This is a genomic window from Streptomyces sp. NPDC059582 (assembly GCF_042735715.1).
Lineage (GTDB): Bacteria > Actinomycetota > Actinomycetes > Streptomycetales > Streptomycetaceae > Streptomyces.
On the sequence record NZ_JBHWCC010000034.1, the window covers coordinates 1 to 100,952 of the forward strand.

136 protein-coding genes are annotated in these 100,952 nt (G+C 69.0%); 37 read left to right on the plus strand and 99 right to left on the minus strand.

The features are described 5' to 3' along the window. Positions 1-166: 166 nt before the first annotated feature. The 14 genes from ACFV0T_RS26100 to ACFV0T_RS26165 all read right to left on the minus strand — a co-directional run bounded on the left by ACFV0T_RS26100 (position 167) and on the right by ACFV0T_RS26165 (position 9,577). Positions 167-553 carry a hypothetical protein gene (locus ACFV0T_RS26100; protein WP_385783716.1) on the minus strand — a complete coding sequence of 129 codons (387 nt, stop codon included), beginning with the start codon at positions 551-553 and terminating at the stop codon, positions 167-169. Continuing rightward, positions 550-996 (minus strand): DUF6093 family protein, encoded by a 447-nt coding sequence (locus ACFV0T_RS26105; protein ID WP_385783719.1) that lies wholly within the window; start codon positions 994-996, stop codon positions 550-552. Before ACFV0T_RS26105 ends, ACFV0T_RS26100 begins: the two co-directional genes overlap by 4 nt. Continuing rightward, positions 996-1,376, minus strand: a complete 381-nt coding sequence (locus ACFV0T_RS26110; protein WP_385783721.1) for a hypothetical protein — start codon at positions 1,374-1,376, stop codon at positions 996-998. The genes ACFV0T_RS26105 and ACFV0T_RS26110 overlap by 1 nt, the downstream gene beginning before the upstream one ends. After that, complete coding sequence (locus ACFV0T_RS26115; protein ID WP_385783724.1) at positions 1,373-1,609, minus strand: hypothetical protein; 237 nt, start codon at positions 1,607-1,609, stop codon at positions 1,373-1,375. The genes ACFV0T_RS26110 and ACFV0T_RS26115 overlap by 4 nt, the downstream gene beginning before the upstream one ends. Further along, positions 1,606-2,451 carry a hypothetical protein gene (locus tag ACFV0T_RS26120; RefSeq protein ID WP_385783727.1) on the minus strand — a complete coding sequence of 282 codons (846 nt, stop codon included), beginning with the start codon at positions 2,449-2,451 and terminating at the stop codon, positions 1,606-1,608. The genes ACFV0T_RS26115 and ACFV0T_RS26120 overlap by 4 nt, the downstream gene beginning before the upstream one ends. Further along, positions 2,448-2,780, minus strand: coding sequence for a hypothetical protein (locus ACFV0T_RS26125; protein WP_385783730.1), 333 nt, complete (start codon positions 2,778-2,780; stop codon positions 2,448-2,450). The genes ACFV0T_RS26120 and ACFV0T_RS26125 overlap by 4 nt, the downstream gene beginning before the upstream one ends. A gap of 96 nt (positions 2,781-2,876) precedes the next feature. Further along, positions 2,877-3,143, minus strand: a complete 267-nt coding sequence (locus ACFV0T_RS26130) for a hypothetical protein (protein WP_385783733.1) — start codon at positions 3,141-3,143, stop codon at positions 2,877-2,879. A 2-nt stretch (positions 3,144-3,145) separates the two neighbouring features. Continuing rightward, positions 3,146-4,192, minus strand: coding sequence for a major capsid protein (locus tag ACFV0T_RS26135; protein WP_385783736.1), 1,047 nt, complete (start codon positions 4,190-4,192; stop codon positions 3,146-3,148). 17 nt (positions 4,193-4,209) lie between these two features. After that, complete coding sequence (locus ACFV0T_RS26140; protein ID WP_385783739.1) at positions 4,210-4,620, minus strand: head decoration protein; 411 nt, start codon at positions 4,618-4,620, stop codon at positions 4,210-4,212. Positions 4,621-4,732: 112 nt separating this feature from the next. Continuing rightward, positions 4,733-5,458 (minus strand): hypothetical protein, encoded by a 726-nt coding sequence (locus ACFV0T_RS26145; protein ID WP_385783742.1) that lies wholly within the window; start codon positions 5,456-5,458, stop codon positions 4,733-4,735. Between the two features lie 62 nt (positions 5,459-5,520). After that, positions 5,521-6,480, minus strand: coding sequence for a hypothetical protein (locus tag ACFV0T_RS26150; protein WP_385783745.1), 960 nt, complete (start codon positions 6,478-6,480; stop codon positions 5,521-5,523). Between the two features lie 112 nt (positions 6,481-6,592). Beyond that, positions 6,593-7,600: a recombinase family protein gene (locus ACFV0T_RS26155; RefSeq protein WP_385783748.1), complete on the minus strand. Its 1,008-nt coding sequence runs from the start codon at positions 7,598-7,600 to the stop codon at positions 6,593-6,595. Positions 7,601-7,826: 226 nt separating this feature from the next. Then, positions 7,827-8,660 (minus strand): ABC transporter permease, encoded by an 834-nt coding sequence (locus ACFV0T_RS26160; RefSeq protein ID WP_385783751.1) that lies wholly within the window; start codon positions 8,658-8,660, stop codon positions 7,827-7,829. After that, entirely contained in the window at positions 8,657-9,577 is a 921-nt protein-coding gene (locus tag ACFV0T_RS26165; protein ID WP_385783754.1) for an ATP-binding cassette domain-containing protein, read from the minus strand. Before ACFV0T_RS26165 ends, ACFV0T_RS26160 begins: the two co-directional genes overlap by 4 nt. A 227-nt stretch (positions 9,578-9,804) precedes the next feature. On the opposite strand from ACFV0T_RS26165, the gene ACFV0T_RS26170 reads away from it, so the two are divergent. Then, complete coding sequence (locus ACFV0T_RS26170; protein ID WP_385783757.1) at positions 9,805-10,980, plus strand: histidine kinase; 1,176 nt, start codon at positions 9,805-9,807, stop codon at positions 10,978-10,980. Further along, positions 10,977-11,648, plus strand: a complete 672-nt coding sequence (locus ACFV0T_RS26175) for a response regulator (protein WP_385783760.1) — start codon at positions 10,977-10,979, stop codon at positions 11,646-11,648. Before ACFV0T_RS26170 ends, ACFV0T_RS26175 begins: the two co-directional genes overlap by 4 nt. Positions 11,649-11,780: 132 nt before the next feature. Here the strand turns inward: ACFV0T_RS26175 and ACFV0T_RS26180 are convergent, their stop codons facing one another. From ACFV0T_RS26180 to ACFV0T_RS26195, 4 genes are all read right to left on the minus strand, one after another. Next, positions 11,781-14,801 (minus strand): Tn3 family transposase, encoded by a 3,021-nt coding sequence (locus ACFV0T_RS26180; RefSeq protein ID WP_385783762.1) that lies wholly within the window; start codon positions 14,799-14,801, stop codon positions 11,781-11,783. 100 nt (positions 14,802-14,901) lie between these two features. Continuing rightward, positions 14,902-15,807: a hypothetical protein gene (locus ACFV0T_RS26185; RefSeq protein WP_385783765.1), complete on the minus strand. Its 906-nt coding sequence runs from the start codon at positions 15,805-15,807 to the stop codon at positions 14,902-14,904. Between the two features lie 72 nt (positions 15,808-15,879). After that, entirely contained in the window at positions 15,880-17,319 is a 1,440-nt protein-coding gene (locus ACFV0T_RS26190; protein ID WP_385783767.1) for a terminase large subunit domain-containing protein, read from the minus strand. Positions 17,320-17,422: 103 nt separating this feature from the next. Then, positions 17,423-17,965, minus strand: a complete 543-nt coding sequence (locus ACFV0T_RS26195) for a sigma factor-like helix-turn-helix DNA-binding protein (protein ID WP_385783770.1) — start codon at positions 17,963-17,965, stop codon at positions 17,423-17,425. 111 nt (positions 17,966-18,076) lie between these two features. Here ACFV0T_RS26195 and ACFV0T_RS26200 point away from each other — a divergent pair, with 111 nt between their 5' ends. Beyond that, the gene (locus tag ACFV0T_RS26200; RefSeq protein WP_385783773.1) at positions 18,077-18,505 is read left to right on the plus strand and encodes a hypothetical protein; all 429 of its coding nucleotides are present in this window, start codon (positions 18,077-18,079) and stop codon (positions 18,503-18,505) included. 207 nt (positions 18,506-18,712) lie between these two features. Here the strand turns inward: ACFV0T_RS26200 and ACFV0T_RS26205 are convergent, their stop codons facing one another. From ACFV0T_RS26205 to ACFV0T_RS26265, 13 genes are all read right to left on the minus strand, one after another. After that, positions 18,713-19,363 (minus strand): restriction endonuclease, encoded by a 651-nt coding sequence (locus tag ACFV0T_RS26205; RefSeq protein WP_385783776.1) that lies wholly within the window; start codon positions 19,361-19,363, stop codon positions 18,713-18,715. A 13-nt stretch (positions 19,364-19,376) separates the two neighbouring features. Further along, complete coding sequence (locus ACFV0T_RS26210) at positions 19,377-21,638, minus strand: hypothetical protein (protein WP_385783779.1); 2,262 nt, start codon at positions 21,636-21,638, stop codon at positions 19,377-19,379. Positions 21,639-21,725: 87 nt separating this feature from the next. Further along, on the minus strand, positions 21,726-22,109 hold the full coding sequence (locus tag ACFV0T_RS26215) for a hypothetical protein (RefSeq protein ID WP_385783782.1): 384 nt from the start codon (positions 22,107-22,109) through the stop codon (positions 21,726-21,728). Next, on the minus strand, positions 22,102-23,937 hold the full coding sequence (locus ACFV0T_RS26220) for a hypothetical protein (protein WP_385783784.1): 1,836 nt from the start codon (positions 23,935-23,937) through the stop codon (positions 22,102-22,104). Before ACFV0T_RS26220 ends, ACFV0T_RS26215 begins: the two co-directional genes overlap by 8 nt. A 127-nt stretch (positions 23,938-24,064) precedes the next feature. Beyond that, on the minus strand, positions 24,065-24,661 hold the full coding sequence (locus ACFV0T_RS26225; protein ID WP_385783786.1) for a hypothetical protein: 597 nt from the start codon (positions 24,659-24,661) through the stop codon (positions 24,065-24,067). A 4-nt stretch (positions 24,662-24,665) separates the two neighbouring features. Further along, complete coding sequence (locus ACFV0T_RS26230) at positions 24,666-25,187, minus strand: hypothetical protein (RefSeq protein WP_385783789.1); 522 nt, start codon at positions 25,185-25,187, stop codon at positions 24,666-24,668. Between the two features lie 47 nt (positions 25,188-25,234). Then, positions 25,235-26,428 carry a hypothetical protein gene (locus ACFV0T_RS26235; protein WP_385783792.1) on the minus strand — a complete coding sequence of 398 codons (1,194 nt, stop codon included), beginning with the start codon at positions 26,426-26,428 and terminating at the stop codon, positions 25,235-25,237. Positions 26,429-26,465: 37 nt separating this feature from the next. Further along, positions 26,466-26,666, minus strand: coding sequence for a hypothetical protein (locus ACFV0T_RS26240; protein ID WP_385783794.1), 201 nt, complete (start codon positions 26,664-26,666; stop codon positions 26,466-26,468). A gap of 43 nt (positions 26,667-26,709) precedes the next feature. Further along, positions 26,710-26,838: a hypothetical protein gene (locus ACFV0T_RS26245; protein WP_385783797.1), complete on the minus strand. Its 129-nt coding sequence runs from the start codon at positions 26,836-26,838 to the stop codon at positions 26,710-26,712. A gap of 140 nt (positions 26,839-26,978) precedes the next feature. Then, on the minus strand, positions 26,979-27,158 hold the full coding sequence (locus ACFV0T_RS26250; RefSeq protein ID WP_385783800.1) for a hypothetical protein: 180 nt from the start codon (positions 27,156-27,158) through the stop codon (positions 26,979-26,981). 18 nt (positions 27,159-27,176) lie between these two features. Then, the gene (locus ACFV0T_RS26255; RefSeq protein WP_385783803.1) at positions 27,177-27,563 is read right to left on the minus strand and encodes a hypothetical protein; all 387 of its coding nucleotides are present in this window, start codon (positions 27,561-27,563) and stop codon (positions 27,177-27,179) included. Next, complete coding sequence (locus tag ACFV0T_RS26260) at positions 27,563-28,057, minus strand: hypothetical protein (RefSeq protein WP_385783806.1); 495 nt, start codon at positions 28,055-28,057, stop codon at positions 27,563-27,565. Before ACFV0T_RS26260 ends, ACFV0T_RS26255 begins: the two co-directional genes overlap by 1 nt. Further along, positions 28,054-28,266 carry a hypothetical protein gene (locus ACFV0T_RS26265; protein WP_385783808.1) on the minus strand — a complete coding sequence of 71 codons (213 nt, stop codon included), beginning with the start codon at positions 28,264-28,266 and terminating at the stop codon, positions 28,054-28,056. The genes ACFV0T_RS26260 and ACFV0T_RS26265 overlap by 4 nt, the downstream gene beginning before the upstream one ends. A gap of 175 nt (positions 28,267-28,441) precedes the next feature. On the opposite strand from ACFV0T_RS26265, the gene ACFV0T_RS26270 reads away from it, so the two are divergent. The 20 genes from ACFV0T_RS26270 to ACFV0T_RS26365 all read left to right on the plus strand — a co-directional run bounded on the left by ACFV0T_RS26270 (position 28,442) and on the right by ACFV0T_RS26365 (position 40,984). Beyond that, entirely contained in the window at positions 28,442-28,717 is a 276-nt protein-coding gene (locus ACFV0T_RS26270; protein ID WP_385783811.1) for a hypothetical protein, read from the plus strand. Positions 28,718-28,910: 193 nt separating this feature from the next. Then, positions 28,911-30,116: a helix-turn-helix domain-containing protein gene (locus ACFV0T_RS26275; protein ID WP_385783814.1), complete on the plus strand. Its 1,206-nt coding sequence runs from the start codon at positions 28,911-28,913 to the stop codon at positions 30,114-30,116. Between the two features lie 202 nt (positions 30,117-30,318). After that, the gene (locus ACFV0T_RS26280) at positions 30,319-30,573 is read left to right on the plus strand and encodes a hypothetical protein (RefSeq protein ID WP_385783816.1); all 255 of its coding nucleotides are present in this window, start codon (positions 30,319-30,321) and stop codon (positions 30,571-30,573) included. A 282-nt stretch (positions 30,574-30,855) separates the two neighbouring features. Continuing rightward, positions 30,856-32,277, plus strand: a complete 1,422-nt coding sequence (locus ACFV0T_RS26285; RefSeq protein WP_385783819.1) for a hypothetical protein — start codon at positions 30,856-30,858, stop codon at positions 32,275-32,277. A gap of 14 nt (positions 32,278-32,291) precedes the next feature. Further along, positions 32,292-32,591 (plus strand): hypothetical protein, encoded by a 300-nt coding sequence (locus tag ACFV0T_RS26290; protein WP_385783821.1) that lies wholly within the window; start codon positions 32,292-32,294, stop codon positions 32,589-32,591. Positions 32,592-32,759: 168 nt separating this feature from the next. Next, positions 32,760-32,924 carry a hypothetical protein gene (locus ACFV0T_RS26295; protein WP_385783823.1) on the plus strand — a complete coding sequence of 55 codons (165 nt, stop codon included), beginning with the start codon at positions 32,760-32,762 and terminating at the stop codon, positions 32,922-32,924. 124 nt (positions 32,925-33,048) lie between these two features. Continuing rightward, positions 33,049-33,768, plus strand: a complete 720-nt coding sequence (locus tag ACFV0T_RS26300) for a hypothetical protein (RefSeq protein WP_385783826.1) — start codon at positions 33,049-33,051, stop codon at positions 33,766-33,768. Positions 33,769-33,936: 168 nt separating this feature from the next. Further along, positions 33,937-34,227 (plus strand): hypothetical protein, encoded by a 291-nt coding sequence (locus tag ACFV0T_RS26305; protein WP_385783829.1) that lies wholly within the window; start codon positions 33,937-33,939, stop codon positions 34,225-34,227. Beyond that, entirely contained in the window at positions 34,224-35,516 is a 1,293-nt protein-coding gene (locus ACFV0T_RS26310) for an exonuclease domain-containing protein (RefSeq protein ID WP_385783832.1), read from the plus strand. Before ACFV0T_RS26305 ends, ACFV0T_RS26310 begins: the two co-directional genes overlap by 4 nt. Positions 35,517-36,223: 707 nt before the next feature. After that, positions 36,224-36,982, plus strand: coding sequence for a hypothetical protein (locus tag ACFV0T_RS26315; RefSeq protein ID WP_385783835.1), 759 nt, complete (start codon positions 36,224-36,226; stop codon positions 36,980-36,982). 3 nt (positions 36,983-36,985) lie between these two features. Then, positions 36,986-37,351 carry a hypothetical protein gene (locus ACFV0T_RS26320; RefSeq protein WP_385783838.1) on the plus strand — a complete coding sequence of 122 codons (366 nt, stop codon included), beginning with the start codon at positions 36,986-36,988 and terminating at the stop codon, positions 37,349-37,351. After that, complete coding sequence (locus ACFV0T_RS26325) at positions 37,348-37,656, plus strand: hypothetical protein (protein WP_385783841.1); 309 nt, start codon at positions 37,348-37,350, stop codon at positions 37,654-37,656. Before ACFV0T_RS26320 ends, ACFV0T_RS26325 begins: the two co-directional genes overlap by 4 nt. After that, positions 37,653-38,033: a hypothetical protein gene (locus ACFV0T_RS26330; RefSeq protein WP_385783843.1), complete on the plus strand. Its 381-nt coding sequence runs from the start codon at positions 37,653-37,655 to the stop codon at positions 38,031-38,033. The genes ACFV0T_RS26325 and ACFV0T_RS26330 overlap by 4 nt, the downstream gene beginning before the upstream one ends. Beyond that, positions 38,030-38,245 (plus strand): hypothetical protein, encoded by a 216-nt coding sequence (locus ACFV0T_RS26335; protein WP_385783846.1) that lies wholly within the window; start codon positions 38,030-38,032, stop codon positions 38,243-38,245. Before ACFV0T_RS26330 ends, ACFV0T_RS26335 begins: the two co-directional genes overlap by 4 nt. Continuing rightward, positions 38,233-38,664, plus strand: coding sequence for a hypothetical protein (locus tag ACFV0T_RS26340; RefSeq protein WP_385783849.1), 432 nt, complete (start codon positions 38,233-38,235; stop codon positions 38,662-38,664). The genes ACFV0T_RS26335 and ACFV0T_RS26340 overlap by 13 nt, the downstream gene beginning before the upstream one ends. Further along, positions 38,661-39,059 carry a hypothetical protein gene (locus tag ACFV0T_RS26345; protein WP_385783852.1) on the plus strand — a complete coding sequence of 133 codons (399 nt, stop codon included), beginning with the start codon at positions 38,661-38,663 and terminating at the stop codon, positions 39,057-39,059. Before ACFV0T_RS26340 ends, ACFV0T_RS26345 begins: the two co-directional genes overlap by 4 nt. Then, positions 39,056-39,463, plus strand: a complete 408-nt coding sequence (locus tag ACFV0T_RS26350; RefSeq protein WP_385783855.1) for a hypothetical protein — start codon at positions 39,056-39,058, stop codon at positions 39,461-39,463. Before ACFV0T_RS26345 ends, ACFV0T_RS26350 begins: the two co-directional genes overlap by 4 nt. Before the next feature lie 2 nt (positions 39,464-39,465). Then, the gene (locus ACFV0T_RS26355) at positions 39,466-40,302 is read left to right on the plus strand and encodes a hypothetical protein (RefSeq protein WP_385783858.1); all 837 of its coding nucleotides are present in this window, start codon (positions 39,466-39,468) and stop codon (positions 40,300-40,302) included. Beyond that, entirely contained in the window at positions 40,299-40,502 is a 204-nt protein-coding gene (locus ACFV0T_RS26360; RefSeq protein WP_385783861.1) for a hypothetical protein, read from the plus strand. Before ACFV0T_RS26355 ends, ACFV0T_RS26360 begins: the two co-directional genes overlap by 4 nt. After that, complete coding sequence (locus ACFV0T_RS26365; protein ID WP_385783864.1) at positions 40,499-40,984, plus strand: hypothetical protein; 486 nt, start codon at positions 40,499-40,501, stop codon at positions 40,982-40,984. Before ACFV0T_RS26360 ends, ACFV0T_RS26365 begins: the two co-directional genes overlap by 4 nt. Before the next feature lie 3 nt (positions 40,985-40,987). Here the strand turns inward: ACFV0T_RS26365 and ACFV0T_RS26370 are convergent, their stop codons facing one another. Then, positions 40,988-42,094 carry a hypothetical protein gene (locus ACFV0T_RS26370; RefSeq protein WP_385783867.1) on the minus strand — a complete coding sequence of 369 codons (1,107 nt, stop codon included), beginning with the start codon at positions 42,092-42,094 and terminating at the stop codon, positions 40,988-40,990. 289 nt (positions 42,095-42,383) lie between these two features. Between ACFV0T_RS26370 and ACFV0T_RS26375 the strand changes: the two genes are divergently transcribed. From ACFV0T_RS26375 to ACFV0T_RS26390, 4 genes are all read left to right on the plus strand, one after another. After that, positions 42,384-42,623, plus strand: coding sequence for a hypothetical protein (locus tag ACFV0T_RS26375; RefSeq protein ID WP_385783869.1), 240 nt, complete (start codon positions 42,384-42,386; stop codon positions 42,621-42,623). 241 nt (positions 42,624-42,864) lie between these two features. Further along, entirely contained in the window at positions 42,865-43,635 is a 771-nt protein-coding gene (locus ACFV0T_RS26380) for a hypothetical protein (protein WP_385783872.1), read from the plus strand. Between the two features lie 436 nt (positions 43,636-44,071). Further along, positions 44,072-44,890 (plus strand): hypothetical protein, encoded by an 819-nt coding sequence (locus ACFV0T_RS26385; RefSeq protein WP_385783875.1) that lies wholly within the window; start codon positions 44,072-44,074, stop codon positions 44,888-44,890. Between the two features lie 8 nt (positions 44,891-44,898). Continuing rightward, positions 44,899-45,399, plus strand: coding sequence for a hypothetical protein (locus ACFV0T_RS26390; RefSeq protein WP_385783878.1), 501 nt, complete (start codon positions 44,899-44,901; stop codon positions 45,397-45,399). Between the two features lie 47 nt (positions 45,400-45,446). On the opposite strand, the gene ACFV0T_RS26395 is transcribed toward ACFV0T_RS26390, so the two are convergent. From ACFV0T_RS26395 to ACFV0T_RS26620, 46 genes are all read right to left on the minus strand, one after another. Continuing rightward, entirely contained in the window at positions 45,447-45,788 is a 342-nt protein-coding gene (locus ACFV0T_RS26395; RefSeq protein WP_385783881.1) for a DUF6233 domain-containing protein, read from the minus strand. A 98-nt stretch (positions 45,789-45,886) separates the two neighbouring features. After that, positions 45,887-46,531: a nuclease-related domain-containing protein gene (locus ACFV0T_RS26400; protein ID WP_385783884.1), complete on the minus strand. Its 645-nt coding sequence runs from the start codon at positions 46,529-46,531 to the stop codon at positions 45,887-45,889. Beyond that, on the minus strand, positions 46,528-46,974 hold the full coding sequence (locus ACFV0T_RS26405) for a hypothetical protein (protein WP_385783887.1): 447 nt from the start codon (positions 46,972-46,974) through the stop codon (positions 46,528-46,530). Before ACFV0T_RS26405 ends, ACFV0T_RS26400 begins: the two co-directional genes overlap by 4 nt. Then, a complete protein-coding gene (locus ACFV0T_RS26410) occupies positions 46,971-47,690 on the minus strand; it encodes a hypothetical protein (protein ID WP_385783890.1) in 720 nt (239 codons plus the stop codon). Before ACFV0T_RS26410 ends, ACFV0T_RS26405 begins: the two co-directional genes overlap by 4 nt. Positions 47,691-47,892: 202 nt before the next feature. After that, positions 47,893-48,159 (minus strand): hypothetical protein, encoded by a 267-nt coding sequence (locus ACFV0T_RS26415; protein WP_385783892.1) that lies wholly within the window; start codon positions 48,157-48,159, stop codon positions 47,893-47,895. Positions 48,160-48,204: 45 nt separating this feature from the next. Continuing rightward, positions 48,205-48,726 carry a helix-turn-helix domain-containing protein gene (locus ACFV0T_RS26420; protein WP_385783895.1) on the minus strand — a complete coding sequence of 174 codons (522 nt, stop codon included), beginning with the start codon at positions 48,724-48,726 and terminating at the stop codon, positions 48,205-48,207. Next, positions 48,723-49,292, minus strand: a complete 570-nt coding sequence (locus ACFV0T_RS26425) for a DUF1643 domain-containing protein (RefSeq protein ID WP_385783897.1) — start codon at positions 49,290-49,292, stop codon at positions 48,723-48,725. The genes ACFV0T_RS26420 and ACFV0T_RS26425 overlap by 4 nt, the downstream gene beginning before the upstream one ends. Further along, entirely contained in the window at positions 49,289-49,960 is a 672-nt protein-coding gene (locus ACFV0T_RS26430; protein WP_385783898.1) for a hypothetical protein, read from the minus strand. The genes ACFV0T_RS26425 and ACFV0T_RS26430 overlap by 4 nt, the downstream gene beginning before the upstream one ends. A 20-nt stretch (positions 49,961-49,980) precedes the next feature. After that, positions 49,981-50,535 (minus strand): hypothetical protein, encoded by a 555-nt coding sequence (locus tag ACFV0T_RS26435; RefSeq protein WP_385783900.1) that lies wholly within the window; start codon positions 50,533-50,535, stop codon positions 49,981-49,983. Beyond that, complete coding sequence (locus ACFV0T_RS26440; RefSeq protein ID WP_385783903.1) at positions 50,532-50,948, minus strand: hypothetical protein; 417 nt, start codon at positions 50,946-50,948, stop codon at positions 50,532-50,534. Before ACFV0T_RS26440 ends, ACFV0T_RS26435 begins: the two co-directional genes overlap by 4 nt. Positions 50,949-51,042: 94 nt before the next feature. Next, the gene (locus ACFV0T_RS26445; protein ID WP_385783905.1) at positions 51,043-51,495 is read right to left on the minus strand and encodes an XF1762 family protein; all 453 of its coding nucleotides are present in this window, start codon (positions 51,493-51,495) and stop codon (positions 51,043-51,045) included. A 72-nt stretch (positions 51,496-51,567) separates the two neighbouring features. Beyond that, entirely contained in the window at positions 51,568-51,756 is a 189-nt protein-coding gene (locus ACFV0T_RS26450; protein WP_385783907.1) for a hypothetical protein, read from the minus strand. Then, on the minus strand, positions 51,756-51,932 hold the full coding sequence (locus tag ACFV0T_RS26455; protein WP_385783910.1) for a hypothetical protein: 177 nt from the start codon (positions 51,930-51,932) through the stop codon (positions 51,756-51,758). Before ACFV0T_RS26455 ends, ACFV0T_RS26450 begins: the two co-directional genes overlap by 1 nt. A gap of 464 nt (positions 51,933-52,396) precedes the next feature. After that, positions 52,397-52,897 carry a single-stranded DNA-binding protein gene (ssb, locus tag ACFV0T_RS26460; RefSeq protein WP_385783912.1) on the minus strand — a complete coding sequence of 167 codons (501 nt, stop codon included), beginning with the start codon at positions 52,895-52,897 and terminating at the stop codon, positions 52,397-52,399. A 13-nt stretch (positions 52,898-52,910) separates the two neighbouring features. After that, positions 52,911-53,822, minus strand: a complete 912-nt coding sequence (locus ACFV0T_RS26465; RefSeq protein WP_385783915.1) for a hypothetical protein — start codon at positions 53,820-53,822, stop codon at positions 52,911-52,913. Next, positions 53,819-54,499 carry a WhiB family transcriptional regulator gene (locus ACFV0T_RS26470; protein WP_385783918.1) on the minus strand — a complete coding sequence of 227 codons (681 nt, stop codon included), beginning with the start codon at positions 54,497-54,499 and terminating at the stop codon, positions 53,819-53,821. The genes ACFV0T_RS26465 and ACFV0T_RS26470 overlap by 4 nt, the downstream gene beginning before the upstream one ends. After that, positions 54,496-55,038 carry a RusA family crossover junction endodeoxyribonuclease gene (locus ACFV0T_RS26475; protein ID WP_385783921.1) on the minus strand — a complete coding sequence of 181 codons (543 nt, stop codon included), beginning with the start codon at positions 55,036-55,038 and terminating at the stop codon, positions 54,496-54,498. The genes ACFV0T_RS26470 and ACFV0T_RS26475 overlap by 4 nt, the downstream gene beginning before the upstream one ends. Positions 55,039-55,054: 16 nt before the next feature. Then, positions 55,055-55,882: a hypothetical protein gene (locus tag ACFV0T_RS26480; RefSeq protein WP_385783923.1), complete on the minus strand. Its 828-nt coding sequence runs from the start codon at positions 55,880-55,882 to the stop codon at positions 55,055-55,057. Continuing rightward, positions 55,879-56,097, minus strand: coding sequence for a hypothetical protein (locus tag ACFV0T_RS26485; protein WP_385783925.1), 219 nt, complete (start codon positions 56,095-56,097; stop codon positions 55,879-55,881). The genes ACFV0T_RS26480 and ACFV0T_RS26485 overlap by 4 nt, the downstream gene beginning before the upstream one ends. Continuing rightward, positions 56,090-57,013, minus strand: coding sequence for a DUF5131 family protein (locus tag ACFV0T_RS26490; RefSeq protein WP_385783928.1), 924 nt, complete (start codon positions 57,011-57,013; stop codon positions 56,090-56,092). Before ACFV0T_RS26490 ends, ACFV0T_RS26485 begins: the two co-directional genes overlap by 8 nt. Further along, a complete protein-coding gene (locus ACFV0T_RS26495) occupies positions 57,010-57,309 on the minus strand; it encodes an HNH endonuclease (RefSeq protein ID WP_385783931.1) in 300 nt (99 codons plus the stop codon). The genes ACFV0T_RS26490 and ACFV0T_RS26495 overlap by 4 nt, the downstream gene beginning before the upstream one ends. A 115-nt stretch (positions 57,310-57,424) precedes the next feature. Then, positions 57,425-57,931, minus strand: a complete 507-nt coding sequence (locus tag ACFV0T_RS26500) for a hypothetical protein (protein ID WP_385783933.1) — start codon at positions 57,929-57,931, stop codon at positions 57,425-57,427. Further along, the gene (locus tag ACFV0T_RS26505; protein ID WP_385783936.1) at positions 57,928-58,611 is read right to left on the minus strand and encodes a hypothetical protein; all 684 of its coding nucleotides are present in this window, start codon (positions 58,609-58,611) and stop codon (positions 57,928-57,930) included. The genes ACFV0T_RS26500 and ACFV0T_RS26505 overlap by 4 nt, the downstream gene beginning before the upstream one ends. 114 nt (positions 58,612-58,725) lie before the next feature. Continuing rightward, entirely contained in the window at positions 58,726-59,085 is a 360-nt protein-coding gene (locus tag ACFV0T_RS26510) for a hypothetical protein (RefSeq protein WP_385783939.1), read from the minus strand. 14 nt (positions 59,086-59,099) lie between these two features. Beyond that, a complete protein-coding gene (locus ACFV0T_RS26515) occupies positions 59,100-59,519 on the minus strand; it encodes a hypothetical protein (RefSeq protein ID WP_385783942.1) in 420 nt (139 codons plus the stop codon). A 79-nt stretch (positions 59,520-59,598) separates the two neighbouring features. Beyond that, on the minus strand, positions 59,599-59,826 hold the full coding sequence (locus tag ACFV0T_RS26520; protein WP_385783945.1) for a hypothetical protein: 228 nt from the start codon (positions 59,824-59,826) through the stop codon (positions 59,599-59,601). A gap of 16 nt (positions 59,827-59,842) precedes the next feature. Continuing rightward, positions 59,843-60,205, minus strand: coding sequence for a hypothetical protein (locus ACFV0T_RS26525; RefSeq protein ID WP_385783947.1), 363 nt, complete (start codon positions 60,203-60,205; stop codon positions 59,843-59,845). 182 nt (positions 60,206-60,387) lie between these two features. Further along, positions 60,388-60,636 carry a hypothetical protein gene (locus tag ACFV0T_RS26530; RefSeq protein ID WP_385783950.1) on the minus strand — a complete coding sequence of 83 codons (249 nt, stop codon included), beginning with the start codon at positions 60,634-60,636 and terminating at the stop codon, positions 60,388-60,390. A 138-nt stretch (positions 60,637-60,774) separates the two neighbouring features. Beyond that, a complete protein-coding gene (locus tag ACFV0T_RS26535; protein ID WP_385783953.1) occupies positions 60,775-61,353 on the minus strand; it encodes a hypothetical protein in 579 nt (192 codons plus the stop codon). Between the two features lie 240 nt (positions 61,354-61,593). Continuing rightward, positions 61,594-62,013 (minus strand): hypothetical protein, encoded by a 420-nt coding sequence (locus tag ACFV0T_RS26540; protein WP_385783956.1) that lies wholly within the window; start codon positions 62,011-62,013, stop codon positions 61,594-61,596. A gap of 734 nt (positions 62,014-62,747) precedes the next feature. Further along, positions 62,748-63,902: a ParB/RepB/Spo0J family partition protein gene (locus tag ACFV0T_RS26545; RefSeq protein WP_385783959.1), complete on the minus strand. Its 1,155-nt coding sequence runs from the start codon at positions 63,900-63,902 to the stop codon at positions 62,748-62,750. Further along, the gene (locus ACFV0T_RS26550; protein ID WP_385783962.1) at positions 63,902-64,633 is read right to left on the minus strand and encodes a ParA family protein; all 732 of its coding nucleotides are present in this window, start codon (positions 64,631-64,633) and stop codon (positions 63,902-63,904) included. Before ACFV0T_RS26550 ends, ACFV0T_RS26545 begins: the two co-directional genes overlap by 1 nt. A 197-nt stretch (positions 64,634-64,830) precedes the next feature. Beyond that, positions 64,831-64,962, minus strand: a complete 132-nt coding sequence (locus ACFV0T_RS26555; protein ID WP_385783965.1) for a hypothetical protein — start codon at positions 64,960-64,962, stop codon at positions 64,831-64,833. Next, entirely contained in the window at positions 64,959-65,210 is a 252-nt protein-coding gene (locus ACFV0T_RS26560; protein WP_385783968.1) for a hypothetical protein, read from the minus strand. The genes ACFV0T_RS26555 and ACFV0T_RS26560 overlap by 4 nt, the downstream gene beginning before the upstream one ends. Positions 65,211-65,224: 14 nt before the next feature. Continuing rightward, a complete protein-coding gene (locus ACFV0T_RS26565; protein WP_385783970.1) occupies positions 65,225-66,268 on the minus strand; it encodes a hypothetical protein in 1,044 nt (347 codons plus the stop codon). 76 nt (positions 66,269-66,344) lie between these two features. After that, positions 66,345-67,166 carry a DciA family protein gene (locus tag ACFV0T_RS26570; protein ID WP_385783972.1) on the minus strand — a complete coding sequence of 274 codons (822 nt, stop codon included), beginning with the start codon at positions 67,164-67,166 and terminating at the stop codon, positions 66,345-66,347. Beyond that, positions 67,163-68,263, minus strand: coding sequence for a hypothetical protein (locus ACFV0T_RS26575; protein ID WP_385783974.1), 1,101 nt, complete (start codon positions 68,261-68,263; stop codon positions 67,163-67,165). Before ACFV0T_RS26575 ends, ACFV0T_RS26570 begins: the two co-directional genes overlap by 4 nt. 764 nt (positions 68,264-69,027) lie before the next feature. After that, positions 69,028-69,372, minus strand: coding sequence for a hypothetical protein (locus tag ACFV0T_RS26580; protein ID WP_385783976.1), 345 nt, complete (start codon positions 69,370-69,372; stop codon positions 69,028-69,030). A 385-nt stretch (positions 69,373-69,757) separates the two neighbouring features. Further along, positions 69,758-70,222: a hypothetical protein gene (locus ACFV0T_RS26585; protein WP_385783979.1), complete on the minus strand. Its 465-nt coding sequence runs from the start codon at positions 70,220-70,222 to the stop codon at positions 69,758-69,760. Then, positions 70,219-71,094: a WhiB family transcriptional regulator gene (locus ACFV0T_RS26590; protein ID WP_385783981.1), complete on the minus strand. Its 876-nt coding sequence runs from the start codon at positions 71,092-71,094 to the stop codon at positions 70,219-70,221. Before ACFV0T_RS26590 ends, ACFV0T_RS26585 begins: the two co-directional genes overlap by 4 nt. Continuing rightward, positions 71,091-71,417, minus strand: a complete 327-nt coding sequence (locus ACFV0T_RS26595) for a hypothetical protein (RefSeq protein ID WP_385783984.1) — start codon at positions 71,415-71,417, stop codon at positions 71,091-71,093. The genes ACFV0T_RS26590 and ACFV0T_RS26595 overlap by 4 nt, the downstream gene beginning before the upstream one ends. 44 nt (positions 71,418-71,461) lie before the next feature. Then, positions 71,462-71,749 carry a hypothetical protein gene (locus ACFV0T_RS26600; RefSeq protein WP_385783987.1) on the minus strand — a complete coding sequence of 96 codons (288 nt, stop codon included), beginning with the start codon at positions 71,747-71,749 and terminating at the stop codon, positions 71,462-71,464. 70 nt (positions 71,750-71,819) lie between these two features. Beyond that, complete coding sequence (locus ACFV0T_RS26605; RefSeq protein WP_385783989.1) at positions 71,820-72,296, minus strand: helix-turn-helix domain-containing protein; 477 nt, start codon at positions 72,294-72,296, stop codon at positions 71,820-71,822. After that, the gene (locus ACFV0T_RS26610; RefSeq protein WP_385783992.1) at positions 72,293-72,730 is read right to left on the minus strand and encodes a hypothetical protein; all 438 of its coding nucleotides are present in this window, start codon (positions 72,728-72,730) and stop codon (positions 72,293-72,295) included. Before ACFV0T_RS26610 ends, ACFV0T_RS26605 begins: the two co-directional genes overlap by 4 nt. Next, positions 72,727-73,659: a Rad52/Rad22 family DNA repair protein gene (locus ACFV0T_RS26615; protein ID WP_385783995.1), complete on the minus strand. Its 933-nt coding sequence runs from the start codon at positions 73,657-73,659 to the stop codon at positions 72,727-72,729. The genes ACFV0T_RS26610 and ACFV0T_RS26615 overlap by 4 nt, the downstream gene beginning before the upstream one ends. Positions 73,660-73,739: 80 nt before the next feature. Further along, entirely contained in the window at positions 73,740-74,216 is a 477-nt protein-coding gene (locus ACFV0T_RS26620; protein ID WP_385783998.1) for a hypothetical protein, read from the minus strand. 215 nt (positions 74,217-74,431) lie between these two features. Here ACFV0T_RS26620 and ACFV0T_RS26625 point away from each other — a divergent pair, with 215 nt between their 5' ends. The 6 genes from ACFV0T_RS26625 (at position 74,432) to ACFV0T_RS26650 (ending at position 77,754) form a co-directional block, all read left to right on the plus strand. Beyond that, positions 74,432-74,878 (plus strand): hypothetical protein, encoded by a 447-nt coding sequence (locus ACFV0T_RS26625; RefSeq protein ID WP_385784001.1) that lies wholly within the window; start codon positions 74,432-74,434, stop codon positions 74,876-74,878. 11 nt (positions 74,879-74,889) lie between these two features. Beyond that, positions 74,890-75,099 carry a hypothetical protein gene (locus ACFV0T_RS26630; protein WP_385784004.1) on the plus strand — a complete coding sequence of 70 codons (210 nt, stop codon included), beginning with the start codon at positions 74,890-74,892 and terminating at the stop codon, positions 75,097-75,099. A 299-nt stretch (positions 75,100-75,398) separates the two neighbouring features. Further along, entirely contained in the window at positions 75,399-75,554 is a 156-nt protein-coding gene (locus tag ACFV0T_RS26635; protein WP_385784082.1) for a DUF6011 domain-containing protein, read from the plus strand. Between the two features lie 10 nt (positions 75,555-75,564). Further along, positions 75,565-76,029: a hypothetical protein gene (locus ACFV0T_RS26640; RefSeq protein WP_385784007.1), complete on the plus strand. Its 465-nt coding sequence runs from the start codon at positions 75,565-75,567 to the stop codon at positions 76,027-76,029. Between the two features lie 266 nt (positions 76,030-76,295). Continuing rightward, positions 76,296-77,144 carry a hypothetical protein gene (locus ACFV0T_RS26645; protein ID WP_385784010.1) on the plus strand — a complete coding sequence of 283 codons (849 nt, stop codon included), beginning with the start codon at positions 76,296-76,298 and terminating at the stop codon, positions 77,142-77,144. Positions 77,145-77,229: 85 nt separating this feature from the next. After that, the gene (locus tag ACFV0T_RS26650) at positions 77,230-77,754 is read left to right on the plus strand and encodes a hypothetical protein (RefSeq protein ID WP_385784012.1); all 525 of its coding nucleotides are present in this window, start codon (positions 77,230-77,232) and stop codon (positions 77,752-77,754) included. Here the strand turns inward: ACFV0T_RS26650 and ACFV0T_RS26655 are convergent. From ACFV0T_RS26655 to ACFV0T_RS26665, 3 genes are read right to left on the minus strand one after another with little or no spacing between them, the layout of a single operon-like run. After that, complete coding sequence (locus tag ACFV0T_RS26655) at positions 77,751-78,827, minus strand: tyrosine-type recombinase/integrase (RefSeq protein WP_385784014.1); 1,077 nt, start codon at positions 78,825-78,827, stop codon at positions 77,751-77,753. The two genes, ACFV0T_RS26650 and ACFV0T_RS26655, sit on opposite strands and share 4 nt — an antisense overlap. After that, on the minus strand, positions 78,820-79,110 hold the full coding sequence (locus ACFV0T_RS26660) for a hypothetical protein (RefSeq protein ID WP_385784017.1): 291 nt from the start codon (positions 79,108-79,110) through the stop codon (positions 78,820-78,822). The genes ACFV0T_RS26655 and ACFV0T_RS26660 overlap by 8 nt, the downstream gene beginning before the upstream one ends. Continuing rightward, positions 79,107-79,514, minus strand: coding sequence for a DUF6221 family protein (locus ACFV0T_RS26665; protein WP_385784019.1), 408 nt, complete (start codon positions 79,512-79,514; stop codon positions 79,107-79,109). Before ACFV0T_RS26665 ends, ACFV0T_RS26660 begins: the two co-directional genes overlap by 4 nt. A gap of 106 nt (positions 79,515-79,620) precedes the next feature. On the opposite strand from ACFV0T_RS26665, the gene ACFV0T_RS26670 reads away from it, so the two are divergent. Next, a complete protein-coding gene (locus ACFV0T_RS26670; RefSeq protein ID WP_385784022.1) occupies positions 79,621-79,842 on the plus strand; it encodes a hypothetical protein in 222 nt (73 codons plus the stop codon). A gap of 521 nt (positions 79,843-80,363) precedes the next feature. Here the strand turns inward: ACFV0T_RS26670 and ACFV0T_RS26675 are convergent. Further along, entirely contained in the window at positions 80,364-80,534 is a 171-nt protein-coding gene (locus ACFV0T_RS26675; protein WP_385784025.1) for a hypothetical protein, read from the minus strand. 188 nt (positions 80,535-80,722) lie between these two features. Here ACFV0T_RS26675 and ACFV0T_RS26680 point away from each other — a divergent pair, with 188 nt between their 5' ends. The 3 genes from ACFV0T_RS26680 to ACFV0T_RS26690 are packed head-to-tail and all read left to right on the plus strand — an operon-like array spanning position 80,723 to position 81,530. Then, positions 80,723-81,139, plus strand: coding sequence for a hypothetical protein (locus ACFV0T_RS26680; RefSeq protein WP_385784027.1), 417 nt, complete (start codon positions 80,723-80,725; stop codon positions 81,137-81,139). A gap of 11 nt (positions 81,140-81,150) precedes the next feature. Continuing rightward, positions 81,151-81,342 carry a hypothetical protein gene (locus ACFV0T_RS26685; protein ID WP_385784030.1) on the plus strand — a complete coding sequence of 64 codons (192 nt, stop codon included), beginning with the start codon at positions 81,151-81,153 and terminating at the stop codon, positions 81,340-81,342. A gap of 2 nt (positions 81,343-81,344) precedes the next feature. Next, complete coding sequence (locus tag ACFV0T_RS26690) at positions 81,345-81,530, plus strand: hypothetical protein (protein ID WP_385784033.1); 186 nt, start codon at positions 81,345-81,347, stop codon at positions 81,528-81,530. 246 nt (positions 81,531-81,776) lie between these two features. On the opposite strand, the gene ACFV0T_RS26695 is transcribed toward ACFV0T_RS26690, so the two are convergent. The 17 genes from ACFV0T_RS26695 to ACFV0T_RS26775 all read right to left on the minus strand — a co-directional run. Continuing rightward, entirely contained in the window at positions 81,777-82,586 is an 810-nt protein-coding gene (locus ACFV0T_RS26695; RefSeq protein WP_385784036.1) for a hypothetical protein, read from the minus strand. A 61-nt stretch (positions 82,587-82,647) separates the two neighbouring features. After that, positions 82,648-83,922 (minus strand): hypothetical protein, encoded by a 1,275-nt coding sequence (locus ACFV0T_RS26700; protein ID WP_385784039.1) that lies wholly within the window; start codon positions 83,920-83,922, stop codon positions 82,648-82,650. Between the two features lie 10 nt (positions 83,923-83,932). Beyond that, complete coding sequence (locus tag ACFV0T_RS26705; RefSeq protein WP_385784042.1) at positions 83,933-84,595, minus strand: hypothetical protein; 663 nt, start codon at positions 84,593-84,595, stop codon at positions 83,933-83,935. Next, a complete protein-coding gene (locus tag ACFV0T_RS26710; protein ID WP_385784045.1) occupies positions 84,592-84,939 on the minus strand; it encodes a hypothetical protein in 348 nt (115 codons plus the stop codon). The genes ACFV0T_RS26705 and ACFV0T_RS26710 overlap by 4 nt, the downstream gene beginning before the upstream one ends. Before the next feature lie 36 nt (positions 84,940-84,975). Further along, positions 84,976-85,341 carry a hypothetical protein gene (locus tag ACFV0T_RS26715; RefSeq protein WP_385784048.1) on the minus strand — a complete coding sequence of 122 codons (366 nt, stop codon included), beginning with the start codon at positions 85,339-85,341 and terminating at the stop codon, positions 84,976-84,978. Positions 85,342-85,382: 41 nt separating this feature from the next. Further along, positions 85,383-86,720 (minus strand): peptidoglycan-binding protein, encoded by a 1,338-nt coding sequence (locus ACFV0T_RS26720; RefSeq protein ID WP_385784050.1) that lies wholly within the window; start codon positions 86,718-86,720, stop codon positions 85,383-85,385. After that, the gene (locus ACFV0T_RS26725) at positions 86,717-87,409 is read right to left on the minus strand and encodes an HNH endonuclease (RefSeq protein WP_385784053.1); all 693 of its coding nucleotides are present in this window, start codon (positions 87,407-87,409) and stop codon (positions 86,717-86,719) included. Before ACFV0T_RS26725 ends, ACFV0T_RS26720 begins: the two co-directional genes overlap by 4 nt. Before the next feature lie 115 nt (positions 87,410-87,524). Then, positions 87,525-88,355, minus strand: a complete 831-nt coding sequence (locus tag ACFV0T_RS26730; RefSeq protein WP_385784056.1) for a hypothetical protein — start codon at positions 88,353-88,355, stop codon at positions 87,525-87,527. A gap of 153 nt (positions 88,356-88,508) precedes the next feature. Next, positions 88,509-90,383, minus strand: coding sequence for a hypothetical protein (locus ACFV0T_RS26735; protein WP_385784059.1), 1,875 nt, complete (start codon positions 90,381-90,383; stop codon positions 88,509-88,511). 1 nt (position 90,384) lies between these two features. Further along, complete coding sequence (locus ACFV0T_RS26740; RefSeq protein WP_385784062.1) at positions 90,385-91,482, minus strand: hypothetical protein; 1,098 nt, start codon at positions 91,480-91,482, stop codon at positions 90,385-90,387. Beyond that, a complete protein-coding gene (locus ACFV0T_RS26745; protein WP_385784064.1) occupies positions 91,479-92,414 on the minus strand; it encodes a hypothetical protein in 936 nt (311 codons plus the stop codon). Before ACFV0T_RS26745 ends, ACFV0T_RS26740 begins: the two co-directional genes overlap by 4 nt. Before the next feature lie 12 nt (positions 92,415-92,426). After that, positions 92,427-93,326: a phage distal tail protein gene (locus ACFV0T_RS26750; RefSeq protein WP_385784067.1), complete on the minus strand. Its 900-nt coding sequence runs from the start codon at positions 93,324-93,326 to the stop codon at positions 92,427-92,429. Next, positions 93,319-98,580 (minus strand): phage tail tape measure protein, encoded by a 5,262-nt coding sequence (locus ACFV0T_RS26755; RefSeq protein WP_385784070.1) that lies wholly within the window; start codon positions 98,578-98,580, stop codon positions 93,319-93,321. Before ACFV0T_RS26755 ends, ACFV0T_RS26750 begins: the two co-directional genes overlap by 8 nt. Positions 98,581-98,616: 36 nt before the next feature. Continuing rightward, on the minus strand, positions 98,617-98,922 hold the full coding sequence (locus ACFV0T_RS26760; RefSeq protein WP_385784073.1) for a hypothetical protein: 306 nt from the start codon (positions 98,920-98,922) through the stop codon (positions 98,617-98,619). Positions 98,923-98,984: 62 nt separating this feature from the next. Further along, positions 98,985-99,536, minus strand: a complete 552-nt coding sequence (locus ACFV0T_RS26765; RefSeq protein ID WP_385784075.1) for a hypothetical protein — start codon at positions 99,534-99,536, stop codon at positions 98,985-98,987. Positions 99,537-99,638: 102 nt separating this feature from the next. Continuing rightward, positions 99,639-100,433 (minus strand): hypothetical protein, encoded by a 795-nt coding sequence (locus tag ACFV0T_RS26770; protein ID WP_385784077.1) that lies wholly within the window; start codon positions 100,431-100,433, stop codon positions 99,639-99,641. Between the two features lie 138 nt (positions 100,434-100,571). Then, positions 100,572-100,952, minus strand: a 381-nt coding sequence (locus ACFV0T_RS26775; protein WP_385784079.1) for a hypothetical protein, incomplete at its 5' end; no start/stop codon positions are given.

The following is a 100,952-nucleotide window of genomic DNA, read 5'->3' on the forward strand; positions in this document are numbered from 1 at the left end:
TTGAGGTCGGAGAACGGGGCGCCGTCCGTGGTGCGGGTGATGAAGTAGACGATGTAGTAGTGCGACGGGTCGGCCATGTTGTCCGGGCGGCGGCCCTCACCGACTGGCTTGCCGGTGGCGGCCGCCAGGAGAGCGACCAGGGCTTTCGTGACGGGTCCGGTGTCGATCACAGCAGGACCTCCGCGACCGCGAACCGCATGGACGCCATCAGCGTCGATTCGATGAAGGGGATGGCCGGCTCCACGTGCGGGAACGGCGGCTGATCGTAGGACCGGCCCAGGCTGTCGATGCCCGTGAACCCCCACTCCAGACGCCGACCCTGCGGTGCGTTCGTGCCCAGCGTGCACATCGCCCCGTGCGGAAGCCCGCGCGGGTGCGCCTGCCAGGAGCTGCGGTAGGCGCCGGTGATGACGTTCGGGCCGGGCCGCCCTGACGCGTTACCACGGATGCGGGCGATACCGAGCGTGGCGGTGTGGTTGATGCCGCGGGCGATGGCCGGCCCGATACGGGCGGCGGCCTGGTCGAAATGGTCGGCGAGCTCCTCCGGCGTCACGGCGTACTCCCCCGCTGCTGGTTCTGGTCCAGGGGGGTACTGCGCACGACCTCGATGGTGGACGCCCGCCCGGGATCCTGGCAGGTCCACGAGCAACCGATCAGCGCGGTGTTGGCCGGGTTGTGGACCTGGACAACGGTGACGACCGCATCCTTCGGCGGGACCGGGGCCTCCAGCGGGGTCAGGAGCCGGAACCTGGAGCGGGTCTCCTGCACCCACGGCTGAAGCGCGCCCGGGGCGGCGGTCATCTCGTTCTGCGCGGTGGCCTGCACGGCGCCCTTGCCCTCGTACAGCACCTCCCCGGCTGGCCGGGTCAGGGTTCCCGTCTCCTGGTTCAGGACGGGGCTGCCGGTGGGGGGCAGTTCGATGCGCACGGTGTCCACCAGCAGGTTGTCTCCGATCCACGCTGTCACGCCGGCGAGTGCCGCATCCAGGCCGGGCATCAGTTGCCGCCCTTCGCCCACTCAGCGAGCTGCCGGAGGATGGCCGCGGTGGTCTCGTACCTGCTGCCGTCCAGGTCGTCGCGGTCCAGGGCGGCCCGCTGAAGGATCGCCGGGTCGATGCCCTCCAGGAAGGCGGCGATGGCATCACCTGGGTCGTGGTCTGCGGAGACAGCGATGCGGGCGAGGCCCTCGAAGGCCACATGGTCGGCCTGCCGGGTGTGGAGGATGAGCATGGGCAGGGAGTCGGCTACAGAGTGCTCGAGCTGGTAGCCGATCACCTGACCGGCGGGCAGTGGGGTGCCGTCGATGCTGATGGTGGCGGATCCGGGCTGGGCGTCGATGCGTACGCCGTGCGCGGCAGGCTGCTCGGGGGCGGTCATTCGTCGTCCTTGGTGCTGATGGTGACCTGGTTGGCGATCTGCTGGGCGGAGGTGAGCAGGCCGTTCTGGTCGATCCAGGACAGGCCTTCGCTGGTGCTGAGACCGAGCGACACTGTGCCGTCCTTGTCCACGATCTTGCAGATGACGAGCGCGGACGCCACCAGGTCGCCGTCGTCGAGTTCGATGGTGGTGCCGAGGCCGTCAAGGATGGGACCCAGGGCCTGCGCGCTCATGCGGAGTCTCCAGAGACGAGGCCGGGGTGGCCGTTCAGGTCAGGGCGGGGGATCCATTCCCTGATGCAGCCGTGGTGGGCCACGGGGTAGGCGGCTGCGTCGTCGGCGGAGCGGATGGTGCCGTCGGCGTGATCGGTGTCGGGATGACTGACGAATCCGCACTCGGGCCCGTCCACGCACTGGAACCAGGTGGCCTCGAGGTCGAGACGGCCGGCGTTGATGGCGCCGTGGTTGGCGGTGACGACGCCCTGGTAAGTGAGTGCCGAGGTGGCCCAGGCTTTGACGGGGTGCCGTGAGTCGTCCCGGTAGACGATCGTCGACAGGGGATGGTCGGCGATCAGGCGTGCGGAGGGCAGGCCTTCGTGGTTGCGGCCCATGGTGACGTCGCGGGTGGCGTCCTGCGCGGCGCGGGCGAACGCCTGTGCGCGGCGGACGGCTTCCTGGATGCGCTGGACCAGGTCGACGTAGAACGTGGCGGTGAGGCCGGTGACGGCGGCCTGGTGGTCGGGTGTCCACCGGAACAGGGCGGCATCGGCTCCGGCCCGACGTAGGGCGCGCAGGGCGCCGTCACGGTAGGCGATGGGCAGGTCGTGGCCGGCCCAGCGTTCGGCGAGGGCGCGGGCGAGGCGGTCGAACTCGCCGACCTGCTGGTTGAAGCCGTTGATGATGCTGCGGATGCGGGTGGTGGCTCCGAGGGCGGGCCGCAGGCGTTCCAGGATGCGCAGGAGGTTGTCTTGGGCGGTGACGAGGCGCTGCCAGGTGCGGGTCAGCTCGAGCGTCATGGCGATGATGAGGGCGGTGAGTTCGGCTCGGTCGGTGTCCTGCTGGGTGGGGGTGGTCATCGCCGGGGCCGTTCGACCAGGTACAGGACGTTCAGGTCGCTGCTGATGCCGGTGCCGTCGTCGGGGTCGTCGGGAGCCGGGGGTTCGCCGGCCTCGAGGGCGGCGATCTGCCGCTCGTAGGCCTTGATGTTCTCGGTGTAGGAGACGGCGACGACGGAGGACACGTTGACGGTGGACGGCTGGGAGCGCAGCGCGGCAAGGCGTTCCCGCAGCACCTCCAGGGCGACCGCGCGGGCGGTGCCGAGCCGCGTGTAGCGGGTGGCCAGGTCGGTGAGGTCGGTGGTCTTGCCGAGTTCGGCCTGGAGCCATGCGGTTACGGCGGTGTCCACGTGCAGCCTCCAGTCAGGGGTTCGGGGTGGGAAGGGGTCACGGGTGCGGGCCCGCCCTGTTGGCGCCCCCACCACAGGGGGCGGGCCCGCACGCCGCTACTCGCCGCCGTTGCCCTCGTCGGCGGCGTTCCGGCCCCGAGCCGGCCTCTTGGCCGCGGTCTTCTTCGCGGCCGGCTTGGACTCCGCAGCGTCGTCGCCCTCGGGCGTCTCGTCTGCGGTGTTCTCGCCGTCGTCGTCCCAGGCCGCCGGGTTGGTGACCAGGTCGGCGAGACGCTTCTCCGGGGTGGATCCGGACTCGAGGACGACGGTCTGGTGGCTGTCCGGGTCGGTGACGTACACGGTCGCTGCCAGCTTCCGTCCCATGATCAGAACACCTTGGCCGTGATGTGGATGTCCGGCACGTACAGCACCGGCATCGCGACGGCGGCGCCCTTCGTCCACACCTGCACCGGGTCGTCGGTGTGGCCGTGGGTGACGACGATGCCGGGGGCCTCTTCCCGCTCGATGGCCGGGTTGCCACCGGAGGACAGAACGAGCGATTCGGCGGTGACGCCGTACTGCGTCTCGCCCCACGTCTGCGGGTTCGGCGGCAGCATCAGCCACCGGTCGTCGGGGATCGGGCGGGCCATGGTGCCGTCGTCCTTGGGGATCTGGACGTCGTACACCTCGATCGGCGGGAGGTTGTAGCGGGCGCGGACGGCGTCGACCTCGTTGGGTGCGAGGACGCCGGTGGGGGTCTGCGCGGAGGGCTGGCCGTAGAACGCGCGCCGGTAGGCGTCGTTCGAGGCGAGCAGGGCGCGGGCCTTGTAGGAGGTGACGACGCGGGTGGGGAGCGGGGCCCCACTGGCGCGCAGGACCTCGATCCACGCCATCTCGTCGGCGAGGGCGTCCGCGGCCGGGTTGGTCCAGGCGGTCGCGGCGGTCGGCATGTTCGCCGCGGGCACGCCGGCGTCGTACTCCACCGTCAGGCCGTTCTCACCGGCGAGGGTGAACTTGCCGTCGGTGAGGAGGTCGCCGACGGCGAGCTCCAGGCGGGACTTGATGGACTGCACGTGTGCGGCCACGTCCTGGTAGAGGAGCTCCACCAGTTCGGAAGCGTCCGCGCCGCGCGACGTGTCGAGGAGGATCTGCTCCAGCTCGCCGACCAGGTACTTCTGGCCCAGCGGGGGCAGCATGCCCTCGGTGACGATGCGCTTGGCCTCGCGGGTGGCGACGGACGTCTGCGCGTCCCACGCCCGGTACTTCGCCGCGTTGACGCGCCGGGACGTGGACTTGATGCGGAACTTCACCGAGTTGATGGTGCGTTCCGGCATGACCGAGAGGGTCAGCGCGTAGTCCGCGGGCGTCTGCACGGCCCGGGCGAACGCGTTGATCTCGGTGGCGTCGATGTCCCTGAGGAGGGTCTCAAGCATGATTCAGTCCCCCTTTCTCAGGAGAAGCGGATGAGGTCGGTGCGGCTGGCGGCCGCGGGGACGGTGAGCGCCACCGGGAGCTTCGCGATGTCGACGTCGCCGTGAGCGAGGAGCGCACCGGCGACCTTGGTGACGGCCGGGTTGAACTGCGTCTCGGTGGCCAGCAGCCCGGCGAGGACCTGGGTGCCGTCGGAGGCTCCGGACGCGTACGGGCCGTACAGACCCGAGGCGGTGATCTTCCCGAGGGGAAGGCCCGACTTAAACAGGGCATACGGGTTCGTCGCCGTGGCCGCGGTGTAGTGGGTTCCGGACGTGAACTTGGAGACGTCCAGGGTGATCGTGGCGTTCATGCCCGAGCCGTGCAGGTTACGCAGCCACCGGCGGTCGGCGGTCACGGTCTCGGTGGTGGTCATCGGCTGGATGTCCACGCCGATCTCCTCCCGTGGAGTGGGGATGGCACAAGGGGTGCGGGCTACCAGTGGTGTGGTGCCGTCCACGGGGTGGTGCGGAGAGGGCGTGGTCCCTCAGATTTGGGTGGGGTCAGGCGGTGCGCCTGAAGCCCATCTGTTCGGCGCGCTTTTCCATGCGGGCCTTCACGTCGTCCCTGCTGGCCGGCTGGCGGTGGCCGCCTCCGGCCGGTGCGCCGCCCGGGGCGGGGGGAAGCGCGGGCGGAGTCTGCGGGGCACGCTGGGCGCCGAACAGCTCGGGACGGCGGCCCTTCAGCGCTTCGGCAGCTTCGCGGACGGCCTGGTCGTCGGCGTCGTCCGCGACGCGGAGCAGCGCGGCTGCGTCCTCGAGGTCGTCGCCGGTCGCCCCCAGGCCTACGAGGACGGCACGACGGTTCGCGGACCGCTCGCGGGCGACGGCGGAAGCCTCCCGGGCGGCGAGCTCCTGCTCACGCCGGTCCAGTTCCTCCTGGCGCTTCTGCTCGTCGGTCTTCTTCGCCTCTTCTATCTGTCGGGCGGCGGCAACGAACGCGGCGGTGTCTTCGGCGGAGGTGAAGCCGAGTTCTTCGGCGAACTCCTTCAGCGCGCTGCGCTTGCCCTGCGCCTTCTCCCGGGCGGCGATCCGGTCCAGGTCTTCCTGCGTGAATTCCTTGGCCGGTCCGGGGGGCGGGCCGGGCTTCGGGGGATCCGTCGGGGCGGGTGCGGGCGGGTCGCCGCCGTCGTTGTAGAACACGGCGAGGCCGGAGATGCCGGTGTACGGGTGTGCCCACCCGTGGCCGGTGACGGTGCGGGTGGTGCGGGGCTGCGCGGGGCGACGCATAGGTGCAAGTCCTCCCAGACTCGTTCCAGGCCCCGCGCCTGAGATCAAGGACACCACAGATGTCACGGGGTGTTCCCCCCGCTCCCCTGCTGCCCCTGTGCCGGGATGTCGTCCGGCTGGTTGTCTGCGGGCAGTTCGGGCAGTTCCACGGCCGGTACCTCGGGTTCGGCGGGCGCTTCCAAGCCCAGGAATGCGGCCACCTCGTCGGGGTTGCCGAGCGCGTCGGCGAGGGCGCGGGCCTTCTCGAACTGCCGTGACTGGATGCGTTCGATCTCCGCGGCGGCGTCCTCGATGGGGAATCCGGCTTCGATGAGCATCTGCACGCCGGTCTCCAGGGAGATGACTCCTCCGGTGACGCCGGTGGTGACCTGCTCGAGGACGGCAGCCTTGTCGGTGGGCGTGTACGGGCCGAACACCAGCAGCGCGGGCTGCGGCGTGATGCCGATCCAGTCGGGGTGCTGTCCGGCGAGGTGGAGGCGCTGGGCGAACTTCAGCAGCAGCGCGTACTTGTGGGCGCGGGCGAGACGCATGGCTCCGATCAGGGAGTCGAGCGGGCCCAGGGACAGCTGCATGGCGTACCCAGAGGGGACTTTGGAGGGGTCCAGGGTTCCCAGGGATACGGCGGGCAGTCGGGCGTTGGCGGCGGCCCGGTCGGTGAGGTCGTGGACGTGGGCGCGCAGTTCCCGCAGGGCGGGGCTGGTGTCGACGGTGGTGAGCCGGCCGCTCTCGCCCATGCGGAACACGGCGCCGGGCGCGACGTTGTAGGCCTGGCGGGCGTCGGTGATACCGGAGATGCCGATCATCGGGATGCCGGTGGTGGCCGATGCGCGGGCGGAGTCAGTGTCGGCTCCCTGGAGGTCGTCGAACACCTGAAGGACCTTGGCGAGGGAGGGCTGGCCCCAGTGTTCTTCCGCGTCCGGCACCGTGTTGGGGACGTGGATGACCGGGATGAAGTCGATGAGGAGGTCCAGCCGGTCCAGGACTTCGCCGTCGGATCGGGTCGCGAAGACCGCCCGGCCCATGGGCAGGTCGTCGACGTCATGCCCGGCCTTCAGGTCACCGAGTTCCCAGGTCGCGTCGGTGAGGGCCCTGTCCTCCCGAAGCTGCCGTGAAGTGACAAGTAGCTCTCTGTGATCAGAGTGACGCCCGGTCAGGGGTAGCGGGGCGAGGCGCGGGGACCATCGCGGTCCGGCTGGCGGTGAAGTCGGCGTGGGCCTGCTCGACGGCTTCGGGGTATGCCTCGCGCTTGGCGTGCTCGGCGAGGGCACGGTAGATGCTGGCCACCGAGGGACTGTGTCCCTTGCGCTTGCCGGTGGGGATGAACAGGTCGGGCTGGATCTGCTCGACGGACTCACCGCCCGCGCGGCGCCGGAGGACGGTGTGGAGCATGTCGTCGGTGATGACGGGGGGCCGGCCGCCGTGCTTGCCCTTGCGGGCCGCGGTGTCGAGCCCTTCCAGGGTCGACTCCCGGATGTTCTCCCGCTCGGTCTCTGCCATCGCGGCGAAGAACGCGAACAGCAGCTTGCCCGGCCCGGTGGGGTCGTAAAGTCCGGGGAGGGGTCCGGCGAGCATCTCCAGGATGAGGCCGTGGGCGGTGAGGTGGTCGGCGAGCGCGGTGAGTTCGGCGGCGTCGCGGCCGAGGCGCTTCATCTCGTACACGGTGAAGATGACCCGGCAGTGTGGGGCGTGCGCCTTGACCTCCCGCGCGGTCCGCAGCGCCTCCTCGAACCGGGGCCGGACCCGGACGCGGGTGCTGATCTTCTCGCTGAAGATCTTGTCCCGGGGGACGCCGTGTCCCGCGAGCGCGTCGAGCTGGGAGTCGAGTTCCTGGCCGAGGGTCGAGCAGCGGGCGTAGCCGATGCGGATGTCCGCGCCCGGCAGGTCCGGGTCGATCGGTCCCGGCGGCGGGTTGCCCGGCCGCCACGGCCGGCCCGGCCCGCGGCCGGTCGGGGTCGGAACCCGCAGCGCCTTCTTCAGCCGGGGCACCGTGGTGAAGCGGCGGGTGTGGTAGGCGGAGGCGACGGCGCCGCCGCGTGAGCGGCAGGGTGATCCGGGCTGGGCGTCGCACTTCGGACAGGCGTGCGCTTCGACGTCGTCCGCGTCCGACCGGTCGGTCTTCGCGGGGTGCTGGGGGTCCGTCATGAGCTCGGATTTTCGCACAATGCAAGTCTCAGAAGGGGGCCGTGCCGCTTTCGGGTGAGAACGGGTTCTGAGAACGGAACCGGGCCCGGCGGCGGTCCGGCGGCCCGTTTCCGATCTTGCTCGGGCAAAGGACCGTTTATGAGAGGCGCTCATTAGGGCTGCGAGAAGCTTCGAGGGCCTTGCCCTTGTGCCTCGGGGCTGCGATGCGCTCATTTCGGAGGCACGTTCACACGTCGCGGCGCCGTACGGTGAGCACCGCGAGAGTGACCGCGACCAGCGGCCAGAGGGCGTACACGATCCAGGAGCCCTGGAGCGTGGCGGTGTAGCCCAGGGACCCGGGATCCGGCTCCCACGTCTGGACCAGACGAGTCCAGGCGGCCGACACCATCGTGTGTCTGAGGTCCGCCGACCAGCGGTTGCTCTCCGAGAACATGGTGGGCAGCATCAGCAGGGTGAAGACGCTGGTGAGCATGGTCCCGGCGGCGTGCCGGAGCAGAACGCCGAGGCCGAGACCGACCAGGGCGCACACGGGCGCCAGCAACGCGGATGCCACCAGTGGCCTCAGCACATCGGGGTGGGTGATCGGAACGCCGGCGTCGTGCCCGTCCAGGATGGCCTGGGAGATCAGGAAGGATCCGATGGAGGCGGCCGTGCCGACCGCGGTCCACAGCGCGGCGGTGACGACCGCCTTGGCCAGCACCACTGCGCCGCGGGCGGGGACGGCCACGGTGGTGGTGCGGATCAGCCCGCTGCCGTACTCGCTGACGACGGTGAGGGCACCCATGCTGCTGGCGACGAGTATCAGCGTCAGGTAACCGGTCGACGGGAAGGCGTCGTAGGCCAGGAAACTACCGGGTTCGGAGCCTGCGGCCTTGTCCGCCAGTGTGGCCACGGTGCCGGACCCGATGACGAACAGGGTGATGAAGGCGAGGGCCCACGGTGTGGAGCGCAGGGACCGCGTCTTGATCCACTCGGAGGCGATCAGGTCGCGGAAGCGGGCGGGCGGTTCGGCGAGGGGCGCGGCCGAGGTGGTTGTGGGGGCGGTGGCGAGTGTGGTCATCGAGGCTGTCCTGCCTGGTATTCGACGCTGTCGGCGGTGAGTTCCATGAAGGCCTCCTCCAGTGAGGCGGTCCGGGTGGTCAGCTCGGTCAGCAGGATCCGGTGCTCGAAGGCGAGCGCGGCGATCCGGTCCGTCGGCAGTCCGGTCACGGCGAGCTTCTCGGCGCCCGCCAATCCCTCTGGCTCGACCGATGCTCCCGCGGCAGTCAGCACGACCGTCAGCTCGGCGGCCTGTGGTGTACCCACCACCACTCCGAGGCCGGTGCTGCGGGCGGCGAAATCCCGTACGGACTCGGCGGCGATGAGCTTGCCCCGGCCGATGACGACGAGCTGGTCGGCGGTGTTCTCCATCTCCGACATGAGGTGGCTGGAGAGGAAAACCGTGCGGCCCTCGGCCGCGAGGCGCCGGAAAAGACGGCGCATCCACAGCACGCCCTCCGGGTCCATGCCGTTGACCGGTTCGTCGAACATCAGCACCGGCGGATCGCCGAGCAGGGCGGTGGCGACTCCGAGGCGCTGCTTCATGCCGAGCGAGAACCCCCCGATGCGGCGGTTCGCGGCCTCGGCCAAGCCCACCTCCTGCACCACCTCGTCCACACGGCGCGGGGAGATCCCGTTGCTGCGGGCCAGAGCGGACAGGTGGGCCGTGGCGGTGCGTCCGCCGTGGACCTGACCCGCGTCGAGGAGCGCGCCGACGTGCCGCAGTCCCCGGGCGTGGCTGCGGAAGGGGACTCCGCTGACGGTGGCGGTGCCCGAGGTGGAGGCTTCCAGGCCGAGGATCATCCGCAGAGTGGTGGACTTGCCGGCTCCGTTGGGGCCGAGGAAGCCGGTGACCTGGCCCGGCCGCACGGTGAAGGACAGCTGGTCAACGGCAGTCTTGGCGCCGTAGCACTTGGTGAGTTCGTTGACTTCGATCACATGGACAACCCTGCCGGGAGGGCCCTGTCCGGTCTTGGGGCCGTGGGCGGCAATCGCCTGCGACCGCCTTCGCCCGTGGGCGTACGTCCACGGGCCGATGCCGAAGAGTCGGCGGCTGGATAGCCTCGCAAGATGAACGGCATACCGACCACCCCGTTGCCTGCGCACGTCGCAGGGCACGACCTTCCTCCTACGCGGGCACACCGCCTCAAGAGGGCGCACCGCCGATGACGAGATCGAAGGCCATGGCCTGGGCGGGGGGTGTTCTGTACGTCCTCGCGGTGGGTCTGCTCATCGTGGGCGCGCCGCGGGCTTCGGGCACGGTCCACGGCATCGGGGTGCTGCTGGCGGCGAGCCTGCTCGTCGGTGTCGTGCGACGCGCGCCGTTCCTGGCCCTGGTCATGGCGCTCTTCGGATCCGCCGCCGTGGTGGCGGGTCCCCCGAGCTCCGCCGGTGTGGATCTGTCGGCTTCGTACCAAGGCCAGTTCCTGTCGTATCTGGCGGTGGACCTCGTTCTGTGTTTCATCGTCGCCACCCGCGCGCGGCGGGCTTCGACCGTCGCCGTGATCGCATCCCTCGTCGTCCAGCTCCTGCTCCTCGGTGGCTTCGCGCACGGCGACGGCCTGGCCGTCAACCTCCTGATCGGCCTCCTGGCGATGGCCGCAGCCTGCACGGTCGGTCTGCTGAGCCGCGAGCGCCGCGAGCATGCGGTGGAGCTGCGCTCACAGGAGGTGGCCGAGGCCGTGGTCGCCGAACGGCTTCGGATCGCACGGGAGTTGCACGACATGGTCGCGCACAGCATCGGCATCATCGCCATCCAGGCCGGAGTGGGAAGCCGGGTCATCCGGACACAGCCCGAAGAGGCCCACCAGGCGCTACGAGCCATCGAAGCCACCAGCAGAGAGACCCTGTCAGGGCTGCGGCGCACGCTGGTGGCACTGCGCCAGGCAGACCCGGACGCAGAGAATTCGGGGCGGGCACCACTCACGCCTTCGCCCGGTCTGGCGGACCTCGAACGGCTGGCGGCGGCGACGGCGGACGCCGGCGTACGCGTCAACGTGCGCCGCGGCGGGGAACAGCGCCCGCTGCCGGCCGACATCGACCTGTCGGCCTACCGTATCGTCCAGGAAGCGCTGACCAATGTGGTCCGCCACGCGGGCACCGGACACTGCCGGGTAGCCATCGAGTACGGGGACGGGGAACTATCCGTGGAAATCGTCGACGACGGGCGCGGCGCCGCAGAGGACGGCCGGGCCCACGGCTTCGGCATCGTGGGCATGCGCGAGCGGGTCGCCCTGCTGCACGGCCGCCTCAGCGCCGGGCCGCGTCCCGAGGGCGGCTTCCGGGTGGCGGCGCGGCTGCCCCTGCCCGACCCCGCCGGAGTTCCGGTGGAGGCCCGATGACCGGCAGTCCCGTACGCGTCCTGCTCGTCGACGACCAGCCGCTGGTGCGGTCCGGCCTGCGCGTCATCATGGGCGACCACCCCGACCTGGAGGTCGTCGGTGAGGCGTCCACCGGCGCCGAGGCGGTCCAACTGGTCGGGGACATATGCCCCGACGTCGTGGTGATGGACATCCGGATGCCCGGCATGGACGGGATCGAGGCCACCCGCCTGATCACCGCCGGTCCGGCGACCACCCGCGTCCTCGTCCTGACCACCTTCGACGAGGACGACCACGTCTACGGCGCGCTCCGGGCCGGAGCGAGCGGCTTCATGGTCAAGGACATGGCTCTCGACGACATCCTCGCGGCGATCCGCGTGGTCGCCGCCGGCGACGCGCTGATCGCCCCGGGTGTCACGCGTCGTCTGATCGCGGAGTTCGCCGGGCGCCCCGAAACTGCCCCGGCACGCTCCCCACGGCTGGTCGAGGGCATCACCGAGCGGGAACGGGAAGTCCTGGCCCTGGTCGGGCGCGGCCGGTCGAACACCGAGATCGCGGAGGACCTCTTCATCACGGTGGCCACCGCCAAGTCGCACGTGTCACGCCTGCTCACCAAACTGGGCGCCCGGGACAGGGTTCAGCTCGTGATCACCGCCTATGAGACGGGGCTCGTGACGCTGCCTGGCTGAGCGCGTATGACAGCAACACCGTTTTCCTGGTCCGTTCCTGGCACAACCTGCCGCCGTTGACGATGTTGCCCAGGACTCTTCAGCGTCCGAGGCAACGTCGTCCTCGGCACGGCTCCGGCCAGGCCCGGAGTGTCACGCTGGGATGATCGCTGCATCCCTCTGCGCAGTGCGCGGGCTGGGCACTGTGGCCCCGGTGGCCGCAAGGTCCAGGTCGAGACGGCTGTTCATATCCAGTTCGAACCGGCCGTACGGGTTGACGTGCGTCCAGAACAGCGGGGACAGGGCCCGCCGGTCGGCGTCGGTGAGCTTCTTCTGCCACTTCTCCTCGGCAAGGATGTCCTGGAGGAGCAGGGTGTTGACGTGCACCAGCGCGGACTGGAGCAGGTGCAGCGCCAGCATCGAGACCTCCTGGGACTCCTTGTCGGAGCCGGTCAGGTCGCCGTCCTTGCCGTAGAACAGGTCGTGGTTGGCAGAGTTCCAGTTCTCCACGACCTGGAGCCCGTCGTTGATCTCGCGCCGCAGCTCGGCGTCTGCGAGGTAGTCGCAGATGAACGCCGTCCGAACCGCCCGGCCCAGTTCCTCGATCGCCCGGTAGGTGGGATGCTTGGGCCCTCCGCGGGTGAAGCGCCGCAGGACCTGCTCGGCCTCGGCGGTGCCGAGTCGCAGGGCCGTGGTGTACTTCACGATCTGGTCGTACTGCTGGGCGATCAGGTCCCAGTCGATCGTCTTGGTCGATAGCACCGGCGCCAGGTACGGCCAGGTCTCGTCCTCACCGGCCGCCGGCCGGTACAGCCGTGCGGAGCCGACGTTCTTCAGCCGGGGCAGCAGGTTGAAGCCGAGCATGTGGGCGAAGGCGAACCCGACGATGGAGGCGCCGTGGGTGTCGGTGTACTGGCGGTCGATCTCCACGTCCGTGCAGTGCCGCAGTACGCCCTCGATCATCGCGGCGACCTCGGACGCGGAGCAGGACTTGAGCTGGGAGTAGACGCACAGCGACTTCTTCTCGACATGCCAGTAGATCATCACGCCGGGCCCGCGGTAGCGCTGGTGCCACTCGGTCATGAAGTTGCTGGACCAGGACCCGAACTTCTTCGAGTCCGATGCGCAGGCGGTGCCCTCTCCCCACCAGGCCTGATCGCGGGCCGCGAAGGTGGCGTTGACGAGGCGGACCAGGGCGGCGCGCAGGTTGGTGCGGTTGACGAACAGGTGCCGTACCCGGCGCAGGACGGCCTCGCTCTCGCCGTGCTTGCCGGTGACCGCGACCCGCTTGATGCCCATGTTCGTGCCCAGCGCGAACAGCACCAGCAGCAGCCGGCGCCGCAGCACCGCCTTGGGGACCGCTTCCCTCGTGGCGACCGAGGCGAACTCCGAGGTGAAGCCTGTGGCGAACTCGGCCTCCTTGAGGATGTCGATCAGGTCGATGGTGCCCCAGCGCCGCTCGATCTCCGCCTTCAGCGCGACGAGGTTCTCCGGCTCTACCTGCTTGCCCGGCGGCGAGACCTTGATCCACGGCTCGCCGTGCTTGCGGACGATGTCCACCCCGCCCGTGGTGCCCAGTTCCAGCGCGGTGTTGAGCCGTGTCAAGGACTCCCGCAGCCGCTTTTTTAGGGCCCCGATGAACGCCCCGGGGTCCTGCGGCTGGCGGATCGCGTCGTAGTGCACGTCGCGGTTGTCCTCGAAGTCCGACGGCAGGTCGTCCTCCGGGTTCTGCCACCGGCCCGCCCCTGGCACCCAGATCTCCCGGCGCCGCAGCGCGTCCCGCAGCGACACCAGCACGCACAGCTCATACGGGATGCGCTCGACGCGGCCTCGTTCATCCACCACCGCCTTGCGCCACTCCTCGCGCACCACCCCGGCCAGCGGGATCTTCTCCGACTCGTCGAAGAACGCGCCCTCCTTGGCGATGGGCTGGTCCAGGTACCGCTTGAGCAGGTCGATGGCGTCCATCACCGGCCGGTAGGCGGTGTTGTTGCACTTCAGCTCCAGCGCCCCCAGCAGCGGGGAAAGCATCCGGCGCCAGTGCCCCGAGTACGACGACCGCAGCACCGTACGCACCCGGGCCCGGTAGCGGGCCTCGTTCGCCGCGGCCTCCGCGGCCAGGGCCTTCAGCGTGGACTCCCCGGCCACCGGGAAGATCACCTTGCGGACCGTGCCGCCCGGCTCTGCGACCGCGGCCTCCGCCAGCCGCAGCAGGATGCCCTCCTTGCCACGGACCCGCTTGAGGTCCTTGGTGAACTCGCCCTCGACCTTCTTCTCCGCCCGCGTGTTGATCCGCTGCACCAGCTGGATGAACAACTCCACCAGCGAGTCGGTGATCTCCGTCTGCCGCACATGGCACAGCGCGGCCAGCAGCGTGTACCGCACCGGCCCGGCCGCCGCCCGCAGGTCCGAGGGGTACTCCTTCGAAGCCCGCGCCCGCCACGCCGCCACCAGCTTCTCCGACACGTCCCCGAACAGCTCCGGCGCCAGCTCCAGCGCGCGCACCCGCCGGAGCTTGTTCACCTCCGCCAGGAGACTGTCCAAGCCCAGCGCGCCCGGGTCCGCCTTCAGCTCGGAGAAGAACGAAACGCCGCCGCCCGCCGACCCCTCCCCGCCGGCGTCCTCGGCGACCAGGTCGTCCAGCCGGGAACGGGTCGCCGCCGACAGCCGGTCCACGGTGGCCGCGCAAAACCGCTCCTCGAATGCGGTGACCGCCGACCCGACCAGGCGGGCGATGCGTCCCGGCGTTGGCGGCTCCGTCCGGTCACCCCGGCAACGCACGACCACGGCCTCCGCCAACCGGTCCCGGTTCAGCTCCACCCCGCACAGCTCCGCCGCAAGCCACTCGGCGAGCTGCGCCTGGTCCTCCGCAGTGCACTCCCGGAACCCGAACGCGCCCCGGATCTCCACCCGGTGCCGCTTGATCGCCCGGCCCTGCCAGTCATACCCGGCCCACTCCCCGGCCGGCACCTTCACCTGCTGGGCCACGTACGACACCGCTGGCGCCGGGATCTCACCGGAATCCTCCGGGAACCGAGCCTCCACCTCGAAGAACTTCAGCAACAACGCGAACCCCAGCCGGTTCGCCCCCGACTTGTTCCGCAGCCGCTCCTGGTCCTCCTCCAGCAGCGTCCAGACCTCGATCAGCTCCTCCGGCTCCCACTCCTGCCGCACCCCACGCTCCCTCCGGCCGTCGTGACCGGACCAACCTCGCGGAACTGCTCCCTCAACAACCCGAGAAGATCGAAAACCCGGACAAGCGCACCCTGCTTTGCTACAGAGAGCTACTTGTCACTTCACGGCAGCTTCGGGAGGACAGGGCCGTGAGGTAGCAGGTGAGGGTGGACGGGGTGTCGTTCCACGCGTACTGGCGGGTGATAGTCCCGGTGTCCGCGTTCAGGGTGTCGCCCTGCCCCAGGACCGGAACAGCTTCCCCGTCAGGGCCTTCGGTGGTGAGCGGGGCCCGCACCGGGCGGCCGCTGCCGTCTACGCCGGTGGAGGTGGCCGCACCGATCGGGGCGAGCTCGAAGGTGACGCGCCGCAGGCGCGGCTTCAATCCCTTCTTGATGTCCTCGGGGAGCTCCCACGCGAAGTGCACCCGGGTGGGGAACTCGCCGCCGTCGTCGTCCTCACCGATGACGGGGAAGTAGAAGCCGGGGTCGACGGCGCGGACGGTGGCGCGCTGCTTCGCCGGGTCCCACGCCATCCGGTACACGCCGTCCCCCAGGGAGACGGCTTTGCGTTCGGTCTGCTGGATCCGCATGGGCAGCAGCTCCGTGTCCGCCCATTCCCGCAGCAGGTCCTGCACGCGGGCGGCAGCCGCCGCTTCCGGGGAAGGCTCGTCGGCGCCGTCGTCCTCCGCACCGGGAACGACGATGTGCTGCTCACGGCCCAGCACGTTCGCCAGGAGCGCCTCGATGAACATGGACGGGTCGCCGAACTCGCGGCGGTCGCGAGCCGCTTCACCGTCCAGGAACACGGCCAGTTCGGCGGCCTGGTTGTTGTCGTAGGCGGCGAGCAGCTTGTACGCGGCCAGCCGGCGTTCGTCGGCGGCCGGTACCCAGGATGCCTGCGCTTCGGGGAAGGCCCGCCGGTGGGGCATGCCGCGGGCCGGATCGCGGAAGACCGGCTTGTAATTCAGCCAGCTCCAGCCATCAATGATCAGGCTTTTGAGGCCCACGACGTTCCCTCCGCCTATAGGCCCCGCGCCTAGTGATCAGGGTACGGGCGCGGGGCGTTCGGGTTCCCCTGCCTAGCGGCGCCCGGCCAGCCGCTGGTCGGTGTAGTTGGTGGTGCCCAGGCCCTGCGTGGCGGGGTCGGCCAGCTCGGTCAGTGCGTGGACGGCGGCGTCCATGCGGTCCGGGGAGTCCATGCCGGGCAGCCAGGTGACCATCTGGCCCTCGAGTTCGGTGAACTCGCCGACGTGGTGGATCTTCCCTTGCCGGTACAGCTGGGCGATCGGCTCAGCACGGAGGCGCTTGCCCTGCTTGGCGTGGACTTCGATGATCGACGGCATTAGCAGGCCTTTCGTCTGCCCCTCACGCTGAAGCTCCGTCCACGCCTGGGTGACGATCTGACGCGCCATGTCGCCGCCGAAGTTGTTCTCCACGATGATCGCGTCCGCTTGGCGTGCGATGGCGAGCTGGCAGACCTCGGTACCCCACGTGTCGGCGCCCATGGTCCGGGATCGGTCGTCCAGGACGTAGAGGTTGCCTTCCCGGTCGCGGGCCGCGGAGACGAGGCCGACTTCGTCGTTGCGCATGGAGTCGCCGCCGGCGTGGTCGACAGCGACAACGATGCGGGTGGGGGTGATCCCGGGCCAGGCTTCGGGCTTGAGCCGGTTGCCGGTAATCCACGCCCACTTCCAGACGCCGCCTTCGAGGGGGCGGGGTTTCTGCTGGTAGAGGGCGTACCAGACGCGTTCACCGACGCTCTCGCGGATATCGGCGAGTTCTGCGGCGTCGTACTGGTCGGGCCAGAGGGGGTCACCGAGGTTTCGGTGGAGGGGGTCGTCGGTGCTGTCGGCGAGGGCGGGCAGGTCGATCTGAAGCCAGCGGTGGGGTTCGTGGGCAAGGAGCCGGCCGGAGAGGTCGTCTTCGTGCCAGCGAGTGTTAATCAGAATCAGACTGGCGCCGGGGGCGCGGCGGGTGAAGAACACGGACCGGTACCACTCCCATACGCGTTCGCGCTGGGCGGGGCTGGCGGCATCGTCGTGGCCTTTGAAAGGGTCGTCGATAATACCCAAATTAAAGCCTTTTCCGGTCAAACCGCCCCCAACGCCTGCGGTGACCATGCCGCCACGTACGGATGATCCGCGCTTCTGCTCGAGGTCGAACCGGTTCGCAGCATGGGAGGCCGGGTGCAGGCGGATCCCGAGGGGGCCGGCATATTCGCGGAGCTGGTCGCGTACCCATCGTCCGTGGTCGTCGGCGAGGTCGGCGCCGTAGGAGGCGATCATGACGCGGTGTTCGGGGTGGCGGCGCAGGTACCAGAGGGGTCCCCAGCGGGATGCGCGCTGCGATTTCCCGTGGCGGGGCGGGCAGGTGAGCATGACCTGCAACCGCTCCCCTGCGGCAATCCGCCGGAACGCACTGTCGATCATGTCCAGGTGTGCGGCCTGCTTCTCCCGTCCTTCGGTGAGGACCGCGGCCAGCGCTCCCGGGGAAAGGTCCATGGCCATCTCCCGCTCCACGCGGGCCAGCTTGCGCCGGGTCTCCGGCCGGGCGCGGGCGATGACCCGGCGGCGCTGAGCGGGCGACAGGGAGCGGTACTGCGCTTCGATGGTGGCCTGACGGTCAGAGGCCGTCGTCACCGTCGTCCTCGTCGTCGTCCTCCAGGACTGTGCCGTCTTCTTCGTCGTCGAAGTCGGCGTCCGGGTCCAGGGTCGGGATCTCGGCTTTGTCCTGGTCGGAGATGTCGATGAGTGCCATGATCTCGGCTGCTTCGCCGCTGGAGAACGGGATGGCGCCGCCGTCGGGGCCGCTGATCTCGGTGCGTACGGGCACCTTCAGTCCGAACAGTTCGGTGATGTCGGCGATCAGCTTGCGGGCCTGCTCGTTGGCTTTCAGGTCGGCTTCGACTGGGTCGGTGGCGGCCGGCATGACGGCGCGCAGGAGCTCTTCCAGGCGGGCGCCCTGGAGGTAGCGGTACAGCTGCGCTTCCTGGACTTCGAGCGCGTGGGCCTTCTTGATGGCGCGGGACAGGTCGGATCGGCACGTGGACGGCGAGATGCCGTAGTGCTCTGCGATCTGGGCGGCGGATCGGCCCTGGATCTTCATGACGAGCATTTCGCTGCGCCTTTGGGCGACCGACGCGCTCTTCGCTTTGGAAGGTGGCATGGCGGTGGGGCTCCCGCTGTGTGATTGTCAGGCCCCGCGCCTGTGAGGAATGATCGCCGATTTTCGCTTTTGTGTTCCCTGCGGTGGGGGTGTGGGGGGATCCTGCGCGGCATGACTCGTATGCGTGGGGTGAGCGTGGCGGCGGTGTTGGTGCTGGCGTTGGGGGTGGCCGGCTGTGGGGATGGGGGCGGTGACGACGGCGCTGGGAAGGATCGGGAGAGCGTGTCTGCGTCGGCTTCGGTGGTGTCGCCGCGGGAGGCGTTGGCCGCGTATCAGGCGGCGACCGTGTCGGGGTGTACGGATGCTGACTCCTGCCAGCAGTTCATGACGCGGAAGCTGGCGGCCGCGGTGGACGTGCGGCAAGCCATGCAGGCGAAGGACCCGTCGGCGTACGCGGTGCCGATCGGGTTCGTAGATCAGGCGGAACGGCAGGCAGACCATTACGGGCGGGACAATCTCGCGGCGAAGGGGAACATGCTGGCGGTCGCGACGCCGTTGCAGCGGATGGTGGCCTGGTTCCGGGAGCATCCGGAGGGGTGACGTGCGTCGGCCCCGTCACCGGGGGGATTTCGGTGGCGGGGCCGACGTGTGCTCGGGTGCCGGGGGGATGGTCCCCGAGCGGTCTGTGGCACGGCCCGGATTCTCGTACTGCGGGCGCGGGGACGCTGCCGTCCAAGGACTCCGGGCCGTGCAGTTCTGATGGTGGCGCATGCGGCGGGGTTTGTCTGAGACGCCTTCCCCTGCGGGCTACTGCCAGGGGGCGGGGCCGCCGTTGGCCCAGGTGGTGAGGCCGTGTCCGTCGATGAGGCGGATGCGCTGGGGCAGCAGCAGGTTGGTGTCGAGGGCGGCGCGGGTGTAGCCGGCGGTGGTGACGATGACGGCGGCGTGGCAGTGGTGGATGTCGCGGTAGACGCCGTTGATGGTTTGCACGGTGTCGGAGCCGACGTTGCTGCCGGGGGCGTAGCGCTTGCATTGGATGAGGATGCGGCGGCCGTTGTCGAGGGTGACGAGGACGTCGGCTCCGCGGTCGTTGGCGCCTCCGGTGGGGGTGGCGGTGGTGACTGTGGGGTGTTCGAGGGCGAGTTCGGCGATGGCCTGCTCGAACTGGGCGGGGGTCATCCGGTGGAAGGTATCGAGGGTGCGGTTCCCGGGGTGGGGCAGGGCGCGCCGGCGGTCTTGGAGGGTGTCGAGGCCGTTCCAGAGGCGGGTGAGACGGCGGGGCCGTATGACGTAGGTGATGAGGGCGGCGCTGGTGAGGACGGCCGCGGCGGCGGTGGGTGCGGGCCAGGTTTTGGCGATGCCGAGGATGACGACGGCGAGGGTGGCCCACCACCAGCCGAGGCGGGGTAAGCGGCGGCTGGCGCGTCGGGTCCGGAGGTGCGGGGTGTGGGTGGCCATGCTGTGTGCTCCTTCAGGCGTTGTCGGGGGTGGGGCCGAGGCCGTAGAAGCCGCGTTTGCCGTCCTGGCGGTGGATCTGCTCGCTTTTGGCGAGGGCGGAGAGGGCGTTGTCGAGGGTGGAGCCTTCGATGCCGGCGAGGCGGCCGATGTCGTCTTTGTGGGTGTAGACGGTGTCGAGGTCGAGGGGGTCGGCGAGGCCTTCGAGGACTTTGAGGATTTTGTCGCCGGCACTGGTGGGCTTGGCGGGGGTGATCTCGGTGGTGGAGAAGAGGGCCGTGTCGTCGTTGTCGGGGTCGTCGTTGCCGAGGATGGAGGTGACGGCGATGGCGTCGCGGTCGGTCCAGTCGGGCCATTCGAGGGGTTCGCGGACCTTGGTGGGGTCGACGTGGGGGGTGGCGTCCTCGAGGTCGAGGGTGCGGCCCATGGCGCAGATGCCGTCGGTGGTCATGAAGTAGCCGAGTCCGAACGTGGATTCGGGGTCGGCGATGTGGGTGTCGTCGCTGTAGACGAGGGTGGCGTCGTCGCCGGTCCAGGTGGCGGGGATGTCGGCGGGGTTGACGGTTTCCATGCCCGGGGGCAGGTCGATGAGGGTGCGCTGGGAGGAGTCGGAGCGGAGCATGATGACGCCGCCGGAGCCGACGACGTTGTCGCGGATGGAGGACTTCCCGCCGAACTGCTCGAGCTGGAGGATCTGGTTGGCGAGGACCAGGGACACTCCGAGGGAGCGGCCCTTGCGGGCGGCGAGGTCGAGGACCTGGGCGGCTTCCTTGCGGTGGGTGGCGCCTTCGCCGGTCAGGGATGACGTTTCGTCGACGATGAGGACGACGTGCGGCATCACGTTGGGGTCGAAGTTCTTCTGCTTGAGGCGTGCGGTTTCCGCGATGCGGTGTTCGAGGAGGGCGTGGGCGATGCGGAGGGTGCCCATGCTGCCGTCTTCACCGAGGCCGGAGTAGGCGGCCATCGCTTCGATGGACGGGTTCGATGATCCCTTGGGGTCGGCGTAGAGGATGACGGCGCCGGACCGGTGCGCAGCCAGGGCTACCAGCTGGAGGACGCCGCCCTTGCCGGAGCCGGTGATGCCGGTGATGACGATGTGGCGGGCTCCGAGCTTCGGGTCCAGGAGCTGGACGCGGACGGGCCTGCCGGACACGGCGACCCCGAGACGGATGTAGCCGCCGGGGGACGGATCGAGGATGTGGGGGCCTGGGAAGGGGACGCCGGCGCGGAGCGGGTTTTCCTTCATGAGGCGGATGCGGGCGCGGCGGGGGTTGGTGCTGGGTTCGTAGGCGAGGAGGAGGGGCGTGGTGCGCAGGGCGCCTACGAGGTCGGTCATGTTGGGCCTGGGGAGGCTGTCGGTGTCTTCGTCGGCGACGACGTGGGCGACCTGGCCGCCGGTGTTGGGGTCGTCCTGGACGTCCTGGAGGTGGGTGCCGGCCATGACGCCGCCGCGGCGGGCGGCCCATTTCTTCCAGGCTCCGGCGAGGGTGGCGGTGTCGAGTTCGGCGGGGGCGTGGAGGTTGACGGTGATGCGGGTTTCGCCGGTGTGGGAGCCGGGGGTGAGGGTGATCCAGGCGGTGGGGACCTGGTAGACGCTGGAGATGGTGTCGGTGGTGACGGTGACGGACTGTCCGGCGGGGGCGGTGATGGTGCCGGTCCAGCGGTGGGGGGTGACGGTGTGGACGTGGAGGATCTGGTGGCGGTGGGTGCCGGTGTCGGGGTGGGAGATGTGCTGGCCCCACCGGTGGGCGATGCGTTCGGCTTCGGTGGCGGGCAGCGTGACGGGCGGGGTTTCGGGGCGGTCGGGGAGGCGGCGGAAGAGGCTGGCGGCGGCGGCACGGCGGGGGCGGCGCAGGACGTTGCGGAGCTGGACGGGTACGAGGGCGACGGTGGCCCACCAGCCGAGGGAGACGATGCCCTGGGCGGTGAGGGGCTGGAGGACGCCGGCCATCAGGGCGTCGGTGCCGTCCGCTCCGGCGTAGGTGCCCATGCCGAGGGCGACGCCTGCGGCGACGGTGGACAGGAACGCGGGGAAGCGGTGGGCGCGTAGGACGTCACCGGCGGGCAGGGCTTTGAGGGTCCGGTGGGGGATCCAGTCCATGGCGTTCGCGGTGAAGAAGCCGGCTCCGGCGAGGTAGGCGAGGTCGGTGGCGGTGGCGGCGTCGCTGTTGAGGAGGGGGGCGATGATGCCGGTGGCGACGGGGGCGAGGCTGGTGATCGTGGCGATGGTGCGTTCGGTGCTGGCGGGGCGGACGCTGGTGGTGGTGTCGGTGGCCATCGGGGTTCTCCTGGGAGTGTGGTGGGGTGTGGGTGGGGCCGGGACCCGGCTGTCTGGTCCCGGCCCCGAGAGCGGGGTGGGGTGGGGCTATTCGGGGTTCACCCAGGCCCGGTTGACGTCGTAGATGTCGCGGCCGACCGGGGAGCGCCGGACGGCTTCGTGGATCCGGTCGTGGCTGTCGTGGTTTTGCTGGTGGGCGGCCTGGGCGTGGCGGGCGGTGGTGTCGCCGGCGGAGGCGTAGGCGATGACCGCGTCGGACAGACCGGCCATGATCTTGGCGAGGTCGCGGGTTTCGCTGACGGTGGTGTTGTCGACGCGGAGTGAGGCGATGCCGTCGGCCTGGCGACCGGTGTCCTTCGCTTCGTCGTCGATGGCCTGGGATTCCTTGCGGATCGCTTCAGCGGAGCGGGCGATGTCCTTGGCGAGGGCGGTCGTGGAGGCCTGGAGGCCCTTGTAGGTCAGGTCAGGCATGGGTCATCTCCGCCATTCCGAGGTCCTGGTAGTAGACGAGTTCGGCGGTGCCGTCGATGGAGTCGACGGCGGCCTTGTAGATGTCGCCGTAGCGGGTGTCGATGTTCGTGCCGACGACGGTGCAGGCTTCGGCGCCGCGGACGGCCCGCTTGTGGACTTCGCGGGCCTTGTCTTCCTGGACCTTGGCGGCCTCTTCGAGCTTGATGAGCGCGGTGACGAGCTTGTCGCCGCCCTTGACGGTCTTGGCCTGCTCGAGGAGCTTGCCGACCTTCTTCGTCTGGGCGGCCGCGTGGGCCTCGTAGACCTTGGCGCGGTCGGCGATCTGGGTGAGGATGTCGTTCTTCGCGGTCAGGCGCCGCTGGAAGCCGGCCATGGAGCGGACTTCACCGCGGCTGAGGTGGGGCCGGTCGGCTCCCTGTCCGAGGGTGATGCCGCTTGCGTCGGCGCCGGTGACCTGGATGGGGGCGGGCTGGGTCATGGGCGGGTCCTCGGGGCGTGGGGGTGTGGGCGGGTGGGTCGGCTTGGGCGGGATGGTGTGCTGCTGCTTGCGGGCCTGGTGGGCGTTGTCGAGGCGGGTTTTGTCGTGGGTGGCGGCGGTGCGGGTGTCGGTCCATCCGTCGCGTACGCCGTCGCGGTAGGCCTCGATGTGGGCGGCGGCGCGTCCGGCGCGGGTGCCGTCGCGGTATCCGGCTTCGCGGGAGGGCTGGGTGTTGAGGGGCTTCCCGCTGGTGGGGGCCTTCCCGTCCTTGGGCGTGGTCTTGGGCGCGGTCTTGGGGTCGGGGGTGGTGGCCTTCGGGGGTGTCTTCTGCCCCGCGGCGTCCTGGCCGTTCTTGGGGGACGCAGCCGGACCCTGCTCCTTCTCCTTCTTCGTCTTCTTGGTCAGGTCGATCGGACCCGCGGTGCCCTTGCCGGTAGTGGCCGTGTCGTCTGCGGGGCGGGGCGTGCGACGCTCGCGGTCGGGGCGGTCGTTCTTGGGGGTCTTCTTGGTGATGCCGGAGCTGTCGCCGCAGGTCTGCGTGGTGGCGTTCCCGCGGTGGTCCTTGCGGCCGGTGCTGCTGGTCGACGTGCCGCCGTGGGTCTTGTCGAGGGGGGTCTTGGGCTGCTTGCGGCCGGCGTCGTTCCTGCTGCCGGTGTCGGCGCCGTCCTTCTTGGTCTTGCTGGTGTCGTGCTTGCCTACTCCCCCGCCGCCCTTGCCGGGCCCGTGGGTGCTGTTGCTGTGGCCGTTGTTCTTGCTGTTGCCCTGGCCGCGGACTCCGGCCCCGGACGATCCCGAACCACCGCCGGAAGGCCCGGACGTACCATTCCCGGGCTTCCGCGATGAGTTCTTCGAGCCGTTTCCCCCGCCCGTGTTCTTGCTGTTGAGGGACTTCCCTGAATTGTTCTGAGAGTTCGTTCCCGTGCTGGAATTCCCGCCGGTGATTTTCTCCGACCGGTTCACGGTCCGGGTTTCCTTCACCTGCCTCGCAGCGGCCTGGGCTTTCTGCACATCGAGTGCCTTGTTCCGGGCGTCCGCGCCTTTACGCCAGCGTTCGGCCCCGGCCAGAAGCCAGGCCCGAGTGATGCTGGTTTCCTGCCGGGTGGCGGCGTTCTTCTTGCCGTCGGGGGCCGGGTCGTCGGGGGTGGTGTGGTAGGTGGCGCTGGATGCGCCGGCGGCGGTGTCGTCGTGGCCGTCCGCGGTGGTGGGGTCCAGGGTGAAGGCGGCGGTGCGGGCGGGTGCGACCGGGGCGAGCAGCCCGGCGAGGCCTCCGGCGGTGGGGGTGCTGGAGGGCGTGGCGGGGGTCGGTTCGTTGGGGCCTTCGGCCGCGGCGGGGACCGTGTCGCTCGCCATCAGCTTCCTCACTCTCGGTAGTTGATCGGGTTACTCTTACCGGCCCTCAAGCCGCAAGATCCGCCCTGGGCGAGTTCTATCGGGTGCCTGGACTGCTCTTTTGGCCTGAGGCGGTAGGTAGTAGGAACTAGGCGTAGTGACCGTGCGTGTTGTTGCGGGCCTTGTTGCGGACGGCGATCCCGGTCCCGAGGACGAGAACGCCGGCACCGATGAGGAGCCCGTTGTTGACCCCGCCGCCGCCGGAGTTCGTGGAGGAGGCGGCCTCCTGCATGTCCTGCCCGGTGCTGCTGCTGGGGTACTGGGCCTGGCAGTCCTCGAGGACGCTGCGGTAGGTCGCACCGAGCTGCTTGCCGACCAGGCCCTTGTTGTCCTGGACGCAGGCGTCGACCTTCTTCTGCCGGGCGGCATCCGCGGTGGTCTGCGTCTTCTGGTTCGCGGCGTTGATGTCGTTCATCGCCTTGAGTTCCTGAAGCCGGAGTTCCTGCTGCTTGAGGGCGATTTCCTGCGCTTTCACGGACGCGGTTGCCTGCTGCGCGGCGTAGTGCTGCCATCCGAGCATTCCGCCACCAGCAATAACGGTGGCGGCGACGGCGACGGCTGCCCTTCCGCGCTTCGTCAGGCCGGGCTTGATGGGGTGTACGGGAATTCCGTACGGGTGCGGGTCGGCCATGGGAGGCGGCGTCATTTCGGGGCCGAATTCGTTGGCGAATTCCTCGGGGGACACTTTCTTATTCTCCGTTCTTTCGGGCGGCGTTCGCGGATGTGGTGATCAGGGCTGTGACGTGCTGCAACGTGCGCTCGGTGTGGTCGTTCCAGGCGAAGAACGGCTGGTGGTAGCCGCGCTCTTGGAGGGATTGCTGCATGTAGTCGACGGCCCTCTGCCGGGCGGCCGGGGTGACGTGCCCGGTGCGCTCTAGCAGGGTCTGGGCGCCACGGATGCACATCCGCCCGGTGGGGCTGAAGTCCAGGCTGCGGGCCCACCCGTAACGGTTGAGGACGGCGAGGGTCTGGGTCAGGTGGTCGGACGGGATAAGCGGGGTCGGGTTCTGCCACAGGCCCAGGCCGGCCATCTGGTTGCGGACGCCGACGGGGATGAGGAGGTGCCAGCGGGAGGGCCAGTCGGGGGCGGTGGTCGGTACCGGGAGGGGGGCCGGGGCCGGCCGCCGGGTGGGGACGGCGCGCGTCGGTGCCGCGGACGGTGTGGGGGCCGTCCGCGTGTCCGTGCCGGTACGCATGGCATCGGTGCCCATGAGGGGTGCCGGTTCCTTCCTTGTCGGGGCGGGTCGGGGGCTGGCGGTCACGCGTTGTTACCGGTGACCTTGGTGTGGATGTCCTTGTAGAGGGCGCGGATGTCGTCGGTCTTGAGCCCGTATCCGGCTTCGCGCCAGGCCTTCTCGAAGGCGTTCTGGGAGGGGGCCTGGCCGGTGCCGCGGAGGTCGAAGTAGAGGTCGAAGGCGATCCTGCGGCGGTCGGGGTCGCCCGCGTCGGGCCTCTTGCTCGCCTGCGCCTCGCCGGGGGTCGCCTCGGTCGCGCCTTCACTGGGCCCTGTGGTGCGCCCTGCTGCGCCCTCGCTGGTCAGAGCGCTTATGTCGTCGGGCGTGGAGCTGAGTGCGCCCTGGGGGCTGCTGGTGGGGCGCAGGGACCGCAGGGTGTAGGTCTCGGTGCGGTTCGGGAGGTCCTTGAAGGCGCCCATGCGGTCGATGCGGGTGGTGAGACCCATCTCGGTGCCGAGCTGGTCGAGGGTGTCGCCCAGGCCGTGGAAGGAGGCGTCGCCGGCCCGCATGAGGGCCTTCTCGTAGCGGCGCTTGCCCATGTACCAGGGCTTACCGAGCGTGGCGAGGGCGACGACCTTGTCCTGGGCGTTGCGGCGGCTGATGGCCTGCGCGTCGGCGCCGCGGGAGCCGATGCCGAACCGGCTTTCAAGGCGCTTGAGGCGGTCGCGCCACAGGCGGGCGATGAGACCGTCCGACTTGATCTCGATCTTCCCGAGCTTGGCTTCGAGACCGAGGAGCTTGTGCAGGCCGTACGCGAGCATCACCGGGCCGACGATCCGTACGAGGGCGGTGCCGATGTCCTCGTGCTCCTGGCGGACGACCTCAATGGCGCCGACGGCTTGCGCGAAGACGAGCAGGTAGGCGGTGCGGGTGGCGCCCTTGTCGTTGAACGCCCACGCGTACAGAGACAGGCCCAGGACGATCGCCTCGAGGACCAGGCCGACCGTGACGTGGAGCGGGGATTCCATGTGGAGCCGCTTCTGGGCGAAGCGGGCCGACGTGTTGGTGGAGAGGGCGAGGCCGGCGACGACGACCAGGCCCATGCCGAGGAGGCCGGTCATGGTGCGGCGCTTGGCCTTGTCGCGCGGCGGCCGGTTGGTGCGGGTGCGGGCCTTCGCGGCGAGGCGGTACCCGATGCCGAGGATGGGCAGGGCGAGCAGGACGGCCCATGCCTGGACGGGCACCTGCGCGACCGCGGTCTGTACCTGGGTGAGCATGGGCTGGTCCTTCCTGTGTGGTGGTGCGGGATGGGGGTCAGGCCGGGGTCTTGGCGGGTTCGACGGGTGATGCGCTGACCGTGGTGGGGGTCCAGCGGGCGGCTGTGGCCTGGAGGGCCTGGTGCCAGTCGCCGGTGAAGGCGGCGGTGCCGGGCGGGATGTCGGATCCGATGATCTGGAAGGTCCGCATGCGGGCCTCGTCGTCGGTGATGGTCGTCAGGTCGGTGGTGGTGGCCATGTCGGGCTCCTTCCAGTCGTGCGGTCGGGTGGGTGAGGGGCGGTCAGGTTCGGCCGGTGGCGAGGCAGGCGGCGCAGGTTCCGCCGGGCCAGTTGTCGAACCAGCCGGAGCAGACGTTGCACTGGCCCATGTTGCGGAGCAGGTGCCAGGCGGTGCGGAGTCGGTTCTTCACGGGGTGGTTCTCCTTCCGGTGGGCGGTGCTGTGGGTGGTGGTTGCTGGTCGTGCGCGACACAGTCCCGGGGTGTCGGGCCGGTCTCGTGCAGGGCCAGAGGGGTGGGGTCCGGTTGGGGGGCCGGACCCCGGGCGGGTGGCTAGTGGGCGAGGTGCTGCTGGATGCGCTGGAGGTCGGGGGTGGACAGGGCGTCGGCGATGCGGTGGGCGACGTTGGGCTGGCCGGCGGCGTGGGCTTCGACGATCTGCCGGGCCTGGACGACGGTGCGGACGTGGTCGACGATCTGCTGCACGGTCTGACCGGCGTCGGTGTTGGCCACGAGCGGTGTCCTTCCGTCTCAGATGCCGTCGATGGCGGCGGCGGCTTCGGATGCGTGCTGGTGCAGGTCGGGGTCGGCGAGGTGGTGCACGAGGTTCTCGCCGTGGTGTTGGGCGGTCTTCTGCTGGTCGTCGGGGAGGGTGCGGAGGGCGGGGTTGGTGTCGGGGCTGGTGAGGTGGGCGACGGTCTGCCCGATCGCGGTGAGGATGTCGGCGCCGGCGGATCCGGCGAGGTAGGCGACGAGGGTCTGGGTGGTGTCGGGGGTGTGCTGGTCGAGGGCGATGAGGCGCAGGCCGTCGCGGATGAGGTCGATGCCGGGGTGGCAGCCGGCAAGGTCGTCCAGGAGGTTGCCGAGTTCGGTGCCGTCGACCGGGGGGACGGCGTTCGCCGCGGTGTGCCGGGCCATCACAGTTCGCCGTCCCACTCGCCGGTGACCATCTGCTCGAAGGCGGCCTGGGCGGCTTCCGGGCAGTCGGAGTTGACGATGTCGTCGAGGTAGGACTGCGGGTCGACGTCGTCGAACGCGTCGACGATGTCGGCGTACAGCAGGGGGTGCTTGAGGGCGACGGCGGCCGCCGACCACTCGGGCTGCTCGCTGCTGGGCTGCTCGCTGCCGAGGTAGGCGTTCATCGAGTCGATCGCGTCGGACAGGGACTCCGCGAGCTTCGACGTGATGTCGATGCTGTGGCAGAGGCCGGTTTCGTCGCCGGTGAGGCCGATCGGCGCCAGGTTGAGGCGGATGGTGGGCTGGCTGTCCACGTCCTGGGTGCCGTTCAGTAGGTGCAGGGCCTCGGTGAGGTGCAGGATGGCCCGGTTGCGGGCGTCGATGAGGGGCCGGCAGAGGGGGCAGTCGGAGACGAGGCGTCCGCCGGTGGGCCCGTGGGAGTGGCCGCCCATCATGCCGCCACCGCCTTCGCGACAACCTTGAAGGTGTCGGTGGCGAGGTCCATGACGACGGTGGCCGGGGTGCCGGCTGCGGTCAGGTCGGCGGCGTACTGCTCAGCCGGCCAGCTGCCGCGCGGGGCGCCCGCGGGGAACGTCTTGAGAGTGGTGGCGACCGTGTCGCCCGGGTGCGGTGCCCTCGTAAGGGTTGTTGTGCGATCCTTCATGACGGGATCAGCCTCCTGATAGCGCAGGTAGGGCGGTTCCAAGTCCATTGCGGTGCTTCCAACACCGCTCCGGACACGCGACCCCGGTCCGGCGAAAGCTGGGTCGGGGTCGTGCTGTATGTCCAGTAGACCACTGATATAGACTTGGGTCAACATCATGGTGCAAGATGAGGGTGTGCCGAAGAAATCCGACGAAGGGAGGCCGCCAGAGATGGTGACGCTCGCCGAGATCGCGAGACGCGTGGATCTCAGCAAGCAACGGGTCCAGCAGCTCGCGCACAAAGACCCGGACTTCCCGATCCCGAAGGAGCAGTGGCAGAAGGTCGGCCGCTACTACTTCCTCCCTTGGGAGCCGGTGAAGCAGTACTTCGAGGCCCGGAACCCAGAACACGGTGTCCACTTCGCCAAGCGGGAAGAGCGCCGCAAGGCTGAAGGGGACGACGCGTCGTGATGCCACGGCCGGGGCTCCTGGAGTCGGTGATCTGTTCTGACTCCATGCCAACACCGGTCACAGGCCTCGGGGTTGCTCTGCGTGTTGGCAACTCTGGCCAAAGCAATCTGCCAACAGGTCAGGTTCCGACATCACGGCGCATAAGCGGCATCACGCACTCCCGTACCGATCGGAGAGGAGGAACACTCACCGCATGACGACCTTCCCGGAGCTGCTTCGCGCGCTACGTATGGACGCCGGCATGTCGCTGGCGAAGCTGGCGCAGCAGGTGCACTACGACCGCACGTCTCTGCACCACTTCGAGTCCGGCCGCCGACCAGCGCCGCTCGAGGTCGCTGAGCTCGCCGACGACGCGCTGAGCGCCGACGGCCGGCTGGTCGCGGTGTGGAACCGGGAGGACCAGGAGCGTCGGGAGGCTGCGGCAACGCACCGGGTGAGGGCCGCGGCCCTGGCCATGTCGCGGGATCTGACCGCGCTGGCCGACCTGGACATCGCAGAGTTGCAGGACGGTGTCGCCGTGACGGCAGTCGACTACCTGGCTTCTCCCCCGGGTCCGATGATGGACCGGGCGCACGTGCTGCGCGGGGAAGCGTTCGAGCGGATCCGGTCCGGGCATCACCGGCCGGCTGACCGTTCGGACCTGTACGTGGCTGCCGGACGTTTGTCCGGGGTGCTGTCGTACGCGCTGCTCGACATGGGCGACTCGGAAGAGGCGCTTGAGCACGCCACCGCGGCGGGCCGGTGCGCTGAGTTCGCCGGGGACGCGGAGCTGTCCGCGTGGGTGGCCGGGACGAAGTCCCTGATCGCCCGTTTCCAGGGCGACTACGGGCGTGCACTGGAGTACGTACGGGACGGCTACCAGTGGGTGGGGTCCGGGCACGGCACCGGTGAGGCACGCCTGCGGTGCGGCGAAGCCCAATGTCTGGCGAACCTCGGTGACAGCAGGACCGCGAACCTGGCCCTGGACGGCGCCGAAACGGCCCGGGAACGCATCCGCCGGCCGGACACCCTGGAGGGCCTGTTCGGGTTCTCGAGGGCGAAGCAGTCGTACTACGCCGGATCGTCGCTGATCTGGCTGCAAGGCGGCCACGACGCAGAGCGTGCGGCTCGGGAAGCACTGGATGCGATTGCCCTGTGGCAGTCCGGCCCGGTGGAGGAGCGGTCGCTGGACGATGAACGGCTGGCGTTCATCTACCTGGCCACGGCCCGGGTCCAACTCGATGACGTGGAGGGCGCGGCCGAAGCCCTGGCACCGGTGCTGTCGTTGCCAGTGGAGGAACAGATTTCGTGGATCGTGAAGCGGATGGACCGTGTGGCCGGGATGCTCTCCGCTCCCCGGTATGACGGGAACCGGACCGCGGCCGCGACCGTGGAAGCGATCAACTCCCTCGCGGCGTGACAGGAGAGGATGAGCTCGTGAGATCACCGCCCTGAGCAGCAGAAACGGCCGACTGGTGGCTAGACCGTCGACCGTTTCCGCGCCGGCGTACTGCGAATACGGACCGGCTGAACAGATCGACCCCTTGTAGGAAGGACCTGTACGTGTCGACTCTATCGACATTCTCGCGCTGGACCGAAGTATCCGTCGGCGGTGTAAGCCGATGACAGACAGCCTGCCACCATTCGTCACCTTCACCACCGGCCCAGCACTCCTCATCGAGCTGGGCCTGGTCGACGACATCACCCCGGACGGCCTCAGATACCACGCCCGGAGAAACCCGGACTGGTGGCGGTTCGGCGACCGCCCGGATCAGACGCCCTACGTCATGGTCGGGCCCGTCCGAACGATGGAGACCGGCATCTTCATCGCCATGTTCAAAGACGGCCCCCGCCGCGGCGGCCGCGGCCGCAAGTAGCAACACCGGTCACCCGGGCCTTGAGATCGCAGCCTCATCGCCCCGGAAACGCAGAACGGCCGGCAGGTCGCAGCACCCACCGGCCGTCAAGCACACCCAGCGGATTGGCGTCCGCTGGCGATCGAAGTCCCCATAAGCAGTTAGGCGAGGCTTCATGCCAAGAGTAGCGGCACTTCGCACCGTGCCAAGTAGTCACCCCCAAGAGACCACCCACTCGATGCTCCACGTGACGGAGGCATCGCGGTGAGGAAGCGCAGGTCACGTCCTGCCCGCTTTGCGGCAGTGGACAACGAGGCGATCGACACGCTCCCTTCCATCCTGGCCGTTGGGCTGCTCACCCGGCTGATCCGGGCCAAGGATGGCGACGACGTCACGGTGGAGTCCCTGAGCCAGGACTACGAAGAGGGCGAAAAGGCCCTGTCCAAAGCCATGCGGATGCTGGTCGATCACGCCAACGTGGTGAAGTTCAAGATCCAGCGGGCAGCGTCAGAGACGGTCCTCGAAGACGGCCAGGAGGTCGTCAAGCGCGGCGGATCTTGGTACACGACGTTCAGCGTGGATTCGATTCCGTTCGCGGCTGAGGACGTGGCGGAGATGCTCAAAGAGATCTACGACGAAGGCAACGTGAAGTCCCACCGCGTGGAGCCCACCCGGTTGGACCCGCGCGGAAGGGCATCCGTTCCCGCTCCGCGACCGACCCTGCCTTTTGGGGGTGTCGGTCCGACCTGCGGAGATGATGCAAAAGCGCAGGTGCGACCGACACCCCCCTCACCGGGGGTCGGTCAGGGGGGTGCTCATATAAGGAAGAAGACTTCTTACGCGTGCGAGAGAGATGAGGAGACGGGGGATGTGCCTTCGGCACGTAGTGCCGGTGGCGTGCGTAGCACTTCTACCCCAGGTAGTAGCGCAGCTGAGGATGAAAGCGGCTTCGCCGCGGCGGGCAAGGAGAGCTCGTCATCGGATGAGGCAGCAGGCAAGGCGGACGTCCCTGGGCAGCGAGACCCCGGCACACCGGAGCTGTCCCGAGAGCAGCTGGCCGCGGTCCGAGCCGTGGAGGCTGTCCTGCCGTCTGTGCTGCTGGACAAGCTGCCCTACCAGCAGTTCCCCAAGCGCAATCGGCCGGCCGTCCTCGAAGCGCTCGAGTCGCGGACTGTGGAACAGATCCGTGCGCGCGTGGAACGCCGCTGGCTCGCATACGAGTACGAACCCGCCCTGCACGACGGCACCCTGACAGCCCCTGTGGGCGCTGCTTTGGAGCTGATCTGCCCGCCGCGGTACTGCCCGGACCTGTCGTGCGAGGACGGCACGATGATTGACACCGGTGCGGAATGCCGGGCCTGCCTCGAGCGTCGCTCTGCACGACGGGAAGCGCGCGCCGCGGGCCGACCCGTACAAGACGGCAGCAACAAGACGAACACCAGCGGGCGGATGCCGGAGTGCGTCATCTGCCAGTTGCCGTTCCCTGGCGCCGTCCCCGAAAGCGGGGAATGCCTGACGTGCCGAAAGGAATCCGAGGCGGCCGCCGCAGCCTTCCGTGCCGCGTTCGAAGGCGTTGACACCGTCTGGCAGGCCCAGGAACCGGCATACGACGACCACCAGGACCCCACGGTCGATCCGGAGACGGAACGTCTGCGCGCCATGTACGCCCGGAAGTACGGAACCCCGGACCAGGTCCAGGCGTACTGCACTGAAGCCCCCTTCTGAAGCGGAGGTTGACCGTGAACCCGAACCAGATCCCCGAACTGGGCCGTGCTCTGCGAGTCATCGGCGAGCACGGGGAGGCCCTCACCCGGGACGCGCCGGCCGACAAGCTGAACGAGATGCGTGAGGATCTCCAGAAGGTGCTGAAGCTGCTGGATGAGGTGGCTGGGCCGAAGCCGTTGACGCGCTGCAAGCGGCATCCGTTCGGAGCCGTTGACGAGGACGCGCCGGACCTGTGCCTGCTGTGCCAGACCCGGCGCCGGCGGGCTGAGGAGCAGCGGAAGCGCGATGCGGGCTGGGAACGGCCCTCCCGATAGGACCGCTAACCATTGCACTGCAATGGCCTATGGGCTACGGTGGTTTCACCGCACGGGGATCAGCCCTCGAAGACCTTCCCCGTGCGGTTCCACCCGAGCACCCCAACGAGGAACCCGTGCGCGCAGTCTGGACCGACCAGACGCGCCCCACCACCAAACGGGGACCCCATGGCCGACATCGCCCACCACAACGACCGAATCCCGACCGACCCCCACACCCTGATCGTCCTAGCCTGCGCCACCCTCACCGCGCTCCTGCCGGCCGACCGAGCACAAGCCCTCGCCGCTCTCCTGGCCGTTGCCCTCCCCCTCATCCCCACGGAACGGAGGTGATCCACGCACCGCCCCGAAGCCCGGCCGCGCCCCCACGGTGGCCGGGCTTTCGTCTGCACCCACTGTCAGTGCCAGACGGCACGATAGAACTCAGCACCGCCCAACACCGGCTTGGAGGCCAGTAGTGGACGCACCCGATCTTTCCTCCCTGAACGATGACGAGTACACCGAAATCATCACCGGGAACATCAACCCCAAGATGCGGGACGCCGCCATCTGGGAACTCCTGACCAGTCCGGACCACCTCGAGCGAACCCGCGAGCTGCTCGGGCGCGTCAACCAGCGCACCGCAAGCACCCTCCGCCGGCGCAAGGCCGACCGGGAAGCCTTCCACCAGGAATGCCACCGGCGCGGCCCGGAAGGAAAGCGGGAATGGTTCGAGACCCGCCCCGACTACGAGGAATGGCGGCGCAGGGCCGCGTACTTCCACCAGACCGTGCTGGCTGCGATATCCGAGCTGACGAAGCTCGCCAAGGACCGCAACAGGGAAGACAACCGGCAGAACCGCAACGACTCCCGCGAGACCCTGCGCAAGCTCGCCGTCGCCGTACACCGCCACCAAGCCCAGCATGCGAAGGCCGGCGAGATCGCCGGGCAGGAAGACTACGAGCTGTGGCAGCTCCTGGACCGGCTCACCGTGCCGTGCGGACCCGACCAGGAACCGACAACGCTGCGGACGATGCTGGACTTCTACTGGAATGACGTCGACGTCGTAGACGCGAGCGAAGAGGCCCGGAAGACGGCGGAACGGGCGATGCGACGGGCCCCGGGCGGCCGGTCCGCACAGTTCTCCGGCATGCCGCGAGCCCGCCACGTGGGCAACGAGAAGGACCTCACGGGATAGCCCGATCAGGCAGTGGCCAGCCTGCCAGAATCTGCATGCCGACAACCACGGGAGACCGTCTTGGACCTGAGTCGAACCCCCTCTCAACTGGCCACGGACGCCGCAGAGTCAGTCCGGGCCCTGAACCACCGGACGCTGAAGGCAGACGCGTTCCCGTACCCCGCCGACGTGTCCGACGTAGCGTCCGCGGTCGCGACGATCGTGCAGCGTCTGCCCCAGACCCTTCAGCAGCTCGAGGCCGGCCTCCAAGCCCTCAGCGACGACCAGCGGATCCGCCTGGCAGACCGGCACCCCAGCGAAGTGTCCGCCCAGGACATCTTCGACGCAGTTCACACGGCCGCGTACGGGCTGCGGAACGCCCGCGAGGCACTGGGCAGGGTTGAGGACCACCTGCGGTCGGCCACCGGCGTACTCGGCACCCTCGGGGCGCCCTGGGAAGAAGCGGACGAAGCGCCATGACCGACTCCGCCACCACGACCAGCCCGCCGGTGTACGAGCGGCGGGACCTGCCGGAGGACCTGAAGCACCTGCGGACCATCACGGAGCTGAAGCAGCAGCGCCTGAAGCCGGCTGACGGCCAGGAGCCGGTCGCGTTCGTACGGGTGTACCGAAGCGGCCACGGCTGGGGCGAGTTCCCGCTGTACGACCCGGCCGACGCCGCGGCAATGCGTCCACTGTCCGCGAAGCAGCAGGCCGCGAAGACCGCGCGGCGGACGTGCCCGGAGTGCCGGACGGTCTGCGAGTACATCGTGTACCAGCGGTGCGAGAGCTGCCGTAGGAGGGCGCAGCAGGAGGCGCAGGCCCGGCAGACCCGTACCTGCCACCGGTGCCGCCGTGAGTCCGGTGCGCCGCTCTCGAAGGACGTGCACGAGTGGCCGGCCTGCGCCCCATGCCGTATCCAGTACGCGGTCCGTCACCAGGTCGAGGAGGAGCGGCGCGCCGTATGGGCTCGGACATGCCCCGGCCACCCCCGCGAGGGCGGCACGACCTACGACTGTGCGGTGCAGACCGCGACGGACGAGGAGATCACCGCAGGGCGGGCGGCCGTAACCTGGCAGGGCCCGCTGCGCTGCCCGCCGTGCGCAGAAGCGTTCGACCGGTGGCGTGCCAATCTTGCGCAGGCCGCACAGGAGCAGGAGCGGCGCGCAGAGGAGGCGCGACGGCGGCAGGTCGCCGACCTGGAGGCGTGGGCCCGGGACGTCCTCGCCGACCCCGACACGGTCTTCCTGGACACGGAGACCACGGGCCTCGAGGACGATGCGCGCATCGTCGACCTGGCCGTCACCGACCGGACAGGGCAGCCCCTCCTGGACACGCTCATTAACCCCGGCCAGCCGATCCCTCCGGACGCGACCGACATCCACGGCATCACCGACGACCACGTCCGCGAGGCCCCCACGTTCGACGCGATCCTCCCCCAGCTCGCCACCGTCCTGGGCGGACGCCGATGCGTGATCTACAACCGGTCCTTCGACGTCAGCCGGCTACGCCACGAACTGACCGTCCGCTACCGGCAGCACGGCCACCCCGACCCCGAAGTGTCCGCGGCGGTCTGGCTGGACAACGTCCGCTTCGAGGACGCGATGATCCCCTACTCGGACTGGGTCGGAGACTGGTCCGACTACTGGGGCAACTACACGTGGCAGCCCCTCTACGGCGGCAACCACCGCGCCCTGTCGGACTGCCAGGCGGTCACCGAACGGCTACGCGAGATGGCAGCCGGACATCTGGCGGACGCGGACGTCTGAGCGCAGGAACGGAGAAGCCCCAGGCTGTATGGCCTGGGGCTTCGTCACGCTCGCAGCCCGGCACCGGGCGTACGTCAGGCAGTCTGCTGGTGACCGGGCCAGTCCGGGTCGTCCTCAGCGGACGGCAGAACCGTGTGCCCTTCATGCCAGGGCGTCACCCAACCGCAAGCGCCGCACGCATAGCGTCCGTTCACGCCGGCGACCTCACTGCTGCACCGCGGGCACATCGTGGAGGTGATCTCGCGCGTGGCAAGGAACGTCGCAGCAGCCAGGGCCTGCTCCTCGGTCAGGACGGGCGGTGGGAGCGGTTTGGGTTTCCTCACGTAGTGGACTGTACCCGCGGGCCCGGAGTGTGAGCAGAGGCCGGGGCGGGCGCGACACCGGAAATCTTGCCGCACAGATTGCACCACCATGATCCGTCGGATGCCTGGTGCGCGGATCCTCCGCAGTTGGGGCATTGCATGGGTGCCTCCCGGGGGTTGTCCGGCCACATCCAGCGTGCACCCGCCCAGGGTTGGGCGGTAGAGGGCTGGGCGTGCCGGGTGGTGGGGTGGTGGAACCCCTCCAGTCTACGCCATTGCAGTGCAATGGGATACGGGATAGAGTGGCCACCTCGCCCCCACCCACGCCGCAACCCGCCCAGGGAACCCCCCACCCAATCCACGCCACCCTGGACCCCACACGCCTCTCGCCCCAGGAGCAGCCCCATGACACTTGGCGAACTCATCGCAGCCCTGGAAACCGCCAACCCCCAACAGATCGTCAAACACGGCTTCCACAACCCGCACTCCTACCGCGGCGACTACTACGACCTGGCCTTCGAACCCACCACCAACATCACCGTCGCCGACATGCTCGAAGCCGCCCGCAGCGCTGTGGGAGCGACCTACCAGGGCTGGAAGGGCGGCGACTTCAACATGACAGCCGGCGACTGGTGCTGGCTGTCCGAGCAAGGCTCCGCGTCCGGGGAGACCATCAGCCCGCTCCTGCTGGAGTTCATTCTGACCCCGCCCACCGCCGCGCCGTCTGCGCCCACCGACCGGACCGCGCTGCTCCACGCCGCCGCGTTGGCCGTCCAGAGCGGGGACGTCTGGTTCCACACCGCAGCCGCTGAAGCCGCGCTGAAGAACGGTGGGACCTTCGCGTTGATCGCCTACGCGCAGCTGGCAATTGCCGAACACCTGCGCCGTATGGCCGATGAGCCGTCCGGTCCGGGTGGTGTGGCCAGCGAGACACAGCAGGACAAGACACAGGCCGAGGGGTGGCACGTCACCCCGGAGACGCTCGACCTGTTCGTCCGTGCCCTCGTCAACGAGGTCGACTACGACATCCACAAGAACTACTTGTGCGGCGAGGAAGACGGCGAGGACCACTACCCCGAGCTGGTCGCCGAGGCCGCCGCGATGCTCGACACGATCACCGCCGAGCAGCCCAGCGCCGTATCCCAGCTCGCCGAAGAGGCCTGACCGATGGCCACCGCCCAGACCGCTCTCGATATCCCAGGCCAAGCACCCGCACCCGAAAAGTGGGGCGTCGTCGTCGATGAGGCAAAGCTCTACAGCATCGGCGGCAGCCCCAGCGAATGGTGGACCGTCAGCGCCGCGCACTTCAAGCGCAGCGGACGACTGCGACACCTGTCCACGTTGATCATCGGCGGATATGTCGAGCTTGGCCCCTTCGACCAGGAGGACGCCGACTTCGCCCGGGACCACCTGGTGGCGAACGGGGTACGGCCGGAACTGGCGACGGTCCGCCAGTGGACAGAGAAGCCGCACCTGTTGGGCTGCCGTAAGGCCAAGCCCTGCCGCAGTTGCACCGCCGGGAGCGCCTCGTGATCTGGCTTGCCGCACTGCTCGGCCTGGCCGCAGGGTTCGCCCTCGGCCGGACCCGCCTCGACTCCCTCGTCAGTTGGGCCGAGGCGTGGACCGCGCCCGGCCCGCGCGGCTGGCGGTTCTGGCCCGCCTTCCCCGTCATCCTCGCCGCACTGGCATGGCTGTGGATCAGGCACCCGCGCCGCACCCTGGCGAACGTCCGCTCGTGGCAGGCCGGGGAACGCCTGCATCCGGCGCCGGTCCGGGACCCGGACTGGGCCGCCAAACGCCGCGCCGCCACCGAAGACCAGAACTCGGAGACCCGATGACCGACCTGAACTTCTTCCAGCTGGCCGAAGATCCGGCCCCCGACAACGAGGACTACGACGACGCCGGATGCCAGTGCCCGCCCGGCGACGACCAGTTCCTCCTCGAGATCGAGGAAGGCCAGGCCGTCCTCGTGCACGCCGCCTGCGGCAAGCGGCCATCGGCGAACTGGGGCGACTGGCAGGACCTGGTCGTCATGGACCCGATCCCCGTCACCGTGAAGTGGCAGACCGACTGTGACGGCAACCGCTGGCACGGCATCACCCCGTGCGACTGCGACTACTGGGTGCAGGTCACCGCCTCCAGCGTCCCGGAGGACGTACGGACGACCGCACTGGACCTCGCCCGCAAGCACTCCGAGGAACGGAACGCCCGATGACCTTCCGCTACACCGACGCCGCCGGCCACCGCCTCGAGACCGAACCGGACACCGACCTGGACGGCACTCCGACCGTCACCCTGTGGGCCAGCAGCGGGTTCGCCAAAGTCCCCGTCCGCATCCCACTGGACCGCGTTGAGGAACTCATCGCCGGGATCCGCGACACGGCCCGCGAGCGCACCGCGGAGAGGACGACCACGTGCGCGCCCTGACCGTCCGGTTCCCCTGGAGCGCCGCCATCGCCCACGGGGACAAGCGGATCGAGAACCGGCCCAAAGCCATCCCCTCCGCCCACCTCGGCACCCGCATCCTCATCCACGCCGGCGCCGCGGAAGACGCCAACGCCCTCCCCGCCGACCTGATCCGCGACTGGCCCCGCCACCACCGGGCCATCGTCGCCGTCGCCACCCTCGCCTCCTGCCACCCGGCCGCCAAACCCCGCTGCTGCGCCCCGTGGGGATTCCCCCGCCCCGACAACGGCAGCCTCTGGCACTGGGTCCTCAAGGACGTCCGCACCATCCCCCACCCGATCCTCGGAGTCCGCGGCCAACTCGGACTGTGGACCGCCGACACCGACACCCTGGCCGCCGTCCACCGCCAGGTCCACATCCCCCAGGGAGCCGCCACATGACCACCACGAGCGCCCCGGCCGGTTCGGGTCCCTGCGACGGCTTCCCAGACCACTGCCCGTACCTGCTCAACGTCGATCCGAACCCGCCCCACCACGATGGCGGCGTCCGCTGTGGCTGCAACGCCCGCCAGGACCTCGAGGACATGGCCTTCGAACTGGCCACCGGAGCCGGCCTGGTCGACCCCCAAGTCTTCAAGGCCACCCTTGACCGGTACGCCGCACAGACCCTCAAGACCTTCGCCGACTACGTCGACACGCTGCCTCCCGGCGGTGAAGCGCTCCGAGGCGAGTACTGGTACCTGGAGGGACGCCGGGAGACCGCTGGCATGGCCCGAGAGAAGGCCGAACATTACGACTACGAAGCCGAGCAGCGGACGAAGGAGACCCGACGGTGACGAACCACGATGGCGTGATCAGCCCGCAGGACTTGCAAGACGTCTGCATCACCGCGGCCACGGTGCCGTCCTCCGTCTTCGCCATCCCGAATGCCCGTCAAAAGCCGCTGGTCACCATTCGCCCCGACGGCCGCCTGGAGTTCGGCGAGCACTACCAGCCCGACGAAGCCGCACAGGCCTTCTGGGAGGCCGTACAGCGCTTCGCCCCCACCCAGATGGAGCAGCAGTTCGGCAAGCCCCTCGCGGCTCGTGTGGACGCCGAGCTGGCTGCCGGACGGCGCGCGCAGAAGCAGGTCGAGCGCCTGGACCAGATGGCTACCGCGTGGAAGGAGCGGCTGCCCGAGACCATCAGCCGGGACACCGTGGTCGACGCTGTCCACCAGGTCACCCGGGAAGGAGCCTGACCGTGCCCCTTCGCTCTGTACCGGATCCCGCGGAGGAGCAGCGGCCGAATCGGTCGTTTCCCGAACTTGTGGCCGCGATCTACGAGGACCCGCGCGTCGGCCACGAGACCCGTGAACTCCTCCTGGCAGTCGCGTACGCCGTTGACCTGGCGAAGCGGGAGGACGGCGTCAGCCCCCTGCGGGTGGCGCGGCGGAAGCTGGGAGTCGAGCGTGGCCGCAAGGCCCGCTACGACCGCCTGATGGCCGCGGATGCACCCCGCTACGAGCCGCCCGAGTCAGCAAGGAACCTTCAGTTCGACCGGCCCTTCTGTGAGGCGCCGCGTCTGCGCCCCTACCGGCCCCGCCAAGCCGTCCCGTACGTACCCGCCCCTCCGGATCCTGACGCGCCCGTTCCCATCCGCCCGTACACGTTGCCGCCAGAACTGGCAGCGTTGAAGGAGGAGGCGATGGCGAACTACAAGCCGCCCAGGGACTGGCGGACCGAAGACGGCGTATGCGGCGCGGCCTCCCACCACCGCGTTCTGGAGAAAGACCCCCGTACCGGATGGGTCACCGCGCACTGGTTCTGCAAGCGACACAAGGACCACGCCGACCGCGTCACCGAGCAGGTTCGCGCCCAGAACGAGCAGGCGCCCGAGCCGATCCCGAACTCGGGTGGGCTGCTGCCGTGCTACTTCAACGCTGACTGGGAGCGCGTCTACAAGCACTATCGGCCCCGCTGGGAGCCCCCGTCGTACGGCTTGTGCGCGGACGACTGGCCGGCCGCCGACGACGCTGTCCGTCCCACCAAGCACTCCCGGATGCGCATCATCGTCGGGTCCGGCCTGGGGGATGAGTGACGTTGGACCTGGACGCCGTGCTGGCCCGCCTCGCCGGGCCCACGGCGCCGCCCCTGCCGGGCCAGCAGGCCATCTGCGTGGCCACCGTCTGGGACCACCCGTACCAGGGTCCGGGAGACTGCAAGGTGGACCTGTTCGGGACGCTGTGCGGCGCGCACCGCGACGAACACAAGCACGATGGGGAAGGAGGCCAGCGGTGACGTCAGATGCCGCTCAGGACTCGCGTGTGGCCGCGCTCGCCGACCAGCTGTCCCGCGAGTACGACTACCGAGGTATCGCCGAACTTGAGCAGGAAGACCCCGAACGCGCGCAAGAGCACCGGGACGCCGCGCAGGCCCTGCTGTCGTGGATCGTGGAGTGCCCGCGGGAGGAACGCCAGGCGGCGTTCTGGCGCGGCTACGACAAGGGCCGGGAGCGGCAGAAAGCCCGCACGGCCGAGGACATCCAGCGCCTCGAGGCCGATGTTGCCGAGCTGCGCCAGGACCGCGACCCCGAAGCCCTCCGGGCCCGGATCGCTGACCTTCAGTACTTGAACCGCGGCTGGGAACGCCGCATGCGCGGGACGACGGCCGGCCAGTCGGAGACTGCGGACCTCCTGCGCCGCCTCGAGGCCGCACAGCGGGAGCTGGCCGAACTGAAGGGTGTGCAGCCGTCCAACGCGACCGGGCTGCGCCCCTCCTGACGTCTACGCCCTGACGCCGGCCCGCGTAGCGCTGGCCGTGGCGGGCGCGCTGTCGTCGACCCGATAGTCCGCAGACAGCGCGAACTGGCAGCCCAGCTGCGCCGGCGACCCAGCCCCGAACTTCTCCCGCAACACCGCAATGTGATCCGTCAGCTTCCGCGTACTGATGCCCAGCCGGGCCGCGGTCGTGTGCTGCTGGATTCCGGCGACCATGTCCCGCAGGATCGCCCTCTCAAACGGCGTCGTCCGCAGCCGGCCACCCGCACCAGACACGACATCCACGTTCGGATGCCCGCCCCGTACCGGCGACGCCTCCCACCCGTCGCCCTCCGCTTCCGCGGTCCGCGGTTCGCCCGTCCACGGCTGGGCGAGCTGCCAGGCATTCATGAACGCGCCCACAATGAACCCGATCGCAGCCGGGTCGGTGATGTGCCAGGCCGCGTGCGGCGGAGAGTTCGGCACCGTGTAGTCGGACACGAACGCATGCTTGCGGTCGACGATGATGGCCCGCTCATAGGGGGCGACCAGGGTGCGGTACTGGGCGCCGTACCCGGTCATCATGCGAATGTGGTCGGCCATCGCGGGGGATGTGCGGACACTGTCCCGGTACAGGGTGATCAGGCTGACGCCCCGCTCGAGGGCCTGCCGGTCACGGTCCACCGACCGTGCCAGCTGCTCCTTCGTACGCGGGCCGCCGGGCTGCGCGGCAAGGATCTCGCTGCGGGCCGACGTCAGCAGGTCATCGAGGCGGGCGTTCACGGCGGCTGCGTCGTCGATGTACTGGCTGCTGCCGCCTATCCCGGGCTGGGACTGGGCCTGCTGGAAGGTGACGGCCAACTGGTCGGACATCTGGTGCAGGCTACGCATCTGCTGCACCCGGTCTGCCGCCTCTTCGAGGAGGGCTTCCAGGTTTCTTTGCGCGATCGTCTTCGGATTGAGGGCGATCGGTCGGTTTCCGCTTCCGTGGTGGATCGTCACGAACCCCAGCGCGACGAGCCGGTCGACGGAATCCGCATACCCCTCGGGTATTGACTCACCGGCCGCAATCAGGGCAAACGCCTGCACATCAGCGTCCGACAAAACGTTACTGTCACCTCTCAGTGAATCCATGGCCAAAGCTCCCGATCCCCCGTCAAAACAGGCCTCCACACTGCGTGTCGCCGCAATGCGTGTGTACGCAACACGAAAAGGTTGATGGTCGAAGAAACTCTAAGGCAGATTGAGCCCGGGGCGTCCCCCGGCGCCCGTAGCACGCATCCTCCCCCACACCACAGCGTCTACTGCCAGGAAAACGCAGACGGATTAGGGGACTCGCAGCAGGATGCAAGCCACGGGAAACCGGGACGACGCCCCGTTATCGTTTCCACACCGCACCACCACAACCGAAGAAGGGACCCCCGTGCTCCAGCGCCTGCGACGCTTCGCCGCCGTCCTCGCCCTCACCGCGGCTGCCGTCACCACCACCGCCCTCGCCCACGACGCCGCGGACGGCGGCCCCCAGGACGACACCACCTGGGGCGCCCTCGACGTCACCGATGACACCACCTGGGGCACCCCGCCCGCCGGCCAGCCCACGCTGCCCACCGCATCCGGCACCGTCACCATCATCATCACCCCGCTGGACACCACCTGGGGCTGAACAGCCCCCACTGACGGCCCGGCAGGCGTACCCCCAGTACCCTGCCGGGCCTCCCCATGACCGCGCGGAATGGCTGCGCCAGCAACTCCCGGTCCGGGCGGCCGCGTAGGCGCCGTTGTCAGTGCCGCGTGGCAGTCTGGGAACAGCGCATCGTCCGCCCTTCTGACGGTGGAGGGCGGGCCCGCGCGCCCCGGTTCGAGCGGTGGGAACAACCGGCAGAAACATGCCCAGACTGAAGGGCATGCCCGCATCCATTCCGCACATTTCGCGCCGTCTGGCTCTTTACCTGGCCGTCCTGGTCACCGCCGCGTTCGCGCTCCTCACCGCGGCCGCCACCCCTGCGCACTCTGCCCGCGCTGCCGCGGCACCCGTGTACCAGGCGACCGGCTGGAAGGCCGGCACTGCGTTCGGCGTCTACAGCCTGTCCCCCGACCCGTACACGATCGTGTACGCCGACGACACGGCCCGCACCAAACTGTGGAAGTACTACCCGCAGCCCGCCAGCCAGATCACCGCCAGTGTCGGCGTCACCGTCACCGCGACCACCGGCATCGACTCCACCCCGCTCAGCCAGTGCCCGCCGTACCACCGGATCATCGTCCACTACGAGTACCGGCCCGCCGGCAGCCCCGGCATCAGCTGGACCAACGCCTGCCACAACGCGGCCGACGGCAGCGCATGGGGCGGGCACATCCGCCTCGACTCCGAATACTGGACGAACCCGGCCTGGTTCACCACCGATCCGATCCTCAACGAAGGCTTCCGCAAGGACGCGGCGGCGCACGAGCTGGGGCACATCCTGGGCCTGGACCACCCGAACCAGGATCTCGACAAGGACGGCGTGATCGAGCACCGGGAGTGCGTCACCAGCACCGCCGGACGCAAACCCATCATGTGCTCGGGGAACCGCGGCCCCATGGCCACCACAGACGCCGGCCGGTACACCACCGAGTACGACCTGCCCGGCCTGCGCCAGCTCCTCGCCAACTACACGCTCCGCCAGCAGCCCTGACCGCGCGGCGCGGGCAGCGCTGTCGGTGCCCCGTGCCATCCTGAACCTGGCGCCCTGCTCCAACCCCCGTGGAGCAGGGCACTTCCGTGTTTTCCTGCCGTCTGTCGGTGGCGCGTGCCATAGTGGCGGTCAGTCGGGCAACCGGCGATGCTCCCCGCCGATGCGGGGATGGCCCTGACTCCAGGGGCTTTGGATACTGCTCCCCGCCGCTGCGGGGATGGACCGCATAACCAGAACAGAGTTTGTTCTCCCCGCCGTTGCGGGGGTGTTCCGGTTCACTGCTTCGAGTTGTCCCCGCGTGTGCGGGGTTGCCCTGGCCTTCGGGCCGGGGCTTTCTCGTTTCCCTCCCGCCATCCCCAGAAAGGGTTGACGCATGCGCCAACCTCCGTCATAGTTAACGCATGCGGAAACATCCGCAGTGAGGGAGGGGGACCCGATGGACACCACCACCGCAGCAGCCGAAGCCCAGGTCACCATCGCCACCATCCGCGCCTGGTGCCGGGGTGGCGTCATCGCCGCCACCAAGCAGGCCGGCCGCTGGACCATCGACGCCGCCTCCCTCGCCCACCGCATCGCCATCGGCCAGAGGAAGGCCCGCGTGACCCAGCCGAGCACCTACCGCCTCGAAGAGGGCACCGCCGTCCAGTACCGCGAAGAGCGCCCCACCTGGACCATCGTCCGCACCGACGGAACCCCCGCCGGATTCGCCCCCGGCAAAGACTCCCGGATCTGGGACGCGACCTTCTTCAACCGCCAGTCCGCCGAGTTCTACGCCAACTTCTACGAGAACACCCCGGCCGGCTACAGCATCGAGAAGACCATCCCGCGCGCCGGCCGCATGGACCGCACCACGTACTGGGTCGTCAAGGGCTCCACCCCCGGAGACCCCAACAGCCTCAGCCAGCGCATCCCCGCCGACACCGACAACGCCCTGGACTCGCTCATCCGGTGGGCCAACCAGCACGCCGAAGACGCCCCCGCGCGGATCGCCAAGAAGGCCGAGCAGGACGCGATCGAGGCCGCCGAAGCCGCCGTCCGCGAAGCCCGCGAAACCCAGCTCGCCGAAGCCCGCGCCCAGAAGGGCGAACTCGCCACCCCCCGGCAGGTCGCCTACATCCTCACCCTCCTGGAGCGCCGCCAGCACTCCGGCGACGGCGGCGGCTTCTTCTACGGCCCCACCAGCCAGGCCGGCATCGAGGAACTCTCCAAGCGCGAAGCCTCCACCTACATCGACTCCCTCACCGGCAACTACTAGGAGCCCCCATGAACCGGATCACCATCTACGGCGACGACCTGGACGGAAACGGCGAATACCCCCGCCTCGGTTGGTTCGACCTCGACTCCGCCCAGCACATCCTCGAAGAGGACACCCGCTGGAACGGCCAGAACATGATCGGCGTCATCTCCGGCATGCAGATCAACCGGGCGGACCTGTACCGCACCAGCGGCGGACGCTGGGTGGAACACCAGGACCACCGACCCGAGTTCAACGGGCCGAACATGTGGCGCTTCCTCACCGACGAACAGGCCCGCGAGTGGATGCTGAAGAGTGGTGGCACCGAGGCGGAGAAGGCGCTGGAGCGGTGGTTTCCCGAGACTCCCGAGGAGCAGGGGCCGAACCTGGGCGGCCGGCCCGTCGTGGGGCCCAAGCTGGAGACCCGCGTCGACGAAGCCGTCCTGGCCAAAGTGGATGCCGCGGCCAAGGCCGCTGGCACGTCGCGCGCGGCCTGGCTGCGGGACGTCATCGAGGCCGCGGTCGCCTGAGCGCTCCTCCTGGAAGCCCCGCCATCGTGCGGGGCTTCGTCATGCCCCTACTCCAGCAGCCCCAGCGCGGTGTCCGGCCGGCAGTGCGAACACGCCTCCACCCCACCCGCAATCGCCCGGCGCGCCGTATCCGCATCGACGCCCTTCGACCGCTTCCCCGCCATGTGACAGTCCCCCGTGTGCACGCCCAGCGGCATGGCGTCCCGGTTCAGCCCGTACTCGATCAGCCAGTCCGGGCGCCGCTCCTCCCTCGCGGCCGCCGCCCGCTCCTGCTGCTCCGCCTGGACCCGAACCTGCCGGATCTTCTCGTCGATCCTCGCCACCCACAGGGCGTGCCAGGTACGGAGCGTCTCGAGCCGCTCAAGGTCAGGGGGCAGATCATCGAACATACATGCGAGTCTACGGTCATGAAAAAACGCCCGCCACCTGCACAGATGGCAGATGGCGGGCGCTTGACACCCCCAAGGCGTATGGATCACCGTACGCCTTATCCTCGATGCGGCGGAAGTACGCGTGCCACCCGCGCAGCCAGGTCCGCCGCACGCTGCGGATCCCGCTCCTTCGGGGCCCGGGCCAGCGTCGGCACCAGGAACTCCGGCCCCAGTACGTGCACCGGACCCTCCCAGCCCTCCACCGCGGCCTCCAGCCGGCCGCCCACGATTTGCGAGCCGTGGACGACCAGCAGCGGCCACACCACCACCCCCGGCACGCCCAAAGCGTCCCTCAGACGGTTCGCGTACCGGGCCACCGCCTCCACCTGCCCATGCCGGTCCTGGCCCCCACAGTGCACCCGCCCGCCCTTCAGGTGGGTGGGCCACTGGAAGTGCCAGCGCTTCGAATCCAGAACGACGACCGCGGTCCCGCACGGGGATGCCAGTACGTGGTCGTAGTCGTTGGCGAAGCCGGTCAGCCTTCGGCCGTGGAGGACGGTCCAGCCGGCCGGTAATCGGGTCAGGAGGGCGGCAGTCCACTGCTCGGCAACCGCCCCGTGCGCAGCCCGGACGGCGAGGGCGTCCGCGGCGCGGGCCTGCTTGTTCAGGCCGACCCAGGCCAGGACACGCCGCCGGATACCGCGTCGGGCCCGCGCCCGCTCCCGCGCAGCCCACTCCATCGGAGACCGGCCCGCGCTCACCGGCGCCTCCCCTCACCGGAACGTCCCAGGCAGCGAACGAAGGCGCGCGCCCCGTTGTGGAAGTACACGGTCACGCCGACACGATCGCTGTCCCGGGTCGACCACCGCTCAATCCGAGCGACCCTTGCCGAGCGGGCCCGGCCGATGACGGCAGCCAGCCACTCTTCCCCACCGTCCTGCACATCGGTGTCCGTCCACGGTGCGGGATCACCATCCACGTCGGCGGTCGGGCTGTCGTGCTTCTCGCCGTCCGCCAGCTGGCAGGTGACCTGCCAGCGAACCTCCGCGCCACCGATCCGCACGGCCAGGCCGAAGGGATGCCGCGTATCCCCGGCCTCCTCAAGCGTCTGCACGCCGTCCACGTTCGGCGTGTTCTTCACGCAGTCCAGAAGGAAGTCCGTGAACGCCTGAACGCGCGGTATCGAAGCGGTCGCCCCACTCACGATGCCGCTCCCGTCTGCCTACCAAGGACCTTCCGGGCGGCCGACAGGGCCGTGCAGTATGCGCACGGTCCGCCCCCGTCCCAGACGCCGCGCTGGTCGTGGCAGTGCTTGGGGGCGTCAGGGGCGTTCAGGATCGCGCGCAGGGCGTTCTCCGCCGCCTGGGCGCGCGTACGGAGCGCCTCCGGGTCGTCGGCTTCCGGTCGGTAGCCAGGCGCCAGCATCCGCTCGTACCGCGGCCGCCACTCCTGACACCGAGGACACGTCACCTCCGTGCCCTCCGGGAGAGCCCCCTGCATCATCGACTCCCCGCAGATGCCCGGCCCGGTCGCCCACTCGTCGAACATCGGCAGCCACTGGTACACGGTCAGATGCACGCCGTCCGGGTCGTCGGAGATGACCGTGGCGCGTACGGGGCGCAGGTAGCGGCGCGTCTTGTCCAGCTCGGTCGCTTCGGTCGCTCGGGATCCAGCAGCCGCCCACTCCTTCAGAGACCGCGGCCAAGCGCTCGGGTCGGCCATGAACTCGTGCGCCCAGTCCTGGGTGTAGTCGCAGTCCGGATCGGGGCAGTGCCAGCCTTCACGGGACGGAACCAAGCGCGGCGCCAGAGCGTGCCGGGCCGCGCCGCAGGTGAACGGGTGCATCCTCCCTCCGATCTGGAACTGCTCGAGGGCGGCCACCTGTTCGGGTGTCCATGGGGCGCGGATCTGGTTGCTCATGCTGCTCCTTCGGCGGGGTTCCAGGTGTCGGGGCCGGGGATGGTCTGTACGCGGCGGCCGCGGTGCCGGGTGGGCCAGATACGGCCCACCGGCTTCCTCGAGCGCGCGCATTCGGGGCTGCCGTGCCGGGACAGGCGGCCGCGGGCAGACATTGCAACCCGGCCACCGCACGCCGGGCAGTCGATACGAATACGGGCGGCCATCACACGGCCTTACGGTGCCGGGCCACGCCCGGGCGGGCACGGCGCTGCCGGACGTAGCGGATGACCTGCTCCGCCAGGTCGGCTATCCAGCCGGCCACGGCAACCAGGAGGAGCGCTATCCACCACGGCATGTCCGTGCGGCCGGTGATCCCCCACCAGGTGAGGCCGAATGCGATGCCGCAAAGGATGTACAGGGTGGAGGAGATGAGGGCGGGCAAGTAGGTGCGGATTCTGCTGACGAGGATGGTGAGGCGGGTGCGGAGCATGGGCCCTCCACGGGCGTGATCGGTCTTACCCGACGGTGACGGTGTCTAAGATGTCCGGGTTCGGGTGTTCAAAAGTCCTTGCTCCCGAGCCACCCGAACCGCTGCCTGAAAGCGCTCCCGCCCCCGCGGAAGATGGGTCACATCCAGCAGTCGATAAATCTCCGCCAGCCTGGACGTCACCGTGGCCATCGGAATCCTCAACCGATCGGCAGCCAACGTCGGAGAACCCTCCGCCGCCACAGCCTTCAGCACACGCGCCTGCGCAGGCGTCAGACGGGGCTTCACAGCAGGCATCTGCCATTCCCCCGACAGCAACGACCCGATGTTCACGTGCAACGCCACACAGGCCGCCACAAAGCTACGCAGGGTCGTCTGACCGTCCTCAAGACGCCTCACCGTCCCAATGGACAGGCCGGCACGTAGCCCGAGCTCGTTCTGAGACCAGCTGCGGGCGTGCCGTTCGGCACGGATCCGGTCGCCAATGTCGGCCAGCACGTCGTCCCAGTCCGGGGACGAACCGGGCCCGCCACCCGAAGGCAACGGGCCCACCTGAACCGGGGCGCTCATGCAGCCGCCCCGTACAGCTCCAACGCGGCGTCCCCGGGCAGGTACAGCGGATGCCGCGGCTGCCCAGCCGACGTCGTCCCCAGGCAGTACAGCGGCATCCCGCGCGCCGCCACCGCCGCGACAACCTCCCGGCCGCGATCCCCGGCCACCGGAGCGGCACCCCACGCAGCCACCACCCGACTACCCAGATCGACGGCCTGCCGGATGAACACGTCGTTGTGCTTCCCCACCGGATCCGCATGCCGGGTCAGGGCCCGCGGGTCGGTGGAACGCAGCGCGAACAGGTTCACGACCACAATGCCGCCCGCTCCCTCCCGACGGGCGAACCCAGACGGGCCGGCCAGGCGCCGTATCGTCGCGTCGTCGTCGAACGCGTCCGCGGTAGACGGGTTCAGCATCAGGAACACGATCGGCTTCACCGTCGGGTCCCAGATCCGGGTCAGCAGGTACCGGTACTCGCGGGACGGGCCATCGAACACGGCGGCCGCGAGCCCGCCGGCCAAGTCCTTCTGCTCCACGTGCACGTCCATCTCGGGGACGGTCGGCAGCATCGTCAGGACGCTCACTCGCCACCACCCTTGAATCCACCCCGGGCAACAGCACGACGGACGGCACGAGCCTGGTGCTCCCAGTACGAGCGCTCGGCGTCGTCGAGGTTCTCCCAGTCGACACCACTGGCCGTGAAGCGCTGACGCAGCCAGGCGGGCAGCGTGTCACCTTCGGCCGGCTGCTCCTCATCGGCTAGAGCGGCAAGTTCGTTGGCGCGGTGCTGGATGGTGTCCCACGGAGCGCCAGTGCCCAGACCGAGGGCTTTGGACAGGATCAGCCGCATCGGCTCCTGCTCGGCCGCCTCATGGGCCTCCACGGCCTCCTTGGACGACCTGGCCAGGATCTGGCCGTCCTGAACCCACTTCTCCATCAGGTCCAGGTCGCCCTTCGCGACCGTCCGCTCCAGCCAGTCCGTGTGCTCCTCCGCGTCCGGCCCCTCTTCGAACGGCCCCTGGTACCAGTCGGTGATCTCGGCGGCCTTCGCCGGGTTCAGTTCGTTGAGGGCGTGCAGAGCGCGGGCGAACCCCGCGGACATGGTTCCGGCGACGGCCTGCCAGCCCATGGCGGCAGGCTGCTTGGGCCGCGGGGACACCAGGGTGCGCATGTGCAACTCGCCCAGGTCGGCGAGCAACTCATCCGGCGTCTGAACGGTCTCGGTCTCATCGGTCTCGGGTGTGGCGGTCATGCGGTGATACCTCCGGGGTCTCATGCGGGCAGTCGGTAGATGCGGATGGCGTGGTCGTCGCCCTCAGCGGCGTCCCAGTTCACGGTCCACGGGGATTCGGCGTCCTCCGGCTCCCACGTGAACACCGCCCAGGACGGCTCGAAGGCCTCGAGGTCTTCGTCGTCCAGGCCCAGGTAGTTCTCCGCGCTGTACGCGCGTGCGACCTTCTTCGCCACGTCCAGGTCGTCGGTGAGGATGACGAGTTCGCCGTCTTCGCCGATAGCCGCGTACAGGGCGCCTTCCACCTCGTAGAAGCCGTTCCTGTCGTCGGCGACGGGCGTGAACGCGCCCATCGGCAGGTCCGGGACATCGGTGACCTCATCCAGGTACGTGAGGCCCTCGTAGTCGGCGGGCAGGACCAGGTTGGAGCGGGTGCCGTCCAGCCGGATCCGGGCCACAAGAGAGCCGCTGGCCAGGCCGGGCTCGAGGCCGGTGATGATGCCGGGATGCTGCGTGGACTCCACCACGGCCAGGTCGCGGTAGTGGGTGAAGGTGACGTGGCGGCCGACGACTGCCCGTTCCTCGATCGTGGTCATGCGGACTGGCTCTCCTTCGGGGTCTTGTTGCGTCGGGTGAACGGAAGCCGGAGGGCCAGGCGGGAACGCTTCGCGGCCGGAGGGGGCGTGGACGGGGCCAGCACGGCCGTGGGCGGCCTGTCCGCGTCGACGGGGCACCACAGCTCCACCCACACGCCGTTCGACTGCCACGCACACGCCAGACGGGCCGGATCCGAGTAGTCCAGCCACGCGCCGCTGATCGCCACACCGCCCTGGATCGCGTCCGGCGCGTCCGGCCCTTCCACGCGCACGGACACCAGCGGGCCAGCCTCGGTGCTGAACTGCTCCCACTCCCCGAGCCGCGCATCGAACTGGTGGAACTGGAGGAAGAAGTCCCACTCCTTTTCGGCGGCCATCTTCTCGAGGGCCACCGTCCCTTCGGATGTGGTCATACGGTCTGATCCCTTCTGGTGAGGGTTCGGGTGAGGTGAGTGAGGGCGCGGCCGCCGATCTGCCACACGGCCAGCGGGTACAGCAGGAACGCGGTCACGAGGCCGCCTCCCACAGGCTTCGGGGAATGTGCTCGCTGCCGTTCAGGCCGCGCGGTCGACTCGGGGTGTCCCATCCCCGTCGGGCGGGCCGTTCGGCCACCACGTGCCAGCCAGCTGCTCGAAGGCTTGCCCCTGTCTCTTCTGCCTGCGTGTAGGTGATCAGGCGCGTGTATCCGAGGGCCTTGGCTGCGCGCCATGCTGCGGCGTAGAGCATGGAGTTGGCGTTGGACGTTCCGTCGGTTGCGGTTCGCGTGACCTCGAGGGTCTGGCCGTTGTCGAACATGCGGGCTACCGGCCGGCCAACTATGGCTACGCCACGGAGCGTGCCGTCCTCGTCTGCGACCCCTACACAGAACTTGCAGCCGACGGGGGCTTGGTTGTGGCGGTGCCACATTGAGACGAAGGCGGCCGCGTCACGGAATCGGATGGGTACGAGGTGAAGCTGCATTGCGGCCCCCTTCCGGAAGCTGTAGATGCCAGGTCGAATCTGTCAGCGGCTGTACGGTCAGCAGGAACGCAGTTACGCGGACGCTCCTCCGATGGCGTCCAGGGCGAGGCGGACGGTGCCCCGGTCATTCGGACCAGTCGGGCGAGGAACACCGGCCAGGTCGGCGGCCGTGTCGATGTCGTCGGCCGTTACCGCGTCCGAGACGAGGTAGCCGTCGGCGGCGAGAACCTGGGCTGTCAGGAGGGCGGCGTAGGCGGTCATCAGATGTCGTCCCCCTTGCGGATGGAGCGGCGGAGGGCGGCCTTCTCCCGGGCGCGGACCAGGCGGCGGAGGAACTTCTTGCCGCCGTCGGCGCTGGTCTCGTCGTCCCAGTAGTGGAGGCCCATGGAACGGCCAGCGAGGCTGACGCCTGCGGGGCGCGGCTTCTTCCGGGACATGGCTGCCTTCCTTCGTCGTGTGCTGTGTCGATGGGAAGGGCCGTCCGCCGGCTGGCAGTGCGTGGCGGACGGCCCGTCGGGGGTGGGGGTGAGGGGGCCGCGCATCCCTGGGAGGGGGTTGGGGGGATGGGGTGCGCGGCCCCCGGGGCGGGCCGCCCCGCAAGGGGGGGCGTAGGGCGGCCCGGGTCTTCGGTCAGAGGCCGTAGTGGTCGGACGCGTCGTCGGGTGCACCCTCGGTGGTGGCGCATCCCCGGGAGTGGATGCCGGCGGCGATGTCTTCGGGGCTGGCGCCGCAGTCGCAGTGCATGGATTCCCCCGGGGAGCTGGTGGGTTGGGGTGGGTTGGCTATGCCAGCGTAGCCGATACCCCATTGCAATGCAATGGGGTAGTGAGTGCCGATCCCCACCCAGACACATCAAAGGGGCCCAGCCCGAAGGCCAGACCCCTCACCTCAACCGGCAAGATCAGAACGGAGGTTCTTCGCTCCCCCACGCCCCCGACTGCGCCGCATCCGCGGCCGCACCCGACGTCGCCCACGGATCCTCCCGACCCTGCTGCGACGACTGCGCACGCGCCTCCCGGTACTGCTGCTGGCCCTGCCCGCTCGAGGACTTCGTCACCTTCGCCGTGGCCGACCGGAGCGAAGGCCCGATCGAGTCGATACGAACCGCGATCTTCGAACGCTTCTGCCCCGACTGCTTGTCCTCCCACGACTCCTGCACCGCCCGGCCCACCGCGATCACCTCCACTCCCTTGTCCAAGGACTCACAGATGTTCTCTGCGAGCTGCTTGAAGGCCTTGCAGTCCCAGTACGTGGTGTCCGCGTCCGACCACTCGCCTGAGGCGGGGTCCTTCACCCGGCGGGACGTGACGATCGTGAACGCCGCTACCGCCACGCCCGACGCACTGAACCGCAGCTCAGGCGGCGCGGTCAGCCGGCCGGTCAAAGTCATCGTGCTGCTCATCTGCTTCTCCTTCTCAAGCCGCGTTCTTGCGGATGGTGTTGGTGTGGACCTTGTACTCGGCAGCCAGGCTCTTCACGTCCTCGCCTTCCGCGGTCCGCTGGTGAATAGCGTCCCGGTCCTGAGGGGTCAGCTTGGGCCGCTCGCCGAAGAACGCGGCCTGCGAGTTTTCCCCGTGGCCGCACATGTGCTCCCGGGACGCCTTCGCGCTCTGCGTGCTCCGCGTCGTCCGTATCGGGCCGCCGTACTGCGCGTACCGCTTGCCCGTCACGATCGCCCGGATCGTTTCCCGGGTGACGTCGTACGACATGCCCAGCCGGACATCCGACGCGCCATCCTTCGACTGCTCCCGGATCCGGATCACTTCCTGCTCCGTGAACGCCCGCAAGCCGGGGCCCAGAGCCGGGAACTCGCGGCCGGCGCGCTGGTAGCGCTTCTTCAGCCGGTTCACCCAGTTCTCCGCGGTCTTCTTCCGCCATCCCTGCAACGCGTCCACGTCCGACAGGGTTTTGCCCATGGCGACGCACTGCTGGACCGCGGCCAGGAACTCGGCATCCGTCACATCGACGTGGAAACCGAGCACGAACTTGCCGACCGCGACCTCGTCGACGTACTCGTCATCCACGGCCTCCACCGTTTCGGGGGCGAGGTCGCGTACCGAACTCTGCTCGGACCACGACGGCACGGTCAGGCTGCCGTGCTCGTTGAAGTCGAGCCAGCCCAGTGCTTTTCCCACCGGCTGCTCCGGGTCGACCAGGCCGGCCAGGACAACCAGCAGCGCGTCCTTCTGCGTGCTGTCCAGGCTTTCGAGGACTTCGCGTACGTCCTGCGGTCCTCCGTCGCCGTGGACCAGGACGGCAAGGTGTGCGGCCACCGGCAGCATCTGCTCGGCAAGGTCCCCGCGTGCTTCCGCGTTCATCCCGCTCATGCCGCCTGCACCTCCTGCCCGATCTCCGCAGCCTTCGCCATGCGGTTCCACGCGGTGATGGCCAAGCCCAGCGTGTCCTCGGACACCAGCAGATAAGCGGCCACGTCCCGATTGCCGACTCCCAGGTCCCGCAGCCCGTACACAGCCTCCTGGCAGTGGTCGCGCACCAGCTCCCACAACTGCCGGGTATCGCCCGGACTGCGGCGCGGAACGACGCCAGCCTTACCGCCCGCCCACCACACCGCCACCCGCACCGTCACCGGAGACACCAGGACACCCTGGCTGCGCAGCTCTACCGACATCTGCTCCGGGTTCAGCCCCCGCTGGCGCAGCGGCATCATCTGCGACGCCCACGCCGGAGACGCCATCTGCCGGGCCTGCAACAGGTTCGGCAGGTTCCCCAGGAGGATCTCGCAGCGCAGCGCACGCCGCTGCACCGTCGTCAGCCCGCCGACGACTCCCCAGCGCATGTAGCTGCTCTGCTCGTAGTCGATGGCGTCGTCCAGGCAGTTCATCCTGACGGGGCAGCCGCGGCAGATGCCCTGGATGCGCTTCTGCGTGCCGGGCTTCTCGGAGAAGAACTCTTCGATGTCGCATCCCTGACAGGCAGCGGAGTCACGCCAGTTGCGGGCGGTCGCGGCGGCTGTCGTAACGCGGCGGGTCGTGGTGGTGGTCATCGGGTCGCTCCGGGAAGGGTGTAGATGCGGATGGTCGCTCCGGGCTCGGAGAGGGCGTCGGGGTGTTCGCCGGGGTAGACCTTGCGGATAGCGAGGTCGGTGATCTGGGAGTCGTCCTTGATCACGCCGGATGCGGAGAGGGAGTCCAGGCAGGCGCGGGCGTGGTGGTCGATGTCGTGGCTGGATCGGGTGATGGGCCAGGTTCGGCGTCGCTTGGGGGCGGTCTTGGGCTTGGCGACGGTGATGGTGATGTCGGCTCGGGTGGGGATGTTGGCGTAGAGGCCGTGCTGGTCCTTGGGGGTGAGGCAGACGAAGCAGCGGCCGGCTTGGTCGGTGTAGCCGTGTGCTCCTGTGGCTTGTCGTGCGGCGAGGACGATGTCGCGGCGCCAGGGCTTGAGGGTCTTCTCGTTGGTGTGCTTGGCTCCGCGTCCCTTGCCGAGGAAGCTGACGGCGCCTTGGCCGACGGGGGTGCCGTAGACGACGAATGCGGTGGCCTGCTCCCAGGTGTCGGTCGTTTGCTCGGGAATGGTGGTGGTCACTGAGGCGCGTCTCCTGTCAGGCCGTGTGGGCGAGGTCGGTGGGCTGGTCGGTGAGGTATTTGCGGACCCGGTTGGGGAGGGTCGCTCCGAGGACGGCGCACTCTTCGGCGAGGTAGTGGGAGAACTCGGTGCCGTGGGCGTCGATGAGGCGCTGGACGGCGCGTTCGCCTGCCTGCCGGCGGAGTTCTTTGTTGGTGTGCTGGGGGACGCCGTGCGCGTCAAGGAACCGGTCGGTTTCTGCTGCGCGGGCTTCACGGCGGCTGGCGTTGGAGGCGGCCGCGCGTCCTTGGGGGTCCTGCGGGCTGTCGAGGTCCGCGTCCGTTGTGACCGTGTGGTGCGGCTTGGTCCGCTCGAGGTCTTGGGCCCGGAGGTCGCGGCATTCCTGGAGTCGGAGGGTGAGGACGTCTCGGTAGCCTTCGGCGCGCTTGCGCCAGTCGTGGCTGGCGAGGCTGTTGTCGCGGGGCGCGCTGTTGAGGTCGCGGTTGACTTCGGCGCGGATTTCCTCGAGGACGTCCTTCCAGCGGTGGAGGAGGCTGGTGTGGCGCAGCGCGATGCGGTCGGTCATGGGGAGCTGGCCGCGGGCGTCCTTGGTGACGGTCTCGCGGAAGGCGTTGTCGGATTGCAGCTGGAGTCGGGCGAGGTCGGTGGCGTCGGGTATGGCGTCGGTGGGGACTTGGTCGGAGGGCTGCTTGCTGAGATGAGTCCACGTGCAGATGCAGATGTACGGGTGGAGGGGTTCGGTGATGGCTATCTGGGAGCGGTGGGCGGCTTTTTCGGCGGCTTCTCGGGTGGCGTAGCGCTTCTTGTCGGGGGTGGGGCAGGCGGGGCGCTTGTCGGTAGTCATCGGGTCACCGCCTGGGTGGGTTCGGGGAGGTTGAGGGCTTGGGCGAGGGCTCGTCGTGCGGTGTCGTCGTAGGCGGGGTCGTGGATGAACGTGCGGACGATTTCGAGGCGGCCGCGGAGGAGCGCGAGGTCCTTCTCTGCGGAGAGCAGGTCGGGGTGCCGGTCCAGGAGCTGGGTGGCGAGGGCGGTGACGTAGCCCGGCGTGTACTCAGACATCGGCGGCCGCCGGAGCAGTCGGGTACTCGCGGACGCGGAGGGGAGCGGGCCAGTAGGCGGGATGGCCTCCCTTGGTGTCGCCCCATGCGGCCACGCTCTTTCCGTCGGCGAACGTGTTGCGGGCCCAGACGGAACCCATCTGCTTGACGAACGGGGCGGCGCCGGTCTGGCGTGCTTGGTGGATGAGGTCGGCGATCCACCAGGGCTCCAGGGGCCGGGCGCCGGGACCGGATTCACCGCCGATGATCAGCCAGTCGATTGCTGTCAGGCTGAGGTCATTGAGGGAGCCGAGGAGGGGTTCGGCGGAGATGAAGCGGACGGCTGCCGGGGTCTGGCGTAGGGCGTTGGCCCGGCGAACGTACTGGGCGGACTCGATGCTGGTGCCGATCCACACGTTGGGCAGGGGCCAGGCGCTGCGGTGGTAGATGCCGTGCTTCAGGCCCGGAACGTAGGTGGGGCTGTGGGGGGTTGCGGCCCACTCCATCTCAGAGCGGAAGTGGTGCCCCGGGACGCAGCCGCGTCCGCAGATGCACAGGTCTGTGAGGATCCGGGCCGCGCGCTCTGGGCGTTTGGTCAGGATCTGGTAGGTGTGCTGCGGTGTAGCGGCCATGACCGCGAACACGCGGGCCAAGAACTCGCGGGGGACGCGGGCGTGGAACAGGTCGGACATCGAGTTGACGAAGACCTTGCGGGGCTTCTTCCAGCGGAGGGGCTCGGTCAGGACGTCGGTGTGGACGGTGAGGGCGAAGCCGGGTCCGCTGGTGCGAGAGTCTCCGTCGTTCTGGTACTTGGCCTGGCCCATGCCCTTGAGGCGCTTGGCCATGGTCAGGGCGTAGCAATTCCGGCATCCCGGGCTTATGCGGTCGCATCCGGTCGTAGGATTCCATGTCTGCTCGGTCCACTGAATGCTGGTCATTGGCTGGCGCTCCGGAGGTTGTGGCCGCTCACGTAGCGGCGAGGGCGGTTGGTGGCGTCGTAGCGGAGAAAGCTCTGGCCGCACCCGCAGGCGCAGTTGACGGTGGGGTTTGCCTCGCCCAGTCCGCGGAGGTCGGTGCGCTTGCGGTGCTCGTACTGGTGGTGCGCAGCGCTGGCCTTGACCTCGAGGTTCTCGGGCCGGTTGTCCGTCTTGATGTGGTTCTTGTGGTGAACCTGTTCGCCCTTTCGGACCGGCCTGCCTATCAGCTGCTCGGCGACGAGGATGTGCTCGTACACGTAGCCTCGACAGTCGGCTCGGGGATGGCCAGGCCGCTTTATCAGCACGTAGCCGTTAGATGCGACGGACCGCCCGCCCTTCCAATTCGGGTTCCGGGGACCGCTCTGGCGGGGGTTAGCCATCGGTCCCACCGCGGATCCGCCGCAGTTCCTCTTCGAGTTCGGCAACACGGGCTTCGGCCTTCTGCCGGAACTCGTGCGGGGTGGGCCGCTGGCGGCGCTGGATGGTGACCGTGTACGCGTCCCGCGGGTTCTGGCCGTCGCGGACGTCCATCGAGACGGATGGGGCGGTGATCTCGGTCTCGAGGTAGTTCTCTGCGCCGTAGCTGTCGAGCATGGTCCGCATGGAGGCGACCAGCACGAGGAAGAGTTCGCGGGCGGGTTCGGTCTCGAGGGTGGCGACGCCGTTCTGGATGGTGAGGGCCTTCAGCATGGTGCCGTCGGCGAGGATTTCGGCGGCGAGGTCTCCGAGTCCGTCCATTGCGTGGTCGGCGGCCGCGGTGAAGTCGGGCTTGCGGCCGGTGCGGCGCCAGTCGGTCCAGGAGGCGGCGAGGGCGTTGGTGATGGCGGTGTGGGCCTGCTTGCGGCGGCGTTCGCGCTGGGCGTCGGTGAGTGCGGTCATGGCTGGGGGTGCTCCTTCGCGGGCTCGGTGGCGGTGGCGCGTTCGGCGAGGCCGGCGTGGATGTCGTCGTGGGTGAGGGGCTGGGTGTCGGCCTTGGTGGCTTCGGCGCGTCGGACGCCTTCGCGGAGGGCATGGACGGCGGACGGCTTCGGGGTTGCGACCGGGCCGACGCCGCGGGTGATGGCCTTGTCCCAGTCGAGGGCGTCGTCGCCGGTCTGTGTGGTGTGGTCGCGTTCGCAGGCGTGGGTGACGGCGCGGGCTTCGCGGAGGTCGGTGTGGGTGGTGATGGGCCAGCCGTGTATGGCGCCGTGTCGGCAGGCGATGTGGGCGGTGAAGATGCGGTCGGGGCCGGGGTTGTGGATGAGGAGGGTGCCGTCGGCGAGGTTGGCTGTGGAGCCGTTCCAGGCACGGACGGGTACGGGGATGCGGGTGGAGGCGGCGGCGAGGGCGGCGCGTATGGCGGCCTGCTCGGTGGGGCCCATGGGGCCGACGAAGAGGCGTCGGCGGACGGTGAGGGGCTTGCGGGAGTCGACGGTGGTGCCGGGGCGGTCAGTGGCCGGCTTGCGGGGTGCCGTCTCCTTCGCGGGCGCCTTCGCGGGCGCCTTGGCGGCGGTCTTCTTCGCGGGCGCCTTCGCCGTGGTGGTCTTGGCGGCGGTGGCCTTGCGCGTTCTGGCGGTCATGACCGTTCTCCGTCCTGCGGGTGTGCTGGGTGTGGGTGGTGCTCCGGTGCTGGTGGCGGGTGATGAGGAGTGCGAAGGCGGTGAGGACGGCGGCGGCGATGCCGTCCGGCCAGGTCACCGGTGTCCGGCCGCCGTGTGGGCGGTGCGCCGGTTGCTGGTGTGGCGGGTGGAGGTGTCGCGGCCCTGCTTGCGGGCCTGCTTCTTCTGCGCGAGCTCGGACTGGGCGTCGACGGTGGCGATGTGACTGTTGATGAGTCCGGCGATGCTGGTGACGTAGCCGAGGCGGTACAGCTCTGCGGGCTGGATGCGGTCGGTCTGGGGGTAGTCGGCGTCCAGGAGGGCGTTGGCGCGGGCCTTGAGGGTGTCGAGGGTTTCGCCGGCGGCGTGCTCGTCGTAGGCGTCGGCGATGCCGAGGGCGTAGAAGGGGTCGCGGGCGAAGGGGCTGATGGCGGGGGCAACGGTCTGGATGGTCATGGCGTGGGGGCCTTTCAGGCGGCGTGGGTGGCGGGGTGGTTGGCGGCGCGGCGGATGCGGCCGATGACCTCGGAGACGGTGGGCGGCCGCTTCGGGCCGACGGGCGGCGCGGTGGCGACCCAGTTGGAGACGTGCTCGATGTAGTCCGGGACGTAGTAGCCGGGGGCCACCTCGGTCTCGCAGACGGTGGTGTCGAGGACGTCGCTGATGGCCTTGATGGCGGCCATGGCCTTGGGGCTGGACTCGATGAGGCGGAGGGAGGCGTCTTCGTCGGTGTAGAACTCCGGCGGGACGGTGCCGCCTTCGGCCTGCATGTAGGCGATGGCGCAGATGTCGAGGCAGGGTCCGAGGGGGCCGGCGGTGGCGAACTGGTTGCCGGTGTGGATGCCGTGGATGTCGGCGTAGAAGGCAACGCCGGTCAGGGTGTGGTTCATCGGGTCTCCCCTGGTGGTTGTTCTCCCGCCCGGCCGGGGCCCTGTGGTCATCCGCGGCCGGGCGGGAAGTTCGCGGGTGTCAGGCCGTCGCCTGCTTGGCCTCAGAGGGCGTACGGGTCATGACCTCGTGCGTGTGGGGGATGGAGACCTCGAAGCCGTCCGCGAGGGTGACCATCGCGAAGGCCATCGGGCTGGTGACCTGGATCAGGCTGGTGATCTCCTGCCAGGTGCCGTTGGACCGCCAGATCTGCCAGCCCTCCTTCAGGCGGGAGGCGGGGCGGTAGGTGCCGATCTCGTTGGTGGGCATGACACTCCTCTGAAATTCAGTCGGTGATGGGCCGGGGGTGGTCGTGGCCGCAGGCGGGGCACTGAAGTTGGCTGAGGTTGCAGTCCGGGTCGTTGGCCGCGGTGACGACGGCGCCGGGGAGGGCGGTGTCGAAGATGGAGCCGCATCCGCAGCCGCCCGTGTCGTTGAGGCAGGAGCAGCGGGCTATGTCGAGGGAGGCGGGGACGGCGATGCCGGCGGTCTGCGAGGCCTGGACCATGGCGACTTTGTAGGTGGCGTCGGTGCGGGCGTGGTCGGCGTCTTCCATGTGCTGGTCGAAGGCGTTGCGCACGTGGGTGGGGAGGGTGCGGTAGTCGACGGTGACCGGCAGGGTCAGGAAGGGGCTGGGGGCATGCGTCATCACGGCCACTGGTGGTCTCCGGGGTGCAAGTCGCGTGGTCAGGCCCGGTTTTGGGGTCCTGGCGTTCTTGGTGTGACCACAGTAACCCATACTCCATTGCTATGCAATGGTGATGTGGTGGGGCATGGAAAAGCCCCGGCCCGCTCTCGGTGGGCCGGGGCTATCCGGGGACGGGGTGGCGTCTAGGCCTGTGCGGCCTGCGCCTCGCGGCGGTCGGTCTCCAGCGCGTGGATCTCCAGCAGGTCCGCCCAGTCGGCCAGGGAATCACGGCCGGATCGATGGACGTCCACGCCGTGCTTCTTCGCCCACCTCGCCAGGGTGCGAGGGTTCACTTCACGGCCGGGTCCGCACTTGGCGAACAGGGCGGACGCTTCCTTCAGGGATACAAGGTCCGCGACGGCGCTGTAGGGGGTCTGGATGCTGATGGCCACGTTGGCCACCTCCCATTATCAGCGGCCACAGTTCGCAGCTCCGGCGGCCGATTACGGGTGTTACGGGTGGACCACTGGGGTCCGGTTGTGTCGAGCGTGTGAAGAGTGGATTGCAGAGTACGACTCGTCTGCCCGCCGTCAGGTTGCACGAACTCGCAAACTTTTTTGAGCAATTACGTGTTCGTGTGCCAGGCGGGCCAGGGTCCACGTGGTGGAGAGGCCGTCCTCACCCAGGCAGCGCCTGTTCGTGCACCGGACGCTCAAGGTGCGACGGTCCCAGACCAATCCGAAGGTGTTGCAACCGGGGCACCGGTGCGGGCGCACAACGTCCTTGTCGCCCATGGCGATGGCGTGCTCGAGCTGCTGCCGGTACATGAGAGCGTCGCGCCGCTGCTGGACGTCCTCGGGGGCGTTCTGCGTGTTCTCCACACACCACTCGTAGACCGCGGCCACGTGGGCGGGCGGTTCGGTGGCGGCCGGGTTCGCCTTGCGCGTGAACTGGTCGACTTCGCCGACCGTCCGGCCGATGTGCTCGATCACGCCCCAGTTGGTGTTGCCGGGGGCCGGGGCGTGGACCATGGTGGGGCGGGATCCGGCGGCGATGTAGGAGTGGCCGGCGGGTCCGGTGACGGGATGCTGCTGGAAGTATCCGTGGAGCTCCGCGAGGAGTCCGGCAGGGGTGTCCCCTGCTGATTCGATGTCGTTGTCTTTGCCCATCGAGGTCCCCGTCCCCTTGGCGGCCTGGGGCGCAGGACGTCCGTACAGGCGAGTGCAGGGGCGCGCGCCGGAGGCCGGAGTTGACTCTTCCGGGTGATTCCGGACGGCCAATGATGGCACGCATGTGGCCTGTGTTGAACGCTTCGCGACAAACGATCAACCCTGTGTTGTGGAGAGTTGAGTGCTGAAACGCTCCGAACTGGCATCATTCCCTGGCATATGCGGACACCTGGTTGGGGGCTACAGCAGGTGTGGTGCCGCCTTCATCCCCTCGAGCAGCTCAAGCAGCTTGGCCAGCTCCTCTTCGCCGATCACCCCGGTGGCCGCGGCGCCTTTCAGGGTGTGCGCGAAGACGTCCAGGCTCCGTACGAAGACGCGGGCGGTGACGTCGTCGGTGAGGGTCTCATCGATGGCGTTGAAGCCGGCTTCGATGTCGTCGGCGAACTGCTGGGCGGGGCTGCGCTTGGTGTGTTCGGGGTGGTGGTGCCGGTTGCGGTCGGCTGCGTGCGCGTGATTCATGCCTGTCCGCCTCCCCCTGCTGTTGCCGTCGACGATGGCCTTCGCGGCCCTGCCGGCCCGCTTGGTGATATCGATTACGACCGCGCCATGCGAAATGTTCACGGCGGGCGGCATGGGGTCGACCGGTTCTGCTGCGGACATAGGGGTGCCCCCCGCTCCTCCGGCAGAAATGGGAAGGTCCTCGTACGGCGTGGGTGTCGGCTCCCGCGCCCCCGCCCTGCGTGACGGCTGCCAGTCCGTACCGCAGGAAGGCCACTGTGACATCAATTGCTGTGGGTGTGTAAGAACAGATGGCGATTTCACCCGTCCCTGACACGGGGTGGTGTACAGATCCGGCCTGACCGGTCACCGGCGGCAACGATTTGACGGTTTCTGCTGTCGGGCCCGAATCGTCCCACCGGGTTGCGGAGCTGGCGTGCGGGCAGCGGAAAGTACCCGTGGGGGGAGGGGTGTGTTGCGGACAGCGTCCTCGAGGTCCCTTGTAGGGGAGTGAGGATCGCCGGGGCATGCCCGAGCGATGCGGCGATTGTAGGCACGGATGTCGCCATGGTGGTAGGGAGATGCCCAACCCGGTCCCGCCGAATTGTGGCGGGGTGGCCGGGCCGGCCGCCGTGGCCAGGGCGGGGTTCCTGGAGGGCTGCGATCCGCGCAGGGCTCCGCCCACGGCCGGGCGGCCGGCCACCCGTGGGGGGCAGGCCTGATCACCTTGGCGTTGACTGTTAGTCAATGGGAAGGGTTTCACCACACGCTCACACGATGGAGTGACGGAAAACCCACGACAACCCGCCTAAAACTGACCGGAATTGACCGTTGACGCACAGTGGCCCCGAACACTGCCCGTACAGGACAGAGGTTCGGGGCCATTGCGGTGCCGGTCAGGTGGTGAGGGCGGCCTGCGTCTCCGGGTCCTTGCCCAGACCCTCGTACACCGTGGCGCGCTCCGCAGGCGGCATCTTCGCCAGCAAGTGCATCAGGGCATCGGAGCCGTTGTCGTACGGGAACCGCTTGGTGGGCTGCACGGACTCCGCCGCCTCTTCGTCTGCCCCGGGCTCCTCGCGCTGCTCGGGGATCGCTTCACCAGCAGGCCGCGCCGGAGCCTCAACCCGGGCGGGCGTCGGCTGCGGCACCTGACGTTCCTCCACGGCCGGGGTCGGCTTGACCGTCTCCGCGGGGCGAACGGGGGCGGGCTGTTTTACGGCCGTAAAACTCGGCTGCCTCTCCGGAGCCAGGGGCTGGGTCTCCTCCCGCTGTCCGTCCAGAGCCGCAGGCTGTTGTACTGGCATCGGTTGGGCAGTCCCGCGTGATGCCTTCCGGGCAGCTGATCGGGCCGCGGAAGCAGCAGCGCGGCGCTCCTGCTCGTCTTCCCACCACTCCAGCTGGTCCCGAGCCCCCCAGTCCTTGTCCCGTGCCAGCTTTCCCAGCGTGCGGGCCGCCTCGAGCGGAATCGTCTTGCCCCGGACCAGGTCCTGGACTTCGCGGGCCAGGTTGGTGAGGAGCACCCGCTGAGTGACCCAGCCGTCGACCCGGTCGAAGTGCTGGGCGACCGCCCGGTTCGATCCGAACTCGGCTACCAGGGCTTGCACCGCGTAGGCCTCTTCGACGGGGTCGAAGTTCTGCCGGTCGACGTTCTCGGAGACGACCGCTTCCATGAACGTCTTCCGGTCGACTGCGACGTTGTCGTCGACGACACAGTCCAGAGCGGGCAGACCGACGACTGTGGCTCCTCGGTAGCGCCGCTCGCCACTGACCAGGACATAGTCGACGTCACCGATCCGAACCGCATGGTCGGACCACAGCTTCAGATAGGCGCTACGGCTCACGACGGGGCAGGGCTGGTTCTGTCGACGTTGAAGACTCTTCCCGAAGTCGATCAGGTCGTCTTCGGTACCGAAGTCTGTACGCGGGTTGACCAGGTTGGGGGAGAGCCGTCCCAGCGGAACCCGGTACAGCCGGCCGGCCGCGCGTGTGTCGATGACCGGCGTGCCGTCATCGTCGCCGAAGAAGTCGTCGAACTCGTGGTGCTTGCCCATCACCGTGCCCCCGCGTACTTCTGGCGGCGCAGCTGGTGTTCTACGGCGAGGGTGACGAAGTCCTCCTTTGCGCGGAGGGCGCTGGGGTTGGGCTCGTACTGGGTGCAGAAGCGTCCGTTGACGATGCCGCGGGTGTGCGGCTTGTAGTGCCGGATCGTGGAGTTGTATCGCTGCCATCCGCGGCTGTTGACCATGCTGATGGTGCGGTCCCGGTCGGCTTCTCCGTCGCGGGGGTCCCAGTTGTTGATGACGACGCCGTAGGGAATCTGCCGCGGCATGAGGACGCGTTCGATGGTCACGCGGGTGGGGCGGAATGCGGCGCCTTCGGCTTCCAGTGGCACGATCACGTCGTCGGCGACGTCCAGGATGGCTCGTAGCGCGTCGCCTGTGGTGCCGTCTCCGAGCGGGTCGATGGACTCGTCTTCGTCGTCCTCTGCCTTGAGCGGCATGAAGCCCGGGGTGTCGACGATGATGATGTCCGCTTTGGCGCGTCGAAGTTGCCGGAGTCGGTCGATGTTCTCGCTGGCATCGACGACGCGGAAGGGGACGGCGCGTCCGGCCTTCGTGACTTTCTCGGCGTGCTCGATGCTGGTGCCTTGGGGGTCTATTGAGACGACGGCGACGGACTGCGCGTCGCCCGTGATCTCTGCGTAGACCGCGGCAAGGTTGACTGTCATGAGCGACTTGCCGACCCCGCCCTTCCTGTTCAGGAGCACGGTGATGTAGGGCATGTTCAGTTCTCCGACTACTTCCCGAGGTTCCGGTACTTCGGATGGACGGGGAGCATCCTCTCAGACGCGAAGAGAGGGTTCGGATCGACCTGCGGGACAGGTGGAGTTTTACGGCCGTAAAACTCTTCCCGGACGTCCGGACGTCCGACCGTCGCCAGAATGCCCGGCCACCCGCTCCTGTTTTACGGCCGTAAAACTCAGTCGTCGCTCTCGCCGTCTTCGTCGCCCTGGTCGTAGGGTCCGTCGGCGTATACCGGCTCCTGGAACAGGCTGCCGTGGTCGTGGACCAGCCGGGGACGCGGGTAGGCGGGGGTTGTGGTGGGGGTCATCGCAGGCCTCTCGAGGACGCGGCCGGCCGGAGGGCGGGCAGCAGGTTGTCCAGCATCTTGCGTTCCACCGCGGCCAGATAGCAGTCCCGGGCTTCCTGCTGCGTCATGTCGCCCTGGTGCTGGAAGTGGAAGTCCAGGGTGGTGCCCCAGCAGATCTGGTCCATGACGTGGAAGTCGCCGTGGAGGAGGCACATGGTGGGTGCGGAGCCCGGGTGGGCGGGCTGTGCGGGCCCGGCGGGTGTAGCCAAGGGTGATTCTCCGTTCAGACAGCTTCGGGCCCGACGGGAAATGCTCGGTAGCCGTAGCGGGCCCGGTCTCGGCACAGGTGTTCCACCGCGGCGCCGCACACGACCTGCGGCCAACGGGGATTGTCTGGGGTGATGCCTTCGATGACGAAGGAGCTGCTGAAGTACTCGTCGCCCTTCCAGGAGTGGTTGCGGACGGGGATGCCGGGCTTGGAGTTCCACTCCGCACGCCAGAACGTCGTGGCGCGCCCGCGGCGCCGGCGGGTCTGCCACTTCTCAAGGCGGACGGTGACGTCGTGGTTGTCTCCTTCCGGCATGCGGATGACCGCGGGTACGTCGCCGGTGGAGTCGACCTTCTCGTTCGTCACCGGGCCCAGCAGGTAGTCGCGCGGGTCGATGGCCACGCTGCCGCTCATCCACTTCGGGTCGGAGGCGCGGTGTTCGTCGCGACGGGCCCATACCTGCCAAGAGATGCGGCCCTGGTAGTAGGAGAGGCCGGTTTCGCGGGACTGGTAGCCGGTGGGATTGAGGCGGCGTTGCAGCCAGCGCCCGTGGTCTTCGGTGTGGAGGTAGAGGGAGCCGAGGAGGCCCAGGCGCAGGCTGGCGGCCAGGACTTGTTCGCTGCCGCAGTTGCCGACCTTGAAGTCGATGCCGACGGTCCGCCACTTCGACTTGCCGATGCAGATGTCTCCGCCAACGGTTCCTGTCGGCTGCTTCGCGAACGGACCCGGCTGGGACTGGTCGGGCGTGATGCCCCTGCGTGCCAGCTGCTTGCGGACGATCCGGGACAGCGGCTTGGTGGGGGTGAGGGGCCCGGTGTAGGGCTGCCCGATGTCCCACTGCGTGGGGTCGAGGTTGCCCTGCGGGTTGGCGCGCAGTCCGCACCGGTCGCAGGCCACCCACCGGCAGGGGGTGTCGGTTCCGTCGATGACGGGCTTGTGTCCGATCAGGCGGCACAGGGGGATGAGGCGGGGGACGTCGCTGGCCCAGAAGGTCCGGCTGACGAGGACGCTGGGCTGGTGGTCGTCGCCGCTGTTGCGGTCGATGCTGCGGAAGAGCATGGAGGGCTCCAGGGTGGGGGCGGTGGGGTATACCGCGGTATACGCTCCCGCAGATTTGCGAGGGTGTTCCCTCCGCTCAGGCGACGTCGAAGGCGCGACGCGGTTCGCCCGGGCCCGCCTTCTGGCTGCGCTTGTAGGCGAGGGCGGCGGCTTCGGAGGCGGCCATGCTGCCGGGCCGGGGTTCGGTGTGGGCGTCCTGCTCTGCCCAGTACGCCTCCCGGTGCGCTGCTTCCGGCTGCCGGTTGGCGCGCAGTGCGGCTTCCTGTCGGGCGCGGGCCTCTTCGACGTACGGGCTTTCCGCACGCTTGGGCGTCCGGTTCTCGAGGGCCAGGGAGAGGACGTGGCGGTAGCCGGGGTGCGCGGACTCGCGTGTCTTCACCGGTGCTTCGGGCGTGGCCGCCGGCGCGGCCTCGGGGGTGGGTTCGTCGCAGACGGAGTCGTGGCGGCCGCCGGGCGGAAGGACTCGGATGGCACGGACCGCGGTCTTGCCGAGGGCGTTGTTGAGGTGCCGGGCGAGCAGCTGCTGGGACATGCGCAGCCGGGTGGCGTACGCGGGTGAGGACGGCTGGAGGGTGAGGAGTCCGCGGTCGGGGTCGTAGGCGGTGGGCCGGACGTTGGGGGCGAGTTCGGTGGGGCAGATCTTCGCCCACTGGTCCAGGAGGCTGCCGCCGTCGATGCCTGCGTCCCAGCCCTGTTCGGACTTCAGCTTGCCCATGATGCTGCCCAACCCCTGCGGGTCGCGTCCTTCGCCGCGGGAGGGCCGCATGCTGCGCCGGGACTTCTTCGGGGCGGCGGCCGGCTTAGTTTTGGCGGCGGCGCGGGCGGCGGCCAGGGCCTGGCGGGCAAGGTCGGCGCCAGATCCGGGTGCGGCGGTCGTGGGGCTGCTTTCGGTGCTCACGCGTACGCTCCCTGGCGCTCGAGGCGGGCTTGCTGGCTGATGGCGAACTGGCAGATGCGGATGCCGTACAGGTCGATGGCGTCGTCCTGGTCTTCGGCGAGGTGGGCGGCGACTTCTTCCCACTGGTTCCAGCCGTGGAGCTGGGCGTGGGCCCGGTCTTCGTCGGTGCGCTCCTGCTGGGGGGCGGGGGCGGCCGGGCCGAACAGGGCGGCGAGGGAGGCCAGGTCGCGGGCGGCGGTGCTGTCTTCCCAGGCGACGGCCTGCTCCTGTGCCTGAAGTTCGGCGGTCTGCTGCTGTTCCCGCTGGAGGTCGTTGGTGATGCGGGCGCGGATGAACGCGTCGGGGCGGGAGGGCTTCCAGCGGACGCCGGCGCACATGCCGTTGAGTTCGTCGGCGATGCGGAAGGCGTCCCAGCCGCGGTCGGTCCACGGGCGCAGCACGTACTCGAGGCGCCGCAGCGGCAGCTTTTGGGTCCAGTTGACGAGGGCCCGCACCAGCCGGACGGCCTGGGCGGCCTTGCGGACATCCGTGGCGGTACGGCGCTGCCCGGTCTTGCTGCTGCTCTGGTGGGGAATCGAGGTCTTCGCCTGGCGAGCCTGCGAGGTGTAGTTACTACCCCCCACCATCTGAACCTGACTCTCTTCCTTAACCATGGTCAGGGAAGGGGTCTCAAGCGACTCCGGGGTGGAGTTGTCCACAGGCGGGTTATCCACAGGGGCGGCCTGGTTCCGCTGGTCCACGATGATGCGCGCCTCGTAGCCGGAGCCGACGATGCGGTGCCCCATGGCGTGGTCGTAGACCGCGGGAATGACGGCCCCGTACACGGTCGCGGTGGCCGCGTAGCCGCCCAGTCCGAGGAAGCGCCGGACGTTGGCCCGGGTGCCGTGCTGGACCCACGCCAGCGCCCCGAGCTCCCGCAGATACGACACGTGCCGGGCGATCGAGGCGCGTGAAATACCGAGGCGGGCCACCATCTCGTCAAGGCAGTAGCGGACGTGCCCGGTGCTGTAGTCCATGCGGTCGGCGAGGTCTTCGGCGATGCGCAGCGTGGTGGCGGACGCGCGCGGGTGATGGCCGGCTGCGATCAGCCACCGCACGGCGCGCCGCCACCGCCGCGGGCCGCTCCGGCGCGAGGCAGTGCACGCCACCTCTTGGGCGGCGCCGCGCACGAGGGCGACCTGACCAGCACTGTAATCGGTCAGGTGTTCGGTTTCGAGGGTGGCGGCGTGCGTGTCGTGTGACGACTGGGGGGCCGCGCTGTCGCCCGGGCGGGGGGAGATAAGGCGCGAAACGCCCGTCGTGGGGACGCGAAGCTGACAAGGGAGGGTGCGCTGAGGCACTATGTACCTGCCGTCCTGCGGACATGAAAAAGCCCGCCTGGTGGTGAAAGTGGTTCCGACCAGAACCTGTAGGTCGCTCGAATCTCGGGACGGTCGCCAAACCGGATCGAAGTTCGGGCCTTAGCTCCGAGGGCCAACTCGGGGCCGTTGCACGAGGCCGCAGACGGTGCGCCAACACCAAGCGGCCAGCGGTAGAGGAAGTGCCCCTGCCAAGGGGCCCAGGACCTCCCGCTCAGGAAGTCACTACGTCACCTGATCTCCCTTACTGGGTGAGGTCTGCGTGCCTGCTGTTCGGCACGAGTTCAGGGGCGCCATCGGCTGGACGTTCCAGCGCGCGGCGGTAAGGACCCGGCGCCCGTTGTGGCACGAGGTCAGGAACAGGCCCATCTTGTTGTCGTCGACGAACCCGCAACGGGTCTCGCCGTCGGACGGGCGGTAGCAAAAGACGTGCTGGCCAACAGGCGGCACGTAGCCAGTCGCAGTAGGTCCAGGCGACCAGGCGGCCATGAACTCCTCCGCGCTCACTGCTGGCCCCCGATCAGGCCACCGGAGGGCCACTCGTCGCAGCCCTCGGGGATCCAGGAGCGGACGTCCGGAAGGCCGGCATCCCTGCGCATCTCGTTCTGACGCTGGATCGCCTCGATCTGCTCCGCGCGCTCCCGGGACGCCTTCCGCATCTGCTCACGGATCACGCCGTTGGCTACGTCCAGGGCGGCGTCAGTCAGGCAGTCCACGCAACGCAGATCGGCCGCCGCTTCTCCGAGGTGACGGCAGTATGAGTCCTCCAGCGAGAGGAACATCAGCCGCGTGCCCGTGTACGACACGACACCGATGACCTGGCCCCGCCCGCACTGGCAGTAGTCCACCGGCTCAGCCTGAGAGGCCGGCCAGTCCGTAGCTGCGGTCCGGAACAGGCTCCGGACGACCGCAGTCATGCGACGGTGGGGATAGTGGTGACAGGGCCCCGCTCGCTCGCCGGTGTGATCTTCACGGCGGTGGCTGGGGTTCCACTGTCTGATAGCCCGGGACTCCGGGTACTCTCTGCCATGTCGGCACCTCTACTTCGCAAGGGTCGTGGTGTCGGCCCGGCCCCGCACCGGTTGTTGACGCAACCGGGATACTGCGGGGCCGTTCCTATTGTCTTGTGAGCCGCGACCGCATCTGAGTGGTCGTCTGGCGCAGGTGCCAGCCTATCTGTTGACCGTGCCATCTGTCCCCACCCATCCCAAGTCGTGTCGTACGTACTACTCGTCACACCGCACCGTGCCCGGCCGCATCCTCACCGTCCGCTGGATGCGCGGCCGACTCCGGCGCCACCAACCTCAGCGACCGGCCCCCCAGACCAGCCATCGCATGAAACCCCACCGCCGCGAAGTCCTCCTGCGCGCGCAGCATCTGATCCCGATACAGGCGCGGCGCCGACGACACCCGGCCTGCATAGAGGCCCACCGCCAACGCCCGATTCCAGATCTCCTGCACCACTACCGGATCCACTCCCGGGAACAGATCCGCGGCGAGTTTGTCGGGGCGGCCCACCGTCTCCAGCATCCCGACTGCTATCAACCCCGCCAGGAACTCACCCGACGACATCGCCCGCCCGCCCAGGACCGCATCCGTACACATCGCCTGGAACGCCGCATTCCCACCGTCCGACGCGTTTGACGGGACGGCGGACGGGAGGTCGGACGGAACGGGGGTGTTGGCGATCTCGGTCATGCGGCAGCCTCCAGGCGAGTAGCAGGGAACAGGGAACGAACATCCGCCAGACCGGACCCGGCAACCGCCAGATCCCCCTGACCCGGAACCGCCGTGAACCGGCTCCGCAACGACACCGGCCGCGGACCACGACCCACCGGCCTGCGCCCCGCCGCCCGGCCCACCGCCGACGACCGCTTCGCCGGCCACAACCCCAACTGCATCGGCTTGCCCGACTTCACCGACACCGGCACCGCCAGCACCTGCCCGTCGTCCACGACGACCAGCGACGCATCCAGCAGACCCCGCCGCACCGCCTCCGCCAACAGCTGCGCCCGGGTCGCCTTCCCCTTCACCAGGTTCAACTGCGTCACCAGACGCGACCGCTGCCAGTTCGCCGTCCGCACATCCACCCCGGCCGCGGCCGCCACCGACTCCGCATCCCCATCCGCGCACATCGCCAGCGCCAGGAGAACGTCCTGCTTCTGGTCCGTGCGCAACTGCGAGTCCGGCGCCGCCACCGTCACCTCATGGCGGGACTCAGCGAACGCAGCCCGCCGCTCCCGCGCCAGCCGGCCACCCCACACACCGTCCGGCTGCGCCAGCCGCCCATCCGGCGTCACCGACGTGGCGTACGCGTCACACAGCACCATCACCGGGCAGCCCAGGCACAGCTCCACCGCCGCCTGCTCCCGCGCCACCCGTTCCGCCTGAGGCTCCGCCCCATCCCGATCCGCCGGCACGTGCGTGTTGACCGACAGATCCGGACGCGCCGCCAGCACCCGCGGATTCGACGGGTCGGGGGCGCATGCCCGGTACTTGAAGTGACGGTGCGACTGCCACGCCTCGAGCGCAGCAGCAGTAGAGATCGGCTTTCCAGCGGTCCCCGTCATGAGGAGCCCCCTTCCTGGTACGGGTCGAACCAGTCGCGCGCATGGTTCGGACGGTTCAGATCAGCGGTACGAGCAGCCAGAGCCCCGTCCACCACCAGGGCCGCCACATCCACGACAGCCCGATCAGCCTGCTGGCCGGCCATCACCGCCTCCAGACGCCGGTGCAACTCATCCATGTCGCGATGCAGGCACCCATCCATCAGCCGGGCCTGGACACGCTCCCGCGCCAGCACCCTGTGCAACCGCCGATCCCGCACAACAGCGAGAGAAACGGCGACCGCCGCGGCGAGTGCCGCGGCGGCAGTGACAATCCGAGTGGTCACGGCACTCACCCCTTCCTGAGCAGAGCCGTAGAGGGACAGAACCTTCAGGGACGGAACAGCGAGTTCGTCTTCACCGCCTTGAGCAGAGCGGCCCGCCCGGCCGCCGCCTCCGCAGCCTCCTGCGCAGCCAGAACCGCATCGTCGTGCGCCCTCTGAGCGTCCGTCGACATCGACTCCCACCCGGACGCCAGCTCCGTCGGCATGGCCGTCAGACGGGTGTACGACGACGGATGCCGCCGTTCCCACCACAAGACGGCCGGCGTACCCACCAGGGCGAGCAGGAGGACCGCCGGGACGGCCCAGCGCTGCGGTTCGGACAGGAAATCGAGCATGACGAAGCTCCGTTCGGCGACAGCCGGATAGGTAGGTGATGGTGCAGTGCCCCAGACAGGGCCAGGATTGTCAGACGGCAGCGCGCTGGCGGCTGCGGGCACGGTGGACAGTGCGCGGAGAGCAGCGGACACGTTCGGCAATCACCGAAGCGGGAAGCTGCCAGGCGTCCAGCTGCGCAATGGCGGCGGACCGTTCACGCGGCGTCAGCCTCGCCGGGTCCCCAGCCACAGCACGCTCAATGGCCACCTCATCGGGCTGCACCGGCTCGTAGTTACTCGCGTGATACTCGCGCTTACGGATCTCGGCACAAGCCAGGCAGTACAGGCCGCCACTGGGATAGCGCGCAACGTTCTCAGGAAACGGGTGACCGTGTCGGCATGCCGGACTGTCTTCAGCGGCCATATAGACGGGCAGACCAAGACGCATCCGGTAGCAGCGAATGGTGCGGCGCGCGGCCCCCGTCCGACGGTGGACCTCCCAGTCGCTGTGACCGGCGCACAGAAGCGCTTCGACCTCCCGTCGAACGCCATCCGGCAGCCGGCTCACCGCCCTGCCTCCTGGCGGCTCCCACTCAGACGGTACCGACGGTCCGCAGCAGCATTGGCTGCTCGGCAGACGTCACAGCGCTCACCCGCCTTCAGATGGCGCCGGTACATACGGGGCTCGCCGCACACCGGCTCCGGCCGCTTGGTTCGAACCCGCGTCTTGGGGTGCTTCCCAGGCTGCCATCCGTTGCGCTTCCAGCCGTCCACAGTCGACGGGTCCGAACCGACCCGCCGGCCAATGTCCTTCAGGCTGCTCCCACGGCCATCCAAGATCCGGGCTGCGTGGATCTTCTCGGCAACGGTCAGCCGAACCGGCTCACCGTTCAGAGCACGCTCGATGGCTATGTAGTCCAGGTCTTGCTCAGCGTCGAAGGTCTCCGTGGTGGACTGATAGAGCCGCTCACGGGGGCCGACACCAACGCGGGTTCCGTTCATGCCGCGCTCCGTCCCGCGTCGTCGCCCTGAGCGCCCTGGATCTCGGCGATACGGCCGTCCAGCACCTTCCGCAACGTGGTCACGGCACCGCGCTTGTCCGTGAACTCCTCGTCCAGGACTCCGTTCCGGGCGCCGTCCTCTCCGATCTGATTGAAGATCAGAAGGTTGTTGCTCTTCCAGCAGTCGGACACCTGCCGCAGCAGCTTGGCCAGGTGTTCACTCGGGGCAGGAAGCGCGGGGGCCGACTGCTCCGGCTCGCTCGGCTCCTGACTTCGCGCGGCTGCCACCTCCGGCTCCGGCTCCACCTTGTCGTCCCTGAACTCCGTCTCCTTCGTCGCCTTCCAGTACGGCAACGACGACTGCACCACCGGCGACAGACGACCCTTGTTGTACAGCGACAGGCCAAACTGGTCACCCAGGTTCGTGGCCGCCCGCTTCAGGGCCTGCGAGTCGGCGGTTTTCAGCGCCAGGTCGTGAGCATCGGCCCGGGACGGCTGGTTGGGGGCGTCCCCGGTAGCAATGCCGTGCCAGTGCCCCAGCTCGATACCGTCCACTTTCACGGACAAGCGCACCGCGACTCGGTAGATGACGGTCCACGCCTCATACGGCTTCCCGTACGGCTTCCCGTCCCTTCCGGTCTTCTGGTAGTTCGGGATGCTGGTCTCCGCGATCAGCGACGACTCCAGCAGGTCCGTGTCGTGCCCCCCGAACCCGAAGATCCGGATCAGATGGCGTCGGATGTCCCAGGCCTCCATGTGCGAGAAGCCCTTGCCGTCCTGGCCGACCCGATCCGGGTCCACCGGCCTGAGCAGCCAGGCGATCTGAAGGTCGGACAGAGCGCCGATGCGGCGGCCAGCGCCCTGGTTTTGGGTGTGCGAGGTGGGGCCCTCCGCCGTGATGGTGGCGGGGGCCTCGGTGGCCGTGGCCATGAGGTCTCCTATGGGGTCATGCGATGTACGGGGTGCAGGGCCAGCCCGAAGTCAGCGTCCAGGCCGGCCCGCACCACCCGTCAGTCGTTCTCTACGCCCAGCTCTTCACGAAGCCAGGCCGTGGCAATGCTCGTCAGGGACAGACGTCCCTCAACCTGCTCCATCAACCGCGGCAACGCCTCTTCCAGCTCCGTTCGGGCCGCGTCGTCCACCCGCACGTTCAGATTCGCCATCGGCGTCCCGGCCGCGCCGCCCTTCGGGGTCTTCTGCACGGCCTGCGGAACCCACGTGCCGGCCACCGCCGCCCGGAACCCCTCCGTGACCAGAGCGCCCAGCGACACATCCATGTCGTCGCCGGCCTTCTTCAACGCGTCACGCAGCGACTTCGGCATGTAGATCGGGAAGTTCGAGGTGCTCGTAGAGCCGCTCGGGGCGCGCAGCTTGCTCCACCCTCCCGGCGCCAGGACCGAAGCCACGGCCGCGGCCAAGTCGTGGTGACCGTCGGCCTTCAGCTGGTCGGATGCGTGCTGGAGGCGGTCTCGGAGGTCGCTGGCCACGAAGGGTCCTCTCGGCGAGTGCCGCCGCAGCCGGTTCGAGTGGGGCGGGCACGTGGGGGCGATTGCCACGCCAGTGTCTCCTATCTGTCCATTGCAATGCGATGCCGGTACGGCAACCGGGGTGGTTCCCCTGTGGTCACAACCGTACGCGCTTATCCATTGCAATGCAATGGGCTATGCCTTACGGTGGAACCACACCGCAACAAGGGGGACCCGTGAAGCGCACCGCCGGCCAGACCACCACCAAGACCCTCACCGATCTGTTTCGGGCCCTCTCCCACCAGTACGCCGTCACGATCACCTACCTCAAGCCCGGCGAGACCGAGCCCACGGTGCGGACCATCGAGATTCACGAACTGCGCACCAGCGCCGTCGAGATCAAGAAGACCGGGGAGGTCAAGGGCGGCGGCATCATCGTCATCGCCATGTGCCGACTCCGCGGCGAGGGAAGGGAATTCCACCTCTCCGGGATCATCAGCTACACCGTTCACCGCATCGGCTACGTCCTGACCCGCCCCGCCAACACCACCTACGAGCGTCCCGAGCCCCAGCCGGCCGACGACGAGCAGGCCCTCTTCTTCTACGAGCTGGCCCGCGACAAGGACGACGCCGACTACCGCCCCCGCACCCTCATCCAGACCGACACCGGCCTTGCCGCCTAGGAGAAGCGTCTATGCCATCCCAGCCCCGCAAGCCGTGGCGCGTGCTCATCATCGGACCCGATGTTGTCGCCCAGTCCGACCATGGGACCAAGGCGGCCGCCTACGCCCTCCTGCGCGCAGCCCTTCGTGGCGACAGCCCTGCGAACACGGCGATAGTCGAACGCTGGCAGGACGGTTCGTGGCGGCAGTACGCGAAGGTGAGCGCCCGGAGCATCCGATAGCCCCCTGCACGACGAAGGCCGCCTTCCCGGACTCGGGAGACGGCCTCAACACACTGATCGCGCAAGCGCAGCTTACACAAATCTTCCGGCAACGATCAAGGACTGATTCCGAAAGGCCGACGCACCGCCGGCCCCCGGAAACGACGAAGGCCACCACCCTGGTGCAGGGTTGGTGGCCGTCCACACGGATCACGCAATGCGCAGCATAGCTTTCGACCTTGCCATACCACCACCCTCTTCGACGGATCACACTGGAACCCATGGTCAGACAGCGTCAGGAAGCCCTCCCCGAGGTGGAGATGAGCCCGCGCCGGCGGGTGTGGTGCCGTGGCTGCCGCCGGGAACTGACCGACCCCATCTCTCGGATGCGAGGTTGGGGAGAGGAATGTGATCCGGACCCCCGGCGGCGCAGCCCGCGCTTCACCGTTGACCAAGACGCCATACCTGGACTGTAGGAGGAGATTCGTGGACGTCGTCCGGCACCAGTGGGTGGCGGTGTGGGAGCACGGCATGCGGTGCTCCGTGTGCGGTGTGACGGCCGAGCGTCAGCGTGACCGCCGGTACGGGCTGGGCTGGTGGACGCAGTACATGACGGCATCTGGCTGGTCGTGGCACGCCCCGGACGGGAGTGGCAGTGCTCCGCCGTGCCCGCCTCCCCCGGTGGAGGCGCTGTGCCCGGAGGACTGGCGGGCGCAGCGGTACGCCGGCGCCAAGGGTGACGACCAACTGGACACGGCAATGAGCACGTGGTGCGCCGTGCACGAGCAAGCCGTGTCGGAGTGCGTGGATCCGGGCCCGGCGTGTCCGGGGGCGCCAGCCCACAGCGACAAGGGCCCCGGACCGTGCACGGGGCACGAGGATTCCTGCGACTGCATGTGCCCGGCCTGCTGCGGCGACACCCCCGACATGTACGGCTACGACGGCGACTGACACGCCAGGGGGAAGCCGCACCAGCGCGCGGCCCGGTTCCGTCGTAGCGTGCTCGCACAGGCTCCGGAAGGCCCCGCGGTACCGGCCGGTCCACCATGATCGACACCTTTACGAAACCTCGGGCCCCCACCCCTCCAGGAGAGCCCGCGCGCACCCCGCCCCGCACCCTCCCGCATTGGGCCACCACCACGTCTCCTGGGTGAGCGTTCCCCGAGGTTTCGTAATAGATCTTGCTCTGGGGTGGTGGAACCGGCAATCCTTGCCATATGGACCCGCGTGCACTGCTCGAGGACTGGCTGGCCACCGGCGCACTGCGCCCCTCCACCCAGGCCGCCTACCGCCAGGAAGTCACCTCCTGGCTCACCTGGTGCCACACCGCCGGCGCCGACCCCTACAACATCGGCATCGAACACGTCGCCCGCTGGTCCGAAGACCGCTACCTGCGCCCCTACCTCGGCACCCGCCCCTTCGACGGACCCGAAGCCCTCGCCGCCCTCGCCGACGAACACCCCGACGTCGCCAAATCCCACGACCGCCGCATCACCGCCCTCACCCAGTACTACACAGCCGCCACCGACCGCCGCATCCTCCACGCCGCACCCGACCTCACCATGCTCCGCTCCGGCGTCGACCGCGACGGACAAGCCCCCCGCCGCCTCACCCCCATGGAACGCGCCGTCTTCCTCACCGTCGTCGGCATGTGGGGCAAAGCCCAGGCCCGCCACTACCTCCGCGACCGCCTCATCGCCTACCTCCTCCTCGAAGGCCTGCGCCCCGCCGAAGTCGTCCGCGTCGACATGCGCCACCTCTACGAACAGACCGACTTCAGCTACCAGGTCCGCGCCCCCGACGACTTCGAAAACGTCGGCAAACAGTTCACCCTCGAACCCCTCACCGGCGCCGCCCTCAAGGCCTACCTCAAACAACGCCCCACGCCGGAAGAAGGCGTACACGCACTGATCCTCGGACAGGGCGGCCGGCCCGTGAACACCCGCTACCCCAACCTCCTCATCCGGCAGATCACCGACACCCACCCCCTGCTCGCCCAACGCCAGCCACCCGTCACCGCCGACACCATCGCCCACACCGGCTACTGGGACACCCCCGGCGGCTAGCCGATTTCCACCGACCGCCTGCCCCCGGTAACCTGCCGCCCACGCGCAAGCGGAGCTGGCCGCCCCTTCAGAACCCGAGGTCTCCGTGTCCCGACGCACCACCCGGTACAGCAGCGGCGGCCGAACCACGGCCTCCTCACCCCGCACCACGCCCGTGAAGAAGCCCACCACCAAGCAGATGCAGTCAGTGGACTGCCCGGCCTGCAACGCCCCCACTGGCACACCGTGCACCCTGCAAGGAGGGCACCGGGCCCGCGCCGACGCGTACCAGGCCAGCACCAGCACGAAGCCGCCCGCGCAGCCGGCATCCAAGCCGAACGGCAGGGCTCGGGCCGACCGGGCCTGCGTCATCTGCCGCAAGCCCCTCGGGAAGCAACCCACCGCCAAGGCGAAGTCGGGCAAGACCTGCCACGCTTCCTGCCTGAAGCGAGCACAGCAGGCCGGCAGCGTCCAGCCGTCGGCACCACGCGAGTGGAACACGGCGGCCGCGGAACGGGAGTTCGCCCGGAACAAGGCCCGCGTCGAGGACGGCGTCACCTTCCGGGCCCGGCAGTCCACCGGCTGGCGCCTGGGCGGCTCCCCCTCCACCGCAGGCGAGATCAAACGCTAGTCGTCGTCCGCGCTCGGTAGCCGTTCCGCGATCCGTGCGGCAATCCGGTAGCCGGGGCTGTTGTCCAGGCGTCCGCGGCGCCGGTCGTAACGGCGGGTGGTGCGCGGGTCCATGTGGTCGGCAAAGTCCTGCACGTGGTGCAGCTTGGCGTCCGGGGCGTCCAGGGCGTGGGTGACGGCGTCGTGCTTGAGCACGTGGGGGTGGAACGTGGCCGCGTTCGCGATCCCAGCCTTCGCAGCCAGGCGCCGCACCAGCCTCCACACGTAGGTCGAATCCAACGGGTTGCCGTTGCGGGTCTGGAACAGCGGGCCCTCGGTCCGCCCGTTCAGGTACAGGTCGATGGCGTGCCCGGTCGCCGGCGGCACCACCTTCGGTTTGCGGCGGCCGCCCTTGAGCCGGACGTTGAGGATGCGGTGGCCCTTGTCGTAGCCGAGGTCCTCCACGCGCGCGCCTAGGGCGGAGTCAAGGCGCAAGGCGATGGAGTAGATGGCCATCAGCAGGGCGTAGGAGCGTGGCCCGTCCTCGTAGGCCGCCGTCAGCAGGAGTGCGGACTCCTCTTCGGTGCTGCCCTGGGTCTCGGAGCCGTCCTGGTCCAGCTCGGGCCGGGCGACGAGGTCGAACGGGTCCTGGCCGTCACCGCGGGCGCGCACGCAGTACTTGTAGAAGGAGGAGCAGGCGGACAGGACGTTGGCGCGGGCCGCGTCGGAGCGCGGTGGTCCGGTGGGTGCCTTCTCCCCTCGAGCCCCGCCCTTGACGGGTTGCAGGGTGGGGGCGGCCTCGAGGTGGCGGGAGAACGCTTCGGCTAGGGGGAAGCGCGCCTCGAGCGGGTGGGTGCCGGTCTGCCGGGCGTAGGCGTCCCACACTCGGTACTGGCGGACGTACGTGGTGCGGGTGTTCTTCGTTTTCTGTCGTGCGATCCACGCTCCGGCAAGGCCCGGGTAGGGATCACCGGCCGGGTAGTGCTGGGCAAGTTCGTTGGCGAAGTCGATGGCTTCGGTGGGCCAGTCGTCGGCGGCGCTGCGGGTGCGTGCGGCGAGGTGGGCCGGGCGGGAAGCAGGTACGAGCTCAGACACGGCCGGGCTCCGGGTCCAGCCACCAGCGCAGGTTCTTCGGCTCGGTGTGGGTGAGGTTGCCGTCGGCGAGGGCGAGTTGGCGGCTGTAGCGGGCTACCGCGTCAGCGGCGTGGTTCCGCTCCGCCGGGGTCATCTCTCTTGTGATCGCGTGCCAGTCGCCGTACAGCCACACGGAGTGCCATGCGGCGTCTGCCACGTTGAGGCCTGCCCAGGATGTGGTGCTGCACTGGTGGGAGGCCTTGGCCCCACAGACGCAGATGAGGTTCACCGTGGTCAGGCTCATGGACGCCAGTTCTCCTTGTAGTTCGGGTGCACGGCGTACTCCTGGGCGTGGAGTTTGATGACGTCCATGTAGGCGGAAAGGGCGACTTGGGCGTTGTTGTGGTCCCAGCCCTTCTGCTTGCCTCGTAGGACATGGCTGAGGGCGGCATCGAACTTGTCGAGAGTGGATTCCATGGCGTTGAGGTGTGCGCTGAAGCGTGCGAGGGGAAGGTACGCCATGGTGCTGCCGTTGACGCGTGCGACGAATCCGAGCTGCGGCAGGCTGGTGTCCGTATCTGAGGCGGGTGCTGATTCGAGTGCGGCCCGGTCGTCGGCGATGCGCTTACGAAGGAAGGTGGTGAGGTCGTCTACGGCTGGTGGGCCGGATGCGGCAATGACTCGGACGGTCAGTTCTGGGTCGTCCATCGGTCCTCCGGAGTGCCGTCGGTCCCCCGCTGACGCGTGAGATCCACATAACAGTGATTATGTAGTAGACGAGGCTCCGGGCTTCCCCCGACGCGATACTGGGCCCGTGACCGACACCCCTCAGCGCAAGCCGAACACCACCCGCTCCGCCCCCGTCGGGTCCATCGACCTGCGCGCTTTCGCCGACGACGGCACCGCGCACGAGATCTGGCCGTGCCACCACTGCCTGCCCTGGCACGCCGAAGTCGTCCAGGTTGAAGGGGAGATCCTCGTACGGGAGTGGCACGCCGTCGACTGCCCGGACTTCCAGGAGCTGGTCGACGGATGAGCCGATGCGATTGTCAGGAACGAACGTGTGGTCCTGACAATCGGCAGGCGTCGGATAAGGAGAGGTTATCCGACGCCACATCAGGTGATCCCTTCGCGACGTCCCGTGTCAGGAGGCGCGCTCGGCGAGGATGGCCAGCGCTCGAGGGCAGTCGTGCCGGCCGCGGATGGGCGGGGCGCACAGGTTGCCGTGCTCCGGGCAGACGGTGCAGTCCGGGCACCACTCCTCACCAGGCCGGAACGCCCGGCGGCAACGGCCGCACAGATGGAGCCGCTCAACTTCTCCGGACGAGATCGCCGAACTAACCGCGTCATCCTCGGGTGTGCCGGGTTCGGGGACGATGTACAGCAGCTCGTACTCCAGAACGGCGATCCGTGCTCGGTCTACCTTGGAGTGTCTCCTGAGCACGTCGCCACCTTCCTGATCAGGCGGAACACTCGACTAAGGGAAGATTATCTGGAGCCAGGCGCGCGGGTTGCCCCTGAAACGGCGATGGCCCCGCACCGTGGCGGGGCCATCAATTACGACTCGGTCTGTGGTGGTTCCCATCCGGAGCCGGGCGGGAAGCCGGTCCGCTCCCAGCGCTTGTACTCCTCTGCGGTCCACGGACGGATCTCCACTACCTGCGTGTCGCTCGACTCGCCGATCGTGATGCTTCCGCGCATCTGCCAGGACGGGGATGTCTCCCACACAGCTGCCTCCTCGGGGGCGTGCCGTTACGCATGTGAGCTTATCCAAAACCAAAGCGGGTGATCCCCGTGGACGCACCGCCCCAACTGCCGTGCGGCAAACGTGAGTAGACGAGTGACAGACGTGCGGCGGTGCGCTACCGTCTCCGTTAGAACCACATCCATTCTCGTTAGTCACTACGGGAGCCTGCATGCGCATCACTGTGACCGTGGACGAACCCACACCCGAGTTCCAGACCAAGCTGCTCGCCCTCCTCACCGACCACGCCCAGGACGTCGAGACCGACACCACGTGGACCGAGGAACGCGCCACCCACTACTACCGAATGCTCCCCGCCCGAGCCCGACGCATCGTCAAGGAAGCCGTGCAGCGCGGCGGTATGGTTCCGGCCGACGCCCTCCGCGACAACCCCGACGACAGCCTGCGCGGCCACAGCGCACCACTCAGCCGCATCCTTCAGCGAGGAAAGATGCTCCGCCGCTGGCCCGAGGCGATGACGCAGCCGGTGACCGGCGTAGGCCCCGGCTTCGGAAAGGTCGAGGGCTACGAGATCCAAGCCGACCTGATCGACACCTTCCAGGCCGCCATTTACAACGTAGAGAAGTGAGGACACCGACCATGAACTACAACCAGAATCAGCCGTCCAGCTCCGAGGAATGCGCCTGCGAGGCAGAACGGCTTCTGAACCAGGCCAACCAGACCAACGACGTCGGTGTCATGACCCGGCGTATCGCCGCCGCCGATGTGTGGGCCCGCCTGGCACAAGCCGCAGCTGTACGCGAGACCGCCGCCCGCGCCGACGAAAGGTGAGGATGCCGACAGTGAAGAGATCGGACGTGGCGCTGGGTATCGTCACTGCTGGAGTAGTGCTGATGATCGGCTGCCGAATGATCGTGTGGTGGCCTGGCGTGATGATAGGTGCCGCCATGATTCTCGGCGTACTGGTCCCATCTGCCGCAAAACAAAGTCAGCAGCGGAAGCGCAAACAGAGTGAGTGACTGATCGGCGGCACGGGCAGGTTCTACTTCGCCCGCGTCGCCTCCACCCGGGCTAGGCAGAGGACGCACAGCGGGCATCCGCCCAAGCCGTACCGATGGGTCGGATGGCCACACGCCGAACACGGGCCGACCTGGGCCGGGGCGCAATCGGGGATCGGCGGGGCGGATCTCGGAGCAATGCTGGTCATAGCCGCCATCGTAGAGATCCAGGCAAGAACCGTTTCACCAGCCGCCACCGACATCGCCCTACACGTGGGCTGTGGCCCTCTGCTCGTACAGACGGAACCCGCGTTCGACCATCCGCACCGCAGAGTGCGTGACGTGGAACAGCAGGGAGATGGACCCCGTGATCTGCGCCAGAGCAACGCCGCCGTCCCATTCGAGGATCTCCCGGTCCAGGAACGCCAGTGTGCCGGCGCTGTCACCGTGCGCGAGGGAACTGCACGCGCTCCACACCAGTTCGGCCAGGTCCTCGCCCATGCGTATCTCCGGGCCGGCTTCACGGACGATCCGCTTGTACGAGGGGCGGGCCTTCAGTGCTTTCCGCGCATCCTCAGGGGTGGCCCCGGCCTTGACCAGGAGGTCCTCGATGACAACGAGGCGCTCTTCCTTCGTTTTCACGCTGGGCGACTGGGCCAGCTCCCGCACCCGGTGTCCGTGCTCGACTTCTTTCGCCTGCAAGCTCAGGTGCCGGGTGAGGCGCTCAAGGCGATTCGCTGGCCCCAGCAACCATACCGCACGGGCCGAATTCTCGAAGACACCCCGCACCAGCGAGGCCTGCGCGTGGGTGTGGATGACGGTAGAAGCGTGCGTTTCGCTGCGCTCGGTGAGGACGGAGGACCGCAGGCACTGAAGGTGATCCACGGCCACGGTCAGGGCGTGCCACGCACTGTGGGAAACCTGGTGCGGGTGGCTCCTGGCGTCGTCGCCCGCAAGGGAGCTGCGGGGCTGGCTTTGCCACTGGCCCTTGTTCTCGTGTGTGTACGTGTCAAACCGTCGGGTGCTGTCCAGAAGGGTCAGCAACTGACGGAGATACTGGTCCTCTTCGTCCGTCACGCTGCTGATGGTATGACGTGCGGGCCTGGCTGTCGGGTCCTTTTTCCCTCCCCAGGTTCGGTCACGTCCACGTGCCGGGGCTGCCAGATGCCGAGCACAGGTGCCAGGCGCCTGCCGAGTCCAGGACCACGTCCCCTGCCGTCCAGGCCCCGGTCGTCGGGGCGCCCGGGCTGGCCTTGAAGCCCGCCAGGCGGATGTTGGCCAAGCCGTTCTTCGCTCCGAGTCCGGCGACGCCGGTGGTGGCGTCAATGTCGTGGACGGTGTCGAACGGGTTGGTGCCGAACTGGGTGCGGCCGATCATGTGGGGGCCTGCGGGCTCCCACCGCATCACGTTGCGCTGGGTGCCGGTGAAGTCGGCGTTCGTCCAGGTGGACACGTTGACGTCAAGGCGGGCGACCTCGAGGTCCAGGCCGCCGCCGGTCACCCGGAACCGGTAGCCGCCCGGGTTCTCCGGATCGTTGCGCTGCACGGTCAGGTTGGCACCCGACAGGTTCACGGTGCCGGTGAAGGTGGCGCCACTCTTGTCGGCCTTGCCGGTGACCGCGGTCTCCAGGCCGGTGGCCCGGTTCTCGAGACCGAAGGTGCCGCCCACGCGGGTCTGGAGGTCGGTGACGTAGGTGTTCAGCGTGTTGCCGTCGGCGGCCAGATAGGCGCCGATGCTGGCCGGGGTGACCGGGTCGGTGCCGCCGGTGGCGTGCGTGCCCGCGTGCGCGGTCGGCGTACGGGCGTTCGTCGTCGTCGGGTCGGTGGAGCGCAGGGCCACCGCGGCCCCGGCGCCGGCCGCTCCGAGGGCAGGCTGCGGTCCGGTGTCGCCCGTGTCGCCCTTCGGGCCCTGCGGTCCCTGCGCCCCTTGGGGGCCGGTCTCCCCTGGCTCACCTTGCGGGCCGGGCGCACCGTCGGCTCCTGCCGGTCCGGGATCGCCCTGCGGGCCAGCAGGCCCTTCAGCACCAGCGGCTCCGGACGGGCCGGGGAGGTAGACGACGGTGCCCTGCCCGGTCTGCGTGTCGGACAGGTCGGCCCGGATGTCTCCCACCCAGTGGCTGCCGCTGGCGGGCACCACGACGTACGTGACGATCGGCGTGCCGTCCCGGGAGCGCCCCTCCTGGATAGCCCACAGGGTGTCCCCCGCATCGGAGGCGATCTGCTCGTTCGGGGTGAGGGTGACCGTCCACTGCCCCGTGTCGGCCGGGGAGATGGGGACCGGGCGTACGAGCTCGCCGGGCTCACTGGCCACGTAGCCGACGGCCGGCGCGCCGGTCACGTCGACCAGCGTCGCCTTCATCTCCACCCGCTGCCCGGCCGTGTAGCCGATCAGCTTCCCGGTCACCGTGGTCATCTGACGTCTCCTAGCTGAGGTCGAGAAGGAGCGGCAGCAGCCCTGAAGAGGTGGGGCTCTGGCTCGGGTCGGGCTGGCTGGTCGGAGAGGGATCAGGGCTGGCGGTGCTGGTGGGGGTGCACCGGTAGCGGGGCTTGTCCGGGTCGAAGTCGTCTTCGGGCACGCATCGGTAGGTGTTGCCGTCCTGGTCGGTGTACGTCCACGACGACGGCGGGGATCCGTTCTGCCCGTCCGTGCCGTCCTTGCCCGACGTCCCGTCGGAGCCGTTGCTGCCGGCCGGGCCCGTCGGTCCTGCCGGGCCGGGCACGGTGGAATCGGAGCCCGCCGGGCCCGCGGGCCCTGACGGTCCGGGGCTGGGGATGATGGTCGGTGCGGCCTTTCCGGGCGCACCGGAGGGCCCGGGCGGGCCGCTGGGCCCCGGGGAGCCGACGCCGGACACGCCGGTCTTCCCCCGGGATCCGGGCGGACCGGCCACCGGTGTCCCGCCCAGCCCTTCCACCTGCGCGGCAAGCTGGTCACGGGCCTGATTGGCGCGTGCCAGATCACGTGAGAGGACCAGGAACGTGCTGACCACGGCGGCCAGCGCCGCACTGGCCATCAGGATCGCCACGGCGGTCGTCAGGTTGCCGCGGCGACGGCGCTTGAGCGCGTCCAACCGGCTTATGGGCCTCATCCTTTGTCTCCTACCAACATCAGGACCAGCGGCAGGACGAGACCGAGCAGCGGAATGAACACTGACGCGACCATGAACCGGCGGGTCTGGGTGATCCGGCTGACGTCTTGTGCGCGTTGGTCCTGAAGGGCCGCCATGTCCCGCTCCTGTCTGGCGGCCAGCTGCTCCACGACTTTGGTGAGGTCGGAGATGTCCTTGGACATCGCCGCCTTTTCCACGGTGTACACGTCCGCCAGGACCAGTCGGTCAAGGCGGGCGCTGATTTGTGCCAGGTCGTCGCGGACATCGCCCCGTAGGGCCTGGATGAGCCGTCCCAGCTCTCCCAGAGACGGCTCATCGATCACGGTGTGCTCCGAGGTGGGGGGTTAAGAGCAGGCCGGTCAGGCGGCGAGCCGCAGGCCGTCCTTGGTGACCGGGGCGGTGACCCGGTCGCGGACCAGCCAGAACTGCCCGACGATCGTGAGGGCTGCCATGACGGCGGCCTGCTTGTCGCCGGACCAGTCGAGACCGAGGTTCATGCCGAGGGCGAGCGCGGCCTGGGCCAGGCCGACGAACGCGGCGAAGGCGGCCTCGTCGTGGACCATGTAGGCGACGGCGAATCCGACCAGGGCTGCGGCGACACCGTTGATGAGGGTCTGGGTGTCCTGGCTGACGTCGACGACGAACGCGGCGACGAACTGCACGGTGACGGCGACGGCTCCGAGGATGACGGAGGGCTCACGGCCGAAGATCTTTACGGGGGACACGGTGGTCTCCTTCTGCGGGATGGGATGAGGTGGGGGGTGGTTCAGACCTTGGGGACCTTGAGGGCGGCCCACGTCTTCGGGCCGGGAATGCCGTCCGCATCGCCCTTCAGGTCGGCCCGGGACAGCTGGAACGCGCGGACGTTGGCCTTGTCGGCATTCGTCCAGTTCGGGCCCGGGCCGTTCTTGTAGTGCTGGCCAAAGCCGAGCGCGACCAGGCGGCGTCCGAGCGCGGTGATGATCGGCGAGTGGCGGCCGCCGTGGAAGAACTCGTCTCCCGGGAACGGCTCGTAGATCGGGGCGGCAGGCTTGGCCGTCGGCAGCTTCAGCTTCTGCCCGATCGACAGGTCGTCCGGGTCCTTCAGGCCGTTGAGGGACACCAGCTTGGCGACCGTCGTTCCGTGCGCCTTCGCAATGGACGACAGGGTGTCGCCCTGCTTCACGGTGTACGTGTCCGTGCCGGATCCGGTGGTGCCGCCCGTGTCCGTGGCGGTCGGCTTGCCGGGAACGATCGTGGTGTCGATGGCGCCGGGGTCCCAGTGATCGTTGCCGGGGATCTGGGCGTGCGCGTAGTGGCCGCCCTTGCCCTGCCAGGTTGCCCGGTTGCGGGCCCCCTTGGCGGCGGCCGCCGCGGTCGCGGGCGGCTTCCCGGCCGGCCACACGTCCGGGATGCCGTGAGCGCGCATCGCGGCTATCAGCTTGCGGTAGTTCGGCTTGCTGGCCGGGTCGAAGTCCTTCGTCCACGGCGAGGCCGCCTTGCCGAGGACCTCCACCTGGATGCACACGCGGCCCTCGCGGTTGGTGCGGCGGCTGCCGTCGTTCTTCAGCGCGCGACCGGACTGGGTGAGGGGTCCGAACTGGGCGATCTTGTCGGCGACGGGGTCGTAGATGACCTGCGGTTCGGCTCCGACCCTGATCAGGTAGGCGGCGACGGAGGTGAGGTAGGAGGCGCCCGCCGGGGATTCGGTGGTGTGCCACACACTGCGGGATGGGTTGCCGGGGTAGTCCATGGCGCCGCCGATGACCTGGTCACCGAAGCGGGTGACGTCGGCCAGGTAGGCGGGCCCAGCCGTGGCCGTACGCGGCAGTTCCTTCCCGTCCGTCGTGGTCTTCGGGGCGGGGTCAGGCTCGTACACCCGGTACTCGGTGGCACCCACGGGCACGTAGACGTCCAGGTCGCCGTCGTCGCGGGCGACACAGAACGCGCCGTCGATGTGCGGGTGCTCGAGGACCTCCCGTGGCGCGGCGTCCAGGGCGGCGATGGCGCGCACTTCGTCGACGTGGGCCTGGTCGACGGTGCCGAGGTAGGTGGTCGTGATGGCTACCGGGCTGTCGGGGTCCGGGGATTCGGGGTGGTCGATGGCGACGTGAAACTCGGTCATGCTGCCAGACCTGCCTTATCAAGTCGGTAGAGCAGAAAGTTCAACACGTCCTTCGTCTGCTTGCTTGAATTGCAGGACGTGCAGATTGGGGCCAGGTTCTGAGGGCATCCAGAACCGCCTCGAGTCACAGCCACAATGTGGTCTATTGCCGAACTTGGACCACCGCAGTAGACACATGGATCATTCTTAATGATGTCCGTGTATTCCTGCGCAGGCCCCAGAGTCTTCCAGGACTCCTGGGTTGGTCGGTTGACCGCTCTCCACGCTCGACCATAAGCTCGAAGGGATTCCTTGTTGGCATCGTAGTAGCGACGCCAAGCGTCATAATTGAAGGGGCGCTTCCGTTCCCTCTCGCGGTGGCAATGCTTGCACCCCACCAACTTCCCTTTTACGACTCTGGCGGACGTCTCGGGATCGTGGTTGCACGACCAACTCTCTCCGAATTTGCGCCGCGGCTGTGCGCCTTCCTTCCGGTTCCTGGCCAGTTGCCTGTCCCTATGGCAGGTGGCGCAGTCGTAGCGTCCCGGACGCAGGTTGTCTGCTTTTCGATGCCCCTGAGGACAAAACTCGGCAGATCCTCGGCGTCTCTCCGGAACCCCGAGTTCCCGTCGACGCTTCGACTTCCAATCCTTCTGGTACTGACGCTTTTCGGGGCGCTTGGCGTCTTCCAGGGCGCACTTCTTGCACATTGCCGAAAAGCTAGGAGAACCGTCCGCGAAGGTGCCCTTCCGGTGAAACGCACTTTCATCGCTCTTCGGATGTCCGCAACGACAGCATTGGGTGGACCGTCGAGACGCCACGTTTTCATTCCCCCCTACTGGTATCCAGACGAGGCTGGACCAGGTCTATGTCTCTCCTAAGGGAATTGTAGAGGGAAAGGCTAATTCTGAACGATCCGCTATCCCCCCACCTGAAACCCCAGCTATTTTGCAGACGGAGGATGGTGCGGGCGTAGTCGAGGCCTCCGTCACCGGTGAGGGCCACCTGCTCGAGGGCAGTGATGCAGACTTCGTGGCCGCCAGCGACCGGGGAGGACTCCCAGTCGGGGATGTCGTCCAGGAGGGCGGACGGCCCGACCGGCTCGAACCACGCCTCACGCCACGGCAAGCCCATGAGGACCGGGCCGGTCTGAAGCAGGACGCAGAGTTCCTCCGCGGTGGTGGCGTGCCCGTACTGGTCGATCAGGCCGCGGGCGCGCAGGGCCTTGGCGACACCCAGTCCGGAGGATCCGCAGTCGTCGGACGGCCAGGCCTGGTCGTTCCACTGGTCGCGGTGCGTGGCGTCGGAGTACAGGCTGATCGCCCAGCGTTCGGCGGCGACCGCGTCGGTGACATCCAGACCGGCGGCGGCCGCGGACGCGTTGTCGTGGAGAACGGAGACCAGCACCGTGGCCGCGTTCGCCGTGCAGGAGCCGAGGGCGTCGACGTCGCCGACACCCTCGAACAGAGAGCCGGTGCGGATGCCCTGCGAGATCAGGTCCTGCTGGTTGAGGACCGGCACCTTGGGAGACCACTCGGCAGGCTTGATGGGCTCGCCGGTGTAGCGGCGCCGGTAGGCCAGGCTGCGCGGGTCCAGCACGAGATGCCGGCCCAATGAGCCGGTCACCTGGTACTGCTTGATCTCGAGGTCGGGCATTCGCCCGTGCTCCTGCACTCCCCGCGCCCAGAGCTGGTGGTGTGGCGGACCACTGTGGTGTGGCCGTCCCTCGGGGGCTGGAGCAGGACGGTGGAGGGTCACCGTGTCGATCTCAGGCTAGAGCCTTGTGGGGCTGGTGTTCCCCTGGCCGGGTCAGGCTTCGCGGTACCAGCCTTCGATGGTGACGCGTGCCCCGGTAAGGAGGTTGGCGCCGTTGAGGACGTTGTCGCGGTTGGTTGTGCCGTCGTTGCTGACGCTGATGCGGTCGATGACGGCTCCGGTGCCGGTTTCGAGGGCGACGGCGTGGCCGTTCATGACGGCGCCGCTGGTGGTCGTGGACTGGGCGTGGCAGGGGATGGTCTGCCGGCCGCCGGTGCGGTAGATGTTGCTGGGTGCGGTGACCGTGATGGTTCCTGTGCCGGTGCCGGCAGCGTTCATGACGAACTCCGCCTGGAAAAAGACGAGCTTGCCGAGCTTGAAGTAGAAGCCGGTGCGGGAGGTGAAGGTGCCGGTTCCTTGGCCTGCGACGGTCGGGGTGTAGGTCTGCCACGTGGTGTCGGTGACGTTGACCGTGGTCCCGTTGAGGCTTCCGGCGGCTGTGGTGTTGCCGTCCTTGTCGACGAGGAATTTGTCCGCGCCGCGGAACAGCCTGAGCATGTTCCCGGTGTGCGCGGCGTCCGCTTCGACGTAGCAGGCGCTGAACGTGGAGGCGGGAGCGGTGACGGAGAAGCGTCCGGCGCCGACCGCGGCCAGGTTCGCGGACACGGTGAAGCCCGTGTTCAGCGGGGTGTTGTCGTCGTTCTGGAAGCCCAGGTTCGCGATGGTGTCGCTGAGGAAGAGCCGTCCGCCGATCTTCGGGAAAGGGCTGACCTGGTTGTAGCGCTCGATGACGGCGGCGTCCCGCTGCAGGACGGAGCGCCACCGCATGGCCGTGTAGCTGCCCACGGTATAAGAGCCGCTGAGCATTTCGAGGTTGGCGTCCCCGGTGACGGGTTCAACAAGGTCGATGACTGCTGCGTTGGTGCCGGCGGCGTTGTACAGCTTCATGCTCGGATAAGTCGCGTTGGGGTCCAGCCAGATGACGGCGCCGCTGGATCCCTTGACGAGCAGTCCCCGCGCGGACAGTTCGTTGATGGCGGTGCCGGCCGCGTTGTACACCAGGATCTTGTTCTGGGCCAACTCGTTCAGGGAGATGCGTTCGCCGCTGGTGGCGGTCTGGATGAGGCCGCCAGTGACGGTCGTACCGCTGATGGTGCCGCCGGTGATGGTGGTACCGGAGATGGTGCTGGCGGTGATGGCGCCGGTGAAGACGGCCGATCCGTCGGCGGCATCGAAGCGGATGACGAGGGTGCCGCTGCCGTTGTAGACGCGCAGCCCGTCCTCGTTGAGCTCCACCCGGGCTCCGGCCGGGTCGCCGGCTACGAGGCGGGTGGCGATCTCCAGGATCGCTTCGAGTTTGTCGGCGGTGACGGCTCCGGCATGGATGGCGGCCGCGGTGACGGACCCGGCGGTCAGGTCCGGGCCGTCGACCTTCAGAGGTGTCGCCATGACCTGGGAGGAGGGTCCGCTTGCGGCGGCGGACGTGTTCACGGCGGTCAGGACGACGAAGTGCGCCAGATAGGGCAGGGGGGTGACGGGGAGCATGCCGCCGTCGCCGGCGCGGGTGATGGTGCCGACGAACGTGGCCGCGGAGGGGGTGAAGCCGCTGCTGGTGGAGATGTGCACGGCGACGTGGTCGAAGTCGGCGGGGAGGGGGCTGCCGTCGGCGAGCTGTCCGTTCCAGGCGATGCGCAGGCCGCCCAGGGACGGGGTGACGGCGGGTGCGGAGGGTGCGCCGGGGGCGGGGCCGTCGACGGCGATGAGGCCGATGGTGCCGTCAGCTTGCATGCCGATGTGGCCGCGGACGGTCCCGGCTTCGTCTTTGACGATGATGGCGTTGTTGTCGAGGGAGGCGTGGCGCAGGCGGGCCGCGCGCTCGACTTCTTCGAGCTTGGAGCGCAGCTGTACCAGTTCGCGGCCGATGTCCATGTCAGACGCCTCCGTACTGGAACATCCAGGATGGCTTGAGGGTGATGACGGCCTGGGGTCCGCCGGTGGCGGTCGGCTTGATGGTCCAGCCGGTGATGCGGCACCAGCCGGTGTAGGAGGTCCAGGCGTTGTGGATGCGGGTGTAGACGTCGTCTCCGACCTGCCAGGACCCGAACGGGGCGGCAGGGGTGTCGCGGATGACGACCTGCTCGATGCTGCCGAGGGACTGCCGCCAGGCGCGCTCGTACTCGACACGCTGCTTGAGGATGTCGTTGCCGTTGACCTGCGGGTAGTCGACGGCGGCCTCGAGGCGGAGGCGGCCGTTGCGGACGGCGGAGATCTGCCGGAGTTTGGCGCTTCCGTCGCCGGTGCCGGTACCGATGACGACCTGCGCGTAGTCGTCCCCGGCCAGAGCCTCTTCGGGCTCTTCGACGATGTTGACGCCGCTGGAGAACTCAATGTCCTGGCGGCGCGCACCGAGCCGGGGCCAGCCCAGCCGGATCCGTTTCACCACCCCGGTCTTGGCGGCGTTCCATTCGGTGCTGCACGTGTACTCGGGGGTCGCGCTGTCCGAGACGAGTTCGTCGACCTGGTCACCCAGAGACTTCGTGTCGTACCAGTAGGAGTGGTAGACGTCGTCGGGTGTCCCGATCGTGGACGTGGACGTGGTGGAGTCGACGACCACCCCCAGGTTCCCGTCGGCGATGCTCTGCGCGTACGTCCAGATGTTGCGGATGACCTGGCAGCGGTCGGCGTACGTGTAGGGGCCGCGGCCGCCGTGCTCGCCGTCCAGGTCGAACCGTTTCATCAGGTACGACGACCACGACGCGGCTTCGATCTGGTAGTCGTTTCCCTGGACGCGGACGTCCCAGACCAGGCCGCCCCACTGGATCTGCCCGGCCGCTTCGACGTAGATGAAGGTCGTGCCGGGGTCGACCAGGGACGTGCTGAAGGCTGCCAGGCGCGGCGACAGCGTCCCGGACAGGGTCCCGGGCCCGGACAGTTCGGGCCCGAACTCCAGCTCGGTGACGGGCAGCGCGGTCGACAGCCACGCCCCCGTGAGGGCGTTCTGCGTGAGGACTCGGTAGGGGGAGGTCACCGCGGCGCCTCGATGAACTCCACGTCGTAGCGGAACGTGGCGGAGCCGTCGACCTGGACGGTGCCGGTGTTGCCGGACGCTCCGGCAGCCTGCGGGCGCAGGAGCTGGCTAGTGCCCCGGTAGGCATCCGGGATCGTCAGGGTGTCGGAGACGAACATGGTGGCCCGGCGGACGGCGGTCTGGTTGTCGTCGAGGGTGACCGCCTGGAGGCTGAGGGAGGCACCGAACGTGGCGCGCAGCAGACCGAAGAACGCGGCCACGCTGTACCTGATCTGCGCAACATCAATGGTGATGATGGCTTTGGATGCCCAGGCGGGCACGGGAACGTTCCAGCCGGCTTCGGTGGAGAAGTAGCTGTAGCTGCTGTTGTTGTTGTTGATCGCGGTGGACAGGCTGGCCGGTGAGTGGATGAACTGGGAGCGGTCCCGGCGCGGGTTCGCGATCTGCCGCAGGTCCACGATCATCGCGTTCGTGATCGTGGACGTGGAGGCGGGGATGTCGATCCGGGCCAGCGGGATCCCGGTACGCCCGTCAGGGATCGCGGTCGCGGACGATGACACGTTGGAAATGATCTGGAAATAGGCCACGTTGCCGGTGGCCGGATTGACGACGCCCTCGTACTGGGGGTCCTCCACGCGCAGGATCAGCATGTCGGATCGGCCGGACCCGCCGGTGGAGGCGATATCGACGTCGAAAGCGCCGGTGTTGCAGGCTGAGTAGTGGCCCTGGAAGGCACTCACGCGGCCCTTGATGACGGCGGAGCCGTCTCCGACGGTGACGCCGGCGCCAGGCGTGGAGCGCTGGGTGACCTTCAGGTCGGTGCCGCGGGTGATGCCTTCCGCATCGCGGGCGAGGTCGCGGACCAGCAGCCGAAACTGGTCGGCTCCGTGGGTGGCCCCGTTGATGAGGATGGGCCGAGGGAACAGGGCCATGCCGGCTCTCCTTCAGAGGGCTACGTAGGCGTCGCGCCAGGTCAGGCGCAGGCGGGCGGTGTTGGTGTTGTCGAAGCTGGTCCAGCGCATTTCGGACTGGCCGGGCGGGATGGTGAACAGGTCGATGCGGGAGGCCGGGGAGAGGTAGCCGGAGGCGTTGCCGCCGTTGTCCCAGGTGACGGTGCGGTAGCCGGGCCGGGTGTCGAGCTCCACCCACTGCCCGGCGGTGAGGGTGAGGGAGGGCAGGGCCAGGACACGGCCGGACGCGACGTGGGTGATGGTGACGTTCGTGCACGGTCCGGTGATGCGGATGATCGGCCAGGCGTCGGTGTCCCCGTTGTTGGTGACCCAGCCGGGCCGGTCTGCGGCGACGGTGCCGTCCTGCACGTAGATCGGTGCGGTGACGGGGGCGGCGAATCCTCCGCCGGTCAGCCAGCCGAGCGGGAGTTCGGTGGTGGATTCCTCATCCGCGTACCAGGTCGGGTCGTGGGCGAGGAACTCCATGTCGAACGGCAGGTAGCCGTGGATGACGCGGTCGTCTTCCGGGTCCAGGAGTTGGGTGCGTACCGTCAGCCGCTTCACGGTCCGGCCGGGCCGCTTGACCCGCAGGCTCAGGCCCTGGCCGCCGAGCAGGCGCACGCTGGCGGCGTCCGTGACCGCCTGGATCTCTGCGAGCTTGTCGTGGCAGGCATCGGCATCCCCGGGGACCTTCACCGCGGCTTCGATGGTGATTTTCCGGGCGGACCAGTAGTCGGGGCCCGCGAACTGGCCGTCCATGGACGGCTGGTCGACGCTGCTGTCCCGGATCGGCGGCCGCCCGAGCAGACCTTGCGTCTTGATGACGTTCACCGGGGTGCCGCGGCCGATGAGGACGCCGCCCAGGTCGTACTGGTAGTCGGTCAGGTCAGGCACGGGATGCCACCCCTCCCCGCTTGGCGCGGCGGTAGCTACGGCCGACGTGGGAGCCGATGTCGGAGGCGCTGGCCCCGGTGCGGAGCGTGGGCACGTTGACGGTCATGGTGTCGCCGCCCTGGACGATGACGACGGGCCGGCTACTGGAGGCGTCGGTGAGGCCGACGCCGAACCGGCGGGCGACGTCGGCGAGGACCGGCATGGCGTGCCCGCGCTTGGACGGTGCGAGCGGCAGGAAGGCCTCTCCGCCGGTCTCCGGCTCCGCGAAGCGCACGATGCCGGACTGAGTGGCGTACATGCCGGCGCGGATGCCGCCGTTGGCGTAGGACAGGTGTGCGTTCGCCCGGGCCAGGTCCGCGATGAACTTCGAGGACCGGGACCCGAGGGAGCTGCTGATCTGCGACTTCGCCTTGTTGGCGACGGCGATGATCTCGTCTTCGCCAAGGCATGTCTTACCGGCCACGTCGTGGATGCCAACCTTGTTGGTGCTGATCGCGGCAATGATCTGCACGAGTTCGGTGACCTGGTCCGCGGTGAGCGCACCGTTTGCGGTCTTGGCCTGGCTGTTGGCCTTGGACGCCTTCGACTTGTCCTTCACGGCGGCCGCCGCGAGCTGCTGGGCGGCTTCGTCGTTCTGCGTGGCCAGCTGGGAGGCCAGGTCCCCGAAGCCCTGCGCGGCCAGGGTGGCGAGGTTGTTGCTGAAGGTCTTGTTCAGGCTGTTGGCGGTGGTGAGCTGCCGGGTGTAGTCGGTCAGAGAAGCCTTGGCCGTCTTCTGGAGGTTGCGGAGGGCCGCCGACATGTCGTTGATGTACTTCGTGGATCCGGTGGCCATCTTGTGGGCGAGCTTGACGCCGTCCTCGCCCATCGCGGCGAGCGCTTCCGCGACGTCGCCGCCGACCCGGTCGGCAACCTTCTCGAGGTCCTTGTTCCAGGCGGTGGTCGCCTTCGAAGCCGACTTGATCTTCTTCTCTACGGCGCCCAAGTCGAAGTAGTCGACTTCCTTGGTGGTGGTCTTCCCCTTCGACTTGACCTTGACTTTCTTGGTCTTGTGGCCCGCGGACCCGGCATCGGACGCGGAGTACAGGGAGCCGGTGGAGGGGTCGTAGCGCCAGTCGGTGACGGAGCCGTCCGCGTTCCACTGGACGCTGTCCGGGTCCCCGCCCAAGCGCCGGATGGTCTCCTCAGCGATGCGACGGGACCGGGGACGCTTGGTGGGGCTGAGCGGGATGTACGCCTCGCCGCCGGTCTCGTCTTCCGCCCAGATCCGCCACGCGCCGGCGGGGGCGATCTCCGCCAGGTGGTTCTCGGATCCGTTGGCGAAGTAGCGGGGACGCTGACCGCGGCCACCGCCGTTGAGTCCGCCGTCGGCGTAGGTGACGATGCCGCCGTCGGCCTTGGTGATGTCGTGGACGGACCGGTAGGTCTTGCTGTTGGTGATGATCGTGTTGGTGACGACGGTGCTGGCGGTCTGCCCGTCCAGCCGGCGCAGGGCTGCCGCCACGGCGTTGATGCTGCCGATGGCTTTGCCGTTCGCGGTGTAGACCTCGGTCCGCCCGTCAGGAAGCTGCCTGGTCTTCAGGCCTACGGCCTCGAGGGCTGCGATGGCGGTGGAGTTGAGGGTGCTGACCGTGACGGACGTGGCTTTCGGGGTCTTCTTGACCTGCTCCTGGACCTCGTGCAGGCCCGACGTGGCCTTGATGATTTCAACGTCGACCATGACGGTCATGCCGTCCGGCACCTTCGACATCTGCTCGATCAGCAGGTCCAACTGTTCCCGGGCGCCCTTCGTCGGGGCAGTGACCTTGTATTCGCGGGTGCCGGGAATCAGCTCGATCTGATAGCCGAGGTCCTCGAGCTGCTTCTTCGCGCCGTCGCTGAGCGCATCAACCGTGACCGTCTTCTCGTTGGGGAACTGCTTGAATTCGGCCTGCACGGCCAGCAGCTCGGACAGGGTGGAGTCGACACCCTCGGTGGACAGCAGGATCGACACCTGGCCGGGGATCAGACCGAGGGAGTCGGCGACCGCCTCGGCCTGCGTTTCGGTGAGGCCGTAGCTGCCTAGGAGGTCGATGGCCGCCTTGCGGGACTTCTTCATCTCCCCCTGCGCGGCCTTCAGCGACTCCGGGAGGCTCTTTCCCTGGGAGTCGGCGAGGTCGTAGGCGGCGACCGCGGCGGAGCTGCTGCTGTCGGCGATCGTGTTGAGGGTGTTGAAGAGACCCTGGCCGTTCTTGGTGGTCGTGTTCAGAGTGCCGTTGGCGTTGAGAAGAGCCTTGCCCCAGCCGTCCGCCTTGTCGACACCGTCGGCCAAGGCCTCGTTGGCGTCGGTGATGGCCGCGTTGACGCGGGCCTGCGCAGCCTGGAGGGAAACGCTGCCGCCGGACAGCAGGTCCAGGGCCTCACGCAGTGCCCGGGTGCGGGAGTCGGCGTCGCCGGTCTTGTCGGCGAGCGCCCCTACGGCGTCCTTGAGGCGGCCGTACGCGGACACTCCGTCGCCGGTGCCGTTGATGCCCTCGTTGTAGGACTTGGCGTCCGCGGCGGCCTTCTTGAAGTCACCGGACAGCCCGTTCAGGCCCTGGCGGAGGTCGTCGGCGGCCTGGCCCTGCTTGTTCAGGGCTTCTCCGCCGACACCCGACTCCGGGTCCAGGACCCAGTGTTTGTTCGCGTCGGCGACGCCCTCGAGCTCCGTTTGCAGCTTGCTGAGGCTGGTGCCCTGGTTGGTGTAGGCGTCGACCAGTTCCGACATCGGGATTTTCGCCTTGCGGGCCAGGTCGACGAGGCGCTGCTGACCGTCCAGCGTTGTCTTGACCTTGGTCTGCATCAGGGTCTCGGTGGCGATGGCGCGCACCGATTCATCGACGACGCCGTTGGACTCGCGCAGGGCAGTCGACAGGCTGCTGATTTGCTGCTGGTGTTCGGCTGCTGCGGCCGCTGCCTTCTGCTGCTTGCTGGCGAGGAAGCCTAGGCCGACGGTCGCGGCGGTGATGGCCAGGCCCCACGGTCCGCCAAGGGCGCCGACGAGGCCGGAACCGATGCTGCGGCCGGCGGACAGGGAGGCGGCGCCGACACCGCGCAGGGTGCCGGTGAAGCCGGATCCGGCGGTGGACGCGTTGCGGAAGGCCTGCCCCATGCGGCCGATGGCGGGCACCCGGGTCTGGAGGACGGCGACGGCTGCCCCGTACCGGGACAGGGACACTCCGGCGGCGGAGGCGAGGCCGCGCTGAACGGCCATCTGCTGGTTGAGGGACCGGAAGGCGCCGGTCACGTTCCCGCGGACGGTGGTGGCGAGGGCGGCCATGCGGGGCTGGATCCGGCTGGTGAGCATGGCGGCGATGACGAACTGCTGGATCGGTCCGGGCAGTCCGGCGAAGGCGTGTACCAGGCTGCCGATGACGTGCCCGATGGGGACCAGGACGCCGGACAGGGAGCCTGCTGCGGTGGCGGCGTAGTCGAGGGCGGTGACGACAATGTTGATCGTGGAGGCGACGGTGCCGCCCTCGCCTGCCAGGTCGGACAGGCCGTCGACGACGGGTTCGGCAGCGTGGGCGAGGTTTTTGAGGACGTCGATGACGAGCTGGCCCGCGGTGAGGATGAGGTGGAGGCCGGAGGCCAGCGCGTCACTTCCGAGGTCCTTGAACGGCTTGGCCATGTCGGAGGCGGCGTCGGCGATGCCGGAGAACTGTTCGCGGGCCGCGGCCGCGATGTCGGGTCCGAAGAGGGTCGCCGCGTCGTTGAAGTACTGGAAGAAGTCCTTGATCGCGGGGGTGGCCTTGTGGAGGCCGTCGGTGACGCCGCGGACCAGGAACTCGAGGCCGGGCGCCATCCCGTTGTAGATCGTCAGCCCGGTCTGGCGTGCCTGGGTCTTCAGCTGGAGCATCGCACCGGCGAGGCCCTTGCCCTTGGCGGCCGCGATGTCGGAGGCGGCCCCGGTGTCAGACACGGCTTGGATCAGCGCGTCGTAGGAGGCGGTGCCCTGGTGAGCAAGGGCGATAGCACCGGACATGGCCGGTTTGCCGAACGCCTTCTTCACGGCGGCCGCGAAGTCCTGCTGGCTCATGTGGTGCTGGGCTTTGGACAGGCCGTCAATGACATTGCGGAGGCCCTTGAAGTTGCCTTGCGCGTCCCAGGCGTTGATGCCGAGGGCTTCCAGGCCCTGGTTCATCTGCTTGGTGGGCGAGGCCAGGTTGGCGAACATGCCGCGCAGGGTGGTGCCTGCGGTCTGTCCGAGGATGCCGGCCTTGCCGAGCATGCCGACGCCGGCGGCGGCTTCCTGCATGGTGACGCCAAGCCCGTGGGCGACCGGCCCGGCGTACTTCATGGCGTAGTAGATGTCGATGATGTCGCCGGATGCGGCGTTCGCGGTGGCGGCGAGGGTGTCGGCGGCGACACCGGCCTGGTCGGCGCCCATACCGAACTGGTCCATCATGTCGCCCAAGTACTTCGCGCTGTCGGCGGCGTTGACCTGCGCGGCAGAGGCCAGGGTGAGGGCGGCGCCGGATGCGCTGATCGCCTGGTCGGTACGGAAACCGGCCTTGGCGAGCTCCAGCATGGCTTCGGCTGCGTCGGAGGCGGTCGCGCCCGGCAGTTTCAGGTCGTTGCCGAGCTGGTCTGCGGTGGCGGCGGCGCGGTGCATCTGCATCTGCGTGGCGCCGGTCGTCGCCCCGAAGGCGTTCATCGCCTGCTGATATTCGGCACCTTCCTTGATCAGGTCGGCGGCGCCCATGGTGAGCGCACCGCCGGACAGCAGGACGGCCATCGACTTGAGGTGGTCGCGGGCGCGGCTGGTCTCCTGCCCGTAGCGGCGCATCCCGGCCGCTCCGTTGCCGCCGACCCGGCCCAGGCGGGCATCGGCGCGGCGGGCGGCGTCGGCGAGGCGCAGCAGGTCCCGGACAGCGGTGTCGATCTGCCCGGACATGCGGGCGAGCTGCCGGCCGGTGGTGCGGGAGTCGTCTCCGAGAGCGTTGACGTGGCGCTGGGCGCGCTGGGCGGCGTCGCCGTACTGGCCCAGGCGGCGGGTGACGGTGCGGGCGCCGTCCCCGAGGGAGTTCAGGCGTCGGGCGGTGGTGCGGGCGTCACTGCCCAGGGTGCGGATGTGGCGGGCCGCGGTTTGGGACGCCTGCCCGAGCTCACGTACCTCGGTTCTGGCGGTGCGGGCGGCCGTGCCGAGGCTGCGGGCGTGCTTCGCGGACGACTTGAGGGACTGGGCGAGGTCGTTTCCGTGGCCGCGGATGTCGACCGACAGGTTCCAGTTGGCCACCGGCCCCGCCCTCCCTTCCGATCGTGTAGCTGGCTACTAGCTGTTGGTGAGCTGTTCGGCGACCTGCTGCGCGGCATGGATGTGGGCGGGCAGGAGCAGGACCTTCATGCCGTCGCCGGCCCGGCCCTCGGGGATCTCGCGCTGCTTCATCGCGATCTCCTCGCAGCCCAGGCACTTGTGGGAGACGGCCACGTAGGCGTCGACGTAGTCGCCTGCGTCGTCCTCCCACTCCGATTCGCGGGTCCCGCACTGGGGGCACACCCCGCGCTGGTAGGCGTCGTAGGCGAGGGCCTTGGCCCGGTCGAGAGTCGTCCAGGTGCCGTCGCCGGTGCCGCGGAACACGCTGTGGGGGATGCCCCACTGGTGGCACAGGGCGAGTTCGGACCTGAACAGCTCATCGTCGATCAGCCTTTTCCCAGGTCGGCCCGGGTGTTGTCCTGGACGCCCATCGCCGCGTTGAACAGGGCGTTCGCTTCGGCGAGGGACCACAGTTCGAGCAGTTCGCGGGCGTCCTGCTCGGTCATGCCGTCCACCGACGCGGCCGCGATGAGGGCGGCCGGGTAGGTGTCGGCCCACTGCTTGCCCTCGTCGGCCTCCGCCTCGGACGGTGCGTGCTCCTTGATCAGCGCTTCGAAGGCCTTGCGGGGAAGGGCCCGGAACCGCAGCGGGATGGACACCTCGTCGTAGGCGGCCTTCGCCTCGTCGAACGCCTGCGACGCCTTGGCCGCGTCGGCGATGGTGTCGGTGTCATCGGGGTGCGTCTTGAGGTAGTCCTGCACCTGGTCGAAGGCCCGTTTGGCCCGCTGGTAGCGGCTGCGGACGTCCGCGTCGTCACAGATGACGAACGTGGTCTCCGCCAGCGTGCGGTCCCGCAGGCGGGCCATCTTGGCCGCCCAGTGGGCGTCCGCTGCCACGGCGGCCGCCGGCGGTTCGGGCTTGGTCCTGGTGGTGGTCATGGTGGGTGGTGTCCTTCGTCAGGGGGGCGGACCTGGCCGGGCGTACGAGCGCCCTTCCCGGAGCGATTGGCGCCCGGCCAGGAGCTGAGAGGAACGGGTGGGTCAGCCGCCGGGCGTGGTGGTGGTGACCGTGACGGCCGGGCTGGTGCCGCCCGTGAAGGACCCGGCAGCGGTCATCTGCGGAACGTTCGTGCCGTCGTAGGCGCCGCCGAACGTGACGGTCACGGCGGTCCCGGGCAGGGGTCCGCCGGCGCAGACGACGTCGCCGGGGGCGATGTTCGACAGGGCTTCCAGCGCGGACTGCACCGCAGACGCGGCAGCGTTGTAGGCGATGGCCGCGGTGGTCTGACTGTTGAAGGTCAGCGTGAACGTGCCGCCGGTGGGCGTGCCGGTGATGGTGACGGTCTGGACTTCGTCCGGGCCGGCGGCCGGGACCGCAGCGCCCTGAAGCGGCCGGCTCGTGATGGAGCAGGTCGCCATGAACTTGGCGGCCTCGTTGTCCGCGGTGTACTGCGGCGACTGCGACGCGACACGGATCGGGAAGACGTCCATGCTGTTGTTGCCGGGGACGTCGCCCTTGCGGAGGATCACGACGTAGCCGGTGGTGCCCTTGGCGAACGTCTCCTCGAGGTCGGCGTCGACCTCGTCCTCGTAGAACGTGAAGGAGCTGGAGTCGGCCTTGTCGCTGCCGGGGATGGTGGAGTCGTACGTGTCCGCCATGTCCGGCGTGTCGATCTCCTGGTTGGTGACGGTCCAGCCGTCCATCGCGGAGATCTTCTCGGAGAACTCCGTACCGGCGGTCAGCTCGGCACGGGTCGGGATCATCGTGGTGGCGGCGATCGTCGGCACGAAGAAGAACTTCGACGTACCGCGCCGCATGTACTTGCGTACCGGCATTCGTGGGCCCCTTGGTCCCGGGGCCATCACGGTCGCTGGGACCCGGCCCCTTACACGGTGGTGTATGGGTGGCGGCCACCTGCGTGGTGGCGTCCGCGTGGGGTCCCGCCGCGGTGCGGTCGTACGTCCTGACCTGCGTCAGGGAGAGGTCACGCAGAACGTGAATCTCTGTGCACTGCTCATGATTGCATCGGTTGGGTCAGGTGTTTCCCCCGCTTCCCCCGCAGCCCGCCGTCCGGTGACCCGGGCGCCGGGGACGGCCATCTCGTGAAGCCACCTGCGGGTCACCGGATCACGGCCCAGGACAGCGCGGCGGGCCTTGTCGTCCAGCCACTGAAGCTGGTCCTGGGTGCCGAAACTCTTGGGGTCGCTGGGGTCCGGCCCGGACACCGAGGTGATCTGAAGGGTGATGTCGGCGTCCTCGTTGAGGTCGGAGAACGGGGCGCCGTCCGTGGTGCGGGTGATGAAGTAGACGATGTAGTAGTGCGACGGGTCGGCCATGTTGTCCGGGCGGCGGCC

Bases quoted from the DNA above. Each gene is read 5' to 3' on its own strand.
- ACFV0T_RS26150 (WP_385783745.1), bottom strand. From the start codon at position 6,480: ATGGGCCGGGCGGTCTTCGCGACCCGATCCGACGGCGAAGTCCTGGAC.
- ACFV0T_RS26105 (WP_385783719.1), bottom strand. From the start codon at position 996: ATGCCCGGCCTGGATGCGGCACTCGCCGGCGTGACAGCGTGGATCGGA.
- ACFV0T_RS26645 (WP_385784010.1), top strand. From the start codon at position 76,296: ATGGACCCGCGTGCACTGCTCGAGGACTGGCTGGCCACCGGCGCACTG.
- ACFV0T_RS26630 (WP_385784004.1), top strand. From the start codon at position 74,890: ATGCCATCCCAGCCCCGCAAGCCGTGGCGCGTGCTCATCATCGGACCC.
- ACFV0T_RS26450 (WP_385783907.1), bottom strand. From the start codon at position 51,756: ATGACCGCCTACGCCGCCCTCCTGACAGCCCAGGTTCTCGCCGCCGAC.
- ACFV0T_RS26535 (WP_385783953.1), bottom strand. From the start codon at position 61,353: ATGGGCAAAGACAACGACATCGAATCAGCAGGGGACACCCCTGCCGGA.
- ACFV0T_RS26480 (WP_385783923.1), bottom strand. From the start codon at position 55,882: ATGACTACCGACAAGCGCCCCGCCTGCCCCACCCCCGACAAGAAGCGC.
- ACFV0T_RS26335 (WP_385783846.1), top strand. From the start codon at position 38,030: ATGACCTTCCGCTACACCGACGCCGCCGGCCACCGCCTCGAGACCGAA.
- ACFV0T_RS26200 (WP_385783773.1), top strand. From the start codon at position 18,077: ATGACTCGTATGCGTGGGGTGAGCGTGGCGGCGGTGTTGGTGCTGGCG.
- ACFV0T_RS26420 (WP_385783895.1), bottom strand. From the start codon at position 48,726: ATGAGCGCCCCGGTTCAGGTGGGCCCGTTGCCTTCGGGTGGCGGGCCC.
- ACFV0T_RS26345 (WP_385783852.1), top strand. From the start codon at position 38,661: ATGACCACCACGAGCGCCCCGGCCGGTTCGGGTCCCTGCGACGGCTTC.
- ACFV0T_RS26315 (WP_385783835.1), top strand. From the start codon at position 36,224: ATGACACTTGGCGAACTCATCGCAGCCCTGGAAACCGCCAACCCCCAA.
- ACFV0T_RS26110 (WP_385783721.1), bottom strand. From the start codon at position 1,376: ATGACCGCCCCCGAGCAGCCTGCCGCGCACGGCGTACGCATCGACGCC.
- ACFV0T_RS26505 (WP_385783936.1), bottom strand. From the start codon at position 58,611: ATGACCGCCAGAACGCGCAAGGCCACCGCCGCCAAGACCACCACGGCG.
- ACFV0T_RS26120 (WP_385783727.1), bottom strand. From the start codon at position 2,451: ATGACCACCCCCACCCAGCAGGACACCGACCGAGCCGAACTCACCGCC.
- ACFV0T_RS26210 (WP_385783779.1), bottom strand. From the start codon at position 21,638: ATGGCCACCGACACCACCACCAGCGTCCGCCCCGCCAGCACCGAACGC.
- ACFV0T_RS26455 (WP_385783910.1), bottom strand. From the start codon at position 51,932: ATGTCCCGGAAGAAGCCGCGCCCCGCAGGCGTCAGCCTCGCTGGCCGT.
- ACFV0T_RS26490 (WP_385783928.1), bottom strand. From the start codon at position 57,013: ATGACCAGCATTCAGTGGACCGAGCAGACATGGAATCCTACGACCGGA.
- ACFV0T_RS26175 (WP_385783760.1), top strand. From the start codon at position 10,977: ATGACCGGCAGTCCCGTACGCGTCCTGCTCGTCGACGACCAGCCGCTG.
- ACFV0T_RS26615 (WP_385783995.1), bottom strand. From the start codon at position 73,659: ATGGCCACGGCCACCGAGGCCCCCGCCACCATCACGGCGGAGGGCCCC.
- ACFV0T_RS26550 (WP_385783962.1), bottom strand. From the start codon at position 64,633: ATGCCCTACATCACCGTGCTCCTGAACAGGAAGGGCGGGGTCGGCAAG.
- ACFV0T_RS26170 (WP_385783757.1), top strand. From the start codon at position 9,805: ATGACGAGATCGAAGGCCATGGCCTGGGCGGGGGGTGTTCTGTACGTC.
- ACFV0T_RS26600 (WP_385783987.1), bottom strand. From the start codon at position 71,749: ATGCTCGATTTCCTGTCCGAACCGCAGCGCTGGGCCGTCCCGGCGGTC.
- ACFV0T_RS26330 (WP_385783843.1), top strand. From the start codon at position 37,653: ATGACCGACCTGAACTTCTTCCAGCTGGCCGAAGATCCGGCCCCCGAC.
- ACFV0T_RS26380 (WP_385783872.1), top strand. From the start codon at position 42,865: ATGCCCGCATCCATTCCGCACATTTCGCGCCGTCTGGCTCTTTACCTG.
- ACFV0T_RS26440 (WP_385783903.1), bottom strand. From the start codon at position 50,948: ATGACCACATCCGAAGGGACGGTGGCCCTCGAGAAGATGGCCGCCGAA.
- ACFV0T_RS26310 (WP_385783832.1), top strand. From the start codon at position 34,224: ATGACCGACTCCGCCACCACGACCAGCCCGCCGGTGTACGAGCGGCGG.
- ACFV0T_RS26725 (WP_385784053.1), bottom strand. From the start codon at position 87,409: ATGTGCAAGAAGTGCGCCCTGGAAGACGCCAAGCGCCCCGAAAAGCGT.
- ACFV0T_RS26155 (WP_385783748.1), bottom strand. From the start codon at position 7,600: ATGACGGACCCCCAGCACCCCGCGAAGACCGACCGGTCGGACGCGGAC.
- ACFV0T_RS26195 (WP_385783770.1), bottom strand. From the start codon at position 17,965: ATGCCACCTTCCAAAGCGAAGAGCGCGTCGGTCGCCCAAAGGCGCAGC.
- ACFV0T_RS26515 (WP_385783942.1), bottom strand. From the start codon at position 59,519: ATGAACCACACCCTGACCGGCGTTGCCTTCTACGCCGACATCCACGGC.
- ACFV0T_RS26370 (WP_385783867.1), bottom strand. From the start codon at position 42,094: ATGGATTCACTGAGAGGTGACAGTAACGTTTTGTCGGACGCTGATGTG.
- ACFV0T_RS26685 (WP_385784030.1), top strand. From the start codon at position 81,151: ATGAACTACAACCAGAATCAGCCGTCCAGCTCCGAGGAATGCGCCTGC.
- ACFV0T_RS26415 (WP_385783892.1), bottom strand. From the start codon at position 48,159: ATGCTCCGCACCCGCCTCACCATCCTCGTCAGCAGAATCCGCACCTAC.
- ACFV0T_RS26130 (WP_385783733.1), bottom strand. From the start codon at position 3,143: ATGGGACGGAAGCTGGCAGCGACCGTGTACGTCACCGACCCGGACAGC.
- ACFV0T_RS26565 (WP_385783970.1), bottom strand. From the start codon at position 66,268: ATGCTCTTCCGCAGCATCGACCGCAACAGCGGCGACGACCACCAGCCC.
- ACFV0T_RS26525 (WP_385783947.1), bottom strand. From the start codon at position 60,205: ATGACGCATGCCCCCAGCCCCTTCCTGACCCTGCCGGTCACCGTCGAC.
- ACFV0T_RS26295 (WP_385783823.1), top strand. From the start codon at position 32,760: ATGGCCGACATCGCCCACCACAACGACCGAATCCCGACCGACCCCCAC.
- ACFV0T_RS26540 (WP_385783956.1), bottom strand. From the start codon at position 62,013: ATGTCCGCAGCAGAACCGGTCGACCCCATGCCGCCCGCCGTGAACATT.
- ACFV0T_RS26635 (WP_385784082.1), top strand. From the start codon at position 75,399: ATGAGCCCGCGCCGGCGGGTGTGGTGCCGTGGCTGCCGCCGGGAACTG.
- ACFV0T_RS26705 (WP_385784042.1), bottom strand. From the start codon at position 84,595: ATGAGGCCCATAAGCCGGTTGGACGCGCTCAAGCGCCGTCGCCGCGGC.
- ACFV0T_RS26220 (WP_385783784.1), bottom strand. From the start codon at position 23,937: ATGGCGAGCGACACGGTCCCCGCCGCGGCCGAAGGCCCCAACGAACCG.
- ACFV0T_RS26720 (WP_385784050.1), bottom strand. From the start codon at position 86,720: ATGACCGAGTTTCACGTCGCCATCGACCACCCCGAATCCCCGGACCCC.
- ACFV0T_RS26585 (WP_385783979.1), bottom strand. From the start codon at position 70,222: ATGACCGAGATCGCCAACACCCCCGTTCCGTCCGACCTCCCGTCCGCC.
- ACFV0T_RS26145 (WP_385783742.1), bottom strand. From the start codon at position 5,458: ATGCGTCGCCCCGCGCAGCCCCGCACCACCCGCACCGTCACCGGCCAC.
- ACFV0T_RS26115 (WP_385783724.1), bottom strand. From the start codon at position 1,609: ATGAGCGCGCAGGCCCTGGGTCCCATCCTTGACGGCCTCGGCACCACC.
- ACFV0T_RS26660 (WP_385784017.1), bottom strand. From the start codon at position 79,110: ATGAGCCTGACCACGGTGAACCTCATCTGCGTCTGTGGGGCCAAGGCC.
- ACFV0T_RS26735 (WP_385784059.1), bottom strand. From the start codon at position 90,383: ATGGACATCGGCCGCGAACTGGTACAGCTGCGCTCCAAGCTCGAAGAA.
- ACFV0T_RS26385 (WP_385783875.1), top strand. From the start codon at position 44,072: ATGGACACCACCACCGCAGCAGCCGAAGCCCAGGTCACCATCGCCACC.
- ACFV0T_RS26280 (WP_385783816.1), top strand. From the start codon at position 30,319: ATGACAGACAGCCTGCCACCATTCGTCACCTTCACCACCGGCCCAGCA.
- ACFV0T_RS26590 (WP_385783981.1), bottom strand. From the start codon at position 71,094: ATGACGGGGACCGCTGGAAAGCCGATCTCTACTGCTGCTGCGCTCGAG.
- ACFV0T_RS26730 (WP_385784056.1), bottom strand. From the start codon at position 88,355: ATGCCCGACCTCGAGATCAAGCAGTACCAGGTGACCGGCTCATTGGGC.
- ACFV0T_RS26205 (WP_385783776.1), bottom strand. From the start codon at position 19,363: ATGGCCACCCACACCCCGCACCTCCGGACCCGACGCGCCAGCCGCCGC.
- ACFV0T_RS26555 (WP_385783965.1), bottom strand. From the start codon at position 64,962: ATGACCCCCACCACAACCCCCGCCTACCCGCGTCCCCGGCTGGTCCAC.
- ACFV0T_RS26410 (WP_385783890.1), bottom strand. From the start codon at position 47,690: ATGAGCAACCAGATCCGCGCCCCATGGACACCCGAACAGGTGGCCGCC.
- ACFV0T_RS26465 (WP_385783915.1), bottom strand. From the start codon at position 53,822: ATGAGCGGGATGAACGCGGAAGCACGCGGGGACCTTGCCGAGCAGATG.
- ACFV0T_RS26215 (WP_385783782.1), bottom strand. From the start codon at position 22,109: ATGCCTGACCTGACCTACAAGGGCCTCCAGGCCTCCACGACCGCCCTC.
- ACFV0T_RS26700 (WP_385784039.1), bottom strand. From the start codon at position 83,922: ATGACCACGGTGACCGGGAAGCTGATCGGCTACACGGCCGGGCAGCGG.
- ACFV0T_RS26690 (WP_385784033.1), top strand. From the start codon at position 81,345: ATGCCGACAGTGAAGAGATCGGACGTGGCGCTGGGTATCGTCACTGCT.
- ACFV0T_RS26395 (WP_385783881.1), bottom strand. From the start codon at position 45,788: ATGTTCGATGATCTGCCCCCTGACCTTGAGCGGCTCGAGACGCTCCGT.
- ACFV0T_RS26485 (WP_385783925.1), bottom strand. From the start codon at position 56,097: ATGTCTGAGTACACGCCGGGCTACGTCACCGCCCTCGCCACCCAGCTC.
- ssb (WP_385783912.1), bottom strand. From the start codon at position 52,897: ATGAGCAGCACGATGACTTTGACCGGCCGGCTGACCGCGCCGCCTGAG.
- ACFV0T_RS26275 (WP_385783814.1), top strand. From the start codon at position 28,911: ATGACGACCTTCCCGGAGCTGCTTCGCGCGCTACGTATGGACGCCGGC.
- ACFV0T_RS26135 (WP_385783736.1), bottom strand. From the start codon at position 4,192: ATGCTTGAGACCCTCCTCAGGGACATCGACGCCACCGAGATCAACGCG.
- ACFV0T_RS26435 (WP_385783900.1), bottom strand. From the start codon at position 50,535: ATGACCACGATCGAGGAACGGGCAGTCGTCGGCCGCCACGTCACCTTC.
- ACFV0T_RS26240 (WP_385783794.1), bottom strand. From the start codon at position 26,666: ATGGCCACCACCACCGACCTGACGACCATCACCGACGACGAGGCCCGC.
- ACFV0T_RS26665 (WP_385784019.1), bottom strand. From the start codon at position 79,514: ATGGACGACCCAGAACTGACCGTCCGAGTCATTGCCGCATCCGGCCCA.
- ACFV0T_RS26160 (WP_385783751.1), bottom strand. From the start codon at position 8,660: ATGACCACACTCGCCACCGCCCCCACAACCACCTCGGCCGCGCCCCTC.
- ACFV0T_RS26680 (WP_385784027.1), top strand. From the start codon at position 80,723: ATGCGCATCACTGTGACCGTGGACGAACCCACACCCGAGTTCCAGACC.
- ACFV0T_RS26470 (WP_385783918.1), bottom strand. From the start codon at position 54,499: ATGACCACCACCACGACCCGCCGCGTTACGACAGCCGCCGCGACCGCC.
- ACFV0T_RS26745 (WP_385784064.1), bottom strand. From the start codon at position 92,414: ATGGCCCTGTTCCCTCGGCCCATCCTCATCAACGGGGCCACCCACGGA.
- ACFV0T_RS26255 (WP_385783803.1), bottom strand. From the start codon at position 27,563: ATGGCCCGGCACACCGCGGCGAACGCCGTCCCCCCGGTCGACGGCACC.
- ACFV0T_RS26445 (WP_385783905.1), bottom strand. From the start codon at position 51,495: ATGCAGCTTCACCTCGTACCCATCCGATTCCGTGACGCGGCCGCCTTC.
- ACFV0T_RS26610 (WP_385783992.1), bottom strand. From the start codon at position 72,730: ATGAACGGAACCCGCGTTGGTGTCGGCCCCCGTGAGCGGCTCTATCAG.
- ACFV0T_RS26770 (WP_385784077.1), bottom strand. From the start codon at position 100,433: ATGCCGGTACGCAAGTACATGCGGCGCGGTACGTCGAAGTTCTTCTTC.
- ACFV0T_RS26235 (WP_385783792.1), bottom strand. From the start codon at position 26,428: ATGCTCACCCAGGTACAGACCGCGGTCGCGCAGGTGCCCGTCCAGGCA.
- ACFV0T_RS26430 (WP_385783898.1), bottom strand. From the start codon at position 49,960: ATGACCGCCACACCCGAGACCGATGAGACCGAGACCGTTCAGACGCCG.
- ACFV0T_RS26520 (WP_385783945.1), bottom strand. From the start codon at position 59,826: ATGCCCACCAACGAGATCGGCACCTACCGCCCCGCCTCCCGCCTGAAG.
- ACFV0T_RS26545 (WP_385783959.1), bottom strand. From the start codon at position 63,902: ATGGGCAAGCACCACGAGTTCGACGACTTCTTCGGCGACGATGACGGC.
- ACFV0T_RS26265 (WP_385783808.1), bottom strand. From the start codon at position 28,266: ATGAAGGATCGCACAACAACCCTTACGAGGGCACCGCACCCGGGCGAC.
- ACFV0T_RS26260 (WP_385783806.1), bottom strand. From the start codon at position 28,057: ATGATGGGCGGCCACTCCCACGGGCCCACCGGCGGACGCCTCGTCTCC.
- ACFV0T_RS26320 (WP_385783838.1), top strand. From the start codon at position 36,986: ATGGCCACCGCCCAGACCGCTCTCGATATCCCAGGCCAAGCACCCGCA.
- ACFV0T_RS26510 (WP_385783939.1), bottom strand. From the start codon at position 59,085: ATGACCATCCAGACCGTTGCCCCCGCCATCAGCCCCTTCGCCCGCGAC.
- ACFV0T_RS26500 (WP_385783933.1), bottom strand. From the start codon at position 57,931: ATGACCGCACTCACCGACGCCCAGCGCGAACGCCGCCGCAAGCAGGCC.
- ACFV0T_RS26390 (WP_385783878.1), top strand. From the start codon at position 44,899: ATGAACCGGATCACCATCTACGGCGACGACCTGGACGGAAACGGCGAA.
- ACFV0T_RS26230 (WP_385783789.1), bottom strand. From the start codon at position 25,187: ATGGGCACCGATGCCATGCGTACCGGCACGGACACGCGGACGGCCCCC.
- ACFV0T_RS26765 (WP_385784075.1), bottom strand. From the start codon at position 99,536: ATGACCACCACCAGGACCAAGCCCGAACCGCCGGCGGCCGCCGTGGCA.